The sequence below is a fragment of the Pseudoalteromonas sp. SG43-5 genome (assembly GCF_014164345.1).
GTDB lineage: Bacteria > Pseudomonadota > Gammaproteobacteria > Enterobacterales > Alteromonadaceae > Pseudoalteromonas > Pseudoalteromonas distincta.
Window position 1 is genome coordinate 198259 of record NZ_JACJFA010000005.1, and the last position, 94120, is coordinate 292378.

The window sequence follows — 94120 nt, forward strand, 5'->3', positions numbered from 1 at the left end:
TAAAGTTATTTGCCCAGTCAGTAAATTCTGTTTTATTACTCACTAGCGAAGATATTTGATATAAAAAACCACCTACAAACGCATCGCCTGCAGCTGTGGTATCCACAACATATGCCTTAGGGCAAGGATAAGTACCACTAAATGAGCTAGATGAAAAAGTAATAGGCTCGCCACCATCGGTCATTAAAACTAAAGCTACGCCACTATCTACCCAACTTCTAATAGTGGTATCAATATGCTCTATTCCATAAAGCGAGATCAGCTCATCTTTACTCGCTTTAATAACATCAACTGTTTTAGCAACATCCTCAATAACAGATTTAGCTGTGAGTGGTTCATCCCAGAAGGCTGAACGAAAGTTAATGTCAAAGCATGTAACCGAGCCTGATTCTTTAAAGTGTTTTAGCGCATGTAAGGTTGTATTTAATACTAAAGGTTTTGCAAAAGAGCCTGAACAAAAACTCACAATTTTAGGTGTTGAAAATAAAGAGGGCTCTAAATCGGTTATTTGTAAATCGTAATGTGCAGCATCTTTATCGTAAAATTCAAATGTACGTTCACCGTTTTCATCCAACGATACGAACGCGAGTGCCGTCTTCCCTTTTTTTGAAAAGCCAACATAAGATGTGTTTACATTATACATTTTGAGTGCATTTATTAAAAAGCGACCAAATTTATCATTGCCTACTTTACCAAGCAAATAACTTGAACCACCAAGCTTTGCTACGGCTACAGCAACATTAGCGGGTGCGCCTCCGGCAAACTGTGTGAAGTCTAGTTCGCTATTTGATGCCTTATTGTGCATGCAGTCATGTGAGAGTATATCTATTAAAGCTTCACCAATTGCAACTACTTCCATTATATTTTCCTAAAAATTGCGAGGGTATCGCTTTGCATGACGATACCCTAGATTAGAGTAAAATTAAAAACGCTTACCAATAGTAAGGCTAAAGGTACGAGGTAAGACAACGCGCGCATTAAATGTAGTTGCTTGACCTGCTACCGTTTCACCTGCGCGAGGATCCCCCTCTGATAAGCCTTCTGAGTTATTTAGGTTTTTAACATCGGCACGAAGGTAATAACCGTCTTCGTTTTCAAGGGATAAACCAAGGTTTAACATGCCATACATAGGCAGTTCTGCTGTGTTGGCGTCGTCGGCATAACGTTTACCGCTCCAAGAGTAGCTACCATGAATAGCTGCCATACCCCACGAAAAATCTTCAAACTGATAGCTACTAGTTAATTGGCCAAAGTGCTTAGGCACACGTACAGGTAAGTTGCCGTTTATATCAATAGAGGCAGAGCTTCCATTAGCATCCAAGTATTGCGCCGCTGGTGTGTTTACAAATTCGGGTGATTGGTACGTTGCAGATACACCAATGCGCCAGTCTTGGGTGATTTGCAGGTTAAATTCGGCTTCTACACCTAAGGTTTCTGTGTTTCTAAAGGCTTGACGTTGCACTACTTGACCATTTTCAACAGTAGGTACATTAAAGAATAAATCATCCGCAGCGGCGAAGTAACCGGTTACAAATGCTGCGACATCACCTTCGTTATATTTAATGCCCACCTCGGCCATTACCGTTGAAGCTGGTTGTGTTTCACGTCTCTCAGAGTTATTAAATTGATTAATTTCCTCTTGACTAGTTAGGTTGGTAATCGCCATGTATTTATCTACATCAGGCATACGAAAACCATCTGCATATCGAGTGAATACCGCTAAGTCGTCGTTAAATTTGTAGTTAGCTGCAATTGTCCATGCCATTTCGTTGTATTCAACATCAAAGTTTCGGTAAGTCCCATCACCAAAGGGCAGGGTAATATTCCCATTGACGGTATCAGTATCGCTGGCAAAACTGTCAATTGTGTAATTAGCTTGGTTTTGCGCTTCCCCATCTGCTTTGAGGGTTTCGTACCTTAGGCCCAGATTAAACGACACATCTTCAAGCTCGTATTCAAAGTCAGCAAAGGGCGCAAGGGTATTTTCACTATAAACAATATCGGCAAAACCATGTGATCCAGCCTGAATACCTTTGTAAGTACCGCTGGCAATGTCAAGACCTTGTGCATCTGTAAATACAACATCTAAGCGCTGCGGCAGGGGCTCTACTGATTGCAGTGTATTAATTCGATAGTCGGTAACATGGCCATTAATATTAGAGAAGAATAAGCCAAAATTAGCATAAAGAGTCCCTTCGCCTACATCATCAAAGGTGTAGTTGAATCTGGTTTCGTTTTGAAAGTTATCGCCTTCAAAACGTCTATGCCAAAAGCCTGCGTTTATTCCGTATCCATTGGTGTTGTAGGTATTTACGTTGCTTGAATCAGCCAATACAAAGCCGTTTCCTGCATCGCGTATATCGTAACTTAGGTTACCATCAACCATGGCACCTGCAAGGACATCAGTATTTGCAGCATATATAGCTTGTGCTTTACTAGCTAACGATTCGGCGTTACCTACGTTAATGATGCCGGTAAAGGTTGTTAGCATATCGGTATAACGCATTTGATTTGAAAAGACTAAGTTTTCGTTGATTTCAATTTCGGTTGTATTGCCAAAGTAGGTCACATTAGCGTAGTTACCATCTGCAATATCCAAATCAATGTCGCCGCTTGGGGTGTTATTAAGAGTTAATAAACGCGCACCTGCTGAGTTACCGGTGGTGCCATCTCTGATATCCATCCCGCCTGGGATTGTTTTAGCATTGGTGGTTGAGCCTATTAATGGCTGAGGAATAAAAAAGAATGATCTATCGTTTTGTTTATTAAACTCAAAGCGGGTAAAGCCGCTGCCATCTTTAAAAAAGTGCTTAATATTGCCATTAAGCTCACCACCTTGGTTAGCTGTATACCCCGGATCGCGTGCGGAGTCATCCTTGCGATACCAAGCGCCAACAGCATAGGTTGTCTGATCGTCTATTGATCCGCTAACCCAACCTTGTCCACCTAGGCGGTTGTTGCTGTTGGTTTCAAAAAACACATCACCTTGGGTATCATCGGAGCCTTCACGAGAAATAAAATTAATAAACCCAGCTGGCGCGCTACCAACAAAAATTGACGAGGCACCACCACGAATAGCTTCAACGCTGCCAACAAAATTAGACAAACGGGTAAAGCGATCATTTTGAGTAAATAAAATATCTTGATTATAAAACACGGTCATACCATCACGAAGTAGTGCTGTAAACTCTGTTTGCGTTGATAACGGAAAGCCTCGTGGGGCTACGTTGTTACCGGTTTCTCCACCGGTGTCTTCGGCATGAAAACCAGGAATACTTCGCACTAATTCAGCAACACTGTGCGGAGCCAATTGCTCTAACTTTGCTTCGTTAAAGGTAGTTATTGCATTAGTTGATTCGATTTTCTCTTTTGGCCGAGATGTTCCCGTTACAATGATGCGCTCAAACCCTAAATCACTTTTTGCTTCTTGTTGCTCTTGTGACAAGACGCTAGGGGATATGGATAGACCTACAGCGACTGCAATTAGAGTCATTTTTGCTGATACTTTCATTTTTCTGTTCTCTCTTTGTTGTGTGTGTATACAAATTTGCGGTTTTATTAATCAAACATGTCAGTGTTATCAAATTTGTAAATAGAATGTAGAGAACTTAAAATAATAAATCAACTATTATTACTTATTATTTTTTGTACAGCTTTTTGATTGTTTAAGTGAATTTTTTACCTCTGATAAAAAATAAATAAGCAGCCAACGTTACCGATGGCTGCTTTTTAACTTTAAAGTATATTAGTGGTGTGAAAGGCTTGCGTGATCTTGAGAAAAGTTGATAAGTAACGGAAGGTTAGCGCAGCCTACTGATTGAGCCTTGGCGCCAATAGAGCCACTTTGTACTTCACAGCGATTAATACCGCGATGATCAGCCTGGCTCAATTTTAACTTTGTTGCCAAAACTATTTTTTCTCTGACATTGATAGGAATGGCGCCATCAATGACAATTGCCTCAAAATCAAAAATAGCTAAAGAACACAATGCCGCGTAGGCGAGGCCATCTGCAACTTGGTCTATCCACTTATCGAGTACGGGGCCTAAGTCTCCCCAATACTCTTTTGAACTCCATAGTATGTCAGTATTGTAGCCATCACCTTTGAGCATTTTTTCGAGAATATACAGTGATGATTGCATAATAAGTTGTTGGGAGGTTAGTTGTCCTTCACTATTAAGCATAGGCCTAGGTAATGAACCTATAGCGCCGGCATTACCTTTTTTACCAGTAAATAAGGTTTCGTTTATAACAACTCCACCACCAATAAAAGTACCAATAAAAATATATAAAAAATCGCTAAAACGAGCAGGATTACCAAAGCTTAATTCAGCTGAACAAGCAGCGGTATCATCATTACATACATACACGGGAAGATGTACAATTTGATTTATTTTTTCTTTAAAATCAAAAGACTTCCATTCATTCAATACTGTTTTTGGAGCGCCGGCTTCTTCTGTCCAGTTCCAAATTTCGTAAGGGGTTGCAACACCCACACCTAAGATACGCTTGGCTAATTCGTCACTTAAGCTCATTTTAAGTACGCTGATCCCTTTCTCTAAAAAGGTTAGCAAGCTCTGTACTGTGGGGTAAGCGCAGTTTTCGTGCAAAGTTGCGCGTATATTTCCTACTAAGTCAATCAAGGTTAAATCAAAACTGCGACGACCTACTTTTAAGCCAATTCCAAATGCACCATCTGGATTTAACGCAAATGGGATGGTTGGTTGGCCAACCTTACCACGCTGAGGGTCTTTCCGTATTAATAACGATTCGGCTTCTAAACTATTGATAATTACTGTGACGGCCTGTGCTGAAAGCCCTGTTTTTTGTGCAATTTCAGCTTTTGGAGCACTACCGTGTTGGCGAATTAATGACATAATTCGGCGTTCATTATGAGCACGCAGGCCAGATTGGCTTCGGCCTTCTTGTAAAGAGAGTCGAGGGTTTTTAGATTTGATAATTATTCCTACCTAGTTGTTATTATCTTGAATAACCTGATTAATTGTACACCGAGTGTGTGTAATTGGCGACTATATTAGCTTTATTGCCGGGTTCATTTCTTATTATTAAATTTACGACAGAGTATAAATAAGTCACAGGAGGTCAATAAATAACTATAGTTGATTTATTGACGGAATGATATTTAACTGGTTAAATGCTTTACTTAACATTAACAACTGAGACACGGCAATGACCACACACACACACACACAAACACCTCTTGTCTCCAAGGAGATGGTGGTTCCCTTTATTTTACTTGTTCTGTGCTTTGCTGCATGGGGAGCTGCGGCAAACATGACTGATCCGCTAGTAAAAGTGTTTAGTAAAATTTTTACTATGTCGTCAGTGCAGTCTGCATTGGTACAATTTAGCTACTATGGAGCTTACTTTTGCCTAGCTATTCCGGCGGCATATATCAATAAACGCTTTTCGTATAAAACAGGTGTGTTAACCGGTTTAGGGATGGCTGCAATCGGAGCATTTTTGTTTTATCCCGCCAGCCAAGCAATGACTTATGGTTTTTTTTTAGTGGCTTTGTTTGTGTTAGCTGGAGGCTTATCTATTTTAGAGACATCAGCAAACCCTTATGTAATGGGAATGGGCACCCAACAAGGTGCAACTCGCAGGTTGAATTTGGCGCAATCATTTAACCCTGTCGGTACTAACATTGGTGTTTTTTTAGCCGCCACCCTTATTTTACCAAAGCTCAATACCGCAACCTCTGGTGAGCGCACAAATATGAATAGTGAGCAATTAACTAGCATTATAAGCGCAGAACTTGATGCAGTTATGGTGCCTTATGTTGGTATGGCTTGTGTGTTGGTTTTTATTTGGTTGGCAATTGCGTTTACTAAAACACCTAATTTTTGTAAGCAAAAAAAAGTCTCTAAGCATGTAGAATTTAGTGCAACGTTTAAGCGTTTGTTTAAAAATACCCATTACCGCTTTGGTGTTATCGCCCAGTTTTTTAATGTTGCGGCGCAAACTTGTGTATGGACATTTACCATCCAGTACGTAATGGAGGCACTCGATACAAATGAAGTTACCGGGGGAAGTATTTTACAATACAGTATGATCACCTTTTTAGTTTCTCGATTTGTAATGACCTGGCTTATGGGATTTATTCGTCCTGCCAAACTGTTAATGGCAACCTCTATTATTGCAATGCTGCTGTGTTTTTATATGGTGAAAATGCCAAATATAAGTGGCGTATGGGCGCTGGTAAGTATATCGGCTTGCTTGTCGTTAATGTTTCCAACTATTTACGCGATTTCACTACATGGGTTAGGCGATGATGCAAAACTAGGTGCTGCTGGTTTAGTAATGGCTATTTTAGGTGGAGCGATAGTTCCTGTATTCCAAGCTGTGTTTATTGATACATACAGTGTCGCGTTTTCTTATGTTGTGCCTGCGGGGTGTTTTATTATTGTTGCAGCTTATGCTGCATTTGATTTAAAAACAAAAGTCAGAGTATTCAATAATGTAGCGCCTTGCTAAATGGATTGAAAACCGAGCCTGAAGGCTCGGTTTTACTTTTTAACTTTTCTCATTTGTAAATCTTCTTTAACCCCAACCTTCATCGAATTAAGATATTAGGCATGTTGATATTCTTATTTAGTTGAAAAAATATGTTTTTAGATCTCACCGAAAATACCAACCAAAATGTTTACTCTTACTTAGTAGGCGGTATCAGCCCAAGGCCTATCGCATGGATAAGTACATTAAATAGCGAAGGTAGTGCAAATATTGCGCCTTATTCATTTTTTACTGTGGCTAGTTGCAAGCCAGCTGTTTTAAGTGTTACGCAAGTAAACCCTAGTGATAAAACGAATAAAGATACGCTTAGTAATCTAATGGCAACTAAAGAATGTGTGGTTAATATTGTCAGCCAAGAGCTAGTTGAAAAAATGAACCAAAGTTGTGCAAATTATCCTAGTGATATAAGCGAGTTTGATGCAGCTAACATTGCCCAAGCTCCAAGTAAGTTAGTTAACGCGCCAAGCGTTGCCGATTCAAAAGTACGGTTTGAATGTAAGTTACGCGAAGTTATTAGTATTTCAAATGAGCCTGGCGGTGGAAAAATGATGTTGCTGGATGTAGTGGGTATTTGTATAGACGATGAAGTGATGAGTGGTGGCTATATTGACCCTGAATTATTAAATGCAGTGGGCAAAATGGGCGGCGATTACTTTAGTACAACCAAAGATAAGTTTTTGCTTAAAAGGCCACAGTTGTGAAATAATCGTTTACCTAGGAGTACAATAATAAAAGGATTTACGAATGTTTAAGTACATTTTCACTTTGTTAATTGCTTTGCAAAGTTTTGGCTCTTTTGCCACACAAGATAAAAAACTACCTATAGAGGTTTTTGCAGGCTTAAAAGATTTTAGCCAAGTGAAGCTATCTCCCAATGGTAAGAACCTCGCTTTTATAAGAAACCATCAAGGGACTTTAATCTTAATGGTTAAAAACTTGGAGACGGGGGTTACAACACCAATTATAAACTCAAATAACCATACAGTGTTTTTTGATTGGTATAACTGGGCAAATGATGACGTACTGTTACTTGGTGCTCGCTATATAAAATATCAGTTTGGCGGAGTTAAATATACATCAACGCTTATGTATGCGTATAACTTTAAAAATGATAAAGGTCTTAAATTAGCTTTTAAAGCCAACACAGTAAGAGATGAAATCCAGCCACAATATTCAGACCGAATTGTTAGTTTTTTACCTGAAAAAGAAAATAAAATTTTAGTTCAAGGGGATTTTAAAATAGCAAATACCCCAGCAGTTTATGAGTTAGATTTAACCACATTACGTAAGACACAAATACAAAGACCACGCAGTAATGTAGTTACTTGGTTTGCCGACAGGCAAGGTAAAGTTCGTATTGCAAAAAAAATGGACGATACGCAATTTACTTACGATTATTTTGATGAGAATAAACAGTCGTGGGAAACTTTATTTGATTATGAGGTTTTTAGTAAGCAAAGTATTTCTATATTAGGGTTTGATAAAGACTCTAATTTTTTATACATCACTGCGTTACATGAAGGGCGCGATGCATTATTTAAACTTAATTTAACGACTAAAGCTCGCGAGCTAATTTACAGTAATAGTAAATATGATTTTGATGGGTCTATTTTTTATTCACAACAAACTGGCGAAGTTGCAGGCTTTACTGATTCACATTTAGATGATGGTATTAAATATTGGGATAAAGACTTAGATAAATTACATCGTTCTTTGCGCGTATCACTCCCTAAAGATGAATATAAATTAGACATTGTAAGTACCAGTAAAGATCAGCAAAAATATATACTCTATATCAGCTCAGACAAAACGTCTGGTAGTTATTTATTTGGGGATAGAGTAAAAAAGCAGGTGAGTGCAATTGCTGATGTTTATCCGCAAATAGATGCCTCTGTATACAGAGGTAAAAAGCGCATTAGCTACAAGGCAAGAGATGGCTTGAAAATAGAAGGCTATCTAACTCTACCAGTAGAATATAAAGAAGGTGATAAGTTACCAACAATTATATTTCCACATGGCGGCCCCATGGCAAGGGATTATGCTAATTTTGATTACTGGACAGCTTTATTAGCCTATAACGGATATGCTGTTTTACAGCCTAATTTCCGTGGTTCGAGTGGCTATGGGCACGACTTTTTAATGCAGTCAATTCAAGGTTTTGGTTTGGCTATGCAAGATGACTTGCAAGACGGTGCAAACTGGTTAATTGACCAAGGAATAGCACAAGCAGATAGCATTTGTATTGGTGGTGCTAGCTATGGTGGCTATGCAGCGTTAATGGCTGTAATTAAGCACCCAGAAACGTTTAAATGTGCAGCTAGTTTTGCTGGGGTAAGTGATTTACAGTATTTAGTGAGTAAAGCACGACACTTTACAAACAAAAATATCGTTAGAAAGCAGTTTGGAACTGATGATGATTTACTAGAAGCTAATTCTCCAGTGAATTTTGCTAAAAAAATAACAAGACCAATATTGCTTGTACATGGAACTGACGACAGTGTGGTACCTGTTTATCATAGTAGAGAAATGCAGGATGAACTTGATGATGAAGCAAAAGATGTTACTTATATTGAGCTTGAGGATGGCGATCATTACTTATCTTATCAAGAACACAGAGTTAAAACTCTTCAGGCATTTTTAGACTTTTTTGATAAACATTTGAAAAAATAAATAGCCAGACTCCAGTTAAATAGCAAAAAGACAACTTAGGTTGTCTTTTTTGATCACAATCTTCCTTTGTTTGTGCACATTGTTTGCACTTTTACTTGTTAACTTTGTTTTATTAAACGTTAAAGTAAAGGTTCAAGCATTGAAAACACTTCTTAAAACAAAAGCCGCTAATGCAACTAAGTTATTTGCGTTAAGTGCGCTTTGTATCGCTTTAAGCGCATGTAATAGCGATTCAACAAGTACTGCAACAGACGGCGATACAGTCAGTAATAGTGTTCCAACGGTTGATGCTGGTATTGACCAAACTGTTAATGCGGGCGATACCGTTTATTTAAGTTCAACGGTTGAAGATGACGGTGAAGTATCGGTTAGTTGGTCGCAAACATCAGGCACTAGCGTTAGTTTATCTTCAAGTACTGCAACGTCTACAGAGTTTGTTGCCCCAGAGGTATTAACCGATGAAGCACTTGTATTTGAGATCATTGCAGATGATGGCACAAACGATGTCGTTGTAGATACAGTTATAGTTAATGTGATTGCTTCATCAGACTCAGATACAGTTGATAATAGTGCAAAACTTACCAGCTGGTTAATTAACAACGATACAACTTCTACATACATACAAAATAATGGTGCAGTGGTTGAAGATGTTCAATCAGTTGAGGTTGTTAGCGTTACTGAGGAAGATGCTGACGTTGAATACATGTATGTGCAAACTACTGACATTCCTAAATATGATGTAACGCTTACACAAGACCAAGTAGACGCGTTAAATAACCGCCCGCGTGCAGCTACCGATTTTTATAACGGTGTAACTTCTGCAGCAGTAGGGCAAACCATTTCCTTTGGTGAAGATATTGGCTATAACAGCAGCACTGAAAACTGTGATGACACAGGCGGTGCAGGTTATTGGCCTCCAGGACCGGGTTGCCCAACAGAACAAGCGGTTGAAGCGTATTTTCCGCTAACACCTACCGATTTATCTGACGCTGAAACTTGCGAAACAGGTTTAGGTACAGTTGGCTTAATGGTTAATGGCACCAGTATATTTAACTGGGGCGATGGTATGAGCTACGGAAATAATATTTGGTATACATTAGCGCCCATTGCTGAGCAATATGATGTTGATGTGTGTGGCGGACATGCTGCTAACGGTGAATATCATCACCATTTTTATACGAGTTGCTTAGCTGATTTACTTGAAGATGATGGCGATGCGCATTCACCTATCTATGGGTTTGCAGCTGATGGCTATCCGCTTTATGGTCCTTATGAAAGTAACGGACAACTAGCATTAAGTGGCTGGGAAATGCGAGATTACGGTGCACCTACAAGTGAAGGGGGTTGTGGAACTGAGGGTGAGCGAAGCTGTACCTTAGTTGATCAATACGATGTTAGCCAAGGTACACAAACAAGTGATGCAGGTCCTGCTATAGGTGCACAAGTAACGACGCTCTCTGGTAATACATTGAATGCCGACGATGGTTATTACTTTGAAGATTATTACTACGCGCAAAAAACAGTAACCGGTGCTCAATTAGATGAGCATAACGGCCACGATACTAATGATGGCAAGGGTTATCATTACCATATAACACTAACGTTAGACAGTGATGGTAAATTACAGCCTTCTTTTCCTTATCAAATAGGGCCTCGTTTTAAAGGTCAATTAGCCGCTAATTCAATTGGTCGCTGTGATACTGGCGAAACAATGGGTCCACCACCGGGAATGTAAGGAGTAACTATGCGTTATTTTAAATACGCATTGATCCTAACAACTGCTGCGCTATTGAGCTTCAAGCTCTTTGCGCAGCAGGAAATGATGGATCATAGCCATATGCCTATAGCTGTGCCAAATGACACGCCAATCCCGGCATTAAGCCTTAAGTTATTAAAAGATAGTATGTCGGGTTATAACTTAATTTTAGATACACAGCGTTATGATTTGTCTGTGCCGCCAGAGGGCACGATGAACATGCAACAAATGATGGGCGTGACAACAAACCAAGACACCGGTTTTTTACAAGGTCATGCTCATTTATACATTAATGGGGTTAAAATACAGCGAATTTACGGACAAGCGTTGCATTTACCTGCTAACTTATTTAAAACTGGTATAAATACCGTATCGGTTACTTTAAATAATCATGGTCATATGTATTGGACCGCTCAAGGTAAAAAAATAGTTGCTACGCTGTATGTTAACGACCAAACCAAAGAGTTTATAACATACCGATTTGAGAGCTTTCCTAGCGAGGTTGAAAACACGCATTAATGAAAATTCATAATAAACTTTTTTTAATACTATTTAGTTTTACCTTTAGTGTTATTGCAGGGCTTGTGGTTCTTATACAGTGGAGCATAGGGCAAGGCGTAATTGATTTTGTTAATGCAAAAGAGGTGAAAGCGCTTGAACCACTTGTTGTGCAATTTGCAAAGCAATACGAACAAACACCCTCATGGGAGCATGTTGTCGGCAATGGCGAAAGCTTTAGAAAACGTGTTGAATCGCAATTAGAAAATAGCCAGTTTTTGCCTAGGCCACAAGAAGGCCCAGGTCCGCGTGGGCGAGTGATGCGACCACCGCCGCCAGATCATATTCGTTTAGAGGAAGATCGCCGCCCACCGCCAGAAAATATTGCTCACTACGCTTTGCTTGACGAAAATAAACAGCGAGTAGTGGGTAGATACCTCAGCGATTTAAAATATATAACAACCCCAATTATTGTTAACGATAAAATAGTGGGTTACTTAGCAGTTTCTAAAAGAGATAGCTTGGTTGATGGCTATGAGCTTGATTTTTTACAGCAGCAAACTAACTACTTATGGTTTATTGCTTTAGCTGCGGTATTGCTAACATTAATGGTTACTTTTTTATTGTCTCGTCACCTAGTAAGCCCTGTAAAGCAAATTGCTAACGGTATGCATCGCTTAACGCAAGGTAATTACGAGACCAAACTCAAACTTGAGCGAAAAGACGAGCTAGGACAGTTGAGCGAAGATTTTAATACGCTTGCATTTACACTCGCTAAAGATGAGCAAGTACGTAAGCGTTGGCTTGCTAATATTTCTCATGAGCTTAGGACGCCAATGAGTATTTTACTCGGTGAACTTGAAGCTATGCTACTTGGTATACGAGAACCGAACGCAAAAAATATAAGTTCGGCTAACGATGAAGCTTTGCATTTAAAACGCTTAATAGACGACTTGCATATGCTCAATAGCGCAGAGTTAGGAGGTATGCACTACACTATGCAACCTACTGATATGGCGTTATTATTAAATACTATTGAGCAAAAATATCAGGTTGTGCTTGAACAACATAATATAAAAATATACCTACTAAATAGCGCTAAACACATAACTGTACAAGCAGATAAAACACGCCTTTTGCAGCTACTCGATAATATTTTAATGAACGCAGTACACTATGCACAATGTACAACTATTTCTTTAACGGCTAATAATATAAGCATTAAAGGGCAAACTTATTTAGAGCTTATAATCGAAGATAATGGTGTCGGTGTAGAGCAGTCGCATTTATCGCATTTATTTGAATATTTATACCGAGTAGATAGTTCGCGTAATCGCCAAGAGGGCGGTTCTGGCTTAGGTTTATCTATTTGCCAGCATATAGTTAAAGGTCATAAAGGTGAAATAGCTGCAGAAAAAGCCAGTTTAGGCGGCCTAGCTATTATTATTAGATTGCCAACTATTTAGTTTATAAAAATAAAGTTGAGGTTACTTACAGAGATGCCTATGAGTGAACAAATACTAATTGTGGAAGATGAAGTAAAGCTAGCTAACTTAATGAGTGACTTTTTAAGCAGCCATCACTTTATTACTCATCAAATACATCACGGGAATGAAGTATTACCTTGGCTTGAAATTAACAGGCCGAGTGTAATCTTGCTAGACATAATGTTACCAGGTCAAAGTGGTATTGAACTGTGTAAAGCAATCAGGCGCTTTTCAAACGTGCCTATTATTATGGTATCGGCAAAAGTAGAAGAAATAGATAGGCTGCTTGGGCTGGAATTAGGTGCAGATGATTATATTTGTAAGCCGTTTAGTTATGCTGAGCTGGTGGCACGTGTAAAAGCTATTTTAAGGCGATTAAATAACGCAAGTGACGTTACAGAGTCAACAATGAAGCTTGACGAGAGCAGCTACAGCGTAAAATATAGATCAAACAGTATAGAATTGACGAACTTTGAATTTCAACTATTTAAACCTTTGTTTAACAACCCAAATCGTATTTATTCGCGCGATAGCTTAATGGACACTATGTACGCCGATCAGCGTATTGTGAGCCATCGTACTATTGATAGCCATATTAAAAAGTTGCGTAAAAAACTAGATGAAGTGACACAAACTGAAAGTGTTATCCAGTCTGTTTATGGGGTTGGCTACCGGTTTGTGCATCCACAGTAAGGTGGAATGAGCTATGACGATGAGTTACTCATCGTCGTCAGCATTTTTAATTCGCTCTAAACGGTCAAACTCTTCGTATTCGGCAGCTTGAATTTCATCAAGAATAGAATCTACATCAGCAAGTTCGTTGCTGTCTTCAAATTCACCTGTAAGCGTTGAATTAGGCGTTAAATTGGCCTCTTCAAATAGTGCCCACATTTCTTTAGCGTATTGAGTTTTTAGTATGCTTGGCGCAAATTCACCATAGTAGCGGCGTATGTTATTTACATCGCGTGCAAACATAGCTTGTGCACTGTTATTTGCTGAAGCGTTAACGGCTTGCGGTAAATCTATAATTACAGGGCCGTTATTATCTACAAGTACATTAAACTCAGATAAATCACCGTGTATTATACCTGCGCAAAGCATTAGCTTAATGTAATGTATCATAAGTTTATACTGCTCAATCGCTTGCTCTTCACTAAAAACGACATGTCCTAGTTGAGGGGCCACGTTACCATCTTCATCAGAGACGAGCTCCATAAGCAGCACGCCATCAATACAAAAGTAAGTATCAGGAACACGTACACCCACGCCAGCTAAACGAGATAACGCATCAACTTCGGCATTTTGCCAAATTTCTTCTTCTAATTGGCGGCCATAGCTAGAGCGTTTACCCATTGCACGCGCTTGGCGTCCACCACGCACTTTTCGGCCTTCTTGATATTGTGCCGCTTTTTTAAAACTACGTTTAACCGCATCTTTATACACTTTCGCACAGCGAATATGTTCACCACAACGCACAATAAATACATCGGCTTCTTTACCGCTCATTAGTCGGCTTATTACTTCGTCAATAAGGCCATCATCAACAAGAGGTTGTAGGCGTTTAGGTATTTTCACAGATTGCCTGCTAAGTAGGGTTGGTTATTAATCATTATTTATGAAAGTGCTCTGTATTTGTTTGTTTAATTGGCTCAAGCAGTATATCAGCTTTGAGAATTAAGGGCAGTAACACTACTGCCAGAGAGTAATTAATCGTATTATTTTATTAGCTTATATATTGATTGCAAAGCAATCAACCAGAACTTTTTTTGAATCATCAGTTTTTATTAAAAATAATTTATTACTTCCTCATTATTTGCACATTGTTTGCGTTTTTAAAGCGTAATCTTAGTTTAATTCTTAAATACGAGGTTATTACTATGAAGCATTTTTCAACTCTTGCCACTGTGGCAATATTATCTATTGCTTTTTCAGCTAATGTAGCTGCTCGAGGCGGTGAAAATCCTCCTGAAAAACCTGACTTTTCAACTATTGATACTGATGGTGATGGCGTAATTAGCTTTGAAGAGTTTAGTGCTAAAAAACCGCCGCACGGTGATGCACAAACAATTTTTGATTCTATAGATGCCGATGGTAATGGCGAAATTACTGAACAAGAGCTTAGCGATCATAAACCACCTCGTCGTGAACTTTGAAAGGATACTAAAATGATTAATAATATTGGCAGCAGCTCTGTGAGTTTTGTGCCGCAACAAAGTAGTCAAGCTGCAAAATTAACAACAGAGCAAAGTGATTTTGTTAAAGAAACGCTTGCACAGTTTGATGCAGAAAACTTAACTAGCGACGATGCGCAAAGTATTCAAGCTGCATTTAAAGAACAAGGTATTGAACCAACAAAAGAGCTTGCTGATTTAATGGGCGAACTCGAGTTTGATGCTAAAAGCATTGGTGATGCAGGAAGAGCAGAAGGTCAAAGACCGCCGCCACCGCCACAAAACTCATTAGAATCAGTCGATACAGACGAGGTAGTGAGCTACTTAGATGAGCTCTTAACTGAGTATTCAAACCAGTTGTCTGATGAAGATAAAGAATCAATCCTTGCATCAGTGCAAGAGAAGTTTGGTTTAAGTGAAGGCGATTCACTGCTAAATGTAACTGCTTAGGTGTTATTACTTAGAGTAAAGCTGACTGTTACTCGAAAGTCTTAAGTCCAAAGCCCAACGGTTAATTCTGTTGGGCTTTTTTATTGGCTTAATTTAACTGTGTTTCTATTTTGCTGGTGCCATCTTCTTCGGTAAATTTAAATACAAAATCTTTTTTACCGTCTTGGTTTATATCTACCAGAAGAATATCTTTATTATTTTTAGGCAGCGTTAGCTTTAATTTTTTGCGTTTATCATTTAGCAGTGTGTCTTGCTCTCCATAATAAATATACAGCGTTTTTTTTCTGTATTTGTATACCGCATCAATATAGCTGTCGCCGTTAATGTCACCTAAATAGAGAGCCGGTTCTGATTCATCGCCATTCATCCCCACTTCCATTTCTAAATCAAGTTCAATACTCGATTTATTGGCAAATGAGCCGTCGGGTTGCTGCTTATAAAGATTCATTTCTACATCTACATCAGTACTGCCACCGCCCAATGCCATAGATGCGATAGTACCTAAGCCAATATCTAAGTCCATTTTTTGTAAATCAATTAAGCCATCATTATTAAAATCAGTTTTGAGCAATAACTCACTAGGGCCCTCTGTTTCAAATAAGGTAATGGGCGTATTAGTAAAACCTTTAGCACTCCCTAGGTACAAAGTATGTGCTATTTTTATATCTAACGAATCCATACCTTGTGTAGGCTTAAACTGTCTGGTTGTAAAATCTAGAAATCCGTCGTTATTAATATCAATAATTTGCTTTATTTTGCGGGTCTCGCCATTGCTTAGCTCGCCGAGCTCAATGCTAAAATCAATTGAGGTAAGCTTTTGCTCAAAGCCCTCTGAATTAGCAAGTAGTACATCTGCTCCAAAGTCATTTGAAAAAACCAGGTCGTTTAATCCGTCGTGGTTAAAATCGATAACGACAGGTTTATTGTTAATATTAACTTCTAAAGAAAGCCCTTTTCCTGAAAAGCGGCCTTCATACTTAGGCGTTTGTTTAAATTTGTTAGGCTTAAAGCTGCCATCTTTATTTTGAATGTATAAAGTACTGCTTGCTAATCCAGGGATAAAAATATCGCTTAGACCGTCGTTGTTAGCATCGAAAACAAAGTCTACTTTTTCAAATTTATCTATTTTTAATTGATTTAGAACCGACTCATAATTAAACAACAATGTTGGTTTACCTGCTTGGGCTTTATATACGCCATCACTTGTTAGTACGAGTGCTTGTTTATCGATGATGTTAGCAAGTGTTGCCACATCAAACCCGATGGCGTTTTTTGGTAAAGCAAGTTCACTACTAAGTGATGTAAGTAAATTGATGGCTTCTAATTGTTTTAATTCTTTATTATATGCAAATAAAATCTCTGAATCGGTTGATACTAATTCATCCGTTGTTTTTATTGCCATTGTTTGAGCTATAACGCTTATGGGGGTAAGTAAAGTGATGAGTGAATAGCAAAGTGGTTTTATCATGCAAATTCCTTTTTTATATTTAGTTGTATCGTTAAAATTTTTATTATTTAAGCAGCGTCAGCGCATAATTTTACGTACTATCCAGCGCTGGGGCTTTTTCGTTTAAACGTAATATACATATGTAAGTTGGATTATATTTAGCCTACGCTAATTATTATGTACTGGGTGTAAGCAATTGTAAGATTATGTTTTAGGAAGGGCTTGTTGACTTTTAAAGATTGAAATTTGTTCAATCTAAGGACGATTTAATCGTGGCGCGAGGTTTGTAATCTAGTAACAAAGAGTCAATCTCCTTAGGCAGAACCCTTTGGGCAGCGCATTTTGGTATTAATACTACGTTATCAACTATGTATGATTAACAACCACACTACATAGGCTCTGCCTTGCTTAAATACCAAACAGTCTGCTGCAAATTTAACCTCAAAAAATAAACAGGCCCAACAAGAAAGGTAGCACATAACTCATATGGTAGCTAAGCGCTTTTAGAAGTGCTTGGTTGTTAACTACATTGCTTATTTTGCTCATTTAAATAAGCATCTACAAAATCTACTTCCATCGGTTTTGAAAAGTAATAACCTTGTAGGTGAGATACACCAATTTTAGTGAGTGTGTTTGCTTGCTCAATAGTTTCAACGCCTTCTGCAACAACAGTAAAATCTAAAGTAGAGGCCATTTGTACAATTGCATGAATAATACTTAACCCTCTTTTATCCATATTTTGAATAAAGCTTCTGTCTATTTTTACTATATCTACACCAATATCAAGCATGCTTGATAGTGATGAGTAGCCTGTACCAAAATCATCAATTGAAATACAAAAGCCTTGTTTTTGTAGTGCCTTAACGGCTGTCAAAAATGTGAGTTTATCCTCGGCAAATACTGACTCAGTAATTTCTATGTGTAGGTTTTTAGGTTCTACCTGGTGGCGATTTACTATTTTTAATACCTTAGATACAAAATCAGGATCTTGTAGCTGAATAACCGATACGTTTACGCTTATAGCAATTTGTGGTTGTAAGTGACTTAATTTTGTTGCTTGTATACATGCCTGTTCTATTACCCAAATACCTAACTCGGTTATTAAACCGTATTGCTCGGCAATAGCTATAAATTCATCAGGGAAAATATTTTCACCATCTAGTTGCCAGCGTAATAATGATTCAAAAGAGGTTACTTTTGAGGTTTTGCTATCAACAATTGGTTGAAATACTAGCCTTAAACTATTTTCTTCTATGGCACTGGCTAGGCGTTGACTCAAAAGATACTCTCTTTCTTGTATTAATTTGAGTGAATCGTTATAAATATTGATATTGCCTTTCGCGATGCGTTTTTGGTGATACATTGCAGTATCAGCAGAGCGAATTAAAGTATTAAAATCACTCCCGTGCTCAGGATACATGGCAATACCAATAGTTGCAGATACCCATTTTTGATATTTATATGTTTCATGCTCGGCACCAATGCTTTGAAGTACTTTATCTGCAAACTCGATAAGCTCAGCTTGTTTTTGATACGTTGCTAAAATTAAAAACTCATCCCCGCCCCATCGGCATTTAAAAAGCTGTTGATTGCATACATTACTAATTCTTCGTGCTATTTCTTTTAATACTTTATCGCCTACTTTATGACCCAACGAATCATTTATTTGTTTAAATCCATCTAAATCTACGAATAATAAAGCAAAGGGTTCTTGAGGGTTGTCTGCTAGTTGTCTGTTTGCATTTTTTAAAAATGCGGTTCGGTTTAATAGATTTGTAAGTGGATCGGTATTAGACAGGTGGTAAATTTCTTCAGTGCGTTGCTCTACCTTGTTTTCCATTTCATTAAGCAGCTCTCTGTTTTGGTTTTTGAGCTTGATTGCGCTGTGTGTAAATGTGGCTGATTTGTACGATGAAGCCACCATAATAGCAGTAAATGCTAGGCCTAAAATACCGAGGACAGAGTTGTAGTTTTCGTTAGAAAAGGTTAATAAAAAAGAGTAGGGCGCCAGTAAAATAATGCTATAGAGTACAGCGGTTACTCGACTTCCTGAAAGCAGATTTGCAGAGCCTCCTGCAAATGCCGATAAAATAGCAATCGTGGTTGTCGTCTCTATTGCTGATGAGGTGCTATGAAACCAAAGTGCATACCCACACCACGATAGCGCAGTTAAAATACACCCGGTTGAAAATCTTTTTGAGTATGTGTCAGCATTAAATAACGGGCTATCCTTTTTGGTTTTATAAAACCACATTACATCAATAGCGCGAGCTGCTAATAAGACAACCATAATGCTTAGCCAAATACTTTTTTCGTAGGATATTTTCTGGTTATTTAAATCAAAAGCAAACACTAATATAAAACTGACTACAGTCGAAATGGCAATGCCAGAGATGGCATTAGAGTATAAAATTTTAACGGTTTCTCTGCGTTCTTCACTATTTAGATTTTTATATGGCACTAAGTAAAACCTTATACAAAAGTCACTCCAACTAGCGATGGAGAAACGTTCAAGAAATACAGCAAATATTTCAGATGAACAAAAGCGTATTAAACATCGATTAGTTAGGCTCTAATCCTGAGTATAAGAATAAATATAGTTTATGAAAGCAAAAAAAAAAGCTAGCACAGTAAAAAGGCTCATAATAAATAATCATTATGAGCCTTAAAATTATTAAGCAGGTTAAAGTGTTAACGACTTTACTTGCTGTTTAGTAGATTTAACCTTCGAAATCACTATCGTTATGGCGCTCTGCCATTTGATCTTCTTCAGGGCCCCATGTGCGATTTACGCGGCGGCCGCGCTTTACAGCAGGGCGATCAGCAACTTGTTTTGCCCAACGAACAACATGAGTGTATGAGGCAACATCTAAAAATTCAGCTGCATCATATAAGTCGCCTAAAACAAGCGAGCCATACCAAGGCCAAATTGCAATATCGGCAATTGAGTATTCATCACCCGCCATGTATTCATTTTCGCTTAAATGACGATTTAACACGTCAAGTTGGCGTTTAGTTTCCATGGTAAAACGATCAATAGGGTATTGCATTTTACTTGGTGCGTAACTATAAAAGTGACCAAACCCACCACCTAAGTATGGCGCTGAGCCCATTTGCCAAAATAGCCAGTTACGACACTGCGTTTTAGCTTTTAAATCCTTAGGGATGAGTACATCAAATTTTTCAGCCAAATACTGTAAAATAGAACCTGATTCAAAGATGCGAGTAGGTGGTGTGGTTGAATGATCCATTAGCGCTGGGATTTTTGAGTTTGGATTAATATCAACAAAGTCAGATCCAAACTGATCGCCATCACCTATGTTTATTAAATATGCGTCATAGTCTGCATCGGTGCAACCAAGCTGTAAAAGCTCTTCAAACATGATTGTAGCTTTTTGGCCATTTGGCGTAGCAAGAGAATAAAGCTGAAATGCGTGCTCGCCAATAGGTAGAGTTTTGTCATGAGTCGCGCCTGCAATTGGGCGGTTAATGCTGGCAAATTTACCGCCACTTTCACTTTCCCACGTCCATACTTTTGGTGGCGTGTATTCGTTTTGATCACTCATAAATAACCTCAATGTTAAATGGAAATGTTTAATACTTACTCATAAATGTGGCCATAAAAAATTAATTAAAGGCCCTAAATATTTAATTTACCAACCTTTTAATTTATCGGCTTTTGCTAATCTATAACCTAAAAACAACCCGCTTAGCGCTCCAAATAAATGGCTTTCAAACGATACATGATAGCGCTGAGGTAAAACACCCCATATAAAACCGCTATAAAGTATAGCCACTACAACTGCAATTATAATTGATTTTAATGAGCGTCTTACTAAGCCGTAGCATAGAATAAAGCACCATAAACCATATATAACACCGCTTAAACCAACATGTATGTTACTGCGCCCAAATGCCCAAACTAAAAGTCCACCGATTAGAGCGGTAAAAATAAATACGTTATAAAAACGTTTTACGCTGTACTGGCAAATTAGCCAACTTAATACTACAAATGGGATCATATTACTGGCAAAGTGCCACCAGCTACCATGTAAAAAAGGTGCGCATAGTATGCCAATTAATCCTTGGATACTGCGTGGATATATGCCTAAACCATTAATATTTATGCCAGGTAGACTATTGATCACTTGTAGTACGAAGCAAATAACAACAATACTAAATATTGCGAAACGGGTACTAGTTAGTAATGACAGTGTGGTTGGCTTGGTTGCCATATAATCGCCCTAATTGACTTTAAGAGTTGCCAGTATAGGAATTGTATTTGCTAATGAAAAGCAATTAAAAAAGCACAGCATAAAATGCTGTGCTTAATTTTAATTATTACTCACTATTAACCTAATTTAGTTAATAGTTTTTTTGCAGCTAGTTCAGAGCTTGCTGGGTTTTGGCCGGTAATTACTAAACCGTCTTCTAGTGCTAATACACCCCAGTCGTCAGTTTTTTGATAATCGCCACCTTTTTTAATTAGCTCGTCTTCAACTAAAAATGGCACGATATCGGTAAGTTGCACTGCAGCTTCTTCAGAGTTAGTAAAACCAGTTACTTTTTTACCCGCTACTAGTGCATTGCCATCGGCATCTTTAACATTTAAAAATGCAGCACTTGCATGGCATACCGCAGCAACAGGTTTTTGCTCTTTTACAAAGCTTTCGATAAGTGAAATTGAATCTGTGTTGTCAACCAAGTCCCATAATGGACCGTGACCGCCTGGGTAAAATACAGCGTCAAAATCGCTAGATTTAACTTCACTCAACACTTTAGTGTTTGCCATTAATGTTTGCGCCGCGCTGTCTGCGTCGTAACGTTTTGTTGCATCTGTTTGAAAATCGGCAAGTGTACTTGTCGGATCAATGGGTGGTTGGCCGCCAGCTGGAGACGCTAATGTTACTTCAACGCCTGCATCAACAAATGCGTAATAAGGGGCTGCAAATTCTTCTACCCAAAAACCTGTTTTTTCGCCAGTGTTACCAAGTTCTGCGTGAGATGTAAGAACCATAAGTATTTTTTTAGACATTGAATATATTCCTTCTGATGATTTGAATTAGTTTATCTTGCTTACCAATTACTATATGCACTAACACTGCTTTAAACAACGATGATAAATTTAACTTTATTGGTTTAATAATTGATACAATAAAAAGGTTGAATTTAAAACACACTACGGAGCATTTATGAAAGTGTCGTTTGAGCAGTTAAAGAGCATGGTTGTATTTGCACAAATTGTAGAGCAGGGCAGCTTAACCGCTGCTGCCAAACAGCTAGGGCTTACGCGAGCAGTTGCAAGTTATCATTTAAAAAAATTAGAAACGCAGCTTGAAGTTACTTTATTAAATCGCTCAACCCGTACCATGGCGCTCACTGAAGCAGGCATTGCTTATTATGAGCGTTGTAGAATAATTACCGAACAAGCTAATGCGGCTAATCAGCAAATAGAAAATATAAAGAGCGAGCCACAAGGTTTACTTAAAATTAGTTGCCCAGTAAATGTGGGAATGCAGTTAATTGTGCCTGCAATAAATACGTTTAAGCGCCAATACCCTAAAATTCAAATAGACTTACAGCTTACTGACGATGTGGTTGATATTATTAAAAATGGGTTTGATTTTGCAATTAGGGGCGTGGCACTGAGTGACTCCAACTTGCAGGCAACCAAGCTGACTACAATGAGCACTTGTATTTGTGGCGCGCCGGAATACTTTGCACATTTTGGTAAACCTAAAACGCCTTTAGAGCTAGCAGAGCACCAATGGGTCGTTTATCAATTGGGCAGTAAAACATTAACACTTCAAAAAGATGGCAAAAAACACGATATTACAATGCAAGGCGCCTTAAGCACCAATAATGCCGCTGCTCGTACTGCTTTTGTTGAAGCAGGGCATGGCATTGGGCGTATTCCGCTTTACGATGCGTGGCCAAAAGTGCAAGCTGGACTGCTTGAAATAATATTAGATGATTATAAAAGCAAAGATATTGAGCTTTACGGGGTATTTCCGCCAGGGGCTGCGGGCTCTAAAAAGCTACGATTGTTTATTGATTACTTAAAAGCATACTTTGTAAAACAGCATACCGCTTTAGGTATGCTGAAAAGTACTTAATGAGTAGTTTTTACAGGATTTATAAAGTTCGGCTAAATAATGCCACCGCTTGTTGATACATATTTATCGCAAGGGCTGCATCGTATCGCTCACCTTCATCACGCATAAAGGCATGCTGTGCGTTAACTTCCTGCCACTGGTAATTGATGCCTGTGCTTACGCATTGCTGGTATATTTTAGCGCGGCCTTCTTTTGGCACATGCGGGTCTTGTTTGCCCCATATAAAGTGAATTTCGCCTTGTATATCAGCCATACGCTCGAATGAGTTATTTCCAGGTTGCGCAGGTAATGTATTGCTGTGAATATCAGTTGCGTATAAACAAAAAGCCGCATTAATTTCAGGATTTAGTGCCGCTCTGTAAGCTAAGTGACCGCCAATACATACGCCCATTGCGCCGACGGAGCCTGTGCAATAGCTTTGTAATCTAATGAAGTCGATCATAGTTTGTGTGTCACTGTCGTGGTGCTCAAGTGGCTTTGCCCACTTGTCGGCATTGCCTTTGTCTTTACCTGTATCATCATAAGCAAGCACAGTGCCTATAGGGTTTAACTCATGAAACACTTCAGGCACTAACACTACAAAGCCATGGCTTGCTAAAATAGCTGCGCTGCGTGCGATGGGGGCAGTTTGCTGAAATATTTCAGAATAAAAAATGATAGCAGGGAACTGTCCTTGCGCTTGAGGGCGATATACAGTTGTTCGCATTAAACCTGTCGGTGTTGGCAAGTCAGCATTATGTTGTTGGATTATCATAAAAAGCGCTCAGTAAAATAAAATTATATATGCTGATATGGTAACTGAGCGCGATAAAATATACGACTTTTGTCGTTGAGTATTTATACCAACCTGCATAAATCTTTGATCAATTTAACGAATTAAATTTCACTACAACGTCGTTAAAAATTTTTTATTTAGAACAACTAGATAAAAAAATTTTTGCCTAGTTCTAGCGTAATTTTCTCAACGTTAAATAGACCCCATATATAAGCAGATTGGTATTAAATACTTGCAGGCATTTTATTACAACTAGCGTAGTAACTTACCGTAGCCGGCCAATCTGAAAAAATACCCATTACCCCCACGTCCTTTGCGAGTACGTCGACTACTGTCATCATGTCGCCATCGTTATCTATAACATCAGCAATTGATTGATAGTAATAACCTCCACCTTCATTAAGCGGGCCCGAGCGCTCAAGGCTCCATGCAATAAGCTTTAAACCTGCTGCTTTTGCGTCAATAGCGTATTGCGATGGCACAATATTACTTTCGTTATCTATTGTTAGCATCATCCAAATTGGAGGAGCTAAAATTTTCACCCCATCAGCCACTAACTCATCCATACCCGGTTGCCATGTTTGTGGGTTACTTGGATCAAATCCGGCTTCACTGTCACGTCCATCTAGGTAAACGCTTTTATCTGCAAAGTCAGGGTTATTGTTAATCCAGTATTTTACGTCTTCAAGGTTAAATGATTGCGGATAAACTTTTGAGGCTGGCACACCCATTTGCGTGTACTCGTCTAGCATTTTTTGCGCATATTGTTCTTGCGTCATTCCATCAAATGGCATACTTACTTGTGGCGATTTTAGCTCTGGTGTCATTTTTACACCTAGCTCATTAAACAGTGCAATGCTTTGTTTATGGGTCATCAATGTGCCGTTGGTGGCATATAAATCAGTGCGCCAACTTGGTGTGCCATCCATGTAATCGGCTACGGTCGTTGCATTAGTGTTTGCACCATCCATTTTACCTTCAAGGGTTAAAAACTCCGCTAAGCTTATATCGCTGGTACAACATTTTGCAGAAGCGGCAATACCATTAGCAGGGTTGGCTGGTGTAAATGGCACACTGCATTTAGCTGCAAGTTCAGGAATGGCTAAAATATTAGTTGTGGTATGCAAATCGCATTGAGAGTGGCGACAAACAAGCTCTTTGTCGTTTGTAAATGTAACATCGCATTCAACAATGCCAGCGCCCATTCTCGCTGCCGCAATGTAGGCTTCTTTAGTGTGTTCGGGGTATTGCATTGATGCACCGCGATGACCAATAGAAAAATCGGTGCGGTAAAAAGGACCTTCGCTGCATGACTCTAATTTTGTTTTTAGTGTGCTTTGCGCCATATCGTTAATTAAATAGTCAGGGCGAGTCCCTAGCTGAATATTTACTCCTTCAGCAACCTCTACAACAATGGGCGTAGGTACTTCAACAATTTCCACTTCGGTGTTGGTAACAACCACTTCTTTTTCTACTATTTCTACATCATCGTCGCAGCCTGCAAGTGTGGCTAACAATATACAGCTTGTAAGTAAGGTAATACGTTTCATTGTTTATCCTTAAAAAGTAAAATTTGTACTACCTTAATGATTATTAATGACAATTTTTCTACAAGCTTATTAATTTACTTTTTTATTAAGCATTTGATTGACCAATAATGCACCTAACATTATAGCAGCCCCAATACTTAACCGAACTATATCGGCATCTCTGTTCCAGATCAGCACGTTAATTATAATCCCAGCTGGAATAAGCAAGTTATTCATAACTGCCAAAGCACCTACGTTGACAAGGGTTGCGCCTTTATTCCACATAAAGTAACCAAGTCCTGATGCAACCAACCCTAAATAAATTAGTATGCCCCACTGTGTGAAAGTGGTTGGTAATTTGTTTGAGTTACCAAATAATGCATAGCAAATTGTGGCAATAATAAGTGCGCCTATAAAAAACCATCCAAATACGGCTTTGTCATCAAGCTGATTGTTATTCATTAAGCGTTTGTAGGTAACTTGGCCTACAGCGAAACTTATATTCGCCCCTTGAACGATTAATAAGCCGATTATGAAATCGCTATTTAGGTTTTCGTAACGAATAGTAATTGCACCGATTACAGCAATAAGTGCGACTATAAAAAAGCGTGGGTTAAAGCGTCTGTTCAATACATCATTTAGCAGGGTAATGTACAAAGGAGTCATTACAGTAAATAGCAGCACTTCGGGAACGGTTAAAAATAAAAATGAGTGGTAGTAAAAGCTATACATAACACCAAGTTGTATAGCGCCAATCAGCATAAGCTTTAAGGCTAAAGGTTTAGGCGTTTGTTTGAGCTTTAAAAAAGGTAAAAAAATCAGTGTTGCCAGTGCTATGCGTATTAATACGCTAAACCAAGCGTCAACTTGGCCTGCTAAATACACACCAATTAAACTAAACGAAAACGCCCAAAGCAAAGTGACTGCAAATAAGTACTGCATAACCATCATCTTTTAATAAATATTGAGCTAAGTTTATCTGTTATATGTGAGGGTATAAACAATAAAAGCCCGCAAGCGGGCTTTTATAAAAGTGAGCTTAATAAATTAAGTTATTTACTCAACTAAACCACGGCGCTTAAGTAATGCGTCGGTAGTTGGTTTTTGACCTCTAAACTCAATGTAGCTTTGCATTAAGTCGCGGCTGTTACCTTTAGATAGGATTTCTTTACGGAACTTATCACCATTTTTACGTGTTAAGCCGCCGTTGTTTTCCATGTGTGCAAAGGCATCGGCTGCAAATACTTCAGTCCAAAGGTATGCGTAGTAACCCGCAGAGTAACCACCGGCAAATGTATGGCTAAAGTAGTTTGATTTATAACGCGGTGGTACAGGGTAGTAATCAATACCGTGTGCTTTTAGCGCATCGCTTTCAAACTTTTGAACATCAGTAATTTTTTTATCTGAGCCAAACGAGTGCCATTCCATATCAAGTAAAGCAGCTGCTAAATATTCAGTGGTACCAAAACCTTGGTTGAATTTTTGCGATGCAAGTACTTTATCAAGTAAAGCTTGTGGAATTGGCTCACCTGTTTTGTAGTGTTTGGCGTAGTTAGCAAGTACCGTAGGTTCAATCATCCAATCTTCATTCGCTTGCGACGGAAACTCAACAAAGTCACGCGCTGTAGCAGTACCTGCTAAGCTTGGGTATTTAACGTCAGAGAATAAACCGTGCGCCGCATGACCAAACTCATGGAACATAGTTGACACTTCGTCAAACGTCATTAACGTTGGCTCGCCTGCAGCAGGTTTTGGAATGTTTTGGGCATTGTAAATTACAGGTTTAGTGCCTTTTAAGCCGCTTTGACTTACGTAAGCGCTCATCCATGCACCGCCACGCTTACCTTCACGTGCGTATGGGTCTAGGTAAAATAAACCGATGGCGCTGCCGTCAGCGTTGAATACTTCGTAGGCTGTAACATCTTCATGATAAACCGGTAAGTCTTTACGCTCTTTAAATGTAATACCGTATAGCTTGTTCATTGCAAAGAATAAACCATCGTGAATTACAGAATCCATTTCAAAGTAAGGCTTAACAAGGGCAGGATCTAAGTCGTACTTTTCAGCACGTACTTTTTCTGCGTAAAAAGCCCAATCCCATGGTTTAAGCTCAAAGCTTTCACCTGAATCGTTAATTACTTTTTGAATAGCAGCTGCTTCAATTTTAGCTTTTTCAACTGCTTTTGGTGCTAGGTCATCTAAAATGCCGTACACGTTGTCAGTTGTTTGTGCCATACGCGAAGTCATTACATACGATGCCCAATCTTTAAACCCTAGTAGCTCTGCTTTTTGAGCGCGTAGGTTTGTTTCTTCAATAATAATTGGGCCGTTAGTTTTTGCTGCACGGTTAGCAGAGGCTTTAAATATTTGCTCACGTAGGTCGCGGTTTTCAAGGCTTGATAAAATTGGCTGTTGAGTCGTATTTACTAGCGTGATCATGTAGCCGTCTTTACCTGCTTTTTTAGCGGCGGCCGCAAGACCTGCAATTTCACCTTCAGAAAGGCCAGCAAGTTTAGATTTATCGGTAACTACAATGACATCTTCTTTAAACGATTTTAAAATGTTTTGAGAAAACGCAGTAGAAAGCTCTGCAAGTTGTGAGTTGATTTCACGCATTTTTGCTTTTTCAGCGTCATTTAATTTAGCGCCTGCTTTTACAAATTGCTTATAGTAAAAATCCACAAGGCGTTGATCTTCAGCATTAAGCGAGTCTTTGTTGTCGTAAATAGTTTGTACGCGCTTGAATAATGCACCATTTAAGTAAATGTCGTCAGAGTGAGCAGATAATACCGGCGCCATTTTTTTACTTATACGTTGGTATTCGTCATCAGAAATCAAACCTGAAAGGTTATAAAAAGCAGCTGATACACGATTTAGTAGCTCGCCAGACATTTCCATTTCAACTAATGTATTTTTAAAAGTTGCAAGAGCTGGGTTGTTAGCAATAGCTTGTATTTGCGCAGTATGCTGAGCAATACCAGCATCAAAGCCGGCTTCGTAGTCTTTTGTACCAAACTTATCAAACTCAGGTGCCATGTATTGTAATGGGCTTGGTTTGAATAAAACATTGTTTGCGTTCATGTCTTGCACTTGTGCTGCGCTCTCTTTTGCCATGTCTTGAGGTTCGTTAGAAGAACAAGCCGATAGGATTAGGGCACTAGCAATAGTAGTGGCGATCAGGGTTTTACGCATAATAACTCCATAAAAAGATTAGCCGAAATAGGCTTTGCGAGTCGAAAAACCTAGTTAACTTATCAAATTTGTGGGTTTATACAATAAAGTTTATCGGTATTAAGGGGGATTTGAACGCAAATTAGCTAATAATTAGTATTAAGGTGGGTAAAAGTAGCTCTAAAATCAAACGTTAAAGCTACTTAATTATACGATTGTGTGCTTGAGAGGGGGTTAGTTATAACCTAAAACAAATTTTTTCTCTGAGCCAAAGCTATTAGATTGCTGCCCAAACTCTTTATTAATAGTTGCTAGAGTTTGCTCTTGTTCGGCCAGCAAGCACAAAACTTTATTTCGGTAATCTAGGCTGCTTTCAAACAATTTTAAATCTACCTGCGGCTGCAAAGTAGCGAGTCTTTGATTTAGAGTAAGTTGTGTCATATGTGATCTCCAGTGCTTGTACACTATTTATATAGCACTCGGTGCAATAAAGAGTTAATAAATTGTTTATAAAATTCATATTGAACTTATTAACTTGGCGTTTTAGTTATATTATGACGTGCTAAGCTTAGCGAAAACTGAACCACACTTATTTTTAGTGAACAAATAACAATCAAAAAAGATATTGGGAACACTTATGACCCTCGAACAAATTAATCAATACTTAGCCTTTGTAATATTCACTTATAACGATGTGAATATTACGGTAGCAAAAGTAATTCAAGTGCCACTTATATTGTTTGCTATGTGGTTTGTAGTCACACGTATTGGCAAGCTTATAAAAAAAACATTACTCGCTAAAAAAATAAGCCAAGATGCAGTGCATTTGTTTACTCGTATTTACTTTATTTTAAGTATCGCAATTTTAATTTTTACATCGCTTGAAGTGCTCAGCATCCCGCTTACGGCATTTGCTTTTGTATCCGGTGCGATTGCTATTGGTGTAGGTTTTGGTGCACAAAACATTATTAATAACTTTATCAGCGGTTGGATATTGATGTGGGAACGTCCAATTCGCATTGGTGACTTTTTAGAGGTAGGTAACGCAAAGGGCGTAGTTGAAACTATTAATACGCGTTCTACACGTATTCGCCGAAATGACGGCGTACATATGCTTATACCTAATTCTCAATTGCTCGAAAATACAGTAACAAACTGGACGCTGATTGATGGCAATGCACGCTCATCGGTCAGTGTCGGCGTTGCGTATGGTTCAGACGTTATACTGGTTAAAAAACTTATCCAGCAAGTGCTTGATGATCATGATGCAATATTGGTTAATCCAAAGTCATCAGTGTTATTTGATGACTTTGCAGATAGCTCGCTTGTATTTAATGCTATTTTTTGGGTATGCGCCGAGTCTGAAACCATGCTTAGAAAAGTGCGCAGTGATATTCGTTTTAGTATTTATGCTGTATTTGAAGAGCATGATGTAGTGATTGCGTTTCCACAGCGCGATATTCATATAGATGGTGAAATTGCTTTTAAAAGGTCGTAGTTCTAATAAAAAAAGTCGCTTGCGGGTGACTTTTTTATGAGTAACCACAACGTTTCTATTTTGGGTTAATATGTAAAGCAATCCATTTTTCCTACTTTACTTCGCGATCTTCAATAAAGGACATATGTCCTCATTATTAGGTTTTTGCATCTAAATATTGATAAAAACACGTAATCTTGTAGTTAAATGTTGCAAAAAAGTTTCCATTTATGTTCATATTTATGCAGTAAAATTATTACACAATGGTATAATCTTAATCGTTCGTTCAGCCTTGTTACTCCGTTTTGTACTCTCGGTGATGAGGTCCGCGCGCCATATAGCAAGTCGCGAAAAATTGTACGAGCCCGCAATGAATACATTGCGCAACACAAAAAACCGTTGAACAAGAGTGCATACTAAAGGTTAATACCCGACATGAAATCATTAAAGAAATCTGCAATAGCGACAATTATTAACGCTGCACTACTATCTGCTGCTGGCACATCTATTTCAGCATTCGCCGCTGAAGAAGAAACGGCTAAAAAAAGCAATCAACTAGAAGTTATTCAAGTTACCGCCCGTAAACGCGTAGAAAATGCACAAGAAGTACCTGTAGCAGTATCTGCATTACAAGGTGATAACCTTGATGCATATAGCTCTGCAGGTATGGATATTCGCTTTTTAAATGCGAAAATTCCAAGTTTATCTATTGAGTCTTCATTTGGTCGTTCATTCCCACGCTTTTACGTTCGTGGTTTAGGTAATACCGATTTCGATTTGAATGCATCACAACCAGTATCACTTGTTGTTGATGAAGTAGTTCAAGAAAATGCAATTTTAAAAGGTTTCCCAGTATTTGATGTTGAACGCGTAGAAGTATTACGTGGTCCTCAAGGAACGCTATTTGGCCGTAACACGCCAGCTGGCCTTGTTAAGTTTGATACTGTTAAACCAAGCCAAGAATTTGATGGATATGGCTCTGTTTCATACGGTAGCCGTGGTGCTGTAGATACAAGTGGTGCTGTAGGTGGTGCTTTAACTGACCGTTTATCTGCTCGTGTTTCATTATTATGGCAAGACAAAGACGATTACATTGATAACCAAGCTCCAGGCTTTGAAGCTAAAGATGAGCAAGGTGGTTACACTGAAAAAGCGGCACGCGTTCAGTTTTTATATGAAGGCGATGATTTTACTGCTTTATTAAACTATCACACACGTGACTTAGATGGCTCACCAATTGCCTTTCGTGCAAATGTAATTAAAGCGGGTACTAATGAGCTAGTAGATAACTACGAAAATGATGTTGTTTATCAAGATGCGGCATCTCGCTCTACTCAACAAGTAGAATCGGAAGGTGCAAGCTTAAAGCTTGAGTGGGAACTTGAAAACCACACAATCACTTCTATTTCTGCATGGGAAAGTGCTGAAATTTATTCTCGCGCTGACGTCGACGGCGGTTATGGTTGTGGTTTTTGTGGACAAGATAATGGTCCAGGTTTTGTCCCATTTGAGGCTGAAAGTGCCGATGGTATTCCAGATCACGACCAGTTAACGCAAGAACTACGTTTATCTAGTAACTTTGATGGTGATTTAAATTATCAAGTAGGTGTATTTTACTTTGATGAAGAGCTGACAATTGAAAACTTTAATTACAACACCGCTGATAATGGTGTATTAAACGGTTATGTTGAGCAGCAACAAGATACAACAGCATGGGCAGTATTTGGCTCTGTAGATTATGTCGTATCTGATGATTTAAAAGTAACAGCGGGACTTCGTTATTCAGATGATGACAAAGATTTTGTAGCTGATCGTACACTTAGCCCAATTGGCGCTGGTCCAAAAACTATTCCTGAAAACGTAAGCGATAGCCATGTAAGTTGGGATTTCTCTGCAAACTACAAAGTAAACGATGAAGTTAACTGGTACGGACGTGTAGCAAACACATTCCGTGCACCAAGCTTACAAGGGCGTATTTTGTTCAGTGAAAAAGTAACAACAGCTGAATCAGAAACAGTAACATCGTACGAAACGGGTATTAAATCAGACGTGTTAGACGGACAAGGTCGCGTTAATGCAACTGTGTTCTACTACACAATGAGCGATCAACAATTGACTGCTGTAGGTGGTGACACTAATTCTAGTAGCTTAATCAATGCAGACAAAACAACGGGCTACGGCTTCGAGCTAGACACACAGTGGGTACTAAGTGATGAGTTTAATGCAACATTTAACTTAAGCTACAATAAAACCGAAATAAAAGATGACAGTATATCAATACCAGTACCTGACCGTGACACATTAAACGTGACTGATCCAATTAATAATTCAGGCTTTGCTGTACTTGATGGTAATAGCTTACCGCATGCTCCTGAGTGGATCTCTAATTTTACGCTTCGCTACACTAAAGAACTTGCCGATGGTAACTTCTTCGCAAGCGGTGATATTTCTTATCGTAGTAAAATCAATATGTTCCTTTACGAATCAGTAGAGTTTGAAGGTAAAGAGCTTATTGAAACAGGTCTTCGTACAGGTTACACATGGTCTGAAGGCGATTACGAATACGAAGTTGCTGCGTTTGTTCGTAACTTATTTGACGAGCAACAAGTTATTGGCGCTGTAGATTTCAATAACAATACAGGTATTGTTAACGAAGAGCGTTATGTTGGTGCTGAATTTAAAGTTAACTTCTTCTAGAGATAACCTTAAATTATATTAATTTTTAAAAGCCTGCCTTGTGCAGGCTTTTATGTTTTTATAAAGCTGGTAAAGTAGCGTTAATTAATTTAAAGAGATAAAAAGATGGCTGGATTTTGGAATTACCGTGTAATTTTTTGTGAAGCAACGAAAGACGAAGCAGCGCAATATCAAATACATGAAGTAGAATATAACCTAAATGGTAAAGTAACTAACTGGTCAGAAACTGGCGCAGCCCCTTTTGGAACAACCTTAGATGAGTTGAAAGATGACTCTGAGCGTTTAAAAACTGCATTTGATAAACCAGTACTTAAAGTTGTACGTAAAACGCGTGGCTACGAGCTTGTTGATGTTGAAACGGGTGAGGAAGCAACGGGTGAGCCGCCAGCAGGCTTAACGCAATAACTGTATTTATATAAAAGGTGCTTAAGGCGCCTTTTTTATTGTCAAAATTTAGCACAAGTTAAATAAGGAATGAGGATGACTTTAAAAGCAATATTATTTGATATGGATGGCACATTAGTTGATTCAGAAAGCATGCACTTTGTATGCTGGAGTAAATTACTTAAACCCTACGGTGTTAGTTATTTAGAAAATGATTTTTGTCAGCGCTTTTCGGGACGGCCCACTTTAGAAGCCGCAATTGAAATTAAGCAAGAGCATAACTTATCGGTAAGTGCACAGTTTTTAGCAGATGAAAAATACCGTTTATTTGGTGAATATGTAGTAACACATTTACCGCCACTGATGCCATTTACAGAGCAAACATTGAAAGCTGTAAAAGCGAGTGGCTTAAAAATGGCGCTAGTAACAGGCAGTGCTAAAAGTGAAGCTATGCCAATACTGAAAGGCTTAGGGTTTTATGAGCTGTTTGATACGGTGGTTACAAAAGATGATGTAACTAATCCTAAACCTGCAGGGGATCCGTATTTACTGGCACTTGAGCAGATAAATATACAACCTGGCAATGCAATTGCTGTTGAGGATACTTACACAGGGGTAACAGCTGCTAATAATGCTTTGTTACGTGTTGTAGCCATTGCCAATAGCCATACTAAAGATCACGACTTTAGCCAAGCTACCTATCAAATGAGCAACTTAGATGAGTTTTGGCAATGGGCGCAATCTCAACTATAGTTTAAGCCAACTTTTACGTGCTTGGATGCGCCAATGTTTACTATTAAACACCTGCTTTTAATTGTTATTGTACTTTTTACGCAATGCATAAGTGCAGCACAACCGTCTGTTTTACTGGCTAAAGTATATGACGAAACGAAGCATTATGATGTAAGTAAATATTTAGTCAGTGAAAAATATGATGGCGTAAGAGCTATCTGGACCGGCACGCAGTTTGTCACTCGTAAGGGTAATATTATCAATGCGCCAAGTTGGTTTACAGCGCCATTGCCAAATGTATGGCTTGATGGTGAGCTGTGGACTAAACGTGAGCACTTTTCTGCGCTTAGTGGCATAGTCAGAACTAAAAAACCTAATAATCATGATTGGCAAACTATTACTTATAAAGTATTTGATATGCCAGATAAAAATCTGCCTTTTAGCACTCGCTATAAAAACTATAATGAGCTTATTACTAGCCTAAACTCGCCGCACATTAGTGCTGTAGTTCAATATAGCTTTACAAATAATGAGCAACTTACAGAGTATTTTGAGAACATAACTAAGCAGGGCGGCGAGGGCGTAATGCTTCATTTGGCCAGCGCGAAGCACAGCAATGGAAGAAGTAATGCATTACTAAAATTAAAACCTTATTTAGATGCAGAAGCGGTTGTAATTGCGCACTTACCAGGCAAAGGTAAATATCAAGGTATGTTAGGGGCATTAAGGGTAAAAACAGCGCAGGGGCAGGTATTTTCTATTGGTACTGGGTTTAATGATGCACAGCGCTCCATACCACCGGAGATTGGTAGTACTGTAACGTACCGATTTCATGGCTTAACAAAAAATGGGTTACCGCGTTTTGCCAGTTTTTTACGGGTCAGAGATAGTTTATAACATTTATAAATTTTACAAAGTGTGCTAAATTGCGCGGCCTTTTTGGTAATGTGTGGTGAAGTATGTTTGTAGGTTTTGATTACGGTAGTTCTAATTGTGCTATGGGTGTAATGAGCGAGGGTAATGTTCAATTAGTACCGCTAGAGCAAGGAAAACATTACTTACCGTCTACACTTTACACTCATCACAGCGCGTTGGTTGTTGATTTTGTTGCTAAGCATTTACATGGCACAGCCCATGAGCATGACTTTTTAACGCAGCGCCAAGCATTATTAAATACCTTACCTCGTATTAAGTCAGACCTTGATTTACAACCTTCAGATGAAACCCTATTTATTGGTCGTGAAGCGATTAGCGAGTACGTGCAGTTTCCTGAAGAAGGCTATTTTGTTAAGTCTCCTAAATCATTTTTTGGTGCAACAGGTTTAAAGCAAGGTCAAATTAACTTTTTTGAAGATATCGCAACCGCGATGATCTTAAAAATTAAGCAACGTGCTGAGCTCTCTTTAGGTAAAACACTTACACAAACAGTGATTGGTCGCCCAGTAAACTTTCAAGCTGTGGGTGGTGAGCAATCAAATCAACAAGCGGTCGGTATTTTAGAGCGTGCTGCTAAACGTGCTGGTTTTAAAGACGTAGAGTTTTTATATGAGCCACTTGCTGCGGGTATCGACTACGAGAGTGATTTAACTCAGGATCAAAAAGTACTCGTTATTGATATTGGTGGTGGTACAAGTGACTGCTCATTTGTACAAATGGGCCCAAGCTTTAGAGGAAATAGCCAGCGCGATAGCGATTTTTTATCTCACAGTGGTAAACGTGTTGGCGGAAACGATTTAGATATTGCTTTGAGCTTTCATGGTTTAATGCCGTTATTGGGTTTAGGTAGTACGTTTAAATCGGGTTTGCCTTTGCCTAATCAAGCGTTTTGGCAAGCGTGTAAAATTAACGATGTAAACTTACAAAGCCAATTTTATAGTGAAAGCCATACCCGAGAGCTAAACGCACAATTACGTGATGTAAGTGCACCTGAGCTTTATAAACGTTTAATACATTTACAGCAAAACAAGCAAGGCCATCAGTTAGTGCAACAAGGTGAAGCGGCTAAAATAGCACTTTCGTCTGCTAGTGTGTTTGATTGTGATTTAAGCTTTTTAGATAGTGGGCTGAATAAAAATGTATCTGTAAGAGATTTAGCTGTTGCCGTTGAGAGTAGTATTAGCCAAATAGTTACTTTAGCAAAACAAGCAATCAGCGACGCTGCGACCACGCCAGACATTATTTACTTAACAGGCGGTAGTGCACAGTCACCATTGATTAAAGCGGCTTTAAGTGAGCACTTAGGCGATATAAAGATGGTTAACGGGGATCACTTTGGTAGTGTAACCGCTGGCCTGACTAAATGGGCCAGCATGCTTTATAAATAACCTAGATTACAATTGAGGTTTAAAGATCTATTTGTCGGGTTGCGAGGTATTTTTCGTAATCTGGCAATGTGCGTTCAAGCTCTACGTCCATAAGCGGTGAGCTTAATAACATATCTGCACTCACTTCATTACACGCCACCGGAATATTCCAAACAGCTGCTAAACGCAGCAGCGCTTTAACATCAGGGTCATGAGGCTGTGATGCTAATGGGTCCCAAAAAAATATTAAAACATGTATCTCATGTTCTGCTATTTTAGCGCCAAGTTGTTGATCGCCGCCCATAGGACCACTTAAAAGCTGAACTACATCAAGCCCCGTAGTTTTTTGAATTAAATGCCCCGTAGTACCTGTGCCATATAAAGTGTGCTTACTTAGTATTTCTTTGTGCTTTTCACACCATAATTTTAGTGCTGCTTTTTTACCATCGTGTGCCACTAAAGCAATATTTTTTTGTGCGGGAAGAGATTGTGTTTTTTGTTCCATGCTAATTCTTTTTATTGATGAACCTAAACTCGGAAGAATAAATCTCTTAACCAAAGTGCAGGTTAGTTAAAATAATAGATTGATAGCAAGGGCAATAAATACAATGCCAGTGATCCTATCAATCCAAAGTTGGCTATTTGGGTTACGTCTAAAAAACTGTGCAATTTTGTCGCCAAAATAAATATACGTGCAGTCAATCGGAAAAGCAAAAAGAGGGTAAAGTAAGCCAAAAAATGCGAGCTGAAAAGTAGCCGATGAAAGCGTTGGATCTACAAATTGTGGAATAAATGCAATAAAGAATAATGCTACTTTAGGGTTTAATACTTCAGTCATCATGGCCTGAAACATGACATTACTTTTTTTACTGGTACTTATATGCGGTTTATCGGTTTGCTTGTCATCAGATGTCGGCTCTGGCTGCTTTAGCGTGCCTTTAATCATCATAAACCCTAAATAGCATAAGTATGCAGCGCCTGCATATTGCACTGCGGCATAGGCACTAGGGGAAGCTTTCAGTACTGCGCTTAGGCCTACAACAGCAAATAGCGTATGAACAACCCCACCTAATGCAAAACCAAAAGCACTTTGCATACCAGCACTTCGACCATTAGCAAATGTTTGCGCCATCAAAAATGCATTTGATGGCCCAGGCGCTACTGCCATTAAAAAACTGGCTAATAAAAATGAGACTAGAAAGTCAGGATTGATCATTGAGTACTTTTAGCCGGGTGTAAAGTATGTGCTTTTTTGCTCATTAAAATAAGCCAAAGCGGAACTAGCAATAATAAGTGAAAAGCAATCAACCACGGTGTGCTTAGCCCTAAATATTGGGTTAAAACAACAAGTATACTCGCGCCACTCATTTGCATAGCACCGAGTAATGCAGAGGCTGTGCCTGCTTGTTTAGGAAAGCTAGACAGAGACATTCCTGCAGCAGAGCCTAAACTTAAAGCAAACCCTAATGCAGCAATCAAGATAGGTAGCATAAGCGCAAATGCTGTTTCTATACCGCTAAGGGCTAGCATTAAAATGCCTGAGAAAACCAGTACACTCACACCGACACGCAAAGCACGTTGGCTATTTCGTTTAATGTAGGTAGGTAAAATAAAACTTGCGACAATACTTATTACGGCATTTAACGTAAACCAAAAAGTAAAGTCGGCTACGGTGCCGCCTAAATGTGTAATAAGCCAGCCTGGTGCGAGCGTTACATACACTAATATGGCTGACATTGAGACCATACAAATTAGGCTATTAAACAAAAATACCGGTGTTTTAATAATCGGTGTAAAGCGACGTAAATCTAAAATATGCCCCTGATAATGACTATCAGCAGGACGAGTTTCTCTAAAAAAGAATAGGGTAACAATAAGGCCCAAAATAGCAAACGCGGTTAAAAACATAAAGTTCATACGCCAGCCAAACTGTACGGTAAGCCAAGCCCCTAAAATAGGTGCCATTGCCGGAATAAAGCACACAATCCCGTTAAGGTAGGTAATCATTTGTCCGCTTCGTTCACTGCCATATTTATCACGCACTATCGCAAATGCGACAACAAATGTGGCACACGCTCCAAATCCCTGAAAAGCACGTGCTATTAGTAATATCTCAAAAGAAGGCGAGTAGTATGCGAGTAATGCAGAGCTTGCATATAAACTAATGCCCACTATAGCCACTGGCTTTCGGCCAAATTTATCAGCTAAAGGACCTGCAATTAATTGGCCTAAACCCACTGTTAGCATAAAAATAGCAACGGTTTGCTGTACTTGTTGTTCAGTAACTGCAAATTGTTCTGCAATAGTTGGAAAAGCAGGTAGGTATATATCGATTGCCATAGGGCAAAATATAACGAGTAACGCTAAGATAAGTAACAAAGTCATATTAGGTTTAGCGGGCTGTGTTTGCATTGAGTCTCCTTTTGTCGAGTATTTTAGGTGGGCACTCATAAAAAAGAAAGGGCTTATGACCCCTGCATAGGTCGTCATTCTTACTTTTTGATTGGATTAAGCGAAAAAGCCAGCATAAATGCACTTTTTAAAACTGGTCTGATGTGTTAATTTTAAAAAAGTAACTGTTGATGGAAAATAATAATGAGTAATAAATCTGCACTTGTACAAACATGGCATAAATTTAAGCGCCTACCTTTTGGGAATTGGCTTTTTACTAAAGCTGTTTGCTTTAAAGCGCCATATTTTGGTTCGATGAAACCTTACGTACTCGATTTGAGAGAGGGCCATTGTAGTGCGGTGGTTAAAAATCGTCGCAGCGTTCATAATCATATTGGAACTATTCATGCTATTGCGCAGTGTAATTTAGCTGAATTGTGTGCAGGTGTAATGGTTGATGCAACAGTGCCAGTTAAAACGCATCGTTGGATCCCAAAAGGGATGACAGTTAGGTATTTGGCTAAAGTAGATACAGATGTACGAGCAGTCGCTGAAATTGATTTACCACACAAGTGGATTGATAAAGAAGACTTAGTAGTACCGGTTAAACTGTATAATACCCGCAATGAGCTTGTTTTCACTGCAGATATTACTATGTACATTACTGAGAAAAATTAATTTACGTAAAGCTGATTTGACTTAGCTTTTATCAGCGGCTTGTTTATTTACAAATGATAAGTCGCTGCCATCTTCTTTTAATAATGCTTTAACTTCTTTTGCGGGTTTTAGTTCTTTCGAAATTAGTTCCGGCTCTTCTTTTTCAAAGCGTTGCTTTAAACTGCCTTCAATTACTGCGCCTGCATCAATACTCAATGTATCGTGAAATACATCGCCATGAACATGAGCGCCACTTTGTACTTTTACTTCACTGGCATTAATTGACCCAATAACTTTACCTTTAACAATAACGCTTTTAGCTTCAACAATACCTTCAACAACTCCCGCTGAGCCAATAACTAAATGCTCCACTTTTATGTCACCATCAATACGGCCATCAAGCTGTACTTCACCTTGGCTAACTAAAGTGCCTGTAAGGCGTACGTCTTCAGAAATAATAGACGGTGTGTGATTCACTCTTTTTAAATTAGAGCTAACTGTTTTTTGTTTTTTTCTACCAAACACGAGAAAGCGCCTTTGTTATTTTTAGAGGATTGACTTGTTTACCATTAAGTAATACTTCGTAGTGTAAATGCGTGCCTGTGCTTCGGCCGGTGCTGCCCATTAGGCCGATCACATCATGTTTAGTGATTGATTGACCTTTCTTTACTTTAATTTTATTTAAGTGTCCAAATCGAGTCACTAAGCCATTTTTATGTTCAAGCTCAATAAAGTTACCATAACCACCATTACGACCGGCACGAAGAACTACAGCGTCTGCTGGGGCGAATATTTCGGTTTTATGCCAACCGGCTAAATCAATTCCTTTATGAAAGGCGTGATTACTATTCATAGGATCTTTTCTAAGGCCAAAATTACTCGAAATATAGTATTTAGCTTTAGCTAAAGGCAGGGTGTTTGGTAGCTCAGTTAAAAAGTTTTCTAAATTATTTAATATTAATAACTTATCAACGATGACTAAAAAGTGGCTCGGAATTTTTGTTTCGTTAAATATATCAAGTGGCCCACCTTGTGCAGTTGTCTGGGTGCTTAATATTAGGTGTTGCTCAAGCGCAGACTCAATTCCTGCGCCTTTGACCATAGCTAAAATAGCTTGGTGACGTTCACTAATTTGGTTATCTAAATAGGTAAAGCTTTGCTCATAATGATTATTTAAGTTGGCCACTCTTGTTGCGAATGTAATTGGAGCGATTAACTGTGCTTGTTTACCTTTTTGATTTTCATCGACTAATGGTTCATGAAATTCATTGCCATTTTCATTAATAGGTACATCAAGTTCTGTATCAAGCTTAATAACATCTTTGCTAATTGAAGCAGGAAGGGATTCTATCATACTTTGCAGTAGCGCCTGCTTTTGCTCAAGTATTGCAAGTTGCTCTAACTGCGTTGCTTGAAGGGCTTGTTGCTCACTGACTTTTTGTTGCCACAGCGTTTGCTCGGTTATTTGATTTTGTTTTATGTCAGAGATTTTATTTGTTTGTGTATAAACACGAAAGCTTGAAATACTCAGCCAAGTAAAAGTGACTAAAATAAGCAACGCTACAAGAAGTTGAAACCAAGAGGCTAAAACAACATGCTTAACTTCGCCATTTTGACGAATAAGTAGCTGACGAGCAGGGAAAAATTTATGATAAAAAGACTTTATAAATACTGACATGGCATATAAACACTGGCTATTAACCGAATTAAGATAGCAATTTGAGTTAAAAAAGCTAGAAAAAAATTGTAACTGTTCAAAAATTAATAAAAAAGGGCTGCTTTTAGTAAGCAGCCCTTTTAATAAATTTTTTAATATGCGTATTATTTTGCCGGCAGTACAGTACTCTCTACAGAGCCAAAACCTATACGTGCATAGCCTTCTTTTTCACACCAGCCACGCATAATAACGTTATCGCCATCTTCTAAAAAGCTGCGTTGTTCGCCGTTGCTTAGCGTAATTTTTTCTTTACCGCCACGAGAAAGCTCAAGTAATGAACCTGCTTCTTCGTGTGTTGGACCAGACTGAGTGCCCGAACCTAGCATGTCACCTGGCATAAAGTTACAGCCATTTACTGTGTGATGAGTAACCATTTGTGCCACAGTCCAGTAAGAGTGCTTAAAGCTAGATGTTGATACGCGCGTTGGGTTATGGCCTTCGCTACGCATTTTTTGTGTTTGAATTTTAACATCCATTTGAATATCAAAAGCACCTTGGTCGCGATTCGCTTTTGATTCTAAATAGTCCATAGGCTGTGGATCGTTTTCATCACGTGTCCAGCTTGTTCTGTAAGGCGCTAATGCTTCGGTTGTTACAATCCAAGGCGATACAGTTGAGGCAAAGTTTTTAGCTAAAAATGGACCAAGCGGTTGATATTCCCACGCTTGCAAGTCACGTGCTGACCAATCATTAAATACACAAAAGCCAAATACATGGTTTTCAGCATTTTCGATAGCGATTGCATCGCCCAGTGCATTGCCTTTACCTAAGTAAATACCCAGCTCTAGTTCGTAATCAAGGCGTTTACAAGGACCGAATGATGGCACTTCTGCGTCTGGCGCTTTAGTTTGGCCTTTAGGGCGATGAAATGTTTGACCCGATACGTCAATAGATGAAGAGCGACCATGATAACCAATAGGTACCCATTTATAGTTAGGTAGTAGTGGGTTATCAGGGCGAAATAAACTACCCACAGCTGTAGCGTGATAAATAGAAGTGTAAAAGTCAGTGTAATCACCGATGCGACAAGGCAAAGAAAACTCTATATCAGACTGTGCAACCAATGTATCGCTAAGCGCTTGTTGGTGCTCAGAGCCTGCTCTTAGTGCTTTTGAAAGCGCTAAACGAAGTGCTGACCAATACTGCCCCCCTAAACCCATAAATGTATTTAGAGTTGCTTCACTTGCTGCATCAGCGGCTGTTTTAGCATCACCTGTTAAAACATTTAATTTACTCAGTTTTGCTAAATCGATTACTTGGTCACCAATTGCAACACCACCACGAAAGGCCTCATCAGACCCTTTACGGCGAAACTCTGCAAACGGTAAGTTTTGAATAGGGAAGTCGCAATTATCAACATTAGCTGACTCTACCCAGCTGGTTAAATTAATATCGTGGGTTTCGTTAATTAGGCTCATTACATTTCCTTTGGATTTTACTGTATGGCGACAAGGTATAGTTTATTTAATCATACTTGTACTTGGCGCCATACTTTTTAAATATTAAAACGACAAAAAGCAGCGAAGTTCGCTGCTTTTAATTTACTCAAATATTTTATAATACGCCGCGACGCTCTTGGTCACGTTCGATTGATTCAAATAATGCTTGGAAGTTACCTTCACCAAAGCCACCATCATCAACGCGTTGGATCATTTCTATAAAGATTGGACCAAATAAGTTTTTAGAGAAAATTTGTAATAAATAACAATTTTCACTTTGGCTATCTACGAGTATCTGATGCTCACGAATTTTTTCTTTATCTTCAGCAACCCAAGGTACACGGTCAAAAATAGTATCGTAGTACTCTGGGATAATATCTAAAGTGGCAATTGTTGATTTATCAAGCTTATCAAGAGAGCTTACTAAGTCATCTGTTAAAAACGCTAAATGTTGAACGCCTGGGCCGTTGTACTCACCAAGGTATTCATCAATTTGGTTGTTATCGTTACCTTTACCTTCGTTTATTGGAATAGAGAAGGTGCCGCATGGCGATTTAAGTGCATACGAAATAAGCGCTGTTTTTTGACCTTTAATGTCAAAGTAGCGTACTTCAGTAAAACCAAATACGTCTTTATAAAAGTTAGCCCATTTTTCCATGGTGCCTTTATAAACGTTATTGGTTAAATGATCGATTCGGATAAAGCCTTTATCTTCTACAACATTTTGCGTTTCTAAGTCTTCAAAATCACTTTCGTAAATAGTGCCTTTGTCGCCAAATTGTTCAATAAAGTAAATTAGGCTGTCGCCAATACCATAGATCGCAGGGTAAGGCATATTTTTATGCGTTGAGTCGGTCGCTGGTTTTGCACCACGTTCTACAGCTGTTTCAAATGCTTTTTGCGCATTCTCAACACGCCAACCCATTGAACAAATAGCAGGGCCATGGCTTTTAGCAAATTCTGCAGAAAAACCTTCACGCTCGTTATTCAGTAAAAAGTGAATATCGTTTTGGTTGTAATAAACAATGTCTTTACCTTTGAATTTTTTAAGCTTAGAGAAGCCAAAATCAGTAAATACTTTATCCATATAATCAGCATCAGGTGTTGCGTACTCGGTAAACTCAATACCGACTAAACCCAAATAGTTATTTACTTCACTCATTATTATTACTCCCGCAATTAAGCACTGCGATTATGTGTTGTTGTCATATTGCAGTAGATAATCAACCAGATTTTTAATTTGGGGAAGAGGGGGGCGCTATTTAGTATGTAGTACATGTGTAAATTTTATAGGACGGTTATTATAAAGTTACGTGTTTGTAATACAGTTAAGTAAGATGAAGTTATATGGTATAAATTCAAGTGGGAGCATTTGTTTTTAAGTCATTGTATTTAAATACTAAAAAGGAGGTTTAACCTGCGCTAAACCTCCTCTTACAATTAATAAGTAAAAGCCTTTTTGTATGTAATTGTTTACACTTTAAGAGCCGTTACCAAAGAACTTGTTCCGTTGTTCTATCCACATGTTAGTTTTAATTGCTGGAGCTGCTTGGTAATGGCGCTCAATGGTTTGATTTAGCACTCGCGTCGGTTGCTCAAAAGACAGCTTTTGTTGTGCGCCGCCCATACTTTTAATTTCATCTCTGGTCATAGCACGTCCTGCATAAAGCAGCGAATTTAAGTACCCTGGTACTGTTTCATAATTGTTATCTGTAAAAAGCAACACAGATTGATTGAGTGCCCAGCGACTATCGATTTCGCCATCCTCTTTTACGCCTGCAAGTTCTCCATCTATATAGACTTCAAACACCCCGTTGGTTGGTGCTGTATAAAATACAAAAGCTATACGATGCCAAGAGTCAGGTTGTGTATTGCCAAAATAGCCGCTATCGCTAGTTGCTTGTCCATAGCCGCCGCTTGGGTCAATAAACATATCGGCATCATCATTAAGATAATCAGTTGTATTGGCTTGCATAATTGCACGGTAAATATCTTTACCTTCTGCGGGCCAGTATAAATCCATAACCAAGGTGTAGTCAGACACCATTCCTTCATTTGCAAAGTCACCATTTGCTGGTGTGTTTAAATCAATAAGTAAGCCTTCTGTTGGAGCGTGGCGAGAAAACGCCATAACACCTGAAGGACCATCACTTAAATCATCAATATTTAATTGAGTAGTGGTGCTATATTGTGTCTCTGCAGTGCCCCAGTTTGTTTCATCTGGATCAAAGTAGCTAAGTACCGAAGGTCCAAAATCAGCTGCTAACGGGTTGTTAGTATCGTCAAAGTTCCATACGGTTACATTTGCTAAGTTGTTGCATGAATAAAGTTCGGTGTCAGTGTCAAGGTGTAGGCACTGACTTGTTCTAGCACGCGCATATTTATCAAGTAGCCACCAAGCTTCAGCTATCGGTTCTACGTTTGAGAATGTAACACTATTAAAAAATAAATCAGGATTCAAAGCTGCTCCTTTAAATAGTGCAACTTCGTAATTATTAGTGGGTTGTATATCCTCAGGTTTAAGTAAAAACCAATCTGGTTGACTTGCAAACATCGTTGTTAAGTCGCTTCCCGATACAGTTACTTTATAAATAGAGTTAAACCCTGGCGTATTTGATGGCTGTCTTTCTACGTAAAAAGCTTTATGGAAGTCTTCTTGAGTAAGTGTGCCGGGTGTCCAGCGCTTTTGTACTAGTTCAGGATTAAGTAATGCTGCGCTAATTGTGCTTGAATGTTTTGCGGCTAAGGCGGTTATTTCGGCTAGCTGCGCATCAGTTGGATAGTTTTCAGAAATAGCGATTTCAGTTTCTGCATCGGGAGCATAACGCCCCATTATCTCATCAATAGCTAGTTTTGTTGCCTCATCGCGTTCATCAATTGTATCGGTTTCAATCGTTTTGTAATCAACAACTGGGGATGATTTATCAGCTAAATTAAAATTAAGCGTTAAGTCCGTAATACCTTTAGCGTAAAAGTCCGGTTGTAAAACAATAGCGCCGTTATCAAGGGTTGTGTAGCTTTCCCCACCGTGTGTATGGCCGCCAAGTACTAAGTCGATACCGGGTACGTTTGTTGCCATATCAGTATCTTGGCCTACACCTAAATGGCTCAACATAATCATGTAATCTACATCATCACTGTATTGGTTTACGATGCTTTGTGCGATTTGTTGCCATTGCCAGCTCATTTTAAACTGTTTAATAAAATCAGGGATCGGATCATCTTGAATAGGTTCATCTAGCTCATTCCATGGCACTGAGGTCATGCCAAACACACCAAGTGTAATACATCCTACTTGAACTTTTGCAAATCCTACGCCTTCAAAATCTTGTAGTTGCTCTGCTTCATAACGAGTATTACTAGCAAGTACGATTGCATTCTCGTCTTGGGAATAACTTAGTAATTTTTCAGGGCCCCAAGCATAATCATGATTTCCAACGACTCGTAGGTCAAACTGCATTGCTTTAATAGCTTCTTCTGTCGCGGTACCTTGTGATAATTGCTCAGCAACGGTGCCTTTTTCATAGTCGTCACCACCGTTTGTAAATAAGGTGTGCGGAGTTTGGCTTGCTACTTGGTTGTAGTAGGCTTTGATCCGGCTGAAATATTGCTCTTCATAGCCAAAGCGAGCATGTAAATCTGCAACGTGAACAAACCTTACCGATTGCTCTGTTGCATTAGCGTCGCAAGTTGGGCCGATATTTGCGAAAGCTTCATTGCGCTGCATTTGTATTGCATATGTGCCCAGTGTTGTTACTTGAGCGCTAACAAATCCATCTAAAACTATTGAATTTGTAACAGTATCCCAATTAGCGCCTGATAGTTTTGCGATAAACAGTTGTCCGCCTAATGCATAGTCATCAGGGATTTTTATTGTGATGGTAATAGGTTTTTCAAGAGTAAGCGTGGAGGGCGTAAGCGCATGTAAATCAGAAATTATATTTTGTTGTATATTCGTCTCATCTAATAATGTTTTCTCGTAGGTAAGCTCTACATCACTAGAAATAGCGCTGGAAGGTGCATTAAATATAAAATTGCCTTCGTCTAATGTAGCGTCTAAACCATTAGCGCTTGATAGTGTTAATTTGCTAGGTTCAGGCTCAACAGGATCGTTTGGATTAACCGTCACTTCATCACCGCTACCACAGGCAGTTAGAATAAAGCTAAGAAATATAAATATAATAACACGTGATATCGTTAACGATTGCATCTACGGATGTCCCTGAGTCTATTCAATAACCAATCAGGATATAATATCAGTTAACGGGGGCAGGGCAAAGTTGAATAAAAAATTCCCCCATAGAAGCTATGGAGGAATTGTCTTAGGTTATATTGCTACATTTGAAAAAAACAATAATTAAGAGACTTTCTCTTCTAAACCTTGTTTTTCCCATACTTTAGCTTTAAAAGTCATTAGTACTAAAACAACACCAACACCAATGCTAAATAATGCAATTTGTAAGTATAAGTTAGGAATTTCATCAACATTATTCGGATCGAAATTACCAGCAAGTAAACCTGCGATGATGTTACCGATTGAGTAAGTTAATACAAATACACCCATCATTTGGCCAGTGTAACGTTTAGGCGATAACTTACTTACAGCACTTAATGCTACAGGGCTTAAACAAAGCTCACCCACTGTATGTAAAAAGTACGTAGTAACAAGCCAGTAAGGCGCAACTTTTAAGCCTTCAGCTGCGTAATGAGCCGCCATAAACATAACTAAAAAGCCTGATGCCATGATAATTAAGCCAATTGCACATTTAACGCTGTAGCTAGGTGATACTAAGCTTTTAGATAAGTTAATCCAAAGCGCTGCAAAAAATGGCGATAAAGCAATAATAAACAGTGAGTTTAATGATTGAAACCACGTTGTAGGGATTTCAAAAGTACCAATAAGACGGTCAGTATAGTCGCGAGCAAATAAGTTTAATGATGAACCAGCTTGTTCAAAGCCAGACCAAAAACATGCAGATGCAATACATACTAAAAATAGTGCCCACATTCTTTGTTTTTCTGCATCTGTTAAATTACCTGTAAAGTAAATAACTCCAAAATAAACAAAAAAGATAATAGTAAATACAATGGCTGTGTAACCTGCAACTACAGTTGGATTAATAACAATAGCGCCGGTCATTGCAGCCGTAGTAACTGCAGCAGCTGCAATTACAAATGCAGCAATACCGCCCCATGCACGTGAAGTACCTTTAGAGCCTAATGGATTAGCCGGTAAAGCACTGTGCTTTGGTAAGTTATTAAGTGTGAGTTTGTACTGTACTAAACCAATGGCCATACCTACAGCTGCCGCACCAAATGCCCAGTGCCAGCCTACGTTCTCCATAAAGTAACCACATACGTAGTAACCTATTAAAGAACCCATGTTAATACCCATGTAATAAATAGCGTAACCGCCATCACGACGCTCATCAGCATCGCTATATAATTGGCCTACCATTGCACTGATATTTGGTTTTAGTAAACCAGTACCTGTTGCTACAAATATTAAGCCAACGAAGAAAGAATAATCATGTGGAATAGCCAAAATAATATGGCCAATCATAATAATTATGCCGCCATACCAAACTGCTTTTTGACCACCAAACAATCTATCAGCTAGCCACCCACCCGGTAAGCCTAAAAAGTATACTGCGCCTGTGTACAAACCATAGATTGCAGCAGCTGATGCAACAGTAAAGGCAAGGCCTTCTTCTTGTAAGCTTGCTGTCATGAATAATACGAGCATAGCTCGCATACCGTAATAACTCATTCGTTCCCACATTTCAGTGAAGAACAATGTCGAAAGTCCTTTAGGGTGGCCAAACCAACCACTATCTGGAGCTGAACTCATATTTACTTCCTAACTTTAAGAATTGTTGTAATGGCCTTATAATTTTTTGCTTTAGCTATCTTAGTATTTAGTCATACTAAAATGCTCGACCATCAGTTTATTATTTGTAGCTAAGATAATGATTTGCTATATGGTAGTAACACCAGAAGGTAAGAGACACACCCTTATCCTAGTTACAATTGGGCACAAGTATACATATACCTTAGTGCTAGGGGAAGTATTGCGCGGTGTATCACCTTATGCCAAGTTAGAACTCAGCATAAGGAACAATAGGGGTACCTGGGAACTCAAGCGTTCCATAAACAGGGTTAAAATAGTAACGTATGTAAAGTTGACCAAAGTTTGGTTCGTAAAAGTCAGAGCGATCGATGGCTAAGTAGCCACCAAAGAACCAATTCGGCGTTATTCTATACTCAAAACTACCTTCAAGATTATATGAAACACCAGAACTTGTTTCACCTTCAAATACAGGGTCAACACCTGTTATTGATTCTCTATCATACGCAGCTATTTGCAAATCGCTATCGTTAGGGAAGAAATCAATAGATTGAGTTTTTGTTTGCGAGTACGAAACACCGGTTTTTAATCGATAAACAAAATCATCGCCCCAACGCGCGTCATAAGTGAGTGGCACGGATAGACCTACATAGTTTTGCGGACTGTAATAACCGCCGTGGCCCCAGGTTTCTTCACTTAAATTAAATTTATAGGCCCAATGCAATAAACTTGCACCCACTGTAAATTCGCGGTCTTGATTGCTTATCACACGATAATAGGTGCCGCCCATCAAGCGGTAGCGTTGGTTATCTTTTACGTTTTGACCTTTGTACAATGTAAAGTCAGCACTAGACCAAAATCCCCAATTGCCGCCTAAATCATGAGAAACATTAGCGGTTAAACCAGTTGAGCGAACCCCCCCCCAAATTTTACCAGTATTAACGTCTTCAAGGCCTGCATAGGCGAGTACTGAGCTGGTTACTGGTCGTTTTTCTAACTCAAGGCTATAGCCAAAGTCACCAAAGTCGTCCGAATAGTTAACACCCCATACAATGTCTTCGATTAAAAAGCCCAGTGGTGTTGTGCCAATATCTACGCGCCAGTTTTCGTTCTGCCAACCAATGCCAATATCAACGCCATCTTGCTCAGGACTTACCTCGTCAATACCACAGGTAAATATACACAAAGCGCCTTGACCGTATCGACTGCCAGCAAATTGCTCGTCAAATCGTGTTGTTTGCGCGCTAATACTTGTAGGATCTATTTTTACAAAGCCTTGCCCCTGCCAAAGCGGAAAGTACGCTTCAATAGGGACTAAACCAGCGCCCAATGTGGCCTCACTTTCAGTACTTACTTGTCCGCTAAAATTTACACCAACGGCAATGTAGGCTTGGTTTTTGTTTTGTTGGCTGAGTAGTTCTCGTTTGGCACCGTTTATATACCACTCGTCGTTTTCGTTGATGCGCGAAAGGGATGTGTAGAGTTCTTTCTCATTCAGTTGACGATTAGGTGAAAGCGTTTGTGCGTACCACGTTTGTGCTTGCTCTGTTTCATTAAAATTAGAGGCAACTTGCGCGCCTAAATAACGAAGCTCTAAATCATTAGGTGCTTTTTGAATAAGCTGTTCAGCTAAGTAAAGGGCATCACCTGCGTAGTTAAAATCGTTTAACGACTCCATAATTTGACGCTGAAAATAACTTTCTTGCGTTGTACTTTGTTCAATCGCGAGTTGTGTGACTTCTTTCGATTGGAAATCATCACCAAGCGCTCTGTAGGCTTTGGATATTGCCATTAAAGCTTGAGGTTCAATTAGCTGATTATTTTTTACTTTTTGTTCGTATAAAATAATCGCAGATTGGTTTTGTTCAAGTGCTAAGTTTGCATTTATTAGCGCAGTTGTTGTAGCTGATGAACTTGGGTATTTTTGATCAAGCTGATTTAGCTTCGCAATAAGATCACTGCCACTAAAATACTCAGAATAATAGGCATTTTGTAATTGCACAAACTGATCTATTTCACCCTCAGAGGCATTTTCAGGAAGCCGATATTGATTAAACCAATCCGTAGTCTGAGTTTTATTACCCTGTGCTAAAAGCCATTCTCCATACAGCATATGCCAATAGGCTGATAATGAGGGGTCTTCAGCTAATGCGTCACGCATGAGTATTAAAGCGTGGTTTTGTTCTTCTATGCTAAACCAGCTTCGTGCTAGCTCAGCTTTCATTGGTGGCGTTAAATTTTGCGCTTCTAACGCACTTAAGTGATAAATAGCAGCCGCTTTATTTTGAGAATTAATAAAACGTTCGCTTTGTGCTAAAGACTCATTAAGTTGTAACTGTTGTTCAAGAGATACAATGTCAGCATCGCGAGATTTAAATGGAATATACTGAAGCGTAGCAAGCGCACCTTGGTAATCGTCTAAAGCACGCAAAAACAGTGCATGGCTATACCTAAGCTGTGAATTTAGCGGAAATTGCCACAATACATTATTAAACAATGAGCGGGCTTTGTCGGTGAGTCCTTTTTGTTGATATATAAACGCTAAGTCGTAATATAACCAAGGCTCTTCTGGTGTTGCTTGAATAGCCTCTTTTAATATTTTTTCAGCCTCTTCTAATTCACCAGCTTCAGTTAGCTTTGTTGCCTTAGTTCTATACACGCTACTTAATGAGCTTAAATATGACGCTCTTAATATTTCTTTTTGTGAAAATGAAAGTCGATTAAAAAAAGAGGTGAGCGTTTTTTCACTTTGTCCAAGCTTTGCAATTTCGAGTAAGCCAAATAGGGCGCCTTCGTTTAACGGCTCGCTTTTAAGCACCACTTGGTAGGTAAGCGCAGCTTGTGAATATAGCCCTTGGGCAAATTGTAAGGTGCCACGATTTGCCAGTACGGTATTAGGTTCTTCTTCTAATGCGGCGGCTAAATCGAGTTTTAATTTGGCAACTCTAAATTCACTGCTGTCTATAGCGTCTCTTGCTTGGCGAATATACAGCCAAAACTTAGCTGTTTTAGCCATGCTTTTAAGGGTATTTCGCTCTGCAAAGTCGGCAGTGTATTTTTGTGCACGTGTAAAATAGTTATAGGCTTTACCATGCTCCCCTAATTGTAGGTAAAGTATGCCTAAGCTGTTCATTATTTCGCCGTCAGTAGGGCGGCCTTTTAATGCTTTTAATAGAAGAGGTTCTGCTGCATTTAATCTTTCTTGTTCGAGTAGCTTATTGCCTTTTAACCAAAGCTGATAAGCCGGGTCGGCTAATAATTTTTGGCGTGCTTTTAATTGCTTTTTAAAGTCTTGATACTGTAACTCTCCCTTATTACTAAACGGGTAAAGTATAAAGTATTGCTGAAATTGCTTGTCAGTATTACTGTTTATTGGCATATTTTTTAATGCAGAGAGCCAAATACCTTCAACTTCATCACTAAAACCCGATGTCGATCCATACTTACTTAAAATACGCATTGCTGCTTTATCGCGTGGGTTACGTCTTAGCAAATGTCTGGCATAAGCAACTTCTATAGTGCCTAGGTTGTCATAGCGTTTTAATAATTGCTTGTAACCATTTTTAACCCCTTGCCATTGAGCGCTGTCTTGTGCATACCAGCCTAAATGCTCAAGCTCAAAGTTTAAAGTAGGATAAACATCATTAAATATTTTATTGTAAATTTGACGTGCTTGTTCATATCTGCCGGCACGAGCAAGCAGCTTTGCTTCTTGAATTACTGCCTTGTCTTTACCTTGAATACGAGACATAACCTTGAGTTTTTTTACGCAAGGTGTTTGTTGTGTTAGTTGGTTATCAAGCTTATTTAATAACAAGTTTGCCTGGTCTGTATTGCCATTCGTAAAGTCGTAATGTGCAAGCGCACATTGCGTTTCTATTCGCGTAGGGGCAATTGCAACCAATTTTTGCAGGCTATCTTCAACAAGTCTTTTGTTTTGTTGTGCTTCACCAATACTAATTTGGTTTAATAACCAATCAACCGATTGTGTATCAATATCATTTATTGTTGCGGCATTTAAATTAGTGCTTAGTGCCAATGTACAAGCTAAGGCCAACCTTAACGACATTCAGTGCTCCAAGTAGGTTGTAGCGTTCCATCAGCCGTTATTTTAAAGCGCTTGTTTACAGCACTTTCACCAAATAAATGCAATACACTGTCGTAATAACGTGTTTGCGTAAAAGACTTATCAATCATTAGCTTTTGCTGAATGGCCATTACTAGCTCATCATTACCTTGCTCTGCTAACAAAGGCAACAGGGCAGCGTTAAAGCCCAAAGGTCCTCTTTTTTCAGATTTACCTGATTGAGCGTACGTATTTAAAGGAACATAGCCGCGCTCTTCAATAGTATCCACAAATGGTGCAAACTGAGCAAGAAGCTCTTGTTTGTAGGGTGCATCTTTTGCCATCATACTTGCCCAAAGGTAAACACGAATTGCATTATAACTACCTAAATCTGTATTTTTTCTGTTGTAGTAAAAACCACGGTTTGAATCAAACATAACCCAATCAGGGCTAACGCCTTGCTGTGCGGTATCTAAAATTAGCTTAGCTGATCCTTCGTGCAGTTGGTGCCACGGTGAATGTGGATAAAGCTTTTTAAATTGCTGGTAAATAAATAACGGCGAGTAGCTAGGATTTAGCTTATAGCGCTCATTGTCAAACTCAAAACCGGCAGGTGCGGGGAGTAAAGACAGGCCAAGGCCCGTTATGTAGGCGGTTTCTTCTCTGATTATACGTTGAGCAAGCACTGCGGCTAAAATACTATAGCGGCGTTCATCCCATAAAATTGCCGCTTGCGATAAACTGTAGGCAATCCATAGGTCTGAATCTGACGCAGGGTTTGAATCTAAAATACCCCCTACGCGGTTTTTATCTAGTCCCCATTTCCATGCTGGTAAACGCGTACTTAAATCGCCCTCTGATAAATGCTCTTGGGTCCAATTTAAAACAGAATCAAAAGCGGCTTTATCGTTGGCAATAAGCGCAAAAAATAGTGCATATGATTGGCCTTCAGAGGTTGTGATACTTTGATCACTGCCCAAGTCAATGACGCGGCCGTCTTGGCTTATAAAATGATTTTTAAACACTTGCCACGACTGCCAAGGTTCGCACTGTTCAACTTGTGCGTTGGCATTAAAAGCAAATAGTGCCATCACAGTAAAAAACATATTAACAAGTGATTTCATTATTCGTCTCCTTCAGCTAAACGCTTGTAAGTTAGTGCTTGTAATAATCGCCATAAGATAAATGAGATCAGCAATAGCGTTAAAATAGACAGTAATGCCAAAATAAATGGATGATCAGATAAGTGAAACCACACTAATGTATGGACTGGGATATGGCCTACAAAGTATTGCTCATCTACTTGAATGGTTTTAATACCCTGTGAGTTGATAATGGCTGCACTACCTTTTACTTGAGCTAATTTTTCTGAGTTCATTAGAACATCGTCAAGTATAGTAAATGCATTTTGCGTCGTAGCACTCAACGAGACGATAGAGCGGTCTGAGTCAAACGGTGATTGAAACCCTGTTATAACAGCCATATCGCCACTACTTTTAATACTAACCTCTACTTTATCGGTCGTTTGTTCGTCGTATGCACCATTATAAATTGCTTGTTTAATTGCGCGCTGATTATTGTTAAGCAAAACATTTGTTTGTGCATCTTCATCTAAGTCATTAGCAATACTGTTAGGTTTAGCAATAACGAGTATGTCTTTATCATCTAAATCAGCGTCCTCATTTAAATGAGCAACACTCATTCTGTGGGTTGGGTAGCCGGTGATTGCGCCAAAGTGCCCCGTTAAGTTAAATAAAACGGTTAAAGCATTAGGTGTTGGGTTTTCATCAATAAGTACAAGTGTTTTTTGTAAATCAGCATATTTGGTAAAAGGAAAGCCACTATTAGCAAATACGTTCAGATCTGGTAATGCGATGTAGTGATCAAATTCACTTACGTCAATGCTTGAATCGCCATCAATAACACCAAACTCACCGCCAGGAGGTGCAACAGCACATTCGCCTTTTTTGAGTACGCCAAACCTAAAGTCAAAGTTAAGTTCATTTCTGTTAGCTAAATTAATGCCATTGACAGAAAAGCCTTCTGTACTTTGTGTGGTGTCAGTATTGGCAACTAGTGGCAACAACGCTTGTGTTGTTTGTAATAAATCGTTGTTTTCATCTAGTAAAAAACCACTTATAAATTCTTGGTTTATTAGCATATTTAAACGAGAGTCGATGGCTTCTGATTCTGGCGTGCTACGGTACTGAAGAGTAATAGGTATTCCTCTTTCACGCCACGTGAATAGATCAGGTGCAAAGCGAATGTTTAGTTTTACTGGACCATTATTAAGACCTTGCGCCTGTAGTTGCGTAGGGTAGTCAATAAGCTCGTCAAAATGCACTGGACGATCGCTTCTAAGCCAGCGTGGTGCATCATACGCTTTTCGAAGTGGCAACTGATTTATGGCTTCAATACTTGCGCTTCTTCCAGTCATTACTTTGTGGCCAAATGCAAGGCCAGTCACCGCTGTTTTTAAATCAGCTTCATCACGGCCCAATATCAGTAACATTTTATAATAACGATTAAATGGGTTTGAAATGATTTCAATCGTTGGTTTTTCAACATCTGGGTAATCTTTCAAAAAATCAGGTTTTGAATCATTAGTAATAAAAACCACACTGTGTTGATCAGGCGATTTATTTAACGTTACGGGAAAATTAAATCCACGCCAATCAGCTTGGGCTCCAAACCAACTCGATAGCGTTGCTGCTGCCTCAATAGCTTGGGTATTGGGTGTTTTAGCAAATACAAATGGGAGGTTAAGCTTGTTGTAATCCTTTTCATCAAAAAACGGCTCTGGGAGGTATTCTAAACGGCTATCGATAGCAAGCTGCTTTTGGTCGAGCGTTATGTTGCTTGATTTATTTATTTCTGTCCAAATAGTACGGCTGAAGTAGTCTTGACATCTAAGGTCGTAATAACCAACCAATTCAAAGCGGACTTGGTTGTAATCTTGAATGTATTTAGCGTTAAGATCGAGGCTATGCTGCACTGTGTTCTTTACAATACTAAGTTGTTCGTTAATAGGTAAAACAGTGACTAAATTATCATTAAAGTATACTTTTAAGTGCGAAACATTCGCGATTAATGAAGGCGAGTTAGTATACGAAAAGTTAAGCTTTAAATTGGTGCTCAATTTATCTATTCGGTTTGTAAAGTCAACGCGGGAGTTATTATTTACCCCGTTGAGCCTAAAACCTGTAAAGCCTAACGCTTCAAAATCTAAGCGTAAACTCGACACCTGAGCGCTCTCAGGGTATCCATTAATGAACATTGATTTATTTTGTAATGGCTCAATTGCATGCGCAAAATAAGCGCAACAAATAAGCGACAATGTTAGGGATATATTAAGCAACTTTTTAATCATAATTATTATGCACTATTGGTCTTTTTGGAGTAAATGAGTTTACGTATACAACTAAATTAGTCATAAACTGAATGATAGGTTGAAGCACTCTTGGTGCGTGGAAGAGCAAGTTACTAAACCCTCTGAGGCTTGTTTTTTGCACTTCTTTAAAACTGTAAGATGGGCGGTCATGTCTAAAGTTATTTTGCCAGTCAAGCCACGCATCAGCTCGTGAAAATGTACATTGTATAAACGCGCGCTGTTTTTCAAGAGATAAATCTTTAATGGTTAAGCCAATTTGATTACCCCGAGTATTACAAACATGGGTAGTAAACGAAAATTGCTTATTACCGCGGCTCATTAATAATTCTATTTTATCGTTTACACGACAAGCATGTGCATGGTCGGTTTCTATTCCTACGCCGTTATCGGAGTAATCTGTAATTTTTACTTTTAATGTGTGGCCATTTGCTAAACGAACTCCCGCTGGGAAGTTTGCTTTAATACGGTGTGAATGCCTCACTTGGCGTGCTTCTGCTGCCACGGCAACCGCAGCACCCAAAATGATAATATTATAAAGCGCCCACCCCATACTAATCAGCAGTACACCAACTTGCGTAGGGTCGCCAAAAAACAGGCGTAAAATACCAATTAACATACCTACTAAATTAATGGCGAGTAAAACCAAATATGGCTTAGAAATACCCCAGTCATAATGCTCTTTATCGTTTAAGCCACCTTTTTCGGTAACGTTAAATTTACCTTTGTTTGGATTAAACAAAGCAACTGTTGTTGGCTTTAATATGTACCAAGCAAGCACAGATTCGTAAACTTCGCCCCAAAACGAATAGCGATACTTACCTTGTATTCGTGAGTTAGTTGCTTTTATCTGAATAAGTGTAGGTACAACGTAGATAAAAATAGCTAAAAATGGCGCGTAAATAATGTATGCATTAAAGTATATAAGTGCCAGGGGCGCGGTTAAAAATACAATGCGCGGAATACCTGATAGAAAATGCAGCATAGCATTTAAGTAACAAAGTCGCTGAGGTATGTTCAAGCCTTTGCCTAACAGCGGGTTATCGAGCCTAAATATTTGCGCCATGCCCCGTGCCCAACGAATTCGCTGGCCAATATGAGCCGATAAACTGTCAGTGGCAAGGCCAGCAGCTTGAGGAATATTTATATAGGCAGTTTTATAACCTGCGCGTTGCATTCGCAGTGCAGTATGAGCATCCTCGGTGACGGTTTCAAAAGCAAAGCCACCTATTTCATCAAGCGCTTCTCTTTTGAGTACCGCACACGAACCACAAAAGAACGTAGCATCCCACATATCGTTTCCGTCTTGAATAAGCCCGTAAAACAACATGTTTTCATTTGGAATTTGACTGTGGTTATTTAAGTTTCTCTCAAATGGATCTGCTGAGAAAAAATGATGTGGTGTTTGTACTAAACACACTTTACTGTCTTTTAAAAACTGTCCCATAGTCATTTGCAAAAATGAACGAGCAGGTACGTGGTCGCAATCAAAAATGGCAATATAATCACCATCTGTGTAGCGCATAGCACTATTCATGTTACCGGCTTTTGCATGGTTATTATCTGGTCTTGTTAAATAACCTGCACCAACTTGTTTAGCAAATTCAGCAAACTCAGGGCGTTTACCATCATCTAAAATATAGACTTTTAGTTTATCTGCTGGCCAATCTATGCTTAAAGCGGCAAGGGTAGTCGGCCTTACAACACTTAAAGGCTCGTTGTAAGTAGGAATGTAAATATCTACCGTTGGCCATAAGTCAGTATTTTTTGGCAACATGACAGGTTTTCTTTCAAGTGGGTTAATAGTTTGAAAAAAACCTAAAATAAGTACCATCCATGCGTATGTTTCTGCTAGTAACAAGCCTGTACCTAATGTAAGTGCTAAAGGGTCATCCCAGTTAAGTGTTTCAGTGTATCGCCACCACAAATATCGAGAAGATGTAGTGACAGATAAGGTGATCATTACAATCGTGGCCATATGGCCTTTTACGCGTTTGAGCGCGTAAGCAACCAGTAAAATAAAGCTAATAAACACCGCTTGCGCTTCAAGGCTAAAGGGAATAGTAACAAATATGGCAAGCAAGAATAATATCAGTGCAACAACGATGTATTTAATAAGTTTGTTCTGCCAAATACGAGCGTCGGCCATTGTTTTAAAAGCACTTTTTTTAGGCTTGTTGTTTTTGGAAAAAAGGCGCCTTATTAATCGGCCTAATTTAAGGTCGTACCAACGAAGTTGCCTTAGGCTGTAACTGACTCCATCATAAAAATAATTTACAGCATGCTTTTTTATAGACACTGATTTTCTTTTGGGTTTATGAACAGCAAAAAGCAAAAATATGCTCTGAATAACAAAGCGTATAATATTGGAATAGATATAAGTTCTGTATGGCAATCTTAAATGTGGATAATAGTTATATAACGCTAACTCAAAGTTTTCTTTGTTCTTTTTAATATTCACAAATAATGAACCGAACAAAGTTATGAAGGGCATTAAAAAGGCTTCAATTACATTTACTTTGTGCTGATTAAAGTAACTATGAAATTTAAATAAAATGTAACGCACAAGCTTATCAGTGAATAATATACTCAATAGAATATACAATGTACTGTGTATGGGCCTTTTGTAAAAAAGAGTAAAGCTCATCGTCAGTTCGCCGCCTTGCTTACAAGCCAACCGGCCAGTGTTTCAAAGTCATCGTTCGCTACACTGTATGGTGCGCAATTAAGGGCTACATTACGATTAGCTGTGGCCTCTTTAATAACTTCATCACTGTTGATAAAAAACGGCGCCATAAATGGCAATGTAGATTGCCAAAGAGAAAATAGATCAAATTCTAACACTGAGGCTGCGTTGTAACGATTAACGACAAAAAAGTGTTTCCAGCTTGACTCTACTGACTTGAGGGTTTGTAGGCGCTTGTATATGAGGCTATGACAAATTGCATCGCAAGTGACTAGCTCAATAACAATATCGTTTTCTTCTAACGGGTAGTGAGAAATATTAATGTGTGAAGGGCAGTCGAATAATATCCAAGCAGATTCTTTATAGTCCAGTTTTTTGCAATTGTTAATTGTGGCTATAATTTCATCTAGCGTTGCTTCGTTATCGCCATGGGGTAAAAAAAGAACGCCATCGCTGTCTTTACGAAAATGCAATAACGCATCGTCAAAAGTACTCTCGTTGCTCCAACCTTTTGTGGCTGTCCACTTAAGGCCAAAGTGCAAACCAAGGTCACTTTTAGCATCTAGGTCTATTGCAACCGCATCAACATCAGATTTTTTCAAAACGCACGCTAAGTTTGCAACAACTGATGTGCTACCTATGCCGCCTTTGATACCTTTAATAAAAATCCTTTGCAATGGAGTTTACCTTTTTTATTTTTTTTCTTTAGATGTTTTTATTGCGTCATCAATTTCTTTCAATAGCGCATACTTGTTAATTGTTTTTTGATTTTTTTGTGTATTCATAATTTCTATATAGTCGTCACTTTTTCCACCAAAACGGCGAGCTAGGTTTTCTATGTCACTTGATGTGAGTGTTTGTGAGCTTTTTGTAGCTAAATTGTTCATCACAACCTTTGTAAGCGTAATATTTATTTTTTATTAAAAGTGGACAATATTTGGCTATTATATATAGAATAGCGGGTAAAACTAGTAAAAAAGTATTTTTTTGAGGACTTTTTAAGTGCATAACTTTAACATAACGGGTTTAGAGCCGGCTGCAAAAGAGTTAAAATCGGCTTCAAGTTATGCTGTTTTAGCGCCTTTAGACAATTTTGTAGTTGAATTTGCTTTACATGCAATTAACCAAAATTGCGCAAACGATATTTACATTGTTTCTCAAGACGTTGAATCTTTTTTTGAGTCGTCATTTTCTGCAGCAATTAATACTGCGTACAAACGTAGTAAAGTTCATCCATTTTCTCTCTCATCTGAGACACAGCATTACTCAATAGAGCGAATAAACAAAGGTATAATTAAAGAGATAGGCACGTATAAAAAATTAAAAAATGCGCTAGTGTTTATTCACTTCAATACAGAGCTACTTAGTGCAGCAACCGAAGCTAGCACAAAAGCAATAATGAACGATTACAGTGAGTTTGCAAAAAAAACAGGGGTTACCTTATTATTTTTGTTATCTGGTCCAGAAGTAACACACTATCGATTTTTAATAAGGCAGCTTAATAAATCTTTTGATGGATTAATTTTTGTAGATAATGATTCCGCTACCCGCGTTTTAGAGTACGATTATTGGCATCACACTACGGGTGTATTTGCTGATATGCAGTTTCAACTTTCGCTTGAAGATAATCAGTTTTTGGTACAAGAGGGAACTGTAAACGATCTAAAAGTATTCAATGGCTCGCATTTTCCAGATGAGGACGATGTTTGGTTAGTGCAAAGCGCGGTACCAATCGGTACAAAATTGCCTACGCATTATTATACCGCAAAAGACAATAATGAGCTGTTTGACAAAGGCCCCAAATTAAAAGCGGCAACATTGGTGTTTGCTGTTACGCGTTACACAGATTTAGTACTGCTTGGTAAACAGTGCTTTGAACTCAGAAAAAGCTGCGGTCGTTGGTTGAAATTGGTAGTACAAAATGTTGATGGCGTTATTCGCCATCAAGATGAATGTTTATTTTTAACTTTAGGCGTTAACCTTATTTTGTATAGCTTTTCTGAACCTTCGCGATTATTATCTCAAATTCAATCTATTCAAGGGTTTCAATTTTCTAGACCGTTACCGCCATCTGTCGAGCACGTTCTGAAATATACTGAAAATACGTTTTCTAAAGGCTATTTACCTTTTGATGAATTTACGCGCCAAGTAGAGGTTCATAGTGACTCGGCTGTTAATCTGGGTGTTAGCGGCGTGTTGGTTAAGCTTGAGTTACTACCCCGCATAGAGCCCATTCACCCTTTACACTTGTTTCATATTAAGCGTGAAGGGGATGTATTTAGCCTTGCAAATAACACCGTGTATTTGTACTTGCATGCGTGTAGAGAGAACGACGTAAATAATGCAATTAAGCATTTATTCAAGCTACAAACGAGTGACTTTTTTGTGCAGCAAAATGTTATTTCAGATCATTTTCATATACAGCAAGAATGTAAGCAATTAAGGCGGCTTTATAGCGGTAAACATGTTACTGATTATTCTAAACAGTTAACAGAGAATGATAGCTATAAGTTTGAACCCGGTGTGTCAAAAGGGATTACTGAGTCGTTAGACACACCTGAGTTTACAAATGATGCGCGCCCCGATGCTGTGTCATTTGTAATGAGATTAAAGGCTTAACCAATGAGTATTAATCAGCTTTTTATTACCGTTATTTTGGCAATTATAGTCGGTATTGTGCTTTGTATGTCGGCAACTCAAATATTGGCCAGAGTAAAAACATATTATTACAAGCTTACTTTTAAACACGAAGTACTTGAACCTTATACACCGAATAAAAAAAAGAAGGATGAGCAGTGAAATTATCAGGTTTAGGAGCGTGGAATCTTTATTTCTTAGCTAAATTTGCCTTGTTTTATTACGGCGCAATTGATTTTAATGTATTAACCAATGCTGCCCTTGCAGCACTTTTAGCAATCAAATTTAATAAATCGACTTTTGAAAAGTTAAAACATGTACTTGGTGGTATTTTTGCGATTATCATACTTTACCAAGACTCTTGGTTGCCGCCAATAAATAGGCTGACAAAGCAAGCTGGTAATGTTCAAGATTTCAGCTTTGGTTATTTTTTTGAACTTTTAGCACGTGTAATCAGTGTAGATATGCTATTGGCATTATTCGTTATTACCGTGTGTTTTTGGTATACATCTCAGTGGTTACGTTTTACAACAATTACAATTGTTGGGCTGCTTTTGATTGGATGGCAAGGAGAGGGTGAACAACCAGGCACAGTAGTAAATGCCAAATCTACAAATACAACAATTAGAAATGAGCCTACTAATCAAGCACAAGTCATTACTCGCGAAAGCCAAACGCCTGATCAAAAATTGTCAGACTTTTATCAACAACAAAGCCATTTAATTAGCCATTTTCCTTCGCAAGTTAATGGCGAACTGTTCGATGTCATCGTTTTAAATATTTGTTCAATGGCGATTGATGATTTGGACGCTATTGGCGTTAGTGTTGAAGACATGTTTAATGATTTTGATGTGGTGTTTTCAGATTTTAACTCAGCAACATCATACAGTGGGCCTGCAGCTATAAGGCTTTTACGCGCAAGTTGTGGGCAAACAAGCCAAACGGCTTTATTTAGTGATGCACCAGAGCAATGTTATCTATTTAAAAACTTAGAAAAATTAGGGTATCAAAGCAGCGTTGTGATGAACCACGATGGCCACTTCGATGACTTTAAAGGTTTGGTTAATCGCTTTGGTGGCCTAAACGATAAACCACTTAATATTGATTCGCTTCCAGTAGCGCAATACGGTTTTGACGACAGTCCTATTTATTCTGACGGTGCAGTGCTAGATAGTTGGCTTAAAAATGAAGCGCAAGATTGTGAGCCGTGTGCAATGTATTACAACACAACAAGCCTTCACGATGGTAACCAGCTGGCCAATAAAAAACGCATGAACAGCCTTGAAAGTTACCCAATCAGGCACGCTAATTTATTATCTGATATTAATCGTTTTATTCAAAACCTTGAAAAGCGCGGCCGTAATGTCATGTTAATGGTAGTACCCGAACATGGTGCAGCATTAAAAGGTGACAAGGTACAGTTTGCTGGCCTTCGTGAAATACCAAGCCCTACTATTGTATCTGTACCAGCTGCTATAAAATTTATTGGCCCAGACGTTAAAAGTTATTCGCAAATTATGATTAACGAATCGACTAGTTACTTTGCCTTATCTGAAATTGTTGCAAAAACACTTGAGACAAATGTTTTTGGGGGTAATAACAGCATTGCCAATTTAGTTGAAAACTTGCCAAAAGCACCAAAAGTTGCTGAAAATGCCGGCACAATCATGATGTATGTTAATAAACGACCTTACATACAACTTGATGGCGAAGAATGGTCTGCTTACCCTCAAGGTTAAAAGTAATTTAGCTACGCAGCAGGCTAGCTCTGCTGTGTAGCGTGTTTATGTTGTTATTCTTATGTGTTAATTAAAACGCAGACTTGTCCAAAAATGTTTACAATAAGCTACCTTATCAAAGCGACTTAGCGTATTATTCGGCTAATTTAGTTTTTCCTGCTTTGAGGATGTATGCGTCTAGATATTCACTGTGCTGATAGGATCGGTATAGCCCAAGAAATCCTTAATATTTTAGTTAACTACAGTGTTGATTTAAAAGGTATTGAGGTCGATTCTGTCAATTGCCGTATGTATGTGAGCTTTCCAGAAATAGAGTTTGAGCAGTTTCAAAAAATCATGCCTTCTATCCGTCTGATTGATGGTGTGCATGATGTACGCACTACCGCATTTCTCCCTTCTGAGCGAGAGCATAACGAATTAAATACCTTGTTACGTGCATTACCTGATGGTGTTATTTCTATTGATGCTAAGGGCTGGGTACGTTTATGCAACGATGCTGCCTGTAAAGACCTGCAGTTAAGTGAAAAAGAAGTTATTGGTGCTAACATAAATAACCTACTAAAAGGCTTTAACTTTACGCGTTGGTTAGAGGGCAAGGAAGTGTTAGGCCAAACGACTCGGGTTGAAGTAGCTGGCGAAGACTTTATTGCAGATATTTTACCAATTGCCGTGCCACAAGGCAGTGAAGGCGATGTTTTAGCGGGTGCGGTTATTAACATTAAATCGCAAAGCCGCTTAGGGCAGCAGGTCAGTGCATTTAGACGCTACGGGCAAGAAAGCTTTGCGACTATTCATAACTTTAGTACGGCAATGCGCCGAGTTGTGCGCGAAGCACGCAAAATGGCGCAACTAGAAGCCCCTATTTTGATTACTGGTGAAACTGGCACAGGTAAAGAGTTATTAGCTAGAGCGTGCCATTACGCATCTAATCGCTCTGTTAAGCCTTTTATTGCGCTATCGTGTGCTTCACTTCCTGATGATGTTGCTGAGTCTGAATTATTTGGTTATGCCGGGTACGAAGAAAACGCAGCGCCAAAGCGTGGTGTATTAGAGCAAGCTGATGGTGGAACTGTATTTTTAGATGAAGTTGGCGAAATGTCGACTCAACTACAAACTAAGTTACTGCGTTTTTTACAAGATGGTACGTTTAGAAAAGTAGGCGATGAGAACGAAGTTAAAGTAAATGTACGTATTGTTGCCGCTACTCAAAAAGACTTACCTGCAATGGTACAAGAAGGGGTTTTTAGAGAAGACTTATATTACCGTATAAACGTGCTTACTTTAGAAATAGCGCCACTAAGAGATAGAAAAGCAGATGTAGGACCACTTGCAGAGCATTTTATTCAAAAATATGCGCAACAAAATGGTCATGCAATTCCTGTTTTATCACAAGAGTGTTTAAGCTTCTTACAAGAGTATCCCTGGCCTGGAAATGTACGTCAGCTGGAAAATGCAATTTACCGTGCAGTGTCGTTACTAGATGATAGCGAGCTTCGCGTAGAGCATTTGCAGTTACCAACTTTTACTCATGATTTAGGGTATTTAGAGTCTGATTTTGAAGGCTCACTAGATCAAGCTGTTAAACGTTTTGAAGCGACTTTACTTCGCAAACTCTACCCTGCTTACCCAAGCTCACGTCAGTTAGCTAAGCGATTGGGCCTAAGTCACACCGCTGTAGCTAATAAGTTACGTGATTACGGGATTAATCGAAAAACAGTAAAAGTGTAATTGACTTAAAGAAATTAAAATATGGGGACTAATTTTTAGTGCCCATATTTTTTGTTACCCCATCAATTGCAATCGTCTCAATACCTTCTTCGTTAAAGTTCATTACGATACTGGCGTTATTACGAGTGAAAAAATAGCTACGGCCATTTAGCTCAATAACATAGTCACCTTTTACCGGATCGCTAAACTGCTGCTTTTTTAAAGTGACTGTATGTTCGCCAATTTGCCATTCAAACTCCTCAATAAACCCGTTATTAAATTCTTGAACCCATACTTGGCTGTCATCTTTTGAAAGCGTGATGGCGACAGAGTAAGAGCTAGGAATTTGCTCCATATTGTAACTTTTAGATCCAATAGTGAATTTCTCAGCTTTTTGCTGCCATTCAAAACCAAATTTAAATTCTTTAACTACACCGGTAGGGTAAGTTACTGAGCCTTTACCTGGTAACGAAAAATCGGCAAAAGCATTGTAGCTAGGGACTAATAGGGCCAGTGCAGCGATAATTTTTAGTTTTGATTTCATTAGCTATCTTTTTTATTGTAATAATGATTTAAGATTAAAGTAGAATATTCGTCTTCGCAAGGGGCTATGCTACACTCGAATAAATTTAACTGGTAAGACCTTTATTGTGAACTTATATATTCGACTTTTATTATTATTTTTCAAAATTAAACGCAATAAGCAATATCAAAATCTACTTGATACAGTAGATATTGATTACAAAGCTTTGCCGACTGATTGTGATATTAATCTACATTTAACGAACTCACGCTATCTTGCGATGATGGATTTATCTCGCACGTGGATGACGGAGCGTGTTGGCTTACTAAAGCAAATAATGAAGCGTCGTTGGTTTCCGATTGTTAACGCAACTGCTATTACTTATATCCGCGATATTAAACCTATGCAGCGATATACAATAAGTACTAAGTTAGTTGGCTGGGATCATAAATACTTTTATATTGAGCAAAAGTTTCACTCAGAGCGAGGCTTACATGCTATTGCTTATGTACGCGGTGTATTTAAAAGTAAAAAGGGTATTATAAGTATTGAAGAAATGCTTGAAGTTGCTGGTTTTGATGGGCAAACACCTATATTGCCAAGTGAAGTAATGCACTGGAAAGAAATGTTAGAGCAGAAAAAGTTAAGTAACCTGCCAAATCGCTAATACCCTACAAATGAGAAAAAAGGCCTTTCGGCCTTTTAACACACATTGTAATTGGGTAACTATGTACTACTTCATATATGCTTTAAAAGCTGTACCTAACACCAAACATAGCCACAACAGGGTCAAGCTCAACAGTTGATGTAAGCGATTTTGCACCATTAGCATAAACAGTGGCATCGGTATCAATATCCATAATTGATACCATAGCGTGTAAACCCCAGTTTTTATCAATTTTATAGTTAGCACCTACCTGAGCCATAAAGCCAAACGAATCATCTAACTTTACTTCTACATCGTCTGTTCCTAGTGTTGCTTTAAGTGCTTGAGAGGGTTGCTCATCAAAAAATGTAGTGTAGTTTATGCCTACGCCTATAAAAGGTCTTAGCGCATAGCTTGTATCTAAAAAGTGGTATTGTGCAACCAATGACGGTGGAAGTTGTTTTATATCTGCAATTTTGTTGCCTGCTAAGCCGCCTGCGCCATTTACATCGTGTGAAAACGGTGTTGCTGCTATCAGCTCTAACACCCATTGATCGTTAAATGCATAATCTACGGTGATACCTAGTTGAGTATCTGAATCACCTTTAAGGCCTAGCGTAGGTGCTTCATTAATCGCTGAGCTATTGTTATCAGGGTTTACGTTAATAGCACCAACATTTACGCTAAAGTTCGCGTGTGCAGCTGGAGAGAGTGCTAATAAAGAGGTTAATAACGCGATGCTAATTTGAGTTTTCATGTTGTTCTCCAAGAACTACTGTTTAATTAGCGCTATTATTACCGAGCAATAAATATGAAAACCTGTTCTAGATCAAAGTTTAAAAAGCATTTGAAGCTTATAAAATGTTTTATTGATTTAGATTAATTTTAGTGTCGTTATGCTTTTGTAAAGATTGACATATTTATTTAATTAACAGTCACATGAATATAAGGCAGGCACTGCTTTGCCATAATCTCGTGTTTCACCAAGGGTCTTAATAAGCAAGAAAATATGTTTTTAGCAGGGTTCAAAAATAATTTAAACACCCGACACTTAAAAAGTATTGGAAGACTTAAACGCGATTGAGTCGGTATTTATAATTAAATATAAACCGAGTATTTTATAAAGCATAAAATACTCGGTGCACTGACTTTAGTTATCAATAGTTATTCTAAATAACGTTTAGCTTTGTTTTCTTTGACACTTTTAAGATCGACTAATACCAATCCATCAATACAATTATTAAAATCGGGATCAATGCTAAAGCTTAAAAATTGTACACCGCCAGGGTTGCAAAGCTCAGTATATTGTTTAAATAAAGTAGGGACTTGAGCGCCCATATTAGCTAACACATGTTTTAACTCTACAAAATCTTCTTTAACATCGTTTCCATTAAAAAGAATATTGCATTGAGTTAGCTGTTGCTCAGTTAATTTAAGCTCATTATTAGGCGTAGCTAGTTCTATACTGCTTTTATAATAATGTTGGTAGTAATAAACGAGCATGGCTTTGGCTTGCTCAGGTAGAGCGTTGGACACGCTTACAGCCCCAAATAAATATCTATACTGTGGGTAGTTTTTTATAAAAGCACCAATACCGTACCATAAATAGTCAAGACTCTTACGTCCCCAATACTTAGGTTGTACAAAACTTCGACCAAGCTCAATACCTTGGTGCAGATAGGGCGTCATAGCGTCGGTGTAAGAAAATAAGCTATCGGTATATAAACCTTCACGTCCATGTTTTTGTATTATCTGTTGTGCGCAGGCTAATCGATAAGCACCTACTAGCTCTAGTTGCATAGGGTCCCACAGTACAAGGTGTTGGTAATCCATATCATATTTATCTATATCACGACGCTTACCACTTCCTTCACCTACTGCTCTAAATGCAATTTCTCTGAGGCGTCCTAGCTCTCTAAAAATAGGTGAACTACCTACATATTGATATAAATGAATGTGCATGCCATCGTGTGTTTTACCCAGAAGCTGACATTGCTCAATTGCTCTTTTTAGTTCTTTTCTACACTCGGGCACAGCAATAGGTGTTTGTGTTTTTAGCGGCAGTGTTTTTTTAGTTGTAAGCCTATAAAGCTGCTTACGGATGAGGTTTACAATTTCTTTATCTTTAAGGTTTTCTATCAAGTAGGACTCAGGAGGGATAGAAGCACCAATTTCAAACTCTAAAGATTTTTTGCGCTGCTTAAACATTTCTGTCACTAATAATAAACTTGCCAAAGGTTTATAAATCATTGATGTACCATAAAAAAGTGGACTATTTTTGGCTTTAATAAAAATAGGTAAAATGGGGCAGTTGGCTTTTTTTGCCATACGTAAAAAACCGCTATTCCATTTGCAATCCTTAATGCCGGTTGGTCCTAGGCGCGACACTTCCCCTGCAGGAAATATAAGTAAGGCACCTCCACCTTTTAAATGGTTTTGTATATTACTAAGCTCTTGCTTTTTACTCATACCAGATAAGTTATCAACAGGGAGTAAAAGAGAATGCATTGCGCTGACCGACATTAACATGCGGTTTGCGACTACTTTTAAATCTTGCCTTACTGTAGAGAGTACTTTGATAAGTGCTAAAGCATCTAATGAACCAATAGGGTGGTTAGCAACAATAACAAGTTTACCCTCGTTAGGAATATGTTCTATCTGCTTAGGTTTATAGCGCGTATCAAAATTGAGTTCATCAAGTACTTGCTCAACAAATTCTAATCCTTGTAGGTGAGGGTACGTATTACCAAAGGTGATAAACTCTTGTTCATGCAATAAGTAACCTAAGCCCTTTTTTACTAAACCTTTTACTTTTGGAGAGTTCTCTAGTTGTGGTAAGTTTGCTGCAATTACTTTATCAACACTTATCATATTAACCTTATATCCCGTTTGGTCTATTCGCTATACATGTAAGATTAAAAAAAGGGTGTGACAGTTACTTTGCAGTAGTGTGACTTTTTAAAGTACTAAATTATAAACTGTGAATTGCTAGGAGAATTTATGTCGGTATTGGTGGCTATAACGGGGCGCAACAACGAAAAGCTAATAACGAAGTTACAAGAGCGATTACCAAATACATTGATAGAGCAATGGCCTGATTGCAAAAACGCAAATAATGTGGATTTTGTACTTGCGTGGAATGCTCCTGAGTCTCTGTGGCCGCAGCTGCCTAACTTAAAAGCTGTGTCGTCATTTGGTGCAGGCGTAGACAGTATCGATTTAACATTATTACCTGAACATGTCGAAGTAGTACGTATTGTTGACATGCAACTTGCTGAAGATATGGCGGAATATGTACTTACACATGTCTTAGCTCAAAAATTACGCTTAAAAGAGTATTACACTAAACAAACACAGCAAACATGGAAGCCAAAACGAGCTTTTAGTAATAAACATGTTGGTATACTTGGATTTGGCGAATTAGGTAAAGCATGTGCGCAAAAACTTGTGACTAATGGTTTTAAAGTAAGTGCTTGGGCGCAAAGTAATAAAAACACGACTAATGTCGAGGTTTATTATGGCGATGAAGGACTTAGCGATATGCTTTGTAAGATTGATTATCTCGTGTGCTTATTACCTCTTACGCAGGCAACGAAGGGTATTATTAATCACTCAATGCTCGCTAAGCTACCTTCACATGCTGTTGTTATTAATGTAGCACGTGGTGCTCATGTGGTTGAGCAAGATTTATTAAATGCATTAAATAACGATAGCTTACGCGCTGCTACCTTGGATGTTTTTGACCAAGAACCTTTAACGCAGAATCACCCTTACTGGGGAAACCCCAAAATAACACTTACACCACATTGTGCAGCGCTATCTGATTTAAATAGCGTTATAGACCAAATAGCCGATAATATTGAACGTTTGAATATGGGCTTAGCACTCAATAATTCAGTGGATAGAACTAAAGGTTATTAGCTGATAGCTAATTAGTTTAAAAAACAGCTTGTTAACATTTGTAATTTTCATTAGTGTAAAAGATATTCTCACTAATAAAAATATAAAGAGGGTGTTATGAAATCCAGTCAAAGTGGGGCTAAATTAAGCCTCGTTGTTATTTCAATTATCGTGCTAGGTGTTTCAGCTTGGTTTAATCAGGCTAACGCTGAAGATAGTCCATCTAAAACACAAACCCAAAGTGAATTAACAATAGCAGATTAACCTAGCTTATTAGGTATTTTCAGTTTTCGTCTTTCTTCTCGTTTCTCTCAACAGTACATGCTCAGCACCATTATTGCAGTGGTGCTTTAGTGGCGCTTAATACTGTCCTGATCTAACGTGTTTCTAATATTTTAAAAATTCGCAACAAAAAAGCCCAGCAATGCTGGGCTATTAAATATTCTAAGGAGAAGTTGTTAACTTTGGGTTACATTAAATTGCCCAAATGTATAAACTTTAAACAGGTAAAAAGTGTTGATCAACACTAAACTCATATTTGAAATAACGCTCGACGACATAAGATCTAGGCTAAATGATAAGAATAATAAACCACATGCACTAATGGCGGCAACGCGCAGCAGTGTTATCTGGTTAATAAAGAATGCACCTAAACCTAGTGCAAGTAGTGTAGTATTTAAAAGCCAATCTAGCTCATTTAGCATGGTCGTTTCAATAGTTCAGTTGTTGAAAAAAGGAGCGCCATTATGTTGATCTTTTGCACACCTTTCAACCAAGTAATTTTAAATTTTCAGATTAGTTTTTTTAATGCTAAAAGTAACTGCCAATTGCCGAAAACAAACCATTGTCAGCAATTACTTGATACTTTTGACAGCTCTGTGGTTTTTGTAAATCACTGCATAAATAAAGGGATTCACGGCTAGAATCATAGTTGGGGTGCAAGTTGGAATCAATTAAAGTAGCTCCGTAACCTAAAAGTCCAGGCCAGTAAACACTCTCACTTACCATCCCTAATTTTTTATAGGTGAGCAAGGTTGGTTTTGGAAAAGCTAAAATTATTACAATAACAATGGCCAGAGATATAAATAGCCCCTTTTTTGACTTTGTTTTTTGGCTAGTGCCATTGTTTATGTTTGTTTTTTCCTCTGCGGGTATAGAGCGCTGAGTAGGGCGTTGCGGCTTTCTTTTTTGCGCTGTTTTTTTTCTTGTTGGTGCTTTACCTAGCAACGACTGTTTATTTGGGGTTTTAGACATAAAGCAAATCTGGCCTTTTTTCCGTAGGTCTCTATAATTAAATGAGCAAATTTATATACTAAGCTAATTATTATGATAACTTAAAGTTAGCTTATAGCCTACGAGGAATAAAGATGAATACGCAGCTATCAATTTTAATTGTAGATGACGTTAGCACAGTGCGTAGTTTTTTGAGCCAAACGCTCATGCACTTAGGGATAGATAACGTAAAGGAAGCATCTACTGCCTCACAATGTATTAGTGAGTGCCAGGCTGCAAATTATAATATCATTTTTTTAGACATAGAACTGCCGGACGGCGATGGCAAAGATTTGATTGCACAAATCAATGAATTAAGCCCTGAGACAAATGTAGTAATGGTATCTGCACATTCAGGTATTGAAAATGTTAAGGATGCAATTGATAAAGGCGCTAAAGGATTTGTAGTGAAGCCGTTTACACCTAAAAAAATAGCGGCAATGCTTAAGAAGTTTTATCCAGACTTGGAAAATGTATGACACCAATCTGTTTAAATATTTATGTCGACTGTTATTAAAGTATGAGATTAAATCTTAGATAAAAAAAAACCGGCAAAAGCCGGTTTTTTATATTCTATCAAAAACAAATTATAGAGCTTTAATCTTAGCTGCTATACGGCTCTTATGACGAGCTGCTTTGTTTTTGTGAATTAGACCCTTAGTTGCGTAACGGTCTAGGATAGGTGTAGCAACAGAAAAAGCTTGCTGTGCAGCTTCTTTATCGCCCGCTTCAATAGCAACAATTACTTTTTTGAAGTAAGTGCGCATCATTGAACGACGGCTTGCGTTGTGCTGACGGTTTTTTTCGCTTGTGATAGCGCGTTTTTTTGCAGACTTGATGTTAGCCAAGGTTTGCTCCTAACAATCTTAAAATAAAGCTTAAATTAAAGGCCGTGGAATATGCCTGTTTCTATCATGGATGTCAATTTAAATTTAACAATCCAAGAAAAACTGCACCATATAACGAGCATCAATTTGCCGCTTTAGCAGTTAATATAGACATTGTAACAAAGCACAGACCCCCAGCCTAGTGCTTTAAAGCGATTTATAAAAAAGACTGTGGCATAATCGCCTATCTTGAGGATTTTTGAGTAGGTTTAAGGTGTCAAAAGGTTTATTTCGCTCTGGTATGATTGTTAGTTGTATGACTATGATATCGCGTATTTTAGGGCTCGTTCGAGATGCTGTCGTTGCCAATTTATTAGGCGCAAGTGCAGCGGCTGATGTTTTTTTATTTGCTAACCGTATTCCTAATTTTTTACGCCGTTTATTTGCAGAAGGTGCCTTCGCACAAGCATTCGTACCTGTGCTAAGTGAAATTAAAGAACAGCAAGGCGACGACAAGGTCAGACTTTTTGTTGCACAAGCAGCAGGCACATTAGGGACCATTTTACTAATTGTCACTATTATAGGTGTTGTTGCTTCTCCTGTTATTGCAGCATTATTTGGTACCGGTTGGTTTATAGATTGGTGGCAAGGCGGACCTAATGCCGAAAAATTTGAACTTGCAAGTTCACTACTTAAACTTACATTCCCTTATTTATTTTTTGTAAGCTTAGTTGCACTTAGTGGTGCGGTAATGAATGTGTATAACCGTTTCGCTGTTGCTGCATTTACACCAGTTTTGCTTAATGTTTCTATTATTACGTGTGCAATTTTTTTACATGATAAATTTTCGGTAGGTGCTTATTCACTTGCCATAGGTGTATTTGTCGGTGGTGTAGTGCAGCTACTATTTCAACTACCGTTCTTGTTTCGCGCTAAAATGTTGGCGCGTCCGCGCTGGGCATGGCAAGACGAAAACGTAAAAAAAGTACGAAAACTTATGCTACCGGCTTTGTTTGGTGTCTCTATTAGTCAGATTAATCTGTTACTAGATACCATGATTGCTTCATTACTGATGACAGGCTCGATTGCATGGCTTTATTATTCAGACCGCTTAATTGAATTTCCGCTGGGATTATTTGGTATTGGTATTGCGACAGTTATTTTACCGGCGCTTTCTAAACTACATAGCAGTAAAAAAAGTAGCGACTTTCAGCATACTCTCGATTGGGGAGTTCGTTTTGTTATATTTTTAGGCCTGCCAGCAATGATAGGTTTGATGATCATCAGCCCACTTATTATTACCGTGTTGTTCGACCACGGTGCATTTAAAGAAGACAGTATTGATCATGTCAAAGCTGTAAGCTTAGGCGTAGTCGCATATTCGGTCGGACTTGTAAGCTTTATGCTAATAAAAGTACTCGCTCCTGGCTTTTATGCTCGTCAAGATACAAAAACACCGGTGCGTATTGGTATTATTACCTTAGTACTTAATATGGTGTTTAACATTATGCTGGCTCCTTTCATTGGTTATTTAGGGTTGGCACTTGCTACTTCGTTATCGGCTAGCTGCAATGCATTTTTATTATACAGACAGCTTAAAAAAGAAAATGTATACCAGTTCTCATCAATGAGTATGCGTTTTACACTTAAATGTGTTGTTGCAAGTATTGTTATGGGAGCTGTCACATGGTTTGTGAGCAGTTACTATTATTGGGCTACATGGGCCTTTACACAGCAAGTAATATTATTAGTAGCGCTAGTGGCTTTGGCTGGTATTAGCTACTTTGCAATGCTATTTGTGATGGGCGTTAGACTAAATACGATAAAAAGTGTAGCAATTACTGAATCAAACTAAAAAAAAGATTATAATCGGCAACTCTGCGGCTTTAATCATTTTTTAGCCGTAATTAATAGCTCGCTAAACAAGGCATTAGGTGGCATGGAGTTAATTAGAGGTATACACAATATTCGCCCACACCATTTTGGTTGTGTGTTAACTATTGGTAATTTTGACGGCGTTCATTTAGGCCACGCAGAAGTATTAAAAGGTTTACTTAGCGATGCTAAAGCGCATAGTTTGCCTAGCACTGTAATGCTGTTTGAACCCCAGCCACAAGAGTTTTTTGCTAAAAACAATGCCCCTGCACGGTTAACGCGCTTACGAGATAAGTTACGTTTATTGAGTGATTTAGGTATTGAGCGAGTTATTTGCATTAGCTTTAATCAGCAATTTGCAAACATGCATGCTGAGCAATTCGTTAATGAGATTTTGATTAAAAAGTTAGGTGTTAAAGCACTTACTGTTGGTGATGATTTTAAGTTTGGAAAGCAACGCCAAGGTAACTTTCACTTACTTGCTAGCATGGGTAAGCAAGCGGGCATGGATGTAAAAAGCACCGCGAGCTTTCGTCAATTAAATGCTAGAGTAAGCAGCACTTTAATACGAGATGCTTTAGCATCCGGTGACTTAGCGAGTGCTAAAATAATGCTTGGTCACGATTATGCTATTTCTGGGCGTGTTATACATGGCTGGAAAAGAGGACGTGAACTCGGTTTTAGAACGGCAAATATAGCCCTAAAACGCCAAGTGTGTCCTGTCAACGGAGTGTTTGCAGTGCAAGCAACGATTGCAGGAAAACAGATTTTTGGAGTTGCAAATGTAGGTAATAAGCCGACATTTAATGGAACTCGTGCATTATTAGAAGTTCACCTTTTTGATTTTGCACAGGATATTTACGGACAATTTATGCATGTGGAGTTAATAGAAAAACTTCGCGATGAGAAAAAATTCGAGACATTAACACAATTAACGGCGCAAATAGCAACTGATGTTGCTGCCGCTAAGCAGTGTTTTGGTTTAAATCAGGTAGCCGATAGAGACGGAATGTAGGATAAATGAGCGACTATAAACATACTTTGAACTTACCGGAAACACCGTTTCCAATGCGTGGCAATTTGGCACAACGTGAACCAAAAATGCTTAAAGCATGGTATGAGGACGACCTTTATGGTCAAATTCGCAGCGCTAAGAAAGGTAAAAAAACCTTTATTTTGCATGACGGCCCTCCGTATGCAAATGGCGATATCCATTTAGGCCACTCAGTTAATAAAATATTAAAAGATATTATTGTTAAGTCTAAAACATTATCTGACTTTGATTCACCATTAGTTCCAGGTTGGGATTGTCATGGTTTACCAATCGAGTTAATGGTTGAGAAAAAAGTAGGCAAGCCGGGTGTAAAAGTTACTGCGAGTGAGTTTCGTGAAAAATGCCGTGCATACGCTAAAAAACAAGTTGAAGGTCAAAAAGTTGATTTTAAACGTTTAGGCGTATTTGCAGATTGGGATAAGCCATATTTAACAATGAACTTTGACTTTGAAGCGAATGCAATTCGTGTGCTTGGTCGAATTATTGAAAAAGGTCATTTGCATAAAGGCGCCAAGCCTGTGCATTGGTGTACAGACTGTGGCTCTGCATTAGCAGAAGCAGAAGTTGAATACCAAGATAAGCAGTCTCCAGCAATCGATGTGCGTTTTACATTTGTTGATCAAGATGCTGTTGTTAGTGCATTTGATCTGGCTGATGGTCATAAAGGTGAAGGCAGTGTTGGTACTGTTATTTGGACAACAACACCGTGGACGCTTCCTGCAAACCGCGCTGTGGCTGTGCATGCCGATTTAGAGTATGCGTTAGTACAGGTTGAAGATGAAGGCGTACAACAACGTCTAATTTTAGGTTCTGAGCTTGTTAAAGATGCTATGGACCGTTTTGGTTTTAATCACTTTCACGTACTAGGGTATGTAAAAGGTGCAGCGCTTGAAAACTTGCAAGTAGCCCATCCTTTTTATGATTTTAATGTACCAGTGATTGTTGCAGAACACGTAACTACTGATTCAGGTACTGGTGTTGTACATACCGCCCCAGGCCATGGTCAAGAAGATTTCGTGGCAGGCTTAAATTACAACCTTGAAGTGGCTAACCCTGTTGGTGCAAATGGTGTTTATTTACCAGATACCGAACTTTTTGCAGGTCAGCACGTATTTAAGGCGAATGCGAGCGTAATTGAAGTGTTAAAAGAGCGTGGTGCGCTTATGCATCACCATGCGCTTACGCATAGTTACCCACATTGTTGGCGCCACAAAACACCAATCATTTTCCGTGCTACACCGCAGTGGTTTGTAAGTATGGATCAGGCTAACTTACGTCAAGATTCTCTTGCTGAGATTAAAAACACGCAGTGGTTACCAGAGTGGGGCGAAAGCCGTATTTCTAACATGGTTGAAAGCCGCCCAGATTGGTGTATTTCTCGCCAGCGTACTTGGGGCGTTCCTATTGCATTGTTCGTTGATAAAGACACCGGTGCACTTCACCCAAATACACAAGAGTTAATTGCTCAAGCAGCAGAGCTTGTTGAAAAGTCTGGTATACAAGCATGGTACGATTTAGAACCAGCTACTTTACTTGGTGAAGAAGACGCCAAGCAATACATGAAAGTGCAAGATACGCTAGATGTATGGTTTGACTCAGGTGTGTCACACGCTTGTGTAGTAGATGCACGTGAAGACTTGGTTGGTCCAGCTGACTTATACCTTGAAGGTTCTGATCAGCACCGTGGTTGGTTTATGTCATCAATGATGACATCAGTTGCTATTAATGGTCATGCACCATATAAGCAAGTGCTTACGCATGGTTTTACCGTTGATGAAAACGGCCGTAAAATGTCTAAGTCACTAGGTAATGTTATCTCTCCGCAAAATGTGATGAATAAACTAGGTGCTGACATTTTACGCTTATGGGTTGCTTCTACCGATTACACGGCAGAAATGACTGTGTCGGATGAAATATTTAAACGCTCAGCCGATCGTTACCGCCGTATTCGTAACACCAGCCGTTACTTGCTTGCTAACCTAAATGGTTTTAACCCAGAAACAGATCAAGTAGCTGTTGATGATATGGTTGAGCTTGATAAGTGGATTGTTGGCCGCGCAGCTCAGTTGCAAGACGAGATTTTAGCCGCATACGACAGCTACCAAATGCTATTAGTAACGCAAAAGCTAATGAACTTCTGTACGGGTGAGCTTGGCTCGTTCTATTTAGATGTTATTAAAGATCGTCAATATACAGCTAAGAGTGATAGCCATGCACGTCGTTCTTGTCAAACTGCGCTTTATCATATCGCAGAAGCAATGACGCGTTGGATGGCACCTATTATGAGCTTTACCGCACAAGAAATTTGGGAAGCGTTACCGGGTGAGCGTAGTGACTACGTATTTACATCAGTTTGGTACGATGGCTTACAAGCACCAACAAATAGCCAATTTAGTAACGATGATTGGTTAGAGATTTTAACTGTACGTGACGAAGTAAATCGCTTATTAGAAGCTGCACGTAAAGAAGAAGTCATTGGTGCAACACTTCAAGCAACGGTGAATTTATTTACGGGTAAAGAGCTTGCCGCTAAATTAAACGCGCTTGGTGATGAACTGCGTTTTGTATTGTTAACATCAGCCGTGAATGTTACTGAAGTTGATAGCCAGCCTGTAGATACACAAGCTACCGAGATTGAAGGTTTGTTCATTAGCGTTGCTGCAACAGATGCTGCTAAATGTGAGCGTTGTTGGCATTACAGCGAAGATGTAGGCGTTGAGCCTGCTCATCCTGAAATTTGTGGTCGTTGTGTAAGTAATGTTGACGGCGAAGGTGAAAAGCGTCAATTCGCTTAGGAGTTATTCTTAGTGAGCAAACTAGCCCAAAAAAGTGGTTTAGTGTGGCTTTGGTTGAGTCTATTACTTTTAGTAATAGACTTTGCCAGTAAAACACTTGTTGTAGGGACTATGGCTTATCAAGAGTCTATAAACTTACTCCCTGTTTTTAGTATTACTTATGTACATAACTATGGTGCTGCATATAGCTTTTTAAGTGAAGCGGGTGGTTGGCAGCGCTGGTTTTTAAGTGCAATTGCCGTTGCTATTAGTGCTTTGCTTGTATGGTGGCTAAAACGCTTACCTGCTACAAATAAAGTACTATGCGGTGCTTATGCATTGGTACTTGCTGGCGCTATTGGTAATTTATACGATCGTATTGCGTATGGTTATGTAATCGACTTTATTCACGTTTTTTATAAAGACTCACATTTTCCTGTATTCAATATTGCCGATTGCGCTATTTGTATTGGCGCAGCATTATTGTTATTTGACGCCTTCACCGGCGAGAGTCCAAAGGAGCATAAAGCATGAGCCAAGCTGTAATTGGTGAAAACTCGCAAGTTATTTTCCATTTTTCTATTAAATTAGAAGATGGCTCTGCCGCTGATTCTACCAAGGTACACAACAAACCTGCTAAATTAACAATGGGTGATGGCAGCTTAACGGCAAACTTCGAAAAGTGTTTATTAGGTTTAACTGCAGGCGAAAGTAAAACGTTTGAATTAGAACCTGAAGATGCTTTTGGTCAACCAAACCCAGATAATATTTACTACGTTGACCGTAGTAAGTTTGGTCCAGAAACACCAGCTAAGGTAGGTGCAATTATTGCGTTTACTCAACCTGATGGCACTGAGCTTCCTGGTTTAGTTCGCGAAGTGCAAGGTGAGTCGGTAACGATTGATTTTAATCACCCTTTATCTGGCCAGCGTTTAACGTTTGAAGTTGATATTATTGAGGTGGAAGGTTAATGGAAATATTACTAGCTAATCCTCGCGGCTTTTGCGCTGGTGTTGACCGTGCTATTAGTATTGTTGAGCGCGCTTTAGATATTTTTGAAAAGCCAATTTATGTTCGCCACGAAGTAGTACATAACCGCTATGTGGTTGATGGACTAAAAAGTCGTGGTGCGGTATTTGTTGAAGAGCTTGATCAAGTACCTGACGACAGTATTGTTATTTTTAGCGCACATGGCGTATCGCAAGCGGTTCGCAGCGAGGCTAAACGTCGTGATTTAAAAGTATTTGATGCAACGTGTCCGCTTGTAACTAAAGTGCATATGGAAGTTACACGTGCGAGTCGCAAAGGTATTGAGTGTATTTTAATTGGACACCATGGTCACCCTGAAGTAGAGGGAACAATGGGACAATATGATAACTCAGACGGTGGTATTTATCTTGTTGAAACCGTTGATGATGTTGTTGCGCTTAATGTAAAAAATGCTGAAAATCTTTTTTATTGCAGCCAAACAACACTCTCAGTTGATGACACAGCAGATGTTATCGACGCACTACGCAATAAGTTTCCATCAATTGACGGACCTCGTAAAGATGATATTTGCTATGCAACGCAAAATCGTCAGGATGCTGTTCGTGACTTAGCTGACAAAGTTGATGTGCTATTAGTTGTTGGCGCTAAAAACAGTTCTAACTCTAATCGTTTACGTGAACTTGCAGATAAAATGGGCACTGTTGCTTATTTAATTGATGACGCAACTGATGTGCAAGAGCAGTGGGTTTCAGGTTCTAAATCAGTGGGTGTAACTGCGGGTGCATCTGCGCCAGAAGTACTTGTACAACAAGTTATAAGCCGATTAAAAGATCTTGGTGGTACGCAGGTTGTTGAAAACCCAGGCGAAGAAGAGAATATCGTATTTGCTGTTCCTGTAGAGCTACGTTAATTTAAAATTTAGATTATAGGAGAGTCGTTATGAGCAAGTCACTAAAAAATGATGGTTTGCTTTTTTCGGCTCTTTTTAATGAGCGAGGCGTACTAGCTTCGCTTATTGTTTCTCAAGTTATTGCTATTGTTTTAGCCTTTGCACCCAATGTAGAAGGAGATATTTGGCTTCGACTTGGGATCATTAGTTTGTTTATGCATTTAATTGTTTTAGTCGGTACCTCTTCTTTATATTTTTGTAGATTTTTCTTACAAACGCGCACTCAAACTTTTCAATTAAGTTTGTTTTTTATCTTTTTGTTATTATCTACATGCATTTTTAGTATTTTATTTTCCCATTTTGCTTTTGATATAGATGATACAGATAACTTAATTTATTTCACACTTCGCAATTGCATTATAGTGGCTTTGCTGGCGGCTTTATTCGTCCAATTTTTATTAATTCATTTTGAGAAAGAGCAGCAAACTAAAGCGCTTTCTCGAGCTGAGCTTGATGCCTTGCAAGCTAGAATACGTCCTCATTTTTTATATAATAGTTTAAACACCGCTGCAGAGCTTACTCATCATGATGCCGATGCGGCAGAGCAGGCTATTTTAGCATTAGCCGCCTTATCGCAGGCAGCAATGCACTCAGGAAAAAATGTATCTCTTGACGATGAAATAACGCTGAGTAAGCAATATATAGCACTTGAAACATGGCGTTTCGGTAATCGCTTAAGCGTTGATTGGCAAATACCTAATGAACTACCTGCATTGAGCATTCCTTGTTTAACCCTGCAGCCATTAATTGAAAATGCAGTATGCCACGGTGTTGAAACAAGTGAGCATGGTGCAGAAATAAAAGTAGAGCTACATATTACTACCGGCTATATAACCATGATTGTTTCTAACCCAATAACAATTTCTAATGCTCAAACTAGGCCTAATAACGGCATGGCGCTTGAAAATATTCGCCAGCGATTAAATATTTATTATAAAAATAAAGCGCAGCTAACAATTACTAATAAAAATGATGTGTTTAGGGTCAAGGTCGTGATCCCTAAGCTTATTGAGGGTAGTGTATGAACGTACTCATTGTTGATGATGAACCTCTTGCGAGATCGCGCTTAATTCGTTTGTTGGCACATGATAAAAGTATAGTTGTACAAGGCGAGGCTAGTAATGGTAATGAAGCTCTGGTACTTGCTAAAAAGCAAACGCCGGATTTGATTTTTTTAGATGTTGATATGCCCGGTATGAATGGTTTGCAAGTTGCTAATGAGCTCAATAGTTTAACTCTACCTCCTGCTATTGTTTTTATAACTGCTCACTCTGAGCATGCCTTCGATGCTTTACAATTAAGCGCTGCAGGCTATTTAGTTAAACCTATTTCAGAGCAATCATTGCAAAAGGTGCTTAAGCAAGTCGGGCGCTTAAATAAAGTACATATTCAAAAACAACAAAATGTAAAAATCTCTTATCAGCTAGCTGGTACTCTACGCAGTGTTGATATAAATGATGTTTTGTATTTTAGTGCCGAAGAAAAGTATACCAAAATGATATTCTGTGGTGGAGAAGCTTTACTTGAACAAAGTCTAAAACAATTAGAGTTACAATTTCCTACACATATTTTGCGAATTCATCGCAATACATTGGTTAATAAACAAAAAGTAATTGCTTTGCATTCAAAAGCGAATGGCAATCATATGATTGAGCTACAAGGGTGCAGTGAGTTATTGCCAGTGAGCCGCCGTGAGCTTAAATTAGTAAAAAATTCGCTTTAGGCTTACCTTGCAATTAACCTCCCCTTGATTTAAATACATTTGAGTCTTAATTATCAACGGTGTTATTGAATAAACAGGTTTAATTAACCGTTTATCAACAAATATAACCGCTTGTCTTAGTCCTCATTGATTCCTCAAATAAATAACATAAACTTACAATCAGATAATTTTTATTTGGTTCTACTATGCAGTCATCTCAAACAAAAGTGCAAAGAGGCTTCACTCTAATTGAAGTGTTAATTGCATTTATTATTCTTAGTTTTGGCCTTTTAGGCGCAGTTGCCCTGCAAGCAAAAGCAAAGCAAGCAAGCTTTGATTCTATGCAGCGTGCTGCTGCAGTTGCTCTGGGAAATGACATTATTCAACGTATTCGTGCTAATGACACACCTCAGTTAGTAGCACATTATAAGAAAGACTTTACGAGTAAAACTCCCATAAGCTCATCAACAACATGCTTTGGTGGCTCATGCAGTGCTGAGCAAATTGCTTTACTTGATCTTGAACAGTGGAAACGTGCAATACAGGCCAGAAATAATACTGGCTCGTTAGATGATGCAAGTGTGTGTATAAACCCGGTTGCCGTGGCAGATACTGGAGGCAAAGGGTTTAACATTGAAGTAATTATATCATGGCAAGGGCGACAAGAGTTTAAAGCAAATACAGTTACAGGAAAAGTAACTTGTGGTGATGAAGCTAACAATAAACGCCGTTTAGTGGTTTTAACCAGTTATATATATGTGAGGAGTTAGCATGAAGCAAAAAGGGTTTACTCTTGTAGAGGTTATGATTTCGCTATTTATTGGTGGTTTGATTTTAGGTGGTGTCATGTTCACTTTTATTAGTATGAAAGTCACCACAAAAGACACTATGAGCATAGGTGAACTCCAAGAGTCTGGCCGCTTAGCCATTAATATTATGCAGCGCGATATAGAGCAAGTGGGTTTTTGGGGAACTTATTACGATGATTCATTTACTGCAGCAAACACAACGGTTACCGCGACGGGGGTAGCAGGTGATTGCTTAGAGGGAGCTAATAATGGCAGCTTTCCAGATTTAATCAGTAGTAGTAATTTTCGCACTATTTATGCAAAAACTACTAAGATCAAAGATAACCTGAATTGCATAAACGATGGCATTATTCCTGCTGATGATAAAGAGACCGATATTCTTCAACTAAAGTTTTTACAAGGTGACCCTCAATATGATGCTGTTGCTGGTACTAATACTACTAGCGATAAAATAAATTATTTTATCGCAGAACAAGAACAAGCACGCTTTGTAACTGGCAAATATACCCCGACAAATATCAATGCAACTATTTGGCCATATAGCCATCATGTTTATTATATTAAAGAAGAAGAATATGTAGTAAATAATAAAAAAATAAAAGTTCCCGCATTAAGACGAAAACGATTAGTAAATGGAAAAATGACCTCTGAAACGATAATGGAAGGGGTCGAAAATATGAGTTTTTTATTTGGATTGGACACTAATAGCGACAGTCGAGTTGATACTTATAAAAGTGCCAGCACAATTACTGCCGCTGAATGGGAAAACCGCAAAGGTATGTTAACGGTGCAAGTTTTTCTATTAATCCGTGCACTTCAACCAGACCCAGGAATAAAACTTAAAAACCAAAAATATTTTTTAGGTGAGGGAGCTGGAAAGCGAGAATTAAATTTTGATGATAACTATAGAAGAACAGTTTTTACAACAACTATTCGTTTAAGTAATGTTGGGGGTAATCTATGGAGAATCTAAAGTTGTTACCAAGTAAGCAACAAGGTGTGGTGCTTTTAACCGCATTAATTATGGTGATAGCAGTTACCGGCATTGCAGTTACTCTTATGAGCAGTAGTACAATTGATATTAAAATTACTAATGCAGCGCAAGAACGAGAGGTTGCAGAAAATCAATTGATTGGCGAAGTGCAAAGAGTTATTGCGTCAGAAGCTAAAAAAGGGGCTGATAGTGACTTTTTTCTTACTCCAGATGAGACCACTACAGATTCGGGCAAGCTTGATAGTGATGGTAATAAAATAATGATACCAGAGAAAGACATTACAGAGCCTGGACACGAAATGAAAAGCATAATGACGAATTTAAATCGCGGTTCGCTAGAACTTAATTGCCCTCGTAGTTATAGTTTTACAGCGGGTGTTTCATGCAACATGATTCAAGTATCTACTACTATAGAATATGGCTCTAAAAGCAAGCACCAGTTAACTATTGTAACAGGTATAGCTCAAGAGATGGCCAGTACGGGGAAGGGGATTTAAGATGAAATTTAAACTTTATATAGCACTCGTTTTATTATTTACATCAGCAATTAATATGCATGCATACGCTGAGGATATTGAGCTTTACGTAAATAAAGATGCTAATTCAGATGAAAAACCGCGAGTACTATTAATTTTTGATACCTCCGGGAGCATGGCTTTTTCTTCAAGTACAGGGGACGACTGTGGGCAAGAGTATCGTAATGGCCCATATATTCTTTGTCCTGATAGTAGACTTGAAGCAGCTCAAGGGGCTATGGATAAACTGGTAACAGACAATGCAGGTTCAATCGATTTTGGCTTAATGCGCTTTAATGGTACCGAAGGAGGTTATGTTTTAAATGGCATCGGTAGTTCGCCCGATTCCATAAAAGCATCTATTAATGATCTTCCTGCAAGTGGGGGGACTCCATTAGCTGAAACATTGTGGGAGGCTTATTTATATATTACAGGAAAAGAGTTGGACTATGCTTTTGATGTGAGTAGAAACAAAAGAGACACAGGTATCGAATCTGCAATTATTACTCAAGAACAAGTTCAAAGATGCGAAGATGTTGTTTACTACAACTGGAAGGGTAAAAAAAAGACTAAGAAAGTATGTAACTATGTTTTAGAAGATGTCGTTTCTAGTTACTCTTATATATCACCTTTTGCTGATAGTGTGGCTGAAGCAAAGCGGTGTGATAATTCCGTCAATATTATCTATATGACTGATGGTGATCCGTCTCCTAGCAGTGATAATGGGAGCGATTATGACATTAGCGTTGAGCATAATAAGTATTTTGGTCGCTATTTAACTGACGATGATTATGTATACAGTAACCGTTTGCATCTATTAGCTAAAATAATTCATGGAACAGGCGACACTATTGTTGATTTGTATCCATCTACCCCTGATATTAATGAAACAGGGCGTCTATATACGATTGGCTTTGGCTCTGGTATGACTGCAGATGGTCAAAACTTATTAAAACAAGCCTCAACATTAGGCGGCGGTAAAAATTTACCTGCAACTACACCAGAAAAGCTTTCTGAAGCTTTAAATAATGCCGTAGCGGAGATTAGACAGGAAAATAGTACTTTTACAGCCCCTTCTGTTGCAAGTAATAATGTAGATCAAACGCGTAGTCGAGACGCCATATACTTAGGTATGTTTTATCCTGAAAAGCATACTAGATGGCGTGGTAATCTAAAAAAACTGAAATTATCAGGTAACAAAGTTATTGATTCCAAAGATATAGAAGCGTTTGATAGTGATGGCCTTATAAAAACGAGTGCGCATACATTTTGGAGTCCTGATGGAACTTCCGATGGTAGCTCTGTAAAAGAGGGTGGAGTCAATGCTGCATTAATAAGTAGTGACAAAGCTCGTAATATACTTACAAACGCAAATACTAATGCATTAATAGATTTTAATCTTGATAAGATTGAAGATGCCTATGGCAATAAGCAAAAAGCAGCGGTTGCTTTTGATGTTGATAAATCTGACTTAAAAAATATTATTAACTGGGCTCGCGGGTATGATAATAAACAAAATAGCGAATCTGACGCTTTACGCGATGATATATTTGGTGACCCACTGCACTCAAAACCAGTTGCGATAGACTATGGTAATGATGATATTCGTATTCTAATTGGTACTAATGCTGGCTTTTTACATATGTTTAAAGATGATGACACTAACAATAAAGTTAGTGAAAGCTGGGCGTTTATTCCATCTGAACTATACAAAATTATTGAACCTCTTCGTGATGAACATAGTACTAAAGAATACGGCATAGATGGACCTATTAATGTTTATTTCAACAATAAGAGCCTTAATGGTGAAGGTTTAAATGATGGAACTATTAACGCAACTAAAGGTGACCAAGTCTGGGCTGCTGTAGGTATGCGCAGAGGTGGTCGTAATTATTATGGTTTGGATATTACAAAGCCAGACTCTCCAAGTTTAATGTGGACTATTAAAGGCGGTGAAGTGGATTTTGAAAATCTTGGGCAAACGTGGTCTAAACCCCAAGTTGCTTATATAAAATCAAAAGGGAATACACCCCTTTTAATATTTGGGGCTGGTTATGATACCAATAAAGATTCGAATGATCCCGATAAAGCTAATATAAAAACTGAGGACGAAGTTGGCCGCGGCATTTATATCGTTAATGCAAAAACAGGTAAAAAAGTTTGGGCTTTAACACCTAGTGAAAACGCCTTTAAAGGAAAATATAGTATTGCTGGCGATGTAACGTTATTGGATTCTAATTATGATGGCTATACAGACCGGATATATGCGGCAGATACTGGTGGAGGTATTTGGCGTATTGATATATCAGATGAAGGCAAATTTAGTCATTTTCAGTTAGCCGATCTTGGTAATGATGCAGATAGACGCTTTTTTTACAAGCCCGTGGTGGCGAGAACTATGTTTAGTAAAGTAACTATAACCGATGATGGTGTAGTCACTCGATTAGATACACCTTATGATGCAATTGTGATTGGTAGTGGAAATCGTTCTAACCCTAATGGAGGAGGCACTGCTGACGAATTATTTATGATTAGAGATGAAAATACGGTTACTAAATTATTCGAATCTGCGCCTAAAGCTATAACGCATAGTATGTTAATGGAGATGAATGATGATGAATTTGGCAGCGCTTTAAATAGTGTAACTGAGTTTGTAAAATTAGAAGATGAACTTGCGAATGATTTTGTTGGGTGGCGTTATAAACTCGCTGCTGGTGAAAAGTCGTTAGCTGCGGCAACCGTTGTTGGTGGTGTTGCTTATTTTACATCTTTTACTCCTACATTGGATTCATCAATTAAAAATCAATGTTCATTAAGTGGAGGAGGGGGTTCTCTTTACGCATTTCATTTGCACTACGGTACTAAAGTTTATGACGATCTGAAATTTGCTACAAGTACAGAGGTGCCAGATACGCCCCAACTTTATTTTGGTTCTTCATGTGCAGATAGTGATGATAACGGAAAATGCGATGATGATCCTGATGAGGAAGTAAAAAGTCAGTTTTATTTAATTGGCCCGGGCATCAAAGGTGAAAATGCAGAAAACCCTCTGCAACCACTTGAAATAACAGGGCCAGGATTAAAAGCTATTAACGGTAAAATACAACTTGTTAATGACAAAGCATTAGGGTTTGGTTTTAAAACTCAGCAAACTTATATATATAAGCGTGAAGAGAATGATGAAAATATACAGAATGAAGACGATTAAGGAGGCTTAAATGATAAAAAAACAACGTGGTTTTACCTTAATTGAGCTGATGATAGCCGTTGCTATTGTCGGCATTTTAGCTGCAATAGCGCTTCCTAACTATACTGAATATGTAAAGCGTGCTTCGCGCGCTGAAGCGGCTGCAGCATTGTTAGATGCTGCAAACAAGGAGGAGCAGTATTTTGTGGATAATAGGGAATATACAGAGACATTTACTGATTTAGGATTGCAAGACAAAACCGAGAATAAACATTTTGAATTAACGATTAAAGTGACCGATAAAAATGCTTTTACAATCACTGCTAAACCCGTGGCAGGGCCGGTAAAAGGAGATGGTGATTGCACCGAGCTATCTATAAATGATATAGGTACTAAAGGCGCGCAAGGGGCAAAAACAAACGAAGGAAAGGATGTTGACTACTGTTGGGGAAGATAACTAGAGTTACTTTTTCTGGCATTTATCAGTTGATTTAATACGAATTCTACCCGTTTGACTTACAGATAAAGCCAATCCTTTGAGATTGGCTTTATCGCTATTAGGGCAATATATAAAAGTCCCATTTTGGAAGCCATTTAATGACCCGTCAGGACGAAACGTAATAGCGCTACGGGGGTACTCTAAAGTATCGGCCTCATTAACATCCTCGAAAGTGCTTAAGAGTAGTTCATCATCATCTAGAGTCGTTGATTTATCTTTGTCGATAAACAGTGACATGTGACCATCCCATTCGTCTTTTGTGCATTGGCTGTCTTTTAGTGCGCAAAGCGTGACGTAAGTAGCATTTTCAATTGCGTAAAGGCGGCCATAATTTATATTTCGGTGTAGCAGATTCACATGGTTATCTAATCGGTTTTTAGCCAATAAGTCTGGATAAAACCACATAGATAATTGGCTGATAATACTGACAACAGCCATAGATACCATTAATTCGAGAAGTGTTACTCCCTTACTTTTTGATATTGATAATCTCATCCTTGAAGACCTGAGTTAATAAATGATTAACTCAGTCTAGTAAATGATACAAATATGACAAGATATAATTGTACGTTTTTTAATCGCACTTTTCAGTGGTGGCACCAAGGTAAAAAGCAGTACCAGATACTGATACATTCAGCGCTTTATTGTTTTCATTGTCATTATTGGGGCAGTATACAAAGCCCGTAAAGCTACCTGAGCCAGCTAAACTTGTCGTAATACGACCGCTCGTATTAAACCGAAGGCTATTATTACCAGAGAATTTTATTCTATCGCTAGACGGAGTTTCTGACATTACACGTAATAGACTATCATTTGCGCTTTTATAACTTCCGTCATTATCAGTATCTATAAATAAAATAACGGTATTAGTTGATGCCCATTCACTTTGGCATGTGAGACTTGAGCTACTACTTGTAACTGTATTAGGAGCAGGGCATACAATGACTATTTCATCCGTACTTGCAGCTTGAGCACGGGCGTAGCTAATATTTCTTTTTAATTCCAACAAAAAGTTCTCAGCTCTATTTTCTTCTAGCATATCGCTACTATTCCAAATCGCAATTGATGCAATGATCCCAACGATAGCAACGGTTACCATGAGTTCTAAAAGGGTGAACCCGTTTTGTTTGTTTTTCATATTAATCTCATTTACTGCTAGTCATTTAAGTATAGCTATTTTTATATAATAAATTATACCACGATCGGTTGTTTTATCACCGTAATTCAATCGCTTTGTTTGCTATGAACATCATGATTGTCTAAAATCGAGGCAACTGAAGCTTTCAAAAGTAATTAATATGAAAAAAATAGAAGCAATTATCAAACCTTTTAAGTTAGACGATGTGCGTGAAGCGTTGTCTGATGTAGGTATTACGGGGATGACGGTAAGCGAAGTTAAAGGCTTTGGACGTCAAAAAGGTCACACAGAGCTATATCGTGGCGCAGAGTATATGGTCGATTTTTTACCTAAAGTAAAACTTGATATTGTATTGACTGATGAAGATGTAGACCGTGCAATTGAAGTTATTGTAAAAACGGCGCAAACAGGAAAAATCGGTGATGGTAAAATATTTGTCACAGATGTTGAGCGTGTAATACGTATTCGTACTGCAGAGGAAGATGAAGAAGCGATTTAAGCTTGTTTTTCTATGTAGTTAAAAGGCGCTTTAGTAAGCGCCTTTTTTATTTATTTAGTTCTTTTATTTAGTTTTCGTGTTTGCTTTGCGTGCTCACTAAGCTCAGTTAAACCTAATTGGTCGTAACTTTTCTCCATCATTTCAAGCGCGGGATCTAAGTAACTGCTTTGTGAATAATGCTCAACAACAAACTTACCTCTATTAGCAGCAGCTAAATAAGCTTCACGTTCGTAATAGTAAGTTGCTACTTTTAATTCATAACGTGCCATGCGGTTTAAAAGCCACACTAAACGACGCTTAGCTTCAGGCGCGTAATCACTTTTTGGAAAACGTTTTACTAATGTCGATAAATCTGTAAATGCAACACGAGTACGGTTGGCATCACGGTCGGCTCTATCTACACCAAAGTACTCTTGGAACGCATTTTTATCTGCTTTAATATTTACTAAACCACGCATGTAATACATGTAGTCTAAATCTTTATGATTTGGGTTTAAGCGAATAAAGCGGTCAATGGTTGCAAGTGCTTGTTCAGTATTACCTGATTGATAATGTGCATAGACTAAGTCCATTTGTACTTGCTTAGAGAATGGGCCAAATGGGTAGCGAGAGTCTATAGCACTCAAAAGTTCAATTGCACGAGCATATAAACCAGAATCTAGCGTTTCTTTTGCATCTTCATATAAAGCGTGTGCAGACTTATTCGGTACACGTTGAATGTCTTCTTGGTCTGGAGCAGACGAACAAGCGCCTAAACTAAGTACAGAAACTGAAAAAACAATGGCAAATGCACGTTTCCCTATTTTATTTATCATTTTATTTGTTACCTTCGATGTCTTCGGCTAGGCCAAGTCGGTAAAACCGAGTAAACTATGCGTATTATATTATGCTTTTATTAAAAGCGATTCTAACCCAGTCGAGCAAAGCTTGCACTGGTAAATTGGGTAAAGTTACTAATGTCAGAGCAAATTTCTCTTCAAGCCGACGTTCCAACCGAATTAGGTGGTAAACGTCTAGACCAAGTATTAGCACAATTGTTCCCTGATTATTCACGTTCTCGTATAAAAACGTGGATTTTGGATGATAAAATCACTGTAGACGGTGAAATTTTCAACACTCCACGCGAAAAGCTACTAGGTGGTGAAGTTGTAAGTGTTGAAACAACAATTGAAGCACCACGCGAATACGAAGCACAAGATATCAAATTAAACATTGTTTATGAAGACGATGATATTTTGGTAATTAATAAACCAATGGGCCTAGTGGTTCACCCAGGTGCGGGTAACCCTAATGGAACAGTGTTAAACGCATTGCTACATTACTACCCTGAAATAATTAACGTGCCACGCGCAGGTATAGTGCATCGTTTAGATAAAGACACGACCGGTTTAATGGTTGTAGCTAAAACGATTCCAGCACAAACGCATTTAGTAACAGCGCTGCAAAAGCGTGAAAACTTTACGCGTGAATATGAAGCACTGTGTAATGGTACTATGACTGCAGGTGGTATGGTTGAAAAAGCGATTGGCCGTCATCCTACTCAGCGTACGCATATGGCCGTACATGAACTGGGTAAACCGGCAATTACACATTACCGTGTTGCTGAAAAATTCCGTGCTCATACTCGTTTACGTCTGCGCCTAGAAACAGGCCGTACTCACCAGATTCGTGTGCACATGGCACATTTAAATCATCCGCTAATTGGCGATCAATCTTATGGCGGCCGTCCGCGTCCACCTAAAGGTGCAACACCAGAGTTATTCGAGTTACTTCGTAGCTTTAGACGCCAAGCACTACATGCTGTAAAATTGAGCATTGCGCATCCAATCACGGGTGAAATGATGACATGGCAAGCACCTATCCCTGATGATATGGTTGCTATGACACATGCACTACGTGAAGATACTAAAGCTAATCCTGATATCGATAGATAATGCACTTATTGTCAGCGACATGGCAAAACCTTCATAAAGTAGGAACGCTAAGTACTACTTGTGGAGGTGGTGTTTCAAAAAACCCATTTAAAAGTTTCAATTTGGGATACCATGTTGGAGATAATCAAGATCATGTATCAAAAAACCGCTCACTATTAACCAAACACTTACCTAAACCTGCCGTGTGGCTAAATCAAGTTCATAGCTCTGATGTTGTTATTGTTGATGAACATTTTGACTCTAATAAGTTACACAATGCTGATGCGCTTTATACTCAGTTATTAAATCAGCCTTTGGCTATCATGACTGCCGATTGCTTACCTATTTTATTAGTGAGTGATGATGAGAAGGAAGTTGCAGCTATACATGGTGGCTGGCGGGGGCTTGAGCAGGGAATTATTAAAAATACTTTAGAATGTTTTAGCTCAAAGTATGAAAATATAAATGCTTGGCTAGGGCCTGCAATTGGGCCAACTCAATTTGAGGTTGGCGCTGAAGTGTTTGAGTTATTTAAAAAAAGGTCTTCTTCATTTATTCAAGCATTTACACCACAAGCTAATGGCAAATTTCTTGCTGATATTTTTGGCATTGCGCGTACTTTACTTACCCAGCAAGGCGTTAAAAATATTACAGGCGGCGACTATTGTACAGTCTCTCAAAGTGACTTATTTTTTTCTTATCGACGGGATGGTCAAACAGGGCGTATGGCAAGTTTGATCTGGCGCAAGTAAAGCGTACATTAGTGATTATATTTATTCCCACACCTTGAACAATTCTATTAACATACCCATTTATTAAACAATTAGTTTATTAAATAGGTAAACCCTCATGCGTTTAGATAGATTTACAAGCAAATTTCAATCTGCGCTTTCTGATGCGCAATCTTTAGCACTTGGTCGCGACCATCAATTTATTGAGCCCGTGCACTTAATGTATTCATTGCTACAACAAAGTGGCTCAAGTGTGCGAGCGCTATTTGCGCAAACAGGAGTCAGTGCTGACGAGCTCAATACTAAGCTTTCTCAAGAAATTGAAAAGCTCTTTAAAGTCGAAGGTGTTGGAGGCGATGTACAGTTGTCAAACAACATGGCATCACTTATTAACTTATGTGACAAGTATGCGCAAAAACGTAAAGATAAATACATTTCGAGTGAATTGTTTGTACTGGCAGCATGCGACGATAAAGGTCCACTTGGCGATATATTCAGATCGTTAAATATTACCTCCACTAAAATTGAAACAGCAATTAAAGCGATTCGTGGTGGTCAAAAAGTTGATGACCCAAATGCCGAAGAAACACGCCAAGCGCTTGAAAAGTTCACGATTGATCTAACTGAGCGAGCAGAGCAAGGTAAGCTTGACCCTGTTATTGGTCGTGATGACGAAATTCGCCGCACGATTCAAGTATTACAGCGCCGTACTAAAAATAACCCTGTATTAATCGGTGAGCCAGGTGTTGGTAAAACAGCAATAGCAGAAGGTTTAGCACAGCGTATTATTAATGGTGAAGTACCTGAAGGATTAAAAAACAAACGTGTTTTATCGCTTGATTTAGGAGCACTAGTTGCGGGCGCTAAATATCGCGGTGAATTTGAAGAGCGTTTAAAATCAGTGTTAAACGAATTGGCTAAAGAAGAAGGCCAAGTCATTTTATTTATTGATGAAATACACACTATTGTGGGTGCAGGCAAAAGTGATGGCGCAATGGATGCGGGTAATATGCTAAAACCTGCTTTAGCACGCGGTGAGTTACACTGTGTTGGCGCAACCACGCTTGATGAATACCGTAAATATATAGAGAAAGACGCAGCACTTGAGCGTCGATTCCAAAAGGTACTCATTGAAGAGCCGTCGGTTGAAGATACCATTGCAATATTGCGTGGCTTAAAAGAGCGATATGAGCTACATCATTCAGTAGAAATTACTGATCCCGCGATAGTTGCTGCGGCGCAGTTATCTCACCGCTACATTAGCGATCGTCAGTTACCAGATAAAGCAATTGATTTAATTGACGAAGCGGGTTCTTCAATTCGATTACAAATTGATTCAAAACCAGAGTCGTTAGATAAGCTTGAGCGTCGTATTATCCAATTAAAATTAGAAGATAATGCACTTGCTAAAGAAAAAGATGAGGCGAGTCAAAAACGTCGCACTGAAATGCAAGAGTTGATCACCGACCTTGATGGACAATATCGTGAACTAGACGAAATTTGGAATGCTGAAAAAGCATCGCTTCAAGGTACACAAGTAATTAAAGCCGAACTTGAACAAGCAAGATTAGATTTAGATGTAGCGCGAAGAGCAAGTGATTTACAGCGTATGTCAGAGCTGCAATATGGGCGAATTCCAGAGCTTGAACGAAAACTTGATTTAGCCTCACAAGCTGAAATGCAAGAAATGACTCTGCTTAAGAACCAAGTAGGTGAGGATGAAATTGCTGAAATTTTATCTCGCTGGACAGGTATTCCTGTTGCAAGAATGCTACAAGGTGAGCGTGAAAAGCTGCTGCAAATGGAAGATAAGTTACACAGTAAAGTAATAGGGCAAGATGAAGCGGTCGTTGCTGTTGCTAACGCAATACGACGCTCACGTGCAGGACTTGCAGATCCTAATCGCCCAATTGGTTCTTTCTTGTTTTTAGGTCCAACAGGTGTGGGTAAAACCGAGCTTACAAAAGCACTGGCAGGTTTTATGTTTGATACCGAAGATGCCATGGTACGTATCGACATGTCTGAGTTTATGGAAAAGCACTCAGTTGCACGCCTAGTGGGCGCACCTCCAGGTTATGTGGGTTATGAAGAGGGCGGTTATTTAACAGAAGCTGTTCGTCGTAAACCTTACTCAGTTATATTGCTTGATGAAATAGAAAAAGCACACCCAGATGTGTTTAACATTTTACTGCAAGTGTTAGATGATGGCCGATTAACTGACGGACAAGGTAGAACCGTTGATTTTAAAAATACTGTTATTATCATGACATCAAATTTAGGCTCAGATATTATCCAAGAACAAGCGGGGAATAATGACTATACGACCCTTAAAGCTAAAGTAATGGAAGTATTGATTAATGAGTTTAGACCTGAGTTTATTAACCGTATTGACGAGACTGTTGTATTCCACCCGTTAGCAAACGAGCATATAAAAGAAATAGCTGATATTCAGTTAATGAAATTACGTGAGCGTTTAACAGAGATGGGGTATCTGCTTGAAATAAGCGATGCTGCACTTGAGCGAATTGCAGCAAGTGGGTTTGATCCTGTGTACGGTGCACGCCCGCTTAAGCGTGCTATTCAGCAAACGATTGAAAATCCGCTAGCACAAAAGCTACTTAATGGGGACTACATACCAGGTAGCGTGATTGTTATTGATGCAAATGACGGCTCTTTGGTATTTACCAAACGCTGATTGTAAATAATTAAACTCTAAAGCCGCTAAAATAGCTGTCTCTTGATCACAAGTCTGACTCAAGAGATTTTGCTAAATCGTAGCCTTCCAGGATGGCTTGTAACTTAAGCCATCCTTGCCATAACACTTTCACAGATGCACGCCCTGTGCGCTT

The 94120-nt window shown here is 38.7% G+C and carries 80 protein-coding genes (1 of these 80 cut by a window edge); 42 read left to right on the plus strand and 38 right to left on the minus strand.

Translation table 11 applies throughout. From position 1 onward, the window contains the following. The 3 genes from H5161_RS07715 to H5161_RS07725 form a co-directional block, all read right to left on the minus strand. On the minus strand, positions 1-859 hold the 5' portion of the coding sequence (locus tag H5161_RS07715) for a carbohydrate kinase (protein WP_024598256.1). Its footprint begins 134 nt before the window's first position; 859 of the gene's 993 nt are visible here — the first part of the coding sequence; it begins with the start codon at positions 857-859; the stop codon falls past the left edge of the window. A gap of 63 nt (positions 860-922) precedes the next feature. Next, complete coding sequence (locus H5161_RS07720; protein ID WP_024597027.1) at positions 923-3511, minus strand: TonB-dependent receptor; 2589 nt, start codon at positions 3509-3511, stop codon at positions 923-925. Between the two features lie 234 nt (positions 3512-3745). Further along, positions 3746-4963: an ROK family transcriptional regulator gene (locus tag H5161_RS07725; protein WP_100218334.1), complete on the minus strand. Its 1218-nt coding sequence runs from the start codon at positions 4961-4963 to the stop codon at positions 3746-3748. 226 nt (positions 4964-5189) lie between these two features. Between H5161_RS07725 and fucP the strand changes: the two genes are divergently transcribed. From fucP to H5161_RS07760, 7 genes are all read left to right on the plus strand, one after another. After that, complete coding sequence (fucP, locus tag H5161_RS07730; RefSeq protein ID WP_029753314.1) at positions 5190-6497, plus strand: L-fucose:H+ symporter permease; 1308 nt, start codon at positions 5190-5192, stop codon at positions 6495-6497. Between the two features lie 131 nt (positions 6498-6628). After that, complete coding sequence (locus H5161_RS07735) at positions 6629-7237, plus strand: flavin reductase family protein (protein WP_024597030.1); 609 nt, start codon at positions 6629-6631, stop codon at positions 7235-7237. A 43-nt stretch (positions 7238-7280) separates the two neighbouring features. Continuing rightward, positions 7281-9206: a S9 family peptidase gene (locus H5161_RS07740; protein ID WP_182769038.1), complete on the plus strand. Its 1926-nt coding sequence runs from the start codon at positions 7281-7283 to the stop codon at positions 9204-9206. A gap of 79 nt (positions 9207-9285) precedes the next feature. Further along, positions 9286-10941 carry a YHYH protein gene (locus H5161_RS07745; RefSeq protein ID WP_182769068.1) on the plus strand — a complete coding sequence of 552 codons (1656 nt, stop codon included), beginning with the start codon at positions 9286-9288 and terminating at the stop codon, positions 10939-10941. 9 nt (positions 10942-10950) lie between these two features. Continuing rightward, the gene (locus H5161_RS07750) at positions 10951-11481 is read left to right on the plus strand and encodes a hypothetical protein (RefSeq protein ID WP_182769039.1); all 531 of its coding nucleotides are present in this window, start codon (positions 10951-10953) and stop codon (positions 11479-11481) included. Continuing rightward, a complete protein-coding gene (locus H5161_RS07755; protein ID WP_182721353.1) occupies positions 11481-12926 on the plus strand; it encodes an ATP-binding protein in 1446 nt (481 codons plus the stop codon). Before H5161_RS07750 ends, H5161_RS07755 begins: the two co-directional genes overlap by 1 nt. Positions 12927-12965: 39 nt before the next feature. Continuing rightward, positions 12966-13640: a response regulator gene (locus H5161_RS07760; protein ID WP_024604678.1), complete on the plus strand. Its 675-nt coding sequence runs from the start codon at positions 12966-12968 to the stop codon at positions 13638-13640. 24 nt (positions 13641-13664) lie between these two features. Here the strand turns inward: H5161_RS07760 and H5161_RS07765 are convergent, their stop codons facing one another. After that, entirely contained in the window at positions 13665-14522 is an 858-nt protein-coding gene (locus H5161_RS07765; RefSeq protein ID WP_182769040.1) for a PA4780 family RIO1-like protein kinase, read from the minus strand. A 302-nt stretch (positions 14523-14824) separates the two neighbouring features. Between H5161_RS07765 and H5161_RS07770 the strand changes: the two genes are divergently transcribed. Both H5161_RS07770 and H5161_RS07775 read left to right on the plus strand, forming a co-directional pair. Further along, on the plus strand, positions 14825-15100 hold the full coding sequence (locus H5161_RS07770) for an EF-hand domain-containing protein (RefSeq protein ID WP_182769041.1): 276 nt from the start codon (positions 14825-14827) through the stop codon (positions 15098-15100). 12 nt (positions 15101-15112) lie between these two features. Then, the gene (locus H5161_RS07775; protein WP_024603529.1) at positions 15113-15568 is read left to right on the plus strand and encodes a hypothetical protein; all 456 of its coding nucleotides are present in this window, start codon (positions 15113-15115) and stop codon (positions 15566-15568) included. 88 nt (positions 15569-15656) lie between these two features. Here the strand turns inward: H5161_RS07775 and H5161_RS07780 are convergent, their stop codons facing one another. The 5 genes from H5161_RS07780 to H5161_RS07800 form a co-directional block, all read right to left on the minus strand. Continuing rightward, positions 15657-17036, minus strand: coding sequence for a VCBS repeat-containing protein (locus tag H5161_RS07780; RefSeq protein ID WP_182769042.1), 1380 nt, complete (start codon positions 17034-17036; stop codon positions 15657-15659). A 499-nt stretch (positions 17037-17535) separates the two neighbouring features. Then, positions 17536-19476 (minus strand): EAL domain-containing protein, encoded by a 1941-nt coding sequence (locus tag H5161_RS07785; RefSeq protein WP_182769043.1) that lies wholly within the window; start codon positions 19474-19476, stop codon positions 17536-17538. A gap of 259 nt (positions 19477-19735) precedes the next feature. Next, the gene (gene yghU / locus H5161_RS07790) at positions 19736-20581 is read right to left on the minus strand and encodes a glutathione-dependent disulfide-bond oxidoreductase (RefSeq protein WP_002958173.1); all 846 of its coding nucleotides are present in this window, start codon (positions 20579-20581) and stop codon (positions 19736-19738) included. Positions 20582-20668: 87 nt separating this feature from the next. Further along, positions 20669-21250 (minus strand): rhomboid family intramembrane serine protease, encoded by a 582-nt coding sequence (locus tag H5161_RS07795; protein WP_182769044.1) that lies wholly within the window; start codon positions 21248-21250, stop codon positions 20669-20671. A 116-nt stretch (positions 21251-21366) separates the two neighbouring features. Further along, positions 21367-22050 (minus strand): type 1 glutamine amidotransferase domain-containing protein, encoded by a 684-nt coding sequence (locus H5161_RS07800; protein WP_182196857.1) that lies wholly within the window; start codon positions 22048-22050, stop codon positions 21367-21369. A 157-nt stretch (positions 22051-22207) separates the two neighbouring features. On the opposite strand from H5161_RS07800, the gene H5161_RS07805 reads away from it, so the two are divergent. Next, positions 22208-23131 (plus strand): LysR family transcriptional regulator, encoded by a 924-nt coding sequence (locus tag H5161_RS07805; protein WP_024597041.1) that lies wholly within the window; start codon positions 22208-22210, stop codon positions 23129-23131. Positions 23132-23150: 19 nt separating this feature from the next. Here the strand turns inward: H5161_RS07805 and H5161_RS07810 are convergent, their stop codons facing one another. The 5 genes from H5161_RS07810 to H5161_RS07830 form a co-directional block, all read right to left on the minus strand. Next, on the minus strand, positions 23151-23885 hold the full coding sequence (locus H5161_RS07810; protein WP_024597042.1) for a dienelactone hydrolase family protein: 735 nt from the start codon (positions 23883-23885) through the stop codon (positions 23151-23153). 245 nt (positions 23886-24130) lie between these two features. After that, the gene (locus H5161_RS07815; RefSeq protein WP_182769045.1) at positions 24131-25456 is read right to left on the minus strand and encodes a glycerophosphodiester phosphodiesterase family protein; all 1326 of its coding nucleotides are present in this window, start codon (positions 25454-25456) and stop codon (positions 24131-24133) included. Positions 25457-25525: 69 nt separating this feature from the next. Next, complete coding sequence (locus H5161_RS07820) at positions 25526-26377, minus strand: carboxylate/amino acid/amine transporter (protein WP_024597044.1); 852 nt, start codon at positions 26375-26377, stop codon at positions 25526-25528. 114 nt (positions 26378-26491) lie between these two features. Continuing rightward, positions 26492-28627, minus strand: coding sequence for a M3 family metallopeptidase (locus H5161_RS07825; protein ID WP_182769046.1), 2136 nt, complete (start codon positions 28625-28627; stop codon positions 26492-26494). A 213-nt stretch (positions 28628-28840) separates the two neighbouring features. Next, positions 28841-29047: a hypothetical protein gene (locus H5161_RS07830; RefSeq protein WP_002958182.1), complete on the minus strand. Its 207-nt coding sequence runs from the start codon at positions 29045-29047 to the stop codon at positions 28841-28843. 196 nt (positions 29048-29243) lie between these two features. On the opposite strand from H5161_RS07830, the gene H5161_RS07835 reads away from it, so the two are divergent. The 6 genes from H5161_RS07835 to yegD all read left to right on the plus strand — a co-directional run bounded on the left by H5161_RS07835 (position 29244) and on the right by yegD (position 36220). Next, on the plus strand, positions 29244-30104 hold the full coding sequence (locus H5161_RS07835) for a mechanosensitive ion channel family protein (RefSeq protein ID WP_002958183.1): 861 nt from the start codon (positions 29244-29246) through the stop codon (positions 30102-30104). 414 nt (positions 30105-30518) lie between these two features. Then, entirely contained in the window at positions 30519-32780 is a 2262-nt protein-coding gene (locus H5161_RS07840; RefSeq protein WP_182769047.1) for a TonB-dependent receptor, read from the plus strand. Between the two features lie 105 nt (positions 32781-32885). Continuing rightward, complete coding sequence (locus H5161_RS07845) at positions 32886-33185, plus strand: hypothetical protein (protein WP_002958185.1); 300 nt, start codon at positions 32886-32888, stop codon at positions 33183-33185. Between the two features lie 75 nt (positions 33186-33260). Then, positions 33261-33917, plus strand: coding sequence for an HAD family phosphatase (locus H5161_RS07850; protein WP_024595667.1), 657 nt, complete (start codon positions 33261-33263; stop codon positions 33915-33917). Between the two features lie 33 nt (positions 33918-33950). Then, entirely contained in the window at positions 33951-34793 is an 843-nt protein-coding gene (locus H5161_RS07855; RefSeq protein WP_182712573.1) for a DNA ligase, read from the plus strand. A 62-nt stretch (positions 34794-34855) separates the two neighbouring features. Then, positions 34856-36220 carry a molecular chaperone gene (gene yegD / locus H5161_RS07860; protein ID WP_024595669.1) on the plus strand — a complete coding sequence of 455 codons (1365 nt, stop codon included), beginning with the start codon at positions 34856-34858 and terminating at the stop codon, positions 36218-36220. A 19-nt stretch (positions 36221-36239) separates the two neighbouring features. Here the strand turns inward: yegD and H5161_RS07865 are convergent, their stop codons facing one another. The 3 genes from H5161_RS07865 to H5161_RS07875 form a co-directional block, all read right to left on the minus strand. Further along, positions 36240-36704: a methylglyoxal synthase gene (locus tag H5161_RS07865; RefSeq protein WP_002958191.1), complete on the minus strand. Its 465-nt coding sequence runs from the start codon at positions 36702-36704 to the stop codon at positions 36240-36242. Positions 36705-36770: 66 nt separating this feature from the next. Continuing rightward, positions 36771-37415, minus strand: coding sequence for a LysE family translocator (locus H5161_RS07870; RefSeq protein WP_024595670.1), 645 nt, complete (start codon positions 37413-37415; stop codon positions 36771-36773). Next, positions 37412-38611: a multidrug effflux MFS transporter gene (locus tag H5161_RS07875; RefSeq protein ID WP_182693549.1), complete on the minus strand. Its 1200-nt coding sequence runs from the start codon at positions 38609-38611 to the stop codon at positions 37412-37414. Before H5161_RS07875 ends, H5161_RS07870 begins: the two co-directional genes overlap by 4 nt. 183 nt (positions 38612-38794) lie before the next feature. On the opposite strand from H5161_RS07875, the gene H5161_RS07880 reads away from it, so the two are divergent. Then, positions 38795-39268, plus strand: coding sequence for a hotdog fold domain-containing protein (locus H5161_RS07880; RefSeq protein WP_024595671.1), 474 nt, complete (start codon positions 38795-38797; stop codon positions 39266-39268). 21 nt (positions 39269-39289) lie between these two features. Here H5161_RS07880 and H5161_RS07885 read toward each other — a convergent pair whose 3' ends face one another. The 12 genes from H5161_RS07885 to bcsR form a co-directional block, all read right to left on the minus strand. Continuing rightward, positions 39290-39772, minus strand: a complete 483-nt coding sequence (locus H5161_RS07885; protein WP_002958196.1) for a polymer-forming cytoskeletal protein — start codon at positions 39770-39772, stop codon at positions 39290-39292. After that, positions 39762-40925, minus strand: a complete 1164-nt coding sequence (locus tag H5161_RS07890; protein WP_182769048.1) for a M23 family metallopeptidase — start codon at positions 40923-40925, stop codon at positions 39762-39764. Before H5161_RS07890 ends, H5161_RS07885 begins: the two co-directional genes overlap by 11 nt. A gap of 143 nt (positions 40926-41068) precedes the next feature. Next, entirely contained in the window at positions 41069-42382 is a 1314-nt protein-coding gene (fahA, locus tag H5161_RS07895; RefSeq protein WP_182769049.1) for a fumarylacetoacetase, read from the minus strand. 136 nt (positions 42383-42518) lie between these two features. Further along, positions 42519-43565, minus strand: a complete 1047-nt coding sequence (gene hppD / locus H5161_RS07900) for a 4-hydroxyphenylpyruvate dioxygenase (RefSeq protein WP_002958202.1) — start codon at positions 43563-43565, stop codon at positions 42519-42521. 318 nt (positions 43566-43883) lie between these two features. Continuing rightward, entirely contained in the window at positions 43884-46613 is a 2730-nt protein-coding gene (locus tag H5161_RS07905) for a metallophosphoesterase (RefSeq protein ID WP_182769050.1), read from the minus strand. 147 nt (positions 46614-46760) lie between these two features. Beyond that, a complete protein-coding gene (locus H5161_RS07910) occupies positions 46761-48254 on the minus strand; it encodes a peptide MFS transporter (protein ID WP_024598453.1) in 1494 nt (497 codons plus the stop codon). Positions 48255-48501: 247 nt separating this feature from the next. Then, on the minus strand, positions 48502-52320 hold the full coding sequence (locus H5161_RS07915; protein WP_182769051.1) for a cellulose synthase subunit BcsC-related outer membrane protein: 3819 nt from the start codon (positions 52318-52320) through the stop codon (positions 48502-48504). Then, on the minus strand, positions 52311-53441 hold the full coding sequence (gene bcsZ, locus H5161_RS07920) for a cellulose synthase complex periplasmic endoglucanase BcsZ (RefSeq protein WP_182712578.1): 1131 nt from the start codon (positions 53439-53441) through the stop codon (positions 52311-52313). The genes H5161_RS07915 and bcsZ overlap by 10 nt, the downstream gene beginning before the upstream one ends. Further along, a complete protein-coding gene (gene bcsB, locus H5161_RS07925; protein WP_182748648.1) occupies positions 53441-55687 on the minus strand; it encodes a cellulose biosynthesis cyclic di-GMP-binding regulatory protein BcsB in 2247 nt (748 codons plus the stop codon). Before bcsB ends, bcsZ begins: the two co-directional genes overlap by 1 nt. Next, entirely contained in the window at positions 55680-58352 is a 2673-nt protein-coding gene (bcsA, locus tag H5161_RS07930; RefSeq protein ID WP_182769052.1) for a UDP-forming cellulose synthase catalytic subunit, read from the minus strand. Before bcsA ends, bcsB begins: the two co-directional genes overlap by 8 nt. Positions 58353-58354: 2 nt before the next feature. Next, entirely contained in the window at positions 58355-59068 is a 714-nt protein-coding gene (gene bcsQ / locus H5161_RS07935) for a cellulose biosynthesis protein BcsQ (protein WP_182769053.1), read from the minus strand. A gap of 15 nt (positions 59069-59083) precedes the next feature. Continuing rightward, positions 59084-59278 carry a BcsR/BcsP family cellulose biosynthesis protein gene (gene bcsR / locus H5161_RS07940; RefSeq protein ID WP_182769054.1) on the minus strand — a complete coding sequence of 65 codons (195 nt, stop codon included), beginning with the start codon at positions 59276-59278 and terminating at the stop codon, positions 59084-59086. A gap of 115 nt (positions 59279-59393) precedes the next feature. Here bcsR and bcsE point away from each other — a divergent pair, with 115 nt between their 5' ends. From bcsE to tyrR, 4 genes are all read left to right on the plus strand, one after another. Further along, positions 59394-61010, plus strand: a complete 1617-nt coding sequence (gene bcsE, locus H5161_RS07945) for a cellulose biosynthesis protein BcsE (RefSeq protein ID WP_182769055.1) — start codon at positions 59394-59396, stop codon at positions 61008-61010. A gap of 3 nt (positions 61011-61013) precedes the next feature. Next, positions 61014-61190, plus strand: a complete 177-nt coding sequence (locus H5161_RS07950) for a hypothetical protein (RefSeq protein WP_006791404.1) — start codon at positions 61014-61016, stop codon at positions 61188-61190. Further along, positions 61187-62767: a cellulose biosynthesis protein BcsG gene (gene bcsG, locus H5161_RS07955; RefSeq protein ID WP_182769056.1), complete on the plus strand. Its 1581-nt coding sequence runs from the start codon at positions 61187-61189 to the stop codon at positions 62765-62767. The genes H5161_RS07950 and bcsG overlap by 4 nt, the downstream gene beginning before the upstream one ends. A gap of 171 nt (positions 62768-62938) precedes the next feature. Continuing rightward, on the plus strand, positions 62939-64495 hold the full coding sequence (tyrR, locus tag H5161_RS07960; protein WP_182720533.1) for a transcriptional regulator TyrR: 1557 nt from the start codon (positions 62939-62941) through the stop codon (positions 64493-64495). Positions 64496-64523: 28 nt separating this feature from the next. Here tyrR and H5161_RS07965 read toward each other — a convergent pair whose 3' ends face one another. Beyond that, positions 64524-65018 (minus strand): hypothetical protein, encoded by a 495-nt coding sequence (locus H5161_RS07965; protein ID WP_024596632.1) that lies wholly within the window; start codon positions 65016-65018, stop codon positions 64524-64526. Between the two features lie 106 nt (positions 65019-65124). On the opposite strand from H5161_RS07965, the gene H5161_RS07970 reads away from it, so the two are divergent. After that, positions 65125-65664 (plus strand): thioesterase family protein, encoded by a 540-nt coding sequence (locus tag H5161_RS07970; RefSeq protein ID WP_024596631.1) that lies wholly within the window; start codon positions 65125-65127, stop codon positions 65662-65664. An 82-nt stretch (positions 65665-65746) separates the two neighbouring features. Here H5161_RS07970 and H5161_RS07975 read toward each other — a convergent pair whose 3' ends face one another. Continuing rightward, complete coding sequence (locus tag H5161_RS07975) at positions 65747-66400, minus strand: OmpW family protein (protein WP_182720532.1); 654 nt, start codon at positions 66398-66400, stop codon at positions 65747-65749. A gap of 407 nt (positions 66401-66807) precedes the next feature. Continuing rightward, positions 66808-68514 carry a lysophospholipid acyltransferase family protein gene (locus H5161_RS07980; protein ID WP_002958219.1) on the minus strand — a complete coding sequence of 569 codons (1707 nt, stop codon included), beginning with the start codon at positions 68512-68514 and terminating at the stop codon, positions 66808-66810. Positions 68515-68643: 129 nt separating this feature from the next. Between H5161_RS07980 and H5161_RS07985 the strand changes: the two genes are divergently transcribed. Then, positions 68644-69564, plus strand: a complete 921-nt coding sequence (locus H5161_RS07985) for a glyoxylate/hydroxypyruvate reductase A (protein ID WP_182696008.1) — start codon at positions 68644-68646, stop codon at positions 69562-69564. A 96-nt stretch (positions 69565-69660) separates the two neighbouring features. Then, positions 69661-69807: a hypothetical protein gene (locus tag H5161_RS07990; RefSeq protein WP_002958221.1), complete on the plus strand. Its 147-nt coding sequence runs from the start codon at positions 69661-69663 to the stop codon at positions 69805-69807. Positions 69808-70001: 194 nt separating this feature from the next. Here the strand turns inward: H5161_RS07990 and H5161_RS07995 are convergent, their stop codons facing one another. Further along, positions 70002-70247 (minus strand): hypothetical protein, encoded by a 246-nt coding sequence (locus tag H5161_RS07995; RefSeq protein ID WP_002958222.1) that lies wholly within the window; start codon positions 70245-70247, stop codon positions 70002-70004. Positions 70248-70353: 106 nt separating this feature from the next. Further along, positions 70354-70797 (minus strand): hypothetical protein, encoded by a 444-nt coding sequence (locus tag H5161_RS08000; RefSeq protein ID WP_024603734.1) that lies wholly within the window; start codon positions 70795-70797, stop codon positions 70354-70356. Between the two features lie 113 nt (positions 70798-70910). Between H5161_RS08000 and H5161_RS08005 the strand changes: the two genes are divergently transcribed. Continuing rightward, positions 70911-71294: a response regulator gene (locus H5161_RS08005; protein WP_002958224.1), complete on the plus strand. Its 384-nt coding sequence runs from the start codon at positions 70911-70913 to the stop codon at positions 71292-71294. Between the two features lie 108 nt (positions 71295-71402). Here the strand turns inward: H5161_RS08005 and rpsT are convergent, their stop codons facing one another. Further along, the gene (gene rpsT, locus H5161_RS08010; RefSeq protein ID WP_002958225.1) at positions 71403-71663 is read right to left on the minus strand and encodes a 30S ribosomal protein S20; all 261 of its coding nucleotides are present in this window, start codon (positions 71661-71663) and stop codon (positions 71403-71405) included. 295 nt (positions 71664-71958) lie between these two features. Between rpsT and murJ the strand changes: the two genes are divergently transcribed. From murJ to H5161_RS08075, 13 genes are all read left to right on the plus strand, one after another. After that, entirely contained in the window at positions 71959-73497 is a 1539-nt protein-coding gene (murJ, locus tag H5161_RS08015; RefSeq protein WP_404936163.1) for a murein biosynthesis integral membrane protein MurJ, read from the plus strand. Positions 73498-73581: 84 nt separating this feature from the next. Continuing rightward, complete coding sequence (gene ribF, locus H5161_RS08020) at positions 73582-74532, plus strand: bifunctional riboflavin kinase/FAD synthetase (RefSeq protein WP_024596625.1); 951 nt, start codon at positions 73582-73584, stop codon at positions 74530-74532. Between the two features lie 5 nt (positions 74533-74537). Beyond that, a complete protein-coding gene (gene ileS, locus H5161_RS08025) occupies positions 74538-77366 on the plus strand; it encodes an isoleucine--tRNA ligase (RefSeq protein ID WP_182769057.1) in 2829 nt (942 codons plus the stop codon). 12 nt (positions 77367-77378) lie between these two features. Beyond that, the gene (gene lspA / locus H5161_RS08030) at positions 77379-77879 is read left to right on the plus strand and encodes a signal peptidase II (protein WP_002958230.1); all 501 of its coding nucleotides are present in this window, start codon (positions 77379-77381) and stop codon (positions 77877-77879) included. Further along, positions 77876-78316: an FKBP-type peptidyl-prolyl cis-trans isomerase gene (gene fkpB, locus H5161_RS08035; RefSeq protein WP_002958231.1), complete on the plus strand. Its 441-nt coding sequence runs from the start codon at positions 77876-77878 to the stop codon at positions 78314-78316. The genes lspA and fkpB overlap by 4 nt, the downstream gene beginning before the upstream one ends. Then, positions 78316-79245: a 4-hydroxy-3-methylbut-2-enyl diphosphate reductase gene (gene ispH, locus H5161_RS08040; RefSeq protein WP_002958232.1), complete on the plus strand. Its 930-nt coding sequence runs from the start codon at positions 78316-78318 to the stop codon at positions 79243-79245. The genes fkpB and ispH overlap by 1 nt, the downstream gene beginning before the upstream one ends. A gap of 29 nt (positions 79246-79274) precedes the next feature. After that, positions 79275-80309: a sensor histidine kinase gene (locus tag H5161_RS08045; protein WP_182769058.1), complete on the plus strand. Its 1035-nt coding sequence runs from the start codon at positions 79275-79277 to the stop codon at positions 80307-80309. Then, positions 80306-81007 carry a LytTR family DNA-binding domain-containing protein gene (locus H5161_RS08050; RefSeq protein WP_182769059.1) on the plus strand — a complete coding sequence of 234 codons (702 nt, stop codon included), beginning with the start codon at positions 80306-80308 and terminating at the stop codon, positions 81005-81007. Before H5161_RS08045 ends, H5161_RS08050 begins: the two co-directional genes overlap by 4 nt. A gap of 185 nt (positions 81008-81192) precedes the next feature. Then, entirely contained in the window at positions 81193-81756 is a 564-nt protein-coding gene (pilV, locus tag H5161_RS08055; protein WP_182769060.1) for a type IV pilus modification protein PilV, read from the plus strand. A gap of 1 nt (position 81757) precedes the next feature. Then, positions 81758-82768, plus strand: a complete 1011-nt coding sequence (locus H5161_RS08060; RefSeq protein WP_182769061.1) for a PilW family protein — start codon at positions 81758-81760, stop codon at positions 82766-82768. After that, a complete protein-coding gene (locus tag H5161_RS08065; RefSeq protein ID WP_182769062.1) occupies positions 82756-83286 on the plus strand; it encodes a pilus assembly protein PilX in 531 nt (176 codons plus the stop codon). Before H5161_RS08060 ends, H5161_RS08065 begins: the two co-directional genes overlap by 13 nt. 1 nt (position 83287) lies before the next feature. Continuing rightward, entirely contained in the window at positions 83288-86512 is a 3225-nt protein-coding gene (locus H5161_RS08070; RefSeq protein ID WP_182769063.1) for a PilC/PilY family type IV pilus protein, read from the plus strand. A 10-nt stretch (positions 86513-86522) separates the two neighbouring features. Beyond that, complete coding sequence (locus tag H5161_RS08075; protein ID WP_220493489.1) at positions 86523-86948, plus strand: type IV pilin protein; 426 nt, start codon at positions 86523-86525, stop codon at positions 86946-86948. A 6-nt stretch (positions 86949-86954) separates the two neighbouring features. On the opposite strand, the gene H5161_RS08080 is transcribed toward H5161_RS08075, so the two are convergent. Together H5161_RS08080 and H5161_RS08085 are read right to left on the minus strand one after the other, a co-directional pair. Then, complete coding sequence (locus H5161_RS08080; protein ID WP_182769064.1) at positions 86955-87485, minus strand: GspH/FimT family pseudopilin; 531 nt, start codon at positions 87483-87485, stop codon at positions 86955-86957. Between the two features lie 79 nt (positions 87486-87564). Continuing rightward, positions 87565-88128 (minus strand): GspH/FimT family pseudopilin, encoded by a 564-nt coding sequence (locus tag H5161_RS08085; RefSeq protein WP_182769065.1) that lies wholly within the window; start codon positions 88126-88128, stop codon positions 87565-87567. A gap of 160 nt (positions 88129-88288) precedes the next feature. Here H5161_RS08085 and glnB point away from each other — a divergent pair, with 160 nt between their 5' ends. Further along, complete coding sequence (gene glnB / locus H5161_RS08090) at positions 88289-88627, plus strand: nitrogen regulatory protein P-II (RefSeq protein ID WP_002962211.1); 339 nt, start codon at positions 88289-88291, stop codon at positions 88625-88627. 50 nt (positions 88628-88677) lie between these two features. On the opposite strand, the gene H5161_RS08095 is transcribed toward glnB, so the two are convergent. Further along, positions 88678-89442 carry an outer membrane protein assembly factor BamD gene (locus H5161_RS08095; protein ID WP_002962210.1) on the minus strand — a complete coding sequence of 255 codons (765 nt, stop codon included), beginning with the start codon at positions 89440-89442 and terminating at the stop codon, positions 88678-88680. Positions 89443-89583: 141 nt separating this feature from the next. Here H5161_RS08095 and rluD point away from each other — a divergent pair, with 141 nt between their 5' ends. The 3 genes from rluD (at position 89584) to clpB (ending at position 93966) form a co-directional block, all read left to right on the plus strand. Continuing rightward, positions 89584-90561: a 23S rRNA pseudouridine(1911/1915/1917) synthase RluD gene (gene rluD / locus H5161_RS08100; RefSeq protein ID WP_002962209.1), complete on the plus strand. Its 978-nt coding sequence runs from the start codon at positions 89584-89586 to the stop codon at positions 90559-90561. Further along, complete coding sequence (gene pgeF / locus H5161_RS08105; RefSeq protein ID WP_182693165.1) at positions 90561-91292, plus strand: peptidoglycan editing factor PgeF; 732 nt, start codon at positions 90561-90563, stop codon at positions 91290-91292. The genes rluD and pgeF overlap by 1 nt, the downstream gene beginning before the upstream one ends. A 97-nt stretch (positions 91293-91389) precedes the next feature. Next, positions 91390-93966 carry an ATP-dependent chaperone ClpB gene (gene clpB, locus H5161_RS08110; protein ID WP_182769066.1) on the plus strand — a complete coding sequence of 859 codons (2577 nt, stop codon included), beginning with the start codon at positions 91390-91392 and terminating at the stop codon, positions 93964-93966. The last annotated feature ends 154 nt before the right edge of the window (positions 93967-94120 follow it).

What these genes read in the sequence shown, in the direction of transcription:
- H5161_RS07975 (WP_182720532.1), bottom strand. Translation starts at nt 66,400, where the DNA reads ATGAAAACTCAAATTAGCATCGCGTTATTAACCTCTTTATTAGCACTC.
- fahA (WP_182769049.1), bottom strand. Translation starts at nt 42,382, where the DNA reads ATGAGCCTAATTAACGAAACCCACGATATTAATTTAACCAGCTGGGTA.
- H5161_RS07875 (WP_182693549.1), bottom strand. Translation starts at nt 38,611, where the DNA reads ATGCAAACACAGCCCGCTAAACCTAATATGACTTTGTTACTTATCTTA.
- H5161_RS07840 (WP_182769047.1), top strand. Translation starts at nt 30,519, where the DNA reads ATGAAATCATTAAAGAAATCTGCAATAGCGACAATTATTAACGCTGCA.
- ispH (WP_002958232.1), top strand. Translation starts at nt 78,316, where the DNA reads ATGGAAATATTACTAGCTAATCCTCGCGGCTTTTGCGCTGGTGTTGAC.
- H5161_RS07855 (WP_182712573.1), top strand. Translation starts at nt 33,951, where the DNA reads ATGTTTACTATTAAACACCTGCTTTTAATTGTTATTGTACTTTTTACG.
- H5161_RS07815 (WP_182769045.1), bottom strand. Translation starts at nt 25,456, where the DNA reads ATGAAACGTATTACCTTACTTACAAGCTGTATATTGTTAGCCACACTT.
- H5161_RS08095 (WP_002962210.1), bottom strand. Translation starts at nt 89,442, where the DNA reads ATGATAAATAAAATAGGGAAACGTGCATTTGCCATTGTTTTTTCAGTT.
- H5161_RS08085 (WP_182769065.1), bottom strand. Translation starts at nt 88,128, where the DNA reads ATGAAAAACAAACAAAACGGGTTCACCCTTTTAGAACTCATGGTAACC.
- clpB (WP_182769066.1), top strand. Translation starts at nt 91,390, where the DNA reads ATGCGTTTAGATAGATTTACAAGCAAATTTCAATCTGCGCTTTCTGAT.
- H5161_RS07980 (WP_002958219.1), bottom strand. Translation starts at nt 68,514, where the DNA reads ATGATAAGTGTTGATAAAGTAATTGCAGCAAACTTACCACAACTAGAG.
- H5161_RS07880 (WP_024595671.1), top strand. Translation starts at nt 38,795, where the DNA reads ATGAGTAATAAATCTGCACTTGTACAAACATGGCATAAATTTAAGCGC.
- H5161_RS08080 (WP_182769064.1), bottom strand. Translation starts at nt 87,485, where the DNA reads ATGAGATTATCAATATCAAAAAGTAAGGGAGTAACACTTCTCGAATTA.
- bcsB (WP_182748648.1), bottom strand. Translation starts at nt 55,687, where the DNA reads ATGATTAAAAAGTTGCTTAATATATCCCTAACATTGTCGCTTATTTGT.
- H5161_RS07865 (WP_002958191.1), bottom strand. Translation starts at nt 36,704, where the DNA reads ATGGAACAAAAAACACAATCTCTTCCCGCACAAAAAAATATTGCTTTA.
- H5161_RS07890 (WP_182769048.1), bottom strand. Translation starts at nt 40,925, where the DNA reads ATGTCAGTATTTATAAAGTCTTTTTATCATAAATTTTTCCCTGCTCGT.
- ribF (WP_024596625.1), top strand. Translation starts at nt 73,582, where the DNA reads ATGGAGTTAATTAGAGGTATACACAATATTCGCCCACACCATTTTGGT.
- pilV (WP_182769060.1), top strand. Translation starts at nt 81,193, where the DNA reads ATGCAGTCATCTCAAACAAAAGTGCAAAGAGGCTTCACTCTAATTGAA.
- H5161_RS08045 (WP_182769058.1), top strand. Translation starts at nt 79,275, where the DNA reads ATGAGCAAGTCACTAAAAAATGATGGTTTGCTTTTTTCGGCTCTTTTT.
- hppD (WP_002958202.1), bottom strand. Translation starts at nt 43,565, where the DNA reads ATGAGTGAAGTAAATAACTATTTGGGTTTAGTCGGTATTGAGTTTACC.
- H5161_RS07770 (WP_182769041.1), top strand. Translation starts at nt 14,825, where the DNA reads ATGAAGCATTTTTCAACTCTTGCCACTGTGGCAATATTATCTATTGCT.
- H5161_RS07800 (WP_182196857.1), bottom strand. Translation starts at nt 22,050, where the DNA reads ATGTCTAAAAAAATACTTATGGTTCTTACATCTCACGCAGAACTTGGT.
- H5161_RS07835 (WP_002958183.1), top strand. Translation starts at nt 29,244, where the DNA reads ATGACCCTCGAACAAATTAATCAATACTTAGCCTTTGTAATATTCACT.
- bcsZ (WP_182712578.1), bottom strand. Translation starts at nt 53,441, where the DNA reads ATGAAATCACTTGTTAATATGTTTTTTACTGTGATGGCACTATTTGCT.
- ileS (WP_182769057.1), top strand. Translation starts at nt 74,538, where the DNA reads ATGAGCGACTATAAACATACTTTGAACTTACCGGAAACACCGTTTCCA.
- H5161_RS07780 (WP_182769042.1), bottom strand. Translation starts at nt 17,036, where the DNA reads ATGATAAAACCACTTTGCTATTCACTCATCACTTTACTTACCCCCATA.
- H5161_RS07915 (WP_182769051.1), bottom strand. Translation starts at nt 52,320, where the DNA reads ATGTCGTTAAGGTTGGCCTTAGCTTGTACATTGGCACTAAGCACTAAT.
- yghU (WP_002958173.1), bottom strand. Translation starts at nt 20,581, where the DNA reads ATGAGTGATCAAAACGAATACACGCCACCAAAAGTATGGACGTGGGAA.
- murJ (WP_404936163.1), top strand. Translation starts at nt 71,959, where the DNA reads ATGACTATGATATCGCGTATTTTAGGGCTCGTTCGAGATGCTGTCGTT.
- rluD (WP_002962209.1), top strand. Translation starts at nt 89,584, where the DNA reads ATGTCAGAGCAAATTTCTCTTCAAGCCGACGTTCCAACCGAATTAGGT.
- H5161_RS07740 (WP_182769038.1), top strand. Translation starts at nt 7,281, where the DNA reads ATGTTTAAGTACATTTTCACTTTGTTAATTGCTTTGCAAAGTTTTGGC.
- H5161_RS07810 (WP_024597042.1), bottom strand. Translation starts at nt 23,885, where the DNA reads ATGATAATCCAACAACATAATGCTGACTTGCCAACACCGACAGGTTTA.
- H5161_RS08050 (WP_182769059.1), top strand. Translation starts at nt 80,306, where the DNA reads ATGAACGTACTCATTGTTGATGATGAACCTCTTGCGAGATCGCGCTTA.
- yegD (WP_024595669.1), top strand. Translation starts at nt 34,856, where the DNA reads ATGTTTGTAGGTTTTGATTACGGTAGTTCTAATTGTGCTATGGGTGTA.
- H5161_RS08065 (WP_182769062.1), top strand. Translation starts at nt 82,756, where the DNA reads ATGGAGAATCTAAAGTTGTTACCAAGTAAGCAACAAGGTGTGGTGCTT.
- H5161_RS07910 (WP_024598453.1), bottom strand. Translation starts at nt 48,254, where the DNA reads ATGAGTTCAGCTCCAGATAGTGGTTGGTTTGGCCACCCTAAAGGACTT.
- H5161_RS07795 (WP_182769044.1), bottom strand. Translation starts at nt 21,250, where the DNA reads ATGGCAACCAAGCCAACCACACTGTCATTACTAACTAGTACCCGTTTC.
- H5161_RS07990 (WP_002958221.1), top strand. Translation starts at nt 69,661, where the DNA reads ATGAAATCCAGTCAAAGTGGGGCTAAATTAAGCCTCGTTGTTATTTCA.
- H5161_RS08075 (WP_220493489.1), top strand. Translation starts at nt 86,523, where the DNA reads ATGATAAAAAAACAACGTGGTTTTACCTTAATTGAGCTGATGATAGCC.
- H5161_RS08000 (WP_024603734.1), bottom strand. Translation starts at nt 70,797, where the DNA reads ATGTCTAAAACCCCAAATAAACAGTCGTTGCTAGGTAAAGCACCAACA.
- glnB (WP_002962211.1), top strand. Translation starts at nt 88,289, where the DNA reads ATGAAAAAAATAGAAGCAATTATCAAACCTTTTAAGTTAGACGATGTG.
- H5161_RS07825 (WP_182769046.1), bottom strand. Translation starts at nt 28,627, where the DNA reads ATGCGTAAAACCCTGATCGCCACTACTATTGCTAGTGCCCTAATCCTA.
- tyrR (WP_182720533.1), top strand. Translation starts at nt 62,939, where the DNA reads ATGCGTCTAGATATTCACTGTGCTGATAGGATCGGTATAGCCCAAGAA.
- H5161_RS08060 (WP_182769061.1), top strand. Translation starts at nt 81,758, where the DNA reads ATGAAGCAAAAAGGGTTTACTCTTGTAGAGGTTATGATTTCGCTATTT.
- H5161_RS07755 (WP_182721353.1), top strand. Translation starts at nt 11,481, where the DNA reads ATGAAAATTCATAATAAACTTTTTTTAATACTATTTAGTTTTACCTTT.
- H5161_RS07735 (WP_024597030.1), top strand. Translation starts at nt 6,629, where the DNA reads ATGTTTTTAGATCTCACCGAAAATACCAACCAAAATGTTTACTCTTAC.
- H5161_RS07775 (WP_024603529.1), top strand. Translation starts at nt 15,113, where the DNA reads ATGATTAATAATATTGGCAGCAGCTCTGTGAGTTTTGTGCCGCAACAA.
- H5161_RS07905 (WP_182769050.1), bottom strand. Translation starts at nt 46,613, where the DNA reads ATGCAATCGTTAACGATATCACGTGTTATTATATTTATATTTCTTAGC.
- H5161_RS07750 (WP_182769039.1), top strand. Translation starts at nt 10,951, where the DNA reads ATGCGTTATTTTAAATACGCATTGATCCTAACAACTGCTGCGCTATTG.
- H5161_RS07995 (WP_002958222.1), bottom strand. Translation starts at nt 70,247, where the DNA reads ATGCTAAATGAGCTAGATTGGCTTTTAAATACTACACTACTTGCACTA.
- H5161_RS07850 (WP_024595667.1), top strand. Translation starts at nt 33,261, where the DNA reads ATGACTTTAAAAGCAATATTATTTGATATGGATGGCACATTAGTTGAT.
- pgeF (WP_182693165.1), top strand. Translation starts at nt 90,561, where the DNA reads ATGCACTTATTGTCAGCGACATGGCAAAACCTTCATAAAGTAGGAACG.
- H5161_RS07805 (WP_024597041.1), top strand. Translation starts at nt 22,208, where the DNA reads ATGAAAGTGTCGTTTGAGCAGTTAAAGAGCATGGTTGTATTTGCACAA.
- H5161_RS07720 (WP_024597027.1), bottom strand. Translation starts at nt 3,511, where the DNA reads ATGAAAGTATCAGCAAAAATGACTCTAATTGCAGTCGCTGTAGGTCTA.
- H5161_RS08005 (WP_002958224.1), top strand. Translation starts at nt 70,911, where the DNA reads ATGAATACGCAGCTATCAATTTTAATTGTAGATGACGTTAGCACAGTG.
- H5161_RS07950 (WP_006791404.1), top strand. Translation starts at nt 61,014, where the DNA reads ATGAGTATTAATCAGCTTTTTATTACCGTTATTTTGGCAATTATAGTC.
- fkpB (WP_002958231.1), top strand. Translation starts at nt 77,876, where the DNA reads ATGAGCCAAGCTGTAATTGGTGAAAACTCGCAAGTTATTTTCCATTTT.
- H5161_RS07870 (WP_024595670.1), bottom strand. Translation starts at nt 37,415, where the DNA reads ATGATCAATCCTGACTTTCTAGTCTCATTTTTATTAGCCAGTTTTTTA.
- H5161_RS07845 (WP_002958185.1), top strand. Translation starts at nt 32,886, where the DNA reads ATGGCTGGATTTTGGAATTACCGTGTAATTTTTTGTGAAGCAACGAAA.
- fucP (WP_029753314.1), top strand. Translation starts at nt 5,190, where the DNA reads ATGACCACACACACACACACACAAACACCTCTTGTCTCCAAGGAGATG.
- H5161_RS07985 (WP_182696008.1), top strand. Translation starts at nt 68,644, where the DNA reads ATGTCGGTATTGGTGGCTATAACGGGGCGCAACAACGAAAAGCTAATA.
- H5161_RS07820 (WP_024597044.1), bottom strand. Translation starts at nt 26,377, where the DNA reads ATGCAGTACTTATTTGCAGTCACTTTGCTTTGGGCGTTTTCGTTTAGT.
- bcsA (WP_182769052.1), bottom strand. Translation starts at nt 58,352, where the DNA reads ATGAGCTTTACTCTTTTTTACAAAAGGCCCATACACAGTACATTGTAT.
- H5161_RS07965 (WP_024596632.1), bottom strand. Translation starts at nt 65,018, where the DNA reads ATGAAATCAAAACTAAAAATTATCGCTGCACTGGCCCTATTAGTCCCT.
- H5161_RS07830 (WP_002958182.1), bottom strand. Translation starts at nt 29,047, where the DNA reads ATGACACAACTTACTCTAAATCAAAGACTCGCTACTTTGCAGCCGCAG.
- bcsR (WP_182769054.1), bottom strand. Translation starts at nt 59,278, where the DNA reads ATGAACAATTTAGCTACAAAAAGCTCACAAACACTCACATCAAGTGAC.
- H5161_RS07760 (WP_024604678.1), top strand. Translation starts at nt 12,966, where the DNA reads ATGAGTGAACAAATACTAATTGTGGAAGATGAAGTAAAGCTAGCTAAC.
- H5161_RS08070 (WP_182769063.1), top strand. Translation starts at nt 83,288, where the DNA reads ATGAAATTTAAACTTTATATAGCACTCGTTTTATTATTTACATCAGCA.